The sequence below is a fragment of the Corynebacterium sp. HMSC06C06 genome (assembly GCF_001807295.1).
GTDB lineage: Bacteria > Actinomycetota > Actinomycetes > Mycobacteriales > Mycobacteriaceae > Corynebacterium > Corynebacterium striatum.
In genome coordinates, this window is sequence record NZ_KV788458.1 from 15,151 (window position 1) to 127,455 (window position 112,305).

Here is a 112,305-nt window from a genome sequence, read left to right on the forward strand (position 1 = left end):
TTACTTCCGGTGGTGCAGTTTGTTCAACTGCTCAGCGTGCCCGGGGCGGGACTTGAACCCGCACGTCCTATAAGGACACTGGCACCTGAAGCCAGCGCGTCTGCCAATTCCGCCACCCGGGCTGGGTACCTAAATGTCTTGGCGACCAACTAACATTAGCATGTAGCAGCGTATTGATAACAAATCCGCTGGCAAAGCCAAACTTTTCTGAGGAAAAGTCCCGGATAAACCTGGGAACTTTGGCCTGTACGGCTACGTTTAGAAGGGGTAAGCACCCTATAATTAGCGCTGCTATAGAAAAGGAGGACAGCACGTGGCATTACTTGAAAGGCTCGCGAAGCTGGATTCCGCCATGCAGCGAGGCTTAGACAACGGCATGGCCTTTGTCTTCGGAGGCAAGGTCGTCCCTGCTGAGATTGAAGAGCTCCTCAAGCAAGAAGCGCAGGACAATCTCGCACGCGGAGACGATGCTAATCTCTACAGCCCCAACGTTATGACCGTAGGCGTGTCCTCCAAGGATTTGGAGAACCTCTCTCAAAACAGAGATCTTCCTGCGGATTTCGCCGAGCAACTCACCCGCTTTGTCAGGAACCACGGCTGGGCCTTCGCCGGCCCGGTCATCGTGCGCATCGCGGAGGAATCGGGATTGCGTACAGGACAGCTCCGCGTGTCCTCGTTCATCGATCACGAGCCCACTGAGGAAACCGGTTTCGACGCAATCTTCCACGAAGACGATGGTCAGGAGGACCATATGACTAACCCCAATAATGCAGATGAGGCCGCAACCACCGCTTTTTTGGCACAGAACCAGCAGCCGGAGCAGCCGCAGCCACATGGCCCAGCTGTCAACCTCATGCTGCAGGACGGTTCCTCCCGCGTGTACCACGTGCAGGAAGGTTCCAACATCATCGGCCGCAGCAACGACGCCGACCTTCGCCTGCCAGACACCGGCGTGTCCCGTCAGCATGCTGAAATTACCTGGAACGGCCAAGACGCCATCCTGGTAGACCTACAGTCCACCAACGGCACCACCGTGAACGAAACCCCAATCGATAACTGGCTCCTGGCAGACGGTGACGTCATCACCATGGGCCATTCCCACATCGAGGTTCGTATCACCGGTACACAGCCAAACAAAAACTACTAATACAAGCTCGAGAGAAAGGAGGTCACCATGGATTCGGTCGTTTTGTTAGCTCTGCGCATCGGCCTGCTCGCACTGTTGTGGCTTTTCATCCTGGTGGCCTTGAATGCGATGCGCCGAGACGCCAACAAGGCTGCCGGCGTGTATCAGCCCTCAGCGCAAACTAAGTCTTCCCCGCGGCGCCGCGAAGTTCCTAAGCAGATCAACATCGTGGATGGTCCGCTACGCGGCTCCCACATGCAGTTGGGCACCCTCGAGGAATGCACTATGGGCCGCGCCCAAGACTGTGACTTTGTCACAGGTGATGACTTTTCTTCCGGTCATCACGCCCGGCTTTTCCGCCGCGGCAGCGAATGGTTTATTGAAGACCTTGAATCCCGCAACGGCACCTTCGTCGGTGGCGTTCGCATTGACCAGCCGGAACGAGTTGGCGTTGGCAGCGACATCAAACTTGGCCGCACGACCGTGAGGTTGATGGCATGACATTGAGCCTAAAATTCACCGCGATTACTGACCGCGGCCTAGTACGCCAAAACAATGAGGACAGCGCGCACGCCGGTCCCCATCTTTTGCTTTTGGCTGACGGCATGGGAGGCCACGCCGCAGGCGAGGTCGCATCCAAGCTCATGGTCGAGCACTTGGAACACCTCGAGCAAGACCCCGAGGACAACGACATGCTCGCCCTCCTGGGCGCCGCAGCTGAGGATGCAAACGCGTCCATCGCAGCGCACGTCGAGCAGCACCCAGAGACCGAGGGCATGGGCACCACGCTGACCGCGATGATGTTCAACGGTTCCGAGTTTGGTGTCTGCCACGTCGGTGACTCCCGTGGTTACCGCCTGCGCGCGGGCAAGTTGACGCAGATCACCAAGGACGACACCTATGTGCAGTCCCTGGTGGATGAGGGTCGCCTCGACCCAGCTGACGTCTCTTCACACCCGCAGAAGTCGCTCATCCTCAAGGCCTATACCGGCCGCCCGGTGGAACCCACCTTGTTCATGCTGGACGCCAAGGTCGGAGACCGCCTGCTGCTGTGCTCCGACGGCTTGTCCGATCCCGTCACAGCCTCCACCATTGAGTTGGCGCTGGGCCAGGGCACGCTTGACGACGCTGCGGTAACCCTCCGCGATCTCGCCCTGCGCTCCGGCGGTCCGGACAACGTGACCATCGTCCTGGCGGAAGTGGTTGAGGGCAAGGGCGACAGCTCGCCTGTCACCGTCGGCGCGATCGCCGGCGTTGTCCCAGAACCTACTCACCCCGACTCCGCTGCGAGTCGGGCGGCGGCGCTGACGCGCCCGCGGGAGGCGTCGCCAAGCATTGCTGCGTCCCGGCAGGCCGCAGAAGAAGATGAAGAGTCCGAGGAGCCTCACAGTCCCAAGAAAAAGGTGGGCTGGAAGATCATCGGCGCACTCGTGGCTGTGCTTGTGCTCGTCATCGGCGGTGGATTGTGGACCAAGAACGAGATTTCGAACAACTTCTACGTAGCCATCGGCGAAGAGGAAGTGATAACGATCCACCAAGGCGTGGACTTCTCCATCTTCGGCCGCTCGCTGCAACACCAGTACCAAAATGCGTGCATCGATAAGGCAAATACTTTGCGTCTGGGCTCCGCGCCCTGCGAGGGAGACTTCTCCGCGTTCAAGGTGAGCGACCTTCCAGATTCCGAGCGCGCTGCGGTTGGAAACCTGCCCTCCGGTACCTATGCGGAGGTTCAGACCCAACTGTCGACCTTGTCCTCCAAGGCACTCAAGCCTTGCATCACCGCGCCCAGCGGAAAAACGGACAAGAAGTTAGAAAACAAAGCCGCGAAACCAGGAGTTACTTGCCGGGAGGTGAGTTAAGTGAAGAAGGTTTTTTCCCGTGGCACGGAGCTCGGGCTGCTGATCCTGGCAACCCTCGTCTTTGCCATCACCCTCGTAAGCCTGGAGCTTTCCCAGGGCAACATCCTCACCGTGGATGTCCTTTACCTCATCGGTGGATTCATCGGCGTGTTCACTGTCGCGCACTTAGCGCTGTGTTTCTTGGCGCCGCACTCCGATCAGCTGATGCTGCCTATAGTCTCGCTGCTCAACGGCACGGGCCTCATTATGCTGGCGCGCTTGGACCTCGCCAATGATGGTGGCCTGGCAACCCGCCAGGTGATGTGGACCATCGTCGGTCTCATCCTATTCGTCTTGGTGCTGGTGGTTTTGCGAGATCACCGTTCGCTGACTCGCTATTCCTACATCCTGGGTGCAGCTGGCCTGGTCCTTCTGGCACTGCCGCTGGTATGGCCGCAGCCCCCAGGAGTTGAGGCCCGTATCTGGCTGTGGCTTGGACCTTTCTCCATCCAGCCGGGTGAGTTCTCCAAGATCATGCTGATCTTGTTCTTCGCCATGCTGCTGACCCAGAAGCGTTCGCTGTTCACGGTAGCCGGCTACAAGTTCTTGGGGCTTTCCCTGCCGCGTCTACGCGACCTCGCACCGATTCTGGTGATTTGGGGCATCGCGATCGTCATCATGGGCATCTCCAATGACTTTGGCCCAGCGCTGCTGCTGTTCTCCACGGTCTTGGGCATGCTATTTATGGCCACGGGCCGTGTCAGCTGGCTGCTCATTGGCTTGCTCCTCGTGGGTGTTGGCGGCTTCGGCATTTACCAGATCTCGTCGAAGATTCAGCTGCGCTTTTCCAACTTCCTGGACCCGCTCGGCAACTATGACAACGGCGGATACCAGTTATCCCAGGCATTGTTCGGCATGTCCTCGGGCGGCATCTCTGGCACCGGCTTGGGCCAGGGCCACCCAGAGATCGTGCCGGTCGCGCACTCCGACTTCATCCTCGCCGGAATCGGTGAGGAGTTCGGCCTCATAGGCTTGGCAGCCGTGCTCATCATGTTCGCCATGCTGATCTCCCGCGGCTTCAACACCGCACTGAAGTCCCGCGATTCCTACGGCAAGCTCGTGGCATCCGGCCTGTCCTTGACGCTGGCCGTGCAGGTCTTCGTGGTCACTGGCGGCATTTCTGCAATGCTGCCGATGACCGGCCTGACCACCCCATTCATGTCCGCCGGCGGTTCCTCGCTGATGGCCAACTACATGCTCCTGGCAATCCTGCTGCGGATCTCTAATGCAGCTCGCCGCCCGGCGCGTGAGACCACCAGCAACGCGCCGAGCGACACATCCATGCTCCCCGCTGTACAGGAGGCAACCCGATGAATAAGTCGATCCGCCTCGTCTCTCTCTTCGCCGTCCTTCTGACCGCAGTTCTGTTGATCAACCTCACTGTGGTGCAGGCATTTTCAGACGACAAGTACGCGCATAACCCGAGAAACATGCGTGGCTACTACGCCATGCAGTCCACCCCACGCGGCCAGATTTTCGCAGGGGACACCGTCTTGGCTAAGTCCACTGCGGACTCCGAGGGCAATTACTCGCGTTCCTACCCCACTGACTCCCCGGCCTTTTCCAACATCACAGGCTACTTATCGACGCAGTTTGGTGCTTCCCAGCTGGAGGCTTCCCAGAATGACATCCTCAACGGCACTGACGATTCGCTGCTTGCCCAGAACTGGCTCGACACCATCTCCGGCAAGGAAAAGGTAGGCGCCAACGTCGAGGTAACCATCGATCCTGCCCTTCAGCAGGCTGCTTATGACCAGCTCACCGGCCCTGGCTACAATGGCGCCGCGGTGGCGATCCAGCCTTCCACCGGCAAGATCCTGGCCATGGCTTCCTCACCGAGCTACAACACAAATGACCTGCTGGGTGACAACGCCGACGACACCTGGACCGCACTGCAGGAGCAGGCGGGAGCGCCGCTTCTCAACCACGCCACGCAGGACACCTTGCCACCGGGCTCGATTTTCAAGATCATCACCACCGCGGCCGGGCTCAACAACGGTTTCACCCCGAGTTCTTCGCTAACCGGCGCGAACTCCATCGTCCTGCCTGACACGGTCACCGAGTTGACCAACTACGGTAATCAGATGTGCGGCGGGTCCCAGACGGTGACCCTGCAGACCGCCTTCGCGTTGTCCTGTAACACTGCCTTCGTGCAGATGTCCGAATCCATCGGTGCCGACGAGCTACGCAAGTACGCAGACGCTTTCGGCGTAGGCGAGAACTACAACTTGGGCGTCGACACCTCCCCAGGTAACTTGGGCGAGCTTAGCGACGGCGCGCAGGTCGCCCAGTCCGCCATCGGCCAGCGTGACGTCACCATGTCTGCTTTGCAGGCGGCAATCATGGCCGGAACCGTGGCCAACAAGGGCAAGCGCATGCAGCCCTACTTGGTCAACCGCATCACAGATGCGCAGATGAACGAAATCCGTGCCACCCAGCCGCGCCAAGCCAAGGAAGCGGTAAAGGAAGACGTTGCGAACACGATCAAGGACTTGATGCTCAGCTCGGAGCGTTCGACGTACGGCTATGACGGCAACACTTTTGCCTCGAAGACCGGTACGGCCGAGCACGGCGAGGGCCTCGCGCCACACGTGTGGTACGTGGCTTTTGACCCAGACCGAGACATCGCTGTCGCGGTAGTGGTCAAAGACGGTGGCAACCTTGGGGAGAGCGCCACCGGTGGACAAGTATCCGCCCCAATCGGGCGCGCAATTCTGCGCGCATATGGAGGTCAGTAGTAATGAGCAATGCGGATAACAGAGAGCATCTCCAGCATCTCATCGGCGACGACTACCAGCTGCAGTGGATTATCGGCCACGGCGGCATGTCTACTGTGTGGCTCGCTGACGACGTCCGTGGCGACCGCGAGGTTGCCCTCAAGGTTCTGCGGCCAGAGTTCTCGGACAACGATGAGTTCTTGAGCCGATTCCGGAACGAGGCCGAGTCAGCCGAGTCCATCTCCTCTGAGAACGTTGTGGCCACCTATGACTACCGTGAGCTAGAGGACAACGGCCGTACGTTCTGCTTTATGGCTTTGGAATACGTGCGCGGTGAGTCTTTGGCGGATCTCCTGGCGCGCGAGGGCGCTTTGCCTGAGCCCCTAGCGCTCGACGTCATGGAGCAGGCAGCACACGGACTTTCTGTCATTCACCGAATGGGCCTGGTGCACCGCGACATCAAGCCCGGCAATCTCATGATCACCCAAAATGGACAGGTCAAGATCACCGACTTCGGCATCGCGAAAGCCGCAGCCGCTGTTCCGCTGACCCGCACGGGCATGGTGGTGGGCACCGCCCAATACGTCTCCCCGGAGCAGGCACAGGGCCTCGACGTGACGCCGGCTTCCGACGTCTACTCCCTCGGCGTTGTCGGTTATGAAATGCTGGCTGGCAAGCGCCCGTTTAGCGGCGACTCCTCGGTCTCCGTGGCGCTTGCCCACATCAGCCAGGCGCCGGAGGCGCTCTCGACGTCGATTAGCGCACCTGCTCGTGAGCTCATCGGAATTTCGCTCCGTAAGGATCCCACCACCCGTTTTGCCGATGGCAACGAGTTCACCAACGCCATCTCCGCGGTGCGTAACGGCCAGCGTCCGCCGCAGCCCAAGTCTGCTGCGCTCGCGCCGCTCGCTGCTGAGCCTTCCCCGTCCGCATCGACGGAATTGCTGGCCAGCGTGGCCAACCCGAAGACCGCTACTCCTGAGTACGCGCCGGTCAAAGACACCCCACGCCCAGCGGCCAAACACCAGCAAAAAAGCGAGGAGAGCTCCGGCTTTGGCGTCGGCCTGCTCATCGCCGCGGCCATTGCGGCGCTCGTGGCGCTGGGATTTTTCGCCGCCAACTTCTTCAAAGGCACTGGAGAATCTGAAGAAACATCCCGCACCCCTGAGTCCATCGTGGTGACGGAATACCGTGGCCCTGTCACCACTGAAGTCATCACGCCCGAAGAATCCACGGAGGATACTCCGGAAGAAGTGACAGTAACAACCACGCACTCGGTGGAGCCGAAAACCTCACAGCAACAGACTCCAACGCCCGTACAGCCAGTTGAGCCTTCCACCGAACAGGAAATTCCCGCCACAGAAGAGCAGGAGACGGAGGTCAATGAACAGCCAACTACTAATTCCGAAGTAAACTCGCAGCCTGAAAACCCCTTTGAGAAACTACTACCCCAGGATGGTGCCTAGAACATGGGCAATGACCGCTACCACCTCCGCCACGTCATCGGATCTGGCGGCATGTCTGAGGTCTACGAGGCTGAAGACACAGTTCTGGGACGCACGGTTGCTGTAAAAATGCTGCGCCCTGAGATGGCGCGCGACGTCAACTTTCGTGAGCGCTTCCGCCGCGAGGCGCAAAACTCCAGCAGACTCAATCACCCGAACATCGTGTCGGTGTTTGACACCGGCGAGAAGGACGTCAACGGCCTGACCATCCCTTATATCGTGATGGAGCTGGTCAACGGACGTACTCTGCGCGATATCGTGCGCGAAGATGGTCCGCTCCCTTCGCAGGAAGCTGCACAGATTCTGGCGCCTGTCGCCGACGCATTGCAAGCCTCCCACGAGGCGGGAATCATCCACCGCGATATCAAGCCGGCAAACATCATGCTGACTGGCACCGGCCAGGTAAAGGTGATGGACTTCGGCATCGCCCGCGCTCTGGATGACTCCACCTCAGCCATGACGCAGACCTCTGCCGTCATCGGCACTGCCCAGTATCTTTCCCCGGAACAGGCCCGTGGCAAACCTGCCGATGCCCGCTCCGACGTTTATGCCTTGGGCTGTGTCATGTACGAGGCGGTCACCGGCCGCACTCCTTTCGAAGGCGAGACACCATTCGCGGTGGCCTACCAGCACGTCCAAGAGGACCCAGTTCCACCAACCCAGTACGTGGACCTGCAGCATCTAACCGATACGCAACGTCTCAACATCGATGCCGTCATCTTGACCGCTATGGCCAAGCACCCAGCGGATCGCTACCAATCTGCGTGGGAGATGGGCGAGGACCTAAGGCGGATGGGCAATGGCCAACTCACCGAAGCTGCCCGCGGGCACGTCACTGTAGAAGAGCACCCCACGGCCATGGTCGCGCCGGTCGCGGATGCGTCGGTTGGCCAGCACCGCGCGCCGGTAAAATCCACGCGCCCTTCTGAGGATGACGAGGGCGGCAACGGGTTGAAATGGCTCGCTTTGTTCCTAGCGGGTCTTTTGGTTGCCATCATGGGCTATTTTGCCTGGGACTTCTGGCAGTCCTCCCGCGAGGAAAGCCGCATCGAACAACAGCAACGCGAAGACGCTGCGGCGCGCGCCAACATGGTCGTGGTGCCGAAGGTGGAAAAGCGTCCGCGCAATGAGGTTGTGGCAGAACTTGAGAAGATGGGCCTTTTGGTCACTGTCAATGAAGAGGCTAATCCCGACATTGACCGCAACAAGGTCATTCGCATCAATCCGGCTCCGGGCTCTGAGTTGCAAAAAGGCTCTTCTGTGACGCTGACCGTTTCCTCGGGCGACGAGATCACTGATGTCCCGGATCTCTCCGGAATGACGTTGGAAGAGGCAGGCAAGGCGCTTTCCGACGCCGGTCTTTCCCTCAACGACAAGATCGAGGAGACCAACGACGACGCGCCGGCTGGTCAGATCGTCTCGCAGAACCCAGCCGGCGGCTCGCAGCTTTCCAAGGGCTCAAAGGTTAAGGTCACCGTGTCTAAGGGCAAGGAAGAAGCTCAGGTTCCAGACGTCACCGGCATGCCACAAGCACGCGCTGTCAGCATGCTGGAGTCCGTTGGCTTCAAGGTCAACGTGAACGTCGTTGACTCGCAGGAGCCGGAAGACCGGGTGGTGTCGGTGAGCAACCAAGGCAGGAAACTGGCGAAGGGTGAGACCGTCACGATTGAGGTCTCCAATGGCATGCTCATTACGGCACCGGACCTGTTGCACAAGACGCCTTCTGAGGCTGAATCCGCGCTGCGCTCTGCCGGCTGGCAGGGTAGCGTGCGTACCGGCCCCGTTGTTCCTACCGGTGCGCTGGTGGATAACGGCCGCGTCGGCTGGGCCTCCGTTAACCCGGGCGACCTCATCCGCAAGAACGCAACCGTGGAGCTCCGCGTTTGGGAGTTCAACGCCTCGGCGCTGCTCCCACGCTAGTAGCAGACGAATTTCGCCTGCTAAAGTAACCGTTAAAAAGAATGCCTAAAGAAAAGTTGAAGGTTTAGCAATGCCAAAGTCAAAGATCACCCAGAGCTCGGGCGTTCCGCAGTCCTCTAGCTCTGCGGCCAACCGCACTCCGGTCAAGATCAATTCCGAGGGCACGCCGAAGTGGTACATCGCCATCATGCTGGGCCTGATGGTCATCGGCCTGCTATGGCTCGTGGTTAACTACCTGGCTGGCGAGTCCATCCCGTTCATGCAGGAGCTCGGCGCCTGGAACTACGGCATCGGTTTCGGCCTAGCCATCATCGGCCTCCTGATGACCATGGGCTGGCGCTAGACTTCATCCCCAGACCGTGAACTCTACGAGGTTCTATCGTTTCGCTGGCGTCGGCTGCATCATCGTGGTGATGCTGACCGTGGCCACCGATCCGCAATTCCTCTCCCCTGGCGCGCTATTGCTAGCGGCCCTCGGCGTGGCTCTTACCCCGCTCGGTATGAACCACCCGCTGTGGGCGGCTGCGGCATATAGCGTGCTTTTTGCTATTTGTGGATGGCATCCCGAATGGCGCTCCCTTTTGCTTCTAGCATGGAGTGCAGTGATCGTAGGACTTATTTCCTACCGACGCCCGTGGACTCACGCCGTTATCCCCGGGCTCGTATTGGTCCTACTCTCAATTGTCGATCCAACCCAAGGCGTGCTGGCTTCGCTGGATCTCTTTAGCTTCTTGTTAGTGGCTGCCTTCAATGTCGCGGGAATCATCGTTGGTGTCTCGCTAAAGAAGGCACGTCAGCGCCAGCAAGCGGCTGAACAGCGTAGCCAGGAATACCGGCACGCGCTGATGACCACCTTGCATGATTCAGTGGCCACCACATTAACCTCGGTGGTCATGCGCTCGGAGACTCTCGGACTCATGGGCACCGACCCAAAACTAAAAGAAAACTCCGCAGCTATCGCCGACGACGCACGCAAGGCCATGGGTGAAGTCCGCGATCTACTCCGCCTGATGAAGAACGAAGACGAACCTCTGCTCAAGAAAGCACGTTCAACCGCTGCTGAAGAGCTCGAAGAGATGCAGTCCTTCCTGCACAGCCATGGGTTTGATTGCACCGTGGAAGGCAGACTCGGAAAACTAGCGCGAACCATGGCGCTGCCCAATGACCTGCATTTGGTCTTTTCAGAGCTCTGTGCAAACCTCATCAAATACACCGCTGCAGACTCACAAATTGCCATCGTGTTCAAACGCAACCACCGCGGCATCGATATCCAAATTCGCTCTGTCATCGCCAAAGCACAGGCCGATCAACACATAACCACCGGATTGGGCATTTCCGAAATTCAAAAACGTGTCGCAGCAGCCAACGGCACTTTTAGCAGCGGACCTAAAAACGGAATGTGGATTAGCACGCTATACATCCCGCTTTCAAGTATGGTGCGCAGATAAACTTACCTTGTAGTAGGCTAAGGCCCATCGTCTTTATTTCCCGTCCCAATAGGAGTATCTACATGCGTTTTCGTTCCGTTGCAGCCGCAGCCGGTGCGGTCCTTTGCTTGACGAGCACCCCATTTGCTAGCGCTGCTTCTTCTTTCGGTTCTTCCAGCTCCGCTGAGTCTGCCACTCAAACTGAAACCACCAACGAGACCGCCTACACCGGTGGCTTCACCTACTACACCTCCATGGCGGAAGACGCTGCCAACCTCTTCCGCTGCTCCACCAGCCCGCAGCGTTGGTGGTGCGCAAAGTACCGCAAGTAAACCTCGATGTCCATTCGAGTCTTCCTCGTTGATGATGACCCGCTGGTCCGCTCATCGCTACGACTTTATTTCGAAACCACCGATGACATCTCGGTGGTAGCTGAGGCAGCCAATGGCGCAGAATGCCTCTCAATGCTGGAACAAGTTGATGTTGACATCGTCCTGGCAGATATACACATGCCCACGATGGACGGCATCACCTTGCTGCGCCGCATCAAGCAGTACCCCTCCCCGCCTGTGTTCTTGGCAGTGACATCCTTTGATTCGGATGACACCATGCTCAAGATCCTGCAAGAGGGCGGTGCTGGTTACATTCTGAAAAATCAGCGACCCCAATCCATCATCGATGCTGTCCGGGAGGCAATCCACGGCGGAACCGTTGTAGCGCCAGTAGCGATGCACCGCCTGGTGGGATACATCGGCGATGCTCCTCGTAAAGACCCAGTCGCCGCTGCCATCGAATCGCATTCGCTGAGCAACGGCGAGATCAACGTGCTGAAGCTGCTGCTACAGGGCAATTCGAATTCCGAGATCGCAGCAGCGCTGGAGATCTCCGAATCTTCGGTGAAAAAACACGTCTCCAGCCTCATCGTCACCTTTAACGCAAGCACCCGCCTAAATCTTGTAACCAAGATTTTAGGCGGGGCAGGTAGCTAGGCACTGAGGCTAAAGCACGGCTTAATACACCGGGGCGTCGTCAATGCGTAGCTCCGAATAGCGCGAGTACGGTGCGCTGACAAAGTACGGCGCGCCCTTTTCTACCCACTGCTGATCCTCGGAACAACGCACATCCTGCGAATCCGCGTCGAGCATCATAAAGCCCCACACGAGCTTGCCTTGCTGATTAGCTTCCAAATCGTAGGGGCCAATCTTTTGACCGAGGCTCCAATGGATCTGGTGGACGAAGTTAAAGCCAAACGCGTTCGACATGTGCTTTTCAATGTCACCGATTGGCTTCACCGAAACGCTGACCTCTGTGGTCTGCGTACGCTTATCAGTCACGGTGTGGCTAACTGGAACAGTGTAGTCGTTGCGATTAGCCACGCTGGCAGCGTCAGTCTGCTTAAACCACATGCGCTCCGCCGTGACATAGGTGCCCTGTGCGCCCGGTGTTGCACAGTGCGTGCCCGGCTTGTAGTCATCGTTCCAGCGCTGCGGCAGGCGGTAGGAAGCCGCGCCGTCGACAGCCTGCGCAGCCGGAGTGGCCGCGCTTACTGCCACCAGCAATGCTGCGGCGATGCGTGCAAACTTGCGCACAGTTGCCTCCCCTAGTTGAACTTCATGTTGTCGCGAGTAGAAACCTCAACGTGGCGCTCTGCTGGCAGAGATGCGGTGAAGGTCTCGCCGGTACCCTGCCAGGTTCCGTCCTGGCCACACACGGTCTTCTCACCTGCAAAGTCGGAGACAACCCAGCCCGCACGCATGACGGCGGTCTTGCCTGGAGCAACGTTGTACGGACCGACGGTCTCTCCTACTTCGTAGGTCTGGGAATCGGTGTAGCCCGCGCTGAACTTGATGTTGACCAGCTTCAGGATGTCGAAGTCAACGCCTGCGGAAACATTCCAGGTCTTGGTCTTGGTCTCCTTGATGGAACGAGTCAGTGGCAGCGGTTCAGCGTTGTAATTGGAGACGGTCCAGGTGCCTGCGGAACCATCAAAGTAGGTGCGGACAATCTCAACGGTCTGGCCGGTATCGCCTGGGTTGACGCACTTTTCACCGATGGTGGTCGGGTTAGCAGCGCCATGGTTGACGGCAGGCAGTGCCATTGCTGGTGCAGCGGCGATGGAAGTTGCAGCAATTGCGGATGCTGCCAGGGCGAGAGTGCGGTTAAAGCGCATGATGTACTCCTATTTAGTGAGAAAAACAGTGGGGTTGGTAGGCAGTGTCGTGGTGTTAATAAGCGGTCTGGGTCGCAACTGGTAGGTCACGCCACTCATCTGGGGTGACGTCAACCTTGCGGGTCGAGCCATCCTTGCCAGTGACGGTGGCTTCTGCCCAGAAACCTGCCGGCGCGGAGGCCTGCTTGAAGTCGTGAACGAGGCTGTACTTACCGTCGCGGCCACAGTGCAGCTCGCTGTAGTTCACGCGCATCATGGTGGTGCCGTACTCGATGCGTGCGCGCTCACCTGGCTTAAGGTCGAGTGGCGCCAATGCGGTACCCACCGGCATGTAGGCACGCTGTGCGGCACCGATGGAGCCGAGCCAGCCCTCCGGCAGGCGGCCTTTATTGCCCAGCCAGTTCATCTGGCCGTTGTACTGCGCGCCCACCAGGTGGTCGGTGATGCCACGATAGGTGTAGTCAGCCTCAGTCCAGTTCATGAAGTCCTGGGAATAGCCCGGCTTTCGGAAGGTAGGAGCTACGCCCTCAATAGCGTTCGGGTACCACTGCATATCGCCAGCGGTGCACTCTTCGCCTTTGCGCGGCCAATTCTCGCGCTGCAGTTCGGTAGCAGGTTTGACCACATGGTCCTGCTTTTCATCGGCAATCTTCTCCAGGCTTGGGCCGGAGACGGCATTGTAGCCACCATCAACAACCTTGCTGTTCGCACCCGGCGCGCGGGAAGGAATCTCAAGCGCTTGGTCATCAACGGTGCCGTCGGCGTGGATTACGGTTGCCCAGGCATAACGCTCGGCCGGTGCGGTACCTCTGATGACATTTGCACCTGGGATATTGGTATAGATGCCATCCTTACAGTCCACGAACATGGAAATGAAGTCTTTTTCCACGGTGCCGTATTCCACGCGGAAGGAATCGCCAGGCGCAAGCTTGATGGGCCCGATGGTTTCCCCCTCTATCCAGCCGTTAGACAGAGTCAGACCGATGTCTGTCTTTGCGGTGGTGTTCCAGTTGGAAGGCCACTTGGCGGCAGAGTTTGCTTCGATCTCGTGATTGGTGCCGGATTCGATGGTGGCGGTGTACGGAACCGTCTGCTTGGTGGTGTTGGTGAACTGGATGGTGCCATCCGAAAGGTAACGGCGGCCAGTTTCACCAAAATGCCAATCCGGATAACCCGCTGCAGTAGCTTCTGCTGGGCTGCACTCCTGGTAGAGATTCTCAATCGGATAGCCCTGTGGCATGGCGGGGATCTCTGCGTGCGCCGCAGCAGGGGCAACGAGGCTTGCCGCAGACAGCGCGGCGGCTGCTACGTAGTAGCTGAGATGGAGGCGGGGAATGCGCATCGCTACGTTTCCTTTTATTCACTATTTTTTGCAGTTTGAGGTTCACAGCGGCACGGTCTCTCCCTCCACGCGCTGTGAACTACTCACATGACGCTAGGCGGCCACCATCGCATCCTTCAATACCTCAGATACTTTCGGATAATTGCCCCTTGAGCTGGATCTTTACAGGCTTTTCCCAGCTAATTGCCATTCGAGAAACACTCGAAAATGTCCTTTCGTACACACCCGCTTCTGCCCCCTTTTCCCGAGTTGCCAACAAGATGGGAGGAAAGTTATCCACAGGCTGGGGATAACTCTGTGAAAATCAAATTCCCCAGGTTTCTTCCACAGCCTGTGGATAACTGTTTTCACCCACTTCCACAAGGGCTAAATTACAAGGATGTAAGTCTTCTTGCCTGCGTTATCAGGCAAAACTCCGGCCATGCGTTCGGTAAATTACAAAAATGTAGTTATCCACATTGTGGATAACTACTGTGAAATTCTTTCGCACAAGCGTTTTGGTGAATAACTCGCCGGAGTTATCCCCAAAGCCCAGCTCTCAAGGCCAACAACACGCCGACAACCCCGAACACTGCAGCAACTCCAATCCAGTGCACAGCCTTCCGGCGCGAAAACAGGAACAGAGTCAGCACAATGCCGATTAAAAGCCCACCCAGGTGTCCCCACAAGGAGACGCCACTCATGATGAACGTGTAAACCACATTTGCGAGCACCAAGAAGATGGGCGCGCGCAGATCCATTCCTCGGCTGCGGTAAACACCCACCAGCATCGCCAGCAAGGCATAAAGCGCGCCCGACGCCCCCACAGTCGGCGCGTCGTAGTCCATCCACAGCACAGCCGCGGAGGCGCCCAAGACGGAGACCACATAGCTCGCCGCATAAAGCGCATGCCCAAGTGCCTGCTCGATCTCGCGCCCGATAAAGACGAGAAGGCACATGTTGAGTGTCAGATGCCCGACGTCGATGTGCATGAAGCCGGCCGTGATGGCCGTGGCCGGGGCGGCGGCAAACTCTGGCCCCCACAGAGTCCACGCATAAGCCAAAGAAGAGTCATAGTAGGACCCTGAAAGAGAGCGGGACTGGATAGCTGTCACTGCCCAAGCCAGAAAGCACACCGCTACGATTGCTGCGGTGACGGGCGCTTGTTTGATGTAGTTCTTCAACTTTCCCCCAAAACTGGAAGGAGCCCACCACCACTAAAAAGTGGCGGTGGGCTCAACGCAGGAGCTCTTATGCAATCTCGATGGACTCGATGATGACGTCCTCACGCGGACGGTCCATGCGGTCAGTTGCAACCTTGGCAATCTTGGAAACGACATCCTGGGAAGCCGGGTCCGTGACCTCACCGAAGATGGTGTGGTGGTTGTTCAGGTGCGGAGTCGGAGCCACCGTGATGAAGAACTGGGAACCGTTGGTGCCTGGGCCGGCATTAGCCATGGCCAGCAGGAACGGACGGTCGAACTGCAGCTCTGGGTGGAACTCGTCTTGGAACTGGTAGCCAGGGCCGCCACGGCCGGTACCGGTTGGGTCGCCGCCCTGGATCATGAAGTTGTCGATGATGCGGTGGAAAATTGCGCCATCGTAGAACGGGCCGGACTGCTCGCCCTTTGCGTTCTGGGTGGAGTAGTCCTTCTCGCCCTTGGCCAGGCCGACGAAGTTCTCCACAGTTACCGGTGCATGGTTACCGAAAAGGTCGATAACGATATCACCGTGATTGGTGTGCATCGTTGCAGTTGCGGTCTTCTGAGTCATGCTGACCATTGTATGGAATTTCTTGCTCGCGCGCCGCAAATGACATAACGCCCTAAGCGATCACTATGCTTATCCCCATGATTCGCGCCGTGCTCTTCGACCTCGACGACACCCTCATGGACCACACCTCCGCCATGCACGCCGCGTTGGATGAATGGTGTGCAGAGCTAGGCGTTGCGCAGGGCCAGCACGCGCGTTTCTCCGCCCTCGAGCGCAAATGGTTCAGTGCTTATGAGCGTGGAGAGGTCACGCACCAGGGGCAACGCATTGAACGCTGCCGCGAGTTTCTGGGGCAGACGCTTGACGACGCCGCCTCCCTCGCCGCCTACGACGGCTACCTGGCTGCATATCAGCGCAATTGGCGGGCATTTCCGGATGCTCTACCTGCGTTGCGCCGCGCACTGGCGGCTGGGCTAAACGTTGGGATTCTCACCAATGGTGCCCGTGAGATGCAGGAGGGCAAGCTCCGCGCGGGCGGACTTAATCTTCCGGAAGTGCAACTGATTGCCGCCGTAGATTTGGGCATTCCCAAACCGCAGGCTGCGGCTTACCACGAGGGTTGCCGCGTGCTGAGAAGCGAGCCTGCGCACACGCTCATGGTGGGCGATTCCCTGGCTAACGACGTCGAAGGCGCCCGCGCCGCCGGGCTGCAGGCGGTGTACCTGCAACGCGACGGCTCGGGCGAGATTTCGAGCTTGGACGAGCTGAGCTTCTAGGCGGGAACGAGTGAGCTGAGCACCTCTTCGCGGGCCAAGACCATGTTGCGCAACGAGGCCTCGGTCTCGTCGTAGCCGCGGGTCTTCAGGCCGCAGTCCGGGTTGATCCATAGGCGCTCGACTGGAACGTTGCGCAGGGCCGCGCGGATGAGCTCTGCCATCTCCGCCACGGATGGGATGCGCGGCGAGTGAATGTCATAGATGCCTGGGCCGATCTCGGAGTGGAACTTGTCGTCGATGTCTTCGAGGAGCTCCATGCGGGAACGCGCCGCCTCGATGGAGGTGACATCGGCGTCAAGGCCAGCGACCGCATCGATGATTTGGCCGAACTCTGAGTAACACAGGTGCGTGTGAATCTGCGTCGTGGGCTTTGCCTCCAAAGCAACGAGTCGGAAGGAACGCACCGCCCAGTCCAAGTAGGCCTTGCGATCCTGCTCTCGCAGTGGCAGCAGTTCACGCAGGGCGGGCTCGTCAATCTGGATGATGTCGATGCCAGCCTCTTCGAGATCACGCACCTCGTCGGCGAGAGCCACACCCAGCTGATCCGCGGAGACGGACTGGTTAACGTCATCGCGCACGAAGGACCACGCAAGGATGGTTACTGGACCGGTGAGCATTCCCTTGACGTGCTTCTCGGACAGGGACTGCGCATAGCGTGCCCACTCCACCGTCATCGCTTGCGGGCGGGAGATGTCGCCCACCACGATTGGCGGGCGGGTGCAGCGGGAGCCATAAGACTGGACCCAGCCGTTCTCGGTGACCACGAAGCCGTCGAGCAGCTCGGCGAAGTACTGCACCATGTCGTTGCGCTCTGCCTCGCCGTGCACCAGCACGTCCAAGCCCAGGCGTTCTTGCAGCTCGATGACCTGCTTGACCTCGTCGCGCAGGGCGTCGACGTAGGCGGCGTCGGAAAGCGTGCCCTTGCGGTGAGCCGCACGTGCCGCACGAATCTCCTGCGTTTGTGGGAAGGAACCGATGGTCGTGCTCGGCAGCAGCGGCAGGCCAAGAGCTTTTTGCGCTTCATTGCGCTCGGCGAACAGCGGCTGCCGCTGCACCTCGCCCTCCGGCAACTGCGCGGTGCGGTTTTGCACCGCCTCGTTGTGGGTACGGGCCGACTCGGCTCGGGTGCGCACTGCACGGTCGGCCTGGGCATACGCCTCCGGTGCTGCAAGCGGGCCGGAGCTCAGGGCGACGACCTCGCGCACCTTTTCATTGGCGAAGGAGAACCAGTTGGCCACGTCAATGGGAAGCGAAGTCTCTGCTTCCACGGTATGCGGAACGTGCTGCAGCGAGACCGAGGTGGTTACCGATGCGCCCGGAAGGGTCTCCAGCTTGGCTCGCAGGTCACGCAGATTTGCCGCCCAGACGTTGCGGCCGTCAACCAGTCCGGCGCTGAGGTGGGATTTCAGTCCAGCCACGCGCTCCAGGTAGCTCGGATCCAGCGCGAGGGTGCCCACGGAAAGATCCACCTGCACCGCCTCCGGCTGCAGCTCGTTGATGGCGTCCAGACCCTTGCGCACCGAGCCATAAGGCGTGGTCAGGTAAACCTGCGGGCGCTTTTCCGCCGCGAGGATACGACGGTAAGCGCTCAGGAGTGCCTGGGCAAGGGCTGCGTCGTCAGCCGCGGCAAGATCCGCGACCAGCGCGGGCTCGTTGAGCTGTACCCACTCCACCCCGGCGGCGTGGAGCTGCTCGAGGACAGATATATAGGAATCGACCACGGCATCAAGGTGCTCGAGCGGCTGCGTGCTCGATCCGTCTGCCTGCTTGGACAAAGCCAGCAAGGTCACCGGACCCACGAGCACGGGACGCACGGCGTAGCCGGCATTGCGAGCTTCTTCCACGATCTTGAGAACGCGCTGCGGGCGGGCGTTAAACGTCTGGTCATCGGCGATCTCCGGGACGATGTAGTGGTAATTGGTGTCGAACCACTTAGTCATTTCGAGAGGCGCGGAGTCGGCATTGCCACGGGCCAGACGGAACTCGTCATCGAGGGTCTCTCCCTGCACCGCGCCAACGGTCAGCGCGGTCTCGAGGACGTGGTCGTAATAAGCCACGTCTGCTGGGATGGCGTAGTCCTCGTTAAGCCCGAGGTCGCGCAGGCGCGCATAAGTGTCAAGACGCAGCGAGTGCGCTGCCGACTCAAAGGTCTCGGCGTCGATCTTGCCGGACCAGTAGGCCTCTAGTGCGCGCTTGAGCTCGCGGTTCGCGCCGACGCGTGGGTAGCCTTCGATGGTGGCCTTAGGAAATGGTGCGTTCATGGGTGTACTCCAATTCGATTCAAAAGGTCTTGAGTGATGTGAGGGTTGTTGTGGGTATAGATATGGAGGCCGTCTGCCCCTGAGCGCAGTACGCTTCGAGTCAGCTCGGCGGTGAGTTCCATTCCGATTTCATGTTCTTCATCTGGGGTCGATACTGCCGCGAGTGCGGCCCGCACACGGGGTGGGACCTGCAACCCGGACAGCTTGGCCATTCGCTCGAGCCGGGCCACGCTGGTCATCGGCATGATTCCCGGGATGAGCGGAATACGCACGCCGGCCAGCCGGGCGCGTTGGGCAAAGCGGGCGTAGTCTTCGGCGTCGAAGAAAAGCTGGGTGATGGCAAAGTCCGCGCCGAGCCGCTGTTTGGCGAGCAGAACGTCGAAGTCCTCGTCGAGGTTCGCGGACTCCGCGTGGCCGTTGGGATAGCAAGCCACCCCCACCGCGAGGCTGCCTGCGGCGAAACGTGCGGCTTGGCCCGCCTCGCGGTGGCGGATGAGCCGGACCAGCTCGTCGGCATGCTGCAGATAGTGCGCCGGCATGCCGCCTTCGGGCAGGTCGCCGCGAAGGGCGAGCAGGCCGCGCACGCCGGCGTCGACAAGCGCATCGATCCAGCCGATGAGCTCCTCCCGCGTGCCAGCCGTGCAGGCGAGGTGAGCAAGCGGGCGCATGGACGTGGTGCGTGAGATTTGTTCGATGAATGCCGCGGTGCCTTCCAGCCATCCGGAGCGCTGTGAGCTCGTCACCGCAATGTAGTCCGGGTTGTACCCCTGCAACACCCGCAGGAGCTCGGCGGTAGTGCTCGCATCAGCGTCGTTGCGCGGTGGAATCACCTCGAAAGAGAGCGCGGTCCTTTGGCGCGGCTTAACAGATACTTCACTGAATTGGTCTAGTGGTGCTGAAGCGGATAGACGCGGAGTCATGTTCACCTCCCTTACTGGTCAACGGATTTTGCCTGCGATGAAATGTACCAAGCTGTCCATTTTTCGGGGAAGAGTAACTTATTAAATAGTACTTTTAAAAGTGGCGTGCCTGCAGTCTTTTTGAAAATTGGCACGAATAAAAATAGGCGGTTGCGTACCAAGCTGTCTAGTAGTCAGCTCTTATTACGTGCAAAAGTCCGGCTCTACAGGCTAGGGTTAATCCGGCTCTCCAGGCTAGGGCTAAAAGGCTTTGAGCTTTACAACCACTGTTACTTCCGTAACATCCGGTGGGATTACCCATCATGCCAAGTGGACTTGGTACTAAAACCAAATAAGAAAAGAACCCGAACCAGACTGTCTCTCCATGAAAAAACTCCTCACTCACAAACTGCTTAGCAAGATCACTGCCGCCTGCGCCGCAGCTCTGACCACAGCCCTGACCACGGCGTCACTCGGCACCGCTGCAGCCTCCGCACAATAGGCACAGACGCTCATGTTTGGTGACTCCATGTTTGCCAACCCCACCTTCGACCAGATCGGTTCGGGCATTGCAAATATGTCGAGCGCAATGAAGATCAACAGCGATCCTGGCGCACCAAGCCCACAGGGCTGCCCGCAGGGCGCGTCCACCGTTGGCCGTGAGCTCGCCGTTGCCTCCGGCCAGCGCGTTATCAACTACTCCTGCTCTGGCGCCGCAGCCGCGGGAAACACCCCTCGTCCCGATTTCACGGAGCAGGTCAACCACGCGCTTGCCACTCGAGATTTGAATCCAGGAACCCGCAACGTTCTCATTCAATTCGGATTCAATGACATCACTTCCACAAACTTCATCGTTGATCCCAATCGCACTGCCTTCAAGACCGCGATGCGCAATGAGATCGGACGTATTCGTACCGCAGCTCCTAATGCCAAGATCACCTTGGTGGGCTACCCAGCATTCTCGGCTGCCAACGGCTCCCTGTGCCCGGTACGAGTGAAGGAAAACCCGAACCTCGGCACCAACCTCTCCGCCCTCGGCGTGGTCAGGAACGTTGAAGACAACGTTAACTTTGCACTATTCCAGGCCGCACAAGAATCCCGCGTTAACTATTTCGACCTACGCTCGGCAACCATTGAGCACAACATGTGTGCCCCAGCTGGCATGCGTTGGACGGCCGGCGTCTTTGAGTTCTCCGAACCGCACAACTTCTTCAACCACCTAACCCACAACGGCAACATCGGCGTAGCCCGGATCCTGACCGATCACGTTCTCGCCCGCTAAGTCATAATCAAGCGCAACAAGGGTCACCACCGCATCATGCAGGGGTGACCCTTTGCTTTTCCTTCATACGTATAGTGGCGGGCCTTAACGCCCGTCACTACGCTGGTGAGAAGCACACGATAAAGCTAATTTAAGGAGCGTTCGCATGAACCCCACCGCAATTTCCGCTTCCGTCAGCCTGGCCACCAACCTGTGGAAGAGGTTTAAGGATTACCGCGACGAGAAAGCTCTCGAGGCTTACACCGCCCTGGAAGCTGCGGCAGCAGAGGTAGAAGAGCGCAGCAAGGACGCCTTCCCTGAGGCTCGCCGCAGCGCCGGCGCCGTCACCCAGGCAGCCCACGATCGCTTGGAGCGTAGCATCGCGGAGCTCAAGGACCGGGGTCAGGAAGTTAGCAAACAGGCTTCCGAGCGCTTCGATGAAGCTCGCAAGGACGCAAAGAAGGCCCAGAAGAAGGCACAGAAGGACGTCAAGAAGCAGTCCCGCAAGCAGGCAAAGGCCGCACGCAAGGCTGCTGACAAGGCCCAGAAGCGCAGCGCTAAGAAGCTCAAGAACATCAACTTCGGCAAGGAGAAGAAGAGCTCCAAGTTCTGGCCGTTCGCGCTGATCCTCGCCCTGATCTCCGCTATCGGTGGCTGCCTCTACTACTTCTTCAAGATCCGCAAGGAAGAGGCTTCCGAGTTTCCGCCGCGCGTCGAGGACTTCACCACCGGTGCCAATGCCGCAGCTGAGGGCTCCACCTTGGTCTACACCTCCACCACCGAGGACGACCACAAGGTCTCCGACCTCGCGGAAGAGAGCGTCGTCGAGCGCGACGAAGAGCTCTTGGGCTCCATCGATGAGCAACTAGCTAAGCACAAGGAAGAAGCCGAGGCTGCTGCCGACGCCGATACCTCCCGCATCACCGATGACCGCGATGACGAGGGCAAGCACCGCCTGCAGACCAACGAGCAAGAGTAAATCCACCCCGTTTAAGGGGGTAAAGCAAACGTTGTCTGGATCTCAATCCTTTGCTTGACGGGCTCGAAGCTGATTGAATTTTTGGGTACCTCGAAACAATCCCAAGGAGAATTGATGAGCTTCGAGTCCCTCATTGTCAAGCTCAAGAGCGGTGCGACCTACTACTTCCCTGCTGGTTCCGTCAGCGGCGATCCTTCGCATCGGGTAGACAATCTCCGCTTTGCTATCGAGAACGGCACCACGTTCCACTCCGTGGATGACAGTGGCATCGACCGCGAGTTCTCGGGTTACGACGTGTCGAATTATCACCTCGCTTAACAGCCCTTAACGGCCACCTTCTAGTGAATTAGAAGGCGACCTTTTCTTATAGGATATGCAGCTATGACTGTCTATCCTCGCATGAAAACCTGGTCCTGGTATCTACCAGATCAGCCTCCCACCGGGGAAACTTCTCTCACCGAAACCACCAATTGGGCAAAGCCTGGTGCTGCCACTCGGCGGCTGCTGTTTGCCCAGCCTGTTGGCGTGGTGGGCCTACTCATAGCGGCCGCCATCAACTCACCGTTGGGTGCGCTGGTCTCCGTGGTCATTGGTCAGGCCACGCAGTACGCATTCAGCGATCCTTCCTGGCGAACACTGGGCGTTCCCGTACTGGTCACGGCATTGCTGCTCTACATCATGTACCTAGCGGAGGCCACAGCGGACGCCTTCACGGATCTTAGCCAAGCTCGCACCACGCATACCTTGCGTTTGGGCCTTTTACACAAGCTTCTCGACGCCTCCACCAAAGGACTCAGCCCCGGCCGCCTCCTCAACACGATGGACGAGGACTCGCACTACATCGGCCAACTCAAGCAGGTGCTTAACTTCCCGCTTTTCATGGCGGGATATCTCATCGGCGCCATCTTCAGCCTGGCTCCGATTTCCTGGGTGGTTTCCCTCGGGCTCATCGTGGGCGCGATCCTGACCGCCATTGCTTCGTGGGCCACCGCAAAGCCCCTGACGGGCGTTGCATCTGCCCGGCGCGCCAAGGAAAACACTGCGTTGGCCCTAGCCACTGACTTTGCCCAAGGCTCGCGCGTCATCAAAGGTCTCGGAGCCAACGAGGTGGCCAAAGAACGCTTCACTCTGGCTGCCCACGACGCCCTTATTTCGATGCTCCGCGAACTGCGCCTAAGCGTCCTGTTGTCGTGGCTGCGCCAAATGGTGCCCACCCTTTTTGCCGTCTTCCTTCTCACGTGGACGGCCTGGCAGACCTTCGAAGGAAACATCGAGCCAGGCGGCATGATGTCTATTACGATGCTCGCTCCTCCCGCGCTCACCGCGTTGGGCTTGTCGCTCGGCCATCTCACAGAGAACTGGGCAAAGGGCCAGGCGTCGGTGGAACGCGTGGGTGAGTTGCTGCAGGACCTGGGCAAAGGGGACGTCGCCAAGCAGGGCACCCCGGTAGACCTTGAACCAGGGCTCAACGTGTGGATACCGGAGACGGCTAAGGGCCGCGCGCTTGTCGACGCCTGGACCACCCACCTTTCCGCCCACGGTGCTCTTTGCCCGCCGCACCGCATCTCAGTTTTGGAGGGCACCCTGGCCGATAACATTGACCCGCTTGGCACCCTCCCCGCACAGCAGGTGCACGCTGCGCTGGAGGCTGCCGCCTGCGGCGACATCGTGACGCGCCTGGGCGGCTTTGGGCACGACGGCACTCTGCCTGACTCCCCTATCGGCGAGGCCGGCCTGAACCTTTCCGGTGGCCAGCGACAGCGCGTGGCTCTTGCCCGTGCGCTCGCGCAGGATCCCGAGGTGCTCGTGCTCGATAATCCCACCACGGGTCTCGACTCCCTGACCTTGGCCACCGTGGCTGAGCGCGTGGCTAAGCTGCGCCGCGGGCGCGTGACCGTGGTGATAACCGCCGCCCCGACGTGGGCCGCCAACGCGGACAAAGTGGTGGCGCTGTGAGTCAGTCTCGTGCAGATGCACTCGCGCCGGCTTCAGCGCGCGAATCGTGGCGCTTCCTCAAGACTTTGCCCTCGGCGCCAACGCGCCCGAAGATGCTGCTGGTCTTTGCCGTTTTCACCGTCACCATCGTGATGATGAACTTAGGCTCCCAGGTCTTGGGCCGCGTGGTGGACATCATCCAAGGAATGGAGCTGCCTGTCATCGGCTCGGGTCGCCCAGCGATGCTCGCGGCGCTAGGCATCATTGCCGCAGCGCTTATCGCGGAGGTTACCGGCCGCGCCATCGGAGGCTACATGATCAATGCCAAGACGCGGCGCCTAGCCGTGGACCTGCGCACCGCGGCGCTGGATTCGGTGCTGCGTGCGCCGGTTCCCCGCGTGATGGAGCTGGGCACGGGCAACGTGATTACGCGTTTGTCCAAGGACATCGACACCGTGGTCACCTCTATCTCCATGATGGGCGAGCGCCTGGCCGTCACCCTGTTCATCCTGCCACTCACCGCGCTGAGCATGGTGCTCATCCACCCGGCTTACCTGCTGATCTTCGCGTTGGCGGTGCTCATCATGTACCCGTTCATCAAAGGCACCATCCGCGACATCCCGGAGATAGCAAATGAGGTCTCCTCCGTCGAGGCGCGCCGCAACAACGTCTTGCTCGACACCATCCGCGCCTTGGACACCCTGCGCCAATTCAAGCTCGGCGGCTGGGCCGAGCAGCGCATGGAGCGCTACTCCTGGGATACGGTGCAGGCCTGGGGCGATAAGGTCCCGCTCATCAACCGCATCATCGGACAGGGCTCCATTAGCTTCGCGGTGCTGCTGCTCGGAACCCTGTCCATGTCAGTGCCGATGGTGGTCTGGGACTGGGTCACGCAGGGCCAGGCGGCGGCCGCGGTGCTGCTGATCATGCGCCTTGAGGTGCACGTATTCAACATCTTGTTCTTTGCCGGTGAGATCCAGCATGCGGTCACTTCCCTAGGCCGCGCGGTTGCGTTGGCGCTGTTGAGCAGTGATGTTCCGGACCAAGAGCAGGACTCTCTTTCGGCTGCGCCAGCGATCCGCATCGACGGCGTCACCTACTCCTACCCCGGCGGCGCGGAGGTTCTGCACGGCATAGACCTCACCTTGGAGGCTGGTACCACGACCGCGCTGGTGGGCACCTCGGGTGCGGGCAAGTCCACTCTGGCGGCGCTGGTGGCGGGCCTGCAGTACCCCACGACCGGCACCATTCACCTCGATGCGGTGGACACCGCCACGGTTCCCAACACGTGGGTGACCGAGCACGTCGCGCTCATCACCCAGGAGGTTCACCTGTTTTCCGGCACGCTTCGCGACGACCTCCTCCTCGCCCTCCCCGGCGCCTCCGACGCCCAATTGTGGGCGGCGTTGCACGAAGTCGGCCTGGACGAGTCCTCGCGCTGGCTGCCTGACGGTCTCGATACGTTCATCGGCGCAGGTAACGAGGAAATCGGAGCGGAGGCCTCACAACAAATTTCGCTGGCGCGCATGATTTTGCGTCAGCCGCCGGTGCTCATCATGGATGAGGCGACGTCGGAAGCCGGCTCCGAGCATGCTGCGGTGCTGGAGTCTGCGGCACGTGCTGTAACCCGCGGGCGCACTGCGTTGGTGGTGGCTCACCGCTTAGACCAGGCCCGCGAGGCGGATCGCATAATCGTGATGGAGCAGGGCGAAATCGTAGAGGACGGCACGCACGCCTCCCTCATGGCGCTCGGCGGCCGCTATGCCAAGGCTTATGCGCAGTGGGAGCACGGCCACTAAGCTGGCCACCATGTCTGATTTCGAACTGCGCCCCTTAAGCGAGGCGGACCGCACCTACTTGGCCCGCCTCAACTTCCTCACGGACACTTTCGGTGAGGAGCACAAGGAGCTCACGCCGCAATTCGACGCCGACTTCGACTACTACCTCGCCGGATGGGAGCCCTCCCGCGGCGGCTTCATCGCGTGGGAGGGCAACGTTCCCGCTGGTGGCGTGTGGCTGAACTGGGGAACTGAGCAGCGCCACGGCTACGGGCACGTGGAAGAGGGAATTCCGGAGCTCGCCCTTGCTGTGGAGCCGCGCTACCGCTCGCAGGGCGTGGGCACTTTACTTCTTCGCGCTGCCACGGAGCTCGCCCGCGACTTAGGCGCTCCCGGCGTCTCGCTCTCGGTGGCCCTGGCCAATGAGCGTGCGCACCGGCTCTACTTATTTATGGGGTTCGAGCCGGTCGGTGAGTCGGAGGGCCATGTGGTGCTGGTGAAGCGCTTCTAGGGCTAAGTAGCAAACGTGTCAGGAACGGTGCATGCACCAAACAACAAAGAAACCCGACACCATCACGGTGCCGGGTTCCGGGCTGTGGAGCATAGGAGAATCGAACTCCTGACCTTCTGCTTGCAAAGCAGATGCTCTACCAATTGAGCTAATGCCCCAGTGCGGTTAATACTACTCCACCGAGCCCGCGCGAAAAAATCCCCACCACAACACACCTAATTTACTTTACTTTTAAAGTAACCCGCCCAGCAGGTGCAATCTTCGATCTCTGTGAACGGACAATTCCCCTAGCTGACCAGCACCGCCGTTGGCAGCCCAGCGACGGAACCATGCCCGCCCTCTTCGTCAGCCACGGTGCCTACGCCGGACACCACCTCGATGCCTTCGATGAGTGGGCGGCGCATGCCATTCACTCAGGCGACGTCGACAAGCTCATGGCCTACATGGACAAAGCACCGGGCGCGCGCATTGCCCACTCCACCGCCGATCATTACGTGCCGTTGCTGCTGACCATGGGCGCAGCCGACGACCCTCGCACCGCCAAGACCGTGTTTACTCGGCGCGGACTGGGCAACCACATCCGTTCGATCCAGGTGGCATAGGCTTTTACGCGAGTCACATTAGCCACAAAAGATAACAATTTTCACTTCTGTTGCGTGTCACTAGGGTTTTTATAGGAAGTAGCCACCATAATCAAGGATCTGTCCACTCCTCGCTTAGAAAGGTCCTTCACCATGCGCCGCCTCGCTGTTGCCACCGTTGCCTTCCTCACCGCCGCGGCCCTACCCGCGACGGCACAGGCCGCTCTTCCCCCGCTGCCCACGGTTGAACTACCGGCAGTTCAGCTGCCTAACCTCCAGCAAGAAGCCGACCGCTTCCTCAACACCCTTCCGCCGGAGTGGGGTTCCTCGCGGCCAGCACCGGCAGCGCAGCCCGCTCAGCACCCCGCACAACCAGCACAGTCCGCAGCGAAAACCGCCCCCAACTGCGCCAACTGCGTGGCCATCACCTATGACGATGGCCCCAGCCCCCTCACCAACCAGCTCCTCGACACCCTGAAGTCCAAGAATGCCCACGCCAGCTTCATGGTCCTAGCGCCCAACGCCACCGCGCACCCAGAGCTATTGCGTCGCATGCAGGCGGAGGGCCATACCATCGGCAACCACACCAACACGCACCGCGAGCTGAACAAGCTCGCTGCCGGCGACGTCGACGGGGAAATCAAGGCAGGTGCCGGCGCCATCAAGGCGGCAACCGGCCAGAGCCCTCGTTGGCTGCGCCCACCGTACGGCGCCACCAACGGCACTGTCGACGCCGCGGCCAAAGCCAACGGCCAAGCCGAGGCCATGTGGTCTGTGGACACGCTGGACTGGAAGGACCGCAACTCCGAGCACGTATGCAGCGCTGCCGTCAGCGGCGCGCAGCCAGGCAGCATCATCCTCATGCATGACATCCACGCCACCACGGTTAATGCTGCCAGCTGCGTCATCGACGGCCTGCGCGCCAAGGGCCTCGAGCCGGTCAGCCTCGATACTCTTATCCCCAACCCACAACCGGGCAAGCAGTACTACTCTCGGAGCTGATGATTGATTTCTCGGCCCCCGCAGATGTCGTTGCACCCCAACTCTTGGGGGCAACTCTCACCTTCAACGGCGTCAGTATCCGCCTCACCGAGGTTGAGGCCTACCTCGGCGAGGATGACGAGGCAGCGCACACCTACAACGGCCAGACCCCGCGCAACGCCACGATGTTCGGCCCACCCGGGCGCCTTTACGTCTACGCCTCCTACGGCATCCACCGCAACGGCAACATCGTGTGAGCCCCGGAGGGCACGGGCCAAGGATGTCTACTACGCGGCGGCGAGGTCATCGAAGGTACCGAGCTCGCTTTCCGACGCCGCGGCACCACCGACTTTCATAACCTCGCCCGTGGGCCGGGGAACCTCGGAAAAGCACTGGGATTCACGCTGGAAGATAACGGCACGCCAATTCAACTCACCGAGCGTGAGCAAGAGCCGGAGTGGGTCTGCGGGCCGCGAATTGGCATCAGTAAGAATAACCAAGCACCTTTGCGCTTTTGGATTCCTTTCGACAAGACCGTCTCGGCGCGCAGAGGCCTGCCGCCGAGCTAATGAGGCCTAGTAACGCCCGCCGTAGCGTTCATCGCTCTCGATGGCCGCGAGGATGCGATCGTTGATCTGGTTGAGCTGGCGCACCTGCGTGCGAGTGAGGTTGTCCATCACGGAACGACGCGCCTGGGCGGCGTGCCCAGGCGCGGTGGCGACAACCTTGTCCCAGCCGGCGTCGGTAAGCTGCGCCAGCGTGGTGCGGCCATCATTCGGATCTGGACGACGTGTAACCCAACCTTTCTTCTCCAAGCGCGTGACCACCTGGCTAAGCCGAGAGAGCGAGCCGTTCGCCGTGTACGCAAGGTCGCGCATGCGCATCTCACGATTCTCCGACTCGGAAAGACGAGACAGAACGGTGTACTCGAAGAAGCTCAAGTCGGCGTCGTCACGCAGCTGGGCATCCAGAATGCTGGTTAAGCGGATGGTGACTCCCATGAGGGATACAAAGGAAGAGAGTTCCTCCTCATCGAGCCACTTCTTATCCTTCTCGGTCATGAAATTTATTCTAGCAACGAAGGTTTAGAGGTTAAGCATCTGCTAGGCAGATTTCAGCGCTTCCCGGAGAAGCTGCGCCGCCTGGCTCGGAGTCTTGCCGACCTTCACGCCGGCCTCCTCAAGCGCAGCCTTCTTGCCCTCTGCGGTTCCGGATCCCCCAGAGACAATCGCTCCTGCGTGCCCCATGGTTTTGCCCTCCGGCGCGGTAAAACCAGCAATGTAGGCCACCACCGGTTTGGTCACGTGCTCCTTGATGTAGCGTGCGGCAAATTCTTCGGCGTCGCCACCGATCTCACCGATCATGATGATGGCCTCGGTCTCGGGGTCCTTCTCAAAGGCCTCGATGGCCGTGATGTGGGTAGTTCCGATGATTGGGTCACCGCCAATGCCCACGCAGGTGCTAAATCCAATGTCGGAGAGCTCATACATCATCTGATAGGTCAGCGTGCCAGACTTGGACACTAAACCAATCTTGCCCGGGTTCGGAGCAGTCTCCGCTGGGATGATGCCTGCGTTGGACTGGCCAGGGCTATAAAGACCTGGACAGTTGGGGCCAATGATGCGGGTCTTCGACTCGCGCGCAAGCGCGAAGAGCTCCGCGGTGTCCTTGACTGGAACTCCCTCGGTGATGATGACGACCAGCTCGATGCCCGCGCGGATGGCTTCCTCAGCCGCGTCCTTGGTGAACTTGGCGGGGACGAAGATGACGGTGACGTTGGCGTCGGTTGCCTGCATCGCCTCGCGCACGGAGCCGAAGACTGGAATCTGCTGGCCATCGATGTCGACGCGCTCACCGGCCTTCTTGGGGTTGACGCCGCCCACGATATTCGATCCGGAGGCGAGCATGCGGCGTGTGTGCTTCATGCCTTCGGCGCCGGTCATACCTTGGACGATGATGCGGGAATCCTTGTTGAGAAAAATAGACATTGTTACTCCTATTCAGCCAGCTCCGCGGCCTTGCGAGCCGCTGCGTCCATGGTGGAAACCTGCTCCAGCTTGGGCAGGTGCGCGTCGTCGAGAATGCTGCGTCCAAGCTCTGCGTTGTTGCCGTCGAGACGTACGACGAGCGGTTTCGGCTCGATTCCATGGGAGGCCAGAATCTTGTAGGCCTGCACGATGCCCTTGGCCACCTCGTCGCAGGCGGTGATTCCGCCGAAGACGTTGACAAATACGGACTTGACCTGGGGATCCCCGAGGATCACTTCGAGGCCGTTAGCCATGACTTCTGCGTTGGCACCACCCCCGATGTCAAGGAAGTTCGCGGGCTTGGGTTGGTTAGGCAGATCCTCGCCCGCATATGCCACGACGTCGAGCGTGGACATCACCAGGCCCGCGCCGTTGCCGATGATGCCCACCGAGCCATCCAGCTTTACGTAATTCAGACCCATCTGCTGCGCCTTGAGCTCCAGCGGATCCGTGGCACCGTGATCGTGCAGGGCGGCATGCTCGCTGTGGCGGAACTTCGCGTTGCCATCGAGCGTCACCTTGCCATCGAGGGCGATGATGTCACCCTGTGCGGTCTTCACCAGCGGGTTAACCTCCACCAGGGTGGCGTCTTCCGCAGTGTAGACCTTGTAGAGCTGCTTAAAGACGGGCACAAGCTTGGCGACGTCCTCCTCCACAAAGCCTGCTTCATAGGCCATGTCGCGGGCGAGAGTGTCTGTCATACCATCGAGGGGAGAGAAGCTGCGGCGAATGAGCGCTTCAGGACGCTCCGCGGCGAGCTTTTCGATCTCCACGCCACCTTCCTTGGAGAGCATCGCTAGGTAGCGGCGCTTGGTACGGTCCAAGAGGATCGAGAAGTAGTATTCCTCGGCGATGTCGGCGCCCTCGGCCACCATGACCTTGCGCACGGTGTGGTCTTTGATCTTGAGGCCGAGGATTTCCTCGGCCTTTTCTGCCGCCTCAGCTGGGCTCTTAGCCAGCTTCACACCGCCAGCCTTGCCGCGGCCGCCAGTCTTGACTTGGGCTTTGACCACAACAATGGGCGTGCCGAGCTTGGCGGCTGCTTCTTCGGCCTGGACGGCCGAGGTAGCGACGATGCCTCGCAGGGTGGGTACGCCATGCTTTTCGAAAAGGTCCCTGGCCTGATACTCGTAGAGGTCCACTGGATCTCCGTTTCTCGCAATTTCTGGATGGACAACTCTTCACAGAATCGCGGAAATCTGGCACCGAATCAACAGGTTAGGAGACATTCGTAAATGGCAACTTAACAAGCTTTACGGTTCGCTGAAATTTTGTCCTAACCTGCTCAATTATTCGATTCTCTAGACGAATAGCAATTAGCTAAGTTCGCCATTGGGGGCACCCGTCCCCCTGCTCTTCATCCTGTCGATGAGTGCCGGGAACGGTGCACGCCCCCAAACAACAAAGAAACCCGACACCATTACGGTGTCGGGTTCCGGGCTGTGGAGCATAGGAGAATCGAACTCCTGACCTTCTGCTTGCAAAGCAGATGCTCTACCAATTGAGCTAATGCCCCATTGTTCCGTGGTGGGCCTAGCAAGAATCGAACTTGCGACCTCATCGTTATCAGCGATGCGCTCTAACCGACTGAGCTATAGGCCCCTGTGCGGAACGAGTTGTAACTTTACATACTCTTTGCGAGATAACACAAATCGTATGGTCAGAGGGCTAATAAAAGCAGAAAACCGACACTTAAAATCAGGTGCCGGTTAAATGCTTTTCGTCTTAGTCGACGTTCTCATGGATACCCAGTTTGAAACCACCGAAGACGTCCACGATGGCGTTGTAGATGAACGCCAGTAGCGGAGCCATCAACGTGCCGAACACGGCTACGATGGCACCGATCAACGCCGAGATGGACAAGACCACACCAAAAGTGACCTCGAAAGCGCCACCCACGCCGCCAACCAGGCTATTGAGGGAATCCCAGATTCCCGCCTGGTCCAAGGCGAAGTACAAGATGCATACCGCGAGGATCCATGCGACGAGGCCGACGAGGGACATCGCCAAGCCCACGCGAAACGCCGACATTGGGGAGATTCGCGTAAGCGTTACGTCTCGTCTTGCCATGGATTACTCCTCGTTGCCCTCATCATTAGCGTTCTTCGAATCCGCAATCTTCAGGTGCTCCTGCTGAACATCCTCCACGGACTTCTCGCCCTTGGCCACAGCCTGAGCGTCTTCCTCACCATGGTCCTCAACGTTGCGGTCGATTGCAAGCAGTTCGACGTCGTTGGAAAGATTGACCAGGCGAACGCCCATGGTCGCACGGGAAGAAGGACGGATCTGGTTAACCTCAGTACGGATAACACCGCCAGCAGAGGTGATTGCGAAGATCTCGTCTTCCTCGTCCACTGCAATCGCGCCGATGAGCTTGCCGCGCTTCGGGGTGTACTTAAAGGTCATCACGCCCAGGCCGCCACGGCCCTGCGGGGTGTATTCCTCAATCGCCGTACGCTTGCCATAGCCGCCGGAGGTGGCCACGAGCAGGTACCCGCCGTCGTGGACCACGGACATCGACAGCAGCTGGTCATCGCCGCGGAAGCGCATACCCTTCACACCGGCTGTTGCACGGCCCATCGGGCGCAGCTGGTCGTCGTCAGCCGTGAAGCGGATGGCCTGGCCCTGCTCAGAGGTCAGCAGGATGTCATCGCCTTCGTCGACGAGGGAAGCACCGATGAGCGCATCGCCCTCGTTGAGGTTGATAGCGATGAGGCCAGCAGAACGAGCGGACTCATAGTCGGTGAGGCGGGACTTCTTGACGCGGCCCTGCTTGGTGGCCAGGACGAGGTAAGGAGCGTCCTCGTAGGACTGAATCTGAATGACCTGTGCGATCTTCTCCTCCGGCTGGAACTCCAGCAGGTTAGCCACGTGCTGTCCACGTGCGGTGCGGCCTGCCTCCGGCAGCTCATAAGCCTTGAGGCGGTAAACACGGCCAAAGTTGGTGAAGAAGAGGATCCAGTCGTGCGTGGAGCAGACAAAGAAGTTCTTGACGATGTCGTCCTGCTTGAGCTCCGCACCGCGCACGCCCTTGCCGCCGCGCTTCTGCGCCTTGTAGGCATCAACCTTGGTACGCTTTGCGTAGCCAGTGGAGGTGATCGTGACGACCACGTTCTCGCGGGCGATAAGATCCTCGTCGGTGACGTCGCCAGAAGCGGCCACGATCTGGGTACGGCGCTCATCGCCGTACTTTTCGACGATCTCAGCGAGCTCGTCGTGGACGATCTGACGCTGGCGCTCCTCGCGGGCGAGGATATCCTTGAGGTCAGCAATGATCTCTTCGATCTCAGCCAACTCGTCGATGATCTTCTGGCGCTCCAGGGCTGCCAGGCGGCGCAGTTGCATCGCGAGGATGGCGTCTGCCTGTACATCATCTACCGCGAGAAGGGTTTTTAACCCTTCTCGCGCTTCGTCGACCGTTGGGGAACGGCGGATAAGCGCGATGACCTCGTCGAGCATATCGAGGGCCTTGACCAAACCACGCAGGATGTGGGCGCGCTTTTCGGCCTCATCCAGACGGTACTGGGTACGGCGAACGATGACCTCGATCTGGTGTGCAACGTAGTAGCGCAGCATCTGGTCCAGGCGCAGGGTGCGCGGCACGCCATCGACGATGGAGAGCATGTTGGCGCCAAAGGAGGTCTGCAGCTGGGAGTGCTTGTAGAGGTTGTTGAGCACGACGCGAGCGACGGCATCGCGCTTCAGGGTGACCACGATGCGCATGCCGACGCGGTCGGAAGACTCGTCCTCGATCTTGGCGATGCCGGCGATCTTGCCGTTAGCCACGGACTCCGCGATGTTGGAGATCATGTTGTCCGGGTTGACCTGGTACGGCAGCTCGGTGATGACAATGGTCTGGCGGTTGCCGGACTCCTCGATGGAGGTCACACCGCGCATGCGGATGGAACCGCGGCCAGTGGTGTAGGCATCCTTGATGCCCTGATCGCCGACGATGAGACCTGCGGTTGGGAAGTCTGGGCCCTTCACGCGCTCCATGCAGGCTGCAAGTGCTTCCTCATCGGAGGCTTCTGGGTTATCCAGCAGCCAATAGATAGCCTCAGCCAGCTCGTTCAGGTTGTGCGGCGGGATGTTAGTGGCCATACCAACGGCGATGCCGCCGGAGCCGTTCATCAGCAGGTTCGGAACGCGGGAAGGCAGGATGTCAGGTTCCTGGGTTTTGCCGTCGTAGTTCGGGGAGAAGTCGACGGTGTTTTCGCGAATGTCACGGACCATTTCCATGGCCAGCGGGGTCATGCGGCACTCGGTGTAACGCATTGCCGCTGGGCCGTCGTTGCCGCGGGAACCGAAGTTACCCTGGCCGTCAACCAGCGGGTAGCGCATGTTCCAGGACTGCGCCAGACGCACCAACGTGTCATAAATTGCGGAGTCACCGTGCGGGTGGAACTGACCCATGGTGTCAGAAACCGGGCGGGCGGACTTTACGTAGCCGCGCTCTGGACGGTAGCCCGAGTCAAACATCGCATAAAGGATGCGGCGGTGCACGGGCTTGAGGCCATCGCGAACCTCCGGAAGCGCACGGCCGACGATGACGGACATGGCGTAGTCGATGTAGCTCGACTCCATCTCCTCGTTGATATCAATCGGTTGAATACGATCAAAAAGATCGCCATTTTGGTCACTCATAACCGCAAATTCTACCCTCTGAGGCCTTCCAGCGCCTCTTACGCCGCGCTGGTGATACCACAGTGATACCGTTTAGGCATGGCCATGACCCTTCGTTTAACACCTGAACAAGACCACGCGCTCACGCTCCTCGCCTCCGCCCAAGGCACCTCCAAGCACGAGGCGGTGGTGCGCGCGGTGGTTGCGGCTGCAGCACGCACGCTTTCCGACGCCGCCGTGCAAGACACCGCACGCCACCTCCTCCCCGGCCGTGCCGAGTTGGAAGCCGAAATCCGAAGGGCTCGCCCATGACGCCTGAGCAGCTCCTTCTCGTCGCCCGCGAGTTCTGCGCCCAGCACAAGGTGACGGTGACGAACTTTGGGGCATTGGTGGCCGCGGCGTCGTTAAGCACGGCGAAAATGGAGGGAATCGCAATCCACGGAAACAGGGTCCAGGCCGCCCGGGCCATGCGCGACCTGCTCGTGGCCTACCCCGCTTTAAACGCGCACAACGACGCCTTTGCCACTGTCTGCGCGCGCGTCTACATGGAAATAGAAGACAGGCTTTCTTTACGCTGACTTATTACTGCCCAGCTTCTCTCAAACGCGCCACCTCCGAAACCTTGCAGCTTCAGTAGGATTAGGCGCATGTCTAGTCTTTCCCAGCTCCTGGAAACCCCCATCCGCACTGCTGTGGTGGCAGAACTCGTCTCTTTGGTGGACAAGGTCGTCGCTGAGCAATCCGGTATCACCGGCATGGCCATCAAGGGCGCGGTTTCCGCGGCAAAGAAGGTCGACTCCGACATCGTTTCCAAGGGCATCAACCGCATGCTCCCAGATCTCTTCGGTGAGCTGGAGTCTTACTGGCAGGAATTCCAATCTTCCGCACAGGATGATTTTGGCTCCTACCTCGGCGGCAATAACAAGCAGGTCACTGATTCCTTGATGAACGTGGCAGACCGCAACGCCGATCAGATCAACAACGCGGCCCTGGCTAAGACCTACAACTCTCTGCGCAACAAGGTCTCCAAGATCGTTGAGCCTCACGTCCCTGAGTTCGGCCGCATCCTACAAAAGCACATGCATTAAAGGGGTGTAGTCTGGCCCGCATGACTTCAAGCAATAACTATTCTGAATTCATCCGCAGCCGCCACTCTGCCCGCGCCTACCTGCCGGAATCCATTCCGGCAGAGGCAATTAAGCAGGTGCTTATCGATGCCCAGTCGGCACCGTCTAGCTCCATCTTCAACGTTGAGCCGGGCCATGCTGACCTTTCCGAGAGCGTCACGCTTCCCGGAATCGACGTGGGACTATAAGACGTATTAACCGCTAAAACAAGCTAAAGGCCTTGTAGATCATGTTTCTACAAGGCCTTTAGCTTTATCGGTCTGCGTGCAGGTCCGAACACCTAAAATTAAACGTCCAAGAAGCGAACGTCCTTCGCGCGGCGCGTAATGAAGGAACGGCGAGCCGAGACATCGTCACCCATGAGGATGGAGAAGAGCTCGTCAGCACGCTGCGCGTCTTCAAGGTCGACACGGCGCAGGATACGGGTGGACGGGTCGAGCGTGGTCTCCCACAGCTCGGACGCATTCATCTCGCCCAGACCCTTGTAACGCTGGATGCCGTCATCCTTGTTGATCTTGCGGTTGTTCTCCAGGCCCTCGGCGAGCAGCTTGTCGCGCTCGGCGTCGGAGAAGGCATAGCCCGGCTGGCCCTTTGCCCACTTGAGCTTGTACAGCGGCGGATTAGCCAAGTAGACGTGGCCATCCTCAACCAGCTGCGGCATGAAGCGGAAGAGCAGTGTCAGCAGCAGGGTTGCGATGTGCTGGCCGTCAACGTCGGCATCGGCCATCAGCACGATCTTGTTGTAGCGCAGCTTCTCAATGTCGAACTCTTCGTGGATACCGGTACCCAGAGCAGTAATGATTGCCTGGACCTCGGCGTTCTTCAGAACCTTGTCCATGCGGGCCTTCTCCACGTTCAGGATCTTGCCGCGCAGCGGCAAAATTGCCTGGAACATCGAATCACGGCCTGCCTTTGCGGAACCACCTGCGGAGTCACCCTCCACGATGTAAAGCTCCGAAATCTTCGGGTCCTTGGAACGGCAGTCAGCGAGCTTACCGGGCAGACCACCCAGGTCCGTTGCAGACTTGCGACGCACCATCTCACGGGCCTTACGTGCTGCAACACGTGCGTGCGCGGAGGAAACAGCCTTGTTGATGATGGCCTTTGCCTCAGCCGGGTTAGCATCGAACCAATCGTTGACGTGCTCGTTTACGGCACGCTGGACAAAGCCCTTGATCTCAGAGTTACCAAGCTTGGTCTTAGTCTGGCCCTCGAACTGTGGGTCACCGACCTTGACTGAGATGACTGCGGAGAGACCCTCACGGCAGTCCTCACCAGAAAGGTTGCCATCCTTTTCCTTGATGAGCTTGTGTTCCTTGGCGTAACGGTTCATCAAGGAGGTCAACGCAGCGCGGAAGCCCTCTTCGTGAGTACCGCCCTCATGGGTATTAATGGTGTTCGCAAAGGTATGAACGGATTCTTTGTAGCCCTGGTTCCACTGCAACGCCACCTCAACCTCGTGATCCTCGCCCTTGACATCGAAAGCCACGATGGTCGGGTGAATGGAGGTCTTGGTCTTGTTGAGGTGCTTTACGTAGTCAATCAGGCCGTCTGGGTAGTGGTAGACAACCTTCTTCTGCAGCTTCTTTGCCGGCTTTTCCTCGCTCGGACCATCAGCTTCAGCGTCAACGTCAATGTCATCGAAGGACTCAGCTTCGAGAGCGGTCTCACCAGACTCAGCATCGGCGATTGCCTCGAGCTCGAGCTGCTCCTTGGTCACGCGCTCGTCGATGAGCTCGATAGTCAGACCCTTGTTCAGGAAGGCCATCTCCTGGAGACGGCGAGCAATGGTCTGGTAGTCATACTCGGTGGTCTCGAAGATCTCTGGATCAGCCCAGAAACGGATGGTGGTACCCGTTCCGCGCGCGTTTCCGCCCTCGACCAGTTCATCAGGAATAGCGTTAGAGAAGTTCTGGTACCAGTGCTTTCCATCGCGCTTGATCTCTGCTTCGACGCGGGTCGACAGTGCGTTCACGACGGAGATACCGACACCGTGCAGACCACCGGAAACGGCATAGGAATCAGAGTCGAACTTACCGCCGGCGTGCAGCTGGGTCATAACAACCTGGACGGTTGGAGCACCGGTAGCGTGCATCTCAACAGGAATGCCACGGCCATCATCGATGACCTCGACGCCACCGTCAGCGAGCAGCTTGACGACGACCTTGGTGGCATAGCCAGCCATTGCCTCGTCCACCGAGTTATCTACAACCTCCCAAATGAGGTGGTGTAGACCGCGCACACCGGTAGAACCGATGTACATACCCGGGCGCTTGCGGACGGCCTCGAGGCCTTCCAGGATGGTAATTGAACCGGCATCATATGCGTGTTCTTCAGCCACGGAAACGTGTACTCCTTTTGGCTATAGCAAAATCTAAGACTTTAGCCATTCTACACGGTGTCCCCCTACTGAAGAGCACTCCACACCAGTCAGAGGGCGGAATTTAGCCCGATTTTTCGATCCGAGTTTTATAGCCTATCCGTAAGTATCTTGCGATCCTTGGGGCTTTACCCACTGCCGGCCTTGGTAGTTTCGATGCTGCTTTGGCCCCTGAATCCGCAGCTCAACGATGACATCGGGACCTAAGCGCTCCGCAATTTTCTTAAGGATCTGGCGCTGCAGATATCGCAGTTCGGTGGCCCAAACGGAAGCATCACAGGAAATATAAACCACTTTATCCTTGATGCGCTCGGGCTTTGTGTGGGCGGCGATCCGCTCCCCCACCAAATTGGTCCAGTTGCCCATGACCCATCCATCGGCAAGATCACTCTCCCAGCCACGGCGGGAGATTTCCTTGCTCAATGCGGCCCCGAGACTAGGGACGTCGAGGCTGCGGCGCAGGCGCCGGCCATCGGGTCCAGTGGGCCTTCCCACCTGATATTTCCGTTGCTCCTTGGGAGCCTCGACGTTCATCTTTGGCGCAGGTCTGTTGAGATTTGGCGCATTCTTGGAATTCGCGCGCACACGATCAAAGAAGTCCTTGACGGGATCAGTCATCGCCACTCACTTGGTCATCAACTTTTGAAATTTCAGAAATTCTGCCATCCTCGGTGTCTGTCACCGTGACCTCGTAGCGTACGATGGGTTCCAAGTTGCCCGGCAGATCTTCATCAACGGCAGCGGTAATTAACACTTGCTCGGCCTCTGCAGCAAGATGCACGAGCTTTTCCCTGCGCTTGGCGTCCAGCTCAGCGAAGACATCATCAAGGATGAGAATCGGGTCGGTTCCATCTTGACGCAACAGATTGAACTCGGCCAGGCGCAAAGAAATGGCATATGACCACGTCTCGCCGTGGCTGGCAAAGCCCTTGGCGGGTTGCGTACCAAGGTTCAACACCAGATCGTCGCGATGCGGCCCCACCAAGGAAACTCCGCGTTCGATCTCACGCTGCCTCTTAGCAGCAAGTTCTGTCAGCATCACGGCTTCCAGAACTTCCCGATCAGAAACATCGATGGTGGACTTGTACTCGATATGAGCCGGCCGCGACTCCGGCGCCAGACCTGCGTAGGCGGAAGGAATGAGTTCCGACAGGGCGTCGACAAGCGCCAAACGTGCCTCGATGACCTGCGCACCGAGACGTGCCAGCTGCGCATCCCACACGTCCAAGGTGGCTAAGGCCGAGGCACCATCGCTGTCCCCGTACCCACGACGCAAGCTTGACGACGCCGACTTCAGCAGCGCATTGCGCTGCTTCAAGACCTTGTCATAATCGGCCTTTACGCCTGCTAGACGCGGGGTGCGTGACGCAATGACGTTGTCCAAATAGGTGCGGCGCTCAGCGGGCTCGCCGCGCACGAGCGCAAGATCCTCCGGGGAGAACAACACGCTCTTAACCACGCCGAGTAACTCACGCGGACTCTTGAGCCGCGTGCGGTTGATCTGCGCTTGGTTGGCTGCATGCGGCTTGATGAGCAGATGGGCAGTCAGCTCTCGGCCCTGGTTTACGGCCGTCGTCGAAATGCGTGCATTTACTGCACTTTGTCGCACCAACGGCGCGTCATGGCTGACGCGGTGCGAGGACAAATGAGCTACGTATCCAATGGCCTCGACGATGTTGGTCTTGCCGTAGCCGTTGCGTCCGACGAACAACGTGATTCCCGGGCCGAGCTCAATGCTGAGCTCAGGCCACGAGCGAAAATCCCGGACGTCGAGTTCGCGGATGAACATTAACCTGGCAAGCGAACCGGCATGAGAAGGTAGGTGAAGTTAGTCTCCGGGGTTGGAAAGACTCCATCTTCATCTGCCAAAGGCATCTCTTCCGGCTCTGGGATCATGATGGCTGGGCGGGAAGGCTCGGTGAATCCGAAGACAACACGGTCGGTATGAACGACGGCCAAGCCGTCCTTCAGGTAACTCGGGTTGAAGGCGATGACGAATTCATCGCGGCCGGTGAAAGCGCATGGCAGGGTCTCATCGGCCTTACCGGAATCTGCACCAGCAGCCAGGGTGACCTGGCCTTCTGAGAACTCCATGCGGATCTGCGCGTTGCGGTCAGTCAGCAGGGACACACGGCGGATGGCTTCCTGCAGCGGCGCAACCTCGATGCTTGCCATAGCGGTGTGCGTCTTTGGCAGCAGCGGGGAGACGTTGGGGAAGTCTGCATCGAGCATGCGAGTGGTGGTTTCACGGTTGTCTGCGTGCAGACCGAACAGGCCTTCAGCGCCGATGTTCTCACCGGTACCCACCGCGATCTCAACCGGGATGTTGAGGTGAGTATCCAGGGAGCGGCCGGTGTCTTGCAAGGTCTTTGCAGGGACCAAGAGCTTGGCCTCGACGTCAGGTGAGGTGGGCTCCCATTCGAAGGTGCGCATGGCCAGGCGGAAACGGTCAGTGGCTGTCATTTCTACGTGAGAGCCGTGGATTTCCATGTGCACACCGGTGAGCATAGGCAGGGTGTCATCCTTGCCTGCTGCAGAGGCAACCTGGCTGATGGCCTCAACGAAGAGCTGTGGGTTCACCGTGCCGGTGACCTCTGGCAAGACTGGCAGCTGCGGGTAATCATCAAGCGGAATGACAGGCAGCTCGAAACGTGAAGAACCACAGGTCAGCAGCACCTTGGAGTCCTGCTGAGTCATCTCCACCTCCTTGTTCGGAAGAGAGGCAACGATGTCCGCGAGGAGTTTTCCTGCAACGGCGATGCGGCCTGGCTCATCGACCATGGCAGCGATGCGGACGCGGGTGGAAACCTCGTAATCAAAGCCCGTGAATTCCAAACCATTGTCATCCGCGGTGATCAGCATTGCGCGAAGCACTGGCTGCGTCACCTTGGAGGGCAGGCTGCGGGCTACCCAAGCAACTGCGTTGGCCAGATCATCCTTGGCAACACGAAATGACACAGATTGGTCCATGGTCTCGACGAGCTCCTTGCTGGGTTGTTGTGGTGAGGCGTTCTAACGCGGTGTTTTTGTAAGTCACAAAAGCTGTTTCCAACTTACCGCATAGCTCCGACACGACAGACTTTTGTAATTCACTCTTTGCTCCGGGCCTTGGGCCCAGCGGAGCGTCGAATTACACACATCCTCTTTTTACTTCATATATCAGAGAATTTAGTTAGTAGTAGTAATAACCGTTGTGAGATCTGTGGATAACCCTGTAAATGACAAGCTCTTTGCACTGATCAGCGTTGTGATCTGAGTTGTGGGATCTGTGTGATCAAATGACAAAAATTGTGAGTAACTGGGCGGGTGCCGGTTTTATCCACAACCTATCCCCAGAATTGTGGAATTTGATCACAGCACTGATCACAGGCTCCTGATCAGCGGGAATGCGTTGTGGAAAAGAAATTTGTGAGCAAGATCTACGAATTACAACAATGAAATTACACAACTGTGAATAACACTGTGGATAAAAAATAACCCGCCACCTAGGCAGGTGGCGGGCGGTTTTAAACAGAAGCTGGCGGTGAATACTCAACACCGAATACAGAACACCGATTACAGAACTAAGAGTGGCTGTGATTCTTGATGCGTTGGGTCAGCGCCTGGATCTCGTCGTAGGTATTGCGATTTTCTGTCATCTCCTTACGGATCTTGCGGTCCGCATAGATAACAGTGGTGTGGTCCTTGCCTCCGAATTGATCACCGATCTTGGGCAATGACAATTCAGTGAGCTCGCGGCACAGGTACATGGCGAGCTGACGCGCGTGCGCGACGGCGCGCTTCTTTCCAGCACCGCGCAGGGTCTCGACGTCGATATTGAAGTACTCTGCGGTGACCTCCATGATGGCGGTTGCTGTAATTTCGCGACCCGCGGAGTCCGGAGCGAGATCATGCAGAGCAATTTCTGCCATCTCCAAGCTGATCGGCTCGTTGACCAAGGAGGAATAAGCAGAGACGCGAATGAGCGCGCCTTCCAACTCACGAATCGAAGATTCAAAGCGCGAAGCAATCAGTTCGAGCACCGAGCGATCGACTTCCGTGCCATCCGCGGCAGCCTTCTTCATCAAAATCGCAATGCGCGTTTCGAGATCTGGCGGTTGGATGTCCGTGATGAGACCGCCCTCGAAGCGGGTACGCAGGCGATCCTCCAGGGTGGTCAGCTGCTTTGGCGGACGGTCGGAGGACAAGATGATTTGTTTGTTGGCCTGGTGCAACGCATTAAAGGTATGGAAGAACTCCTCTTGCGTGGACTCCTTGCCTTCCAAGAACTGAATGTCATCAACCATCAAGATGTCGAGGTTGCGGTAGCGGCGCTTGAATGACTCTTGGCGGTCATCTCGCAGGGAGTTGATGTAGTCGTTCGTAAATTCCTCGGAGGATACGTACTTCACGCGTAGGCCCGGATGCAGCAGCTGCGCGTAGTTTCCGGCAGCGTGTAAAAGGTGAGTCTTACCCAGGCCAGAACCGCCCCAAATGAACAATGGGTTATAGGCACGCGCAGGGTTCTCAGCCACGGCCACGGCCGCGCCATTGGCGAAGCGGTTTGAAGAACCAATAACGAAATTTTCGAAAGTGTGCTTCGGGTTCAGCGACTCTTCCCTATTGGGATCATGAGCCGGTGCCTCGCGCGGAATGCGGGCATTGGAGTGTTGTTGCTGGGTGTAGTGATTGGCAAGCTCATCCAAGCTGGCCGGAGCGTGGCTGGTTTGCCAGGCTGGTGGCTGTGTTTGGTTGGCTTCCTGCTGGATGGGACGCTGAACCTGCTGCTGGTTAGGTTGCGGCACAGAGTGCTGTCCATATTGCTGCGTCGAAGCAGATGACTGAAACGGCGCCTGGTTTTGAGGCTGGCTTTGAGTGCTGGCGGTGTCGTTAAGCGCTGCGTCATCCTCCGGGTTCGCCAGAGTTACAGCGAGTGAACATGGGCGACCCAAATGGCGTGCGAGGGCGCGGGAGATGTGTGGACCTAAGTCAGTCTCGATGACGGCTTTGGCCGTTTCGTTGTGTGCTGCCAGCAACGCATAACCATCCATCATCATGATGGGTCGCGCGAGCTGCAGGTACAGCCGCTGCGTGTGGTTAAAGTTCGGTACATCTGAGTTGGGTTTCTCAGATTGAGCGAGCAGGTCTTCGACTACTGCTCGCCAGCTGGCGTTAAGCACCGCTTGTTGATCAGACAAAGCGCCTACCTTGTGTGGCCCCTAGTGTGGGACCCTAGTTTGGACGGAGAAAATAACAGTGAATTTCACGGAAGTATCCACATTGGGATTTGCGGTACGACCTCGATCTCCACAGAGTTATCCACATGTGTGGATGAATTGTTTATCCACAGACTATCGGATAGCTGTGGATAACTCGCTATAGGGCACTTTAGGGTCTTTAGCTGCTAAAATGCAAAAAGTCTAAAGTACACATTTAGAGTTATTCACAGCCTGTGGGTGGCTGTGAAATTCGATTCTTTAGTTTTACCGCCGAGTTAGCGGGACTGTCTAACGCTTTTCGGCGCTTGCACGGCGTGAACTTAAAATGCAAGCCGCCGTATGTGCTCTGACCCCGCAAAGTAGCCGTTTAGCTGCAGATAAAAACATCTTTGTAATTTTGGGTACACCCGGGTGTCGATTTGTTCAAGGGTGCATTCGTCACGTAATCTGTCATGGTCTATCGCAACAAACCGATGTTGCGCGTGAGGGTGAACCCATCCGAGGGTTACTAACCACTCACACAACCATTCATCAGTGGGGCTCAGGAATTTACTTCCCGGAGCCCTGCGCACAACTTCAAGGAGATAATCGTGGCAAAGGGTAAGCGTACCTTCCAGCCCAACAACCGTCGTCGTGCTCGTAAGCACGGCTTCCGCACCCGCATGAGCACCCGTGCAGGTCGCGCAATCGTCGCAGCTCGTCGTAAGAAGGGCCGCGCAAAGCTGTCGGCATAATCGTGCTTCCAGCCCAGCATAAGCTCACCTCACCCGCGGAATTCCGCAGGACGATTAAGGGCGGGCGCCGGGCGGGTACACGCACTGTTGTTGTGCACTACCGCAACAATAAAAGCCAAGACTTAAGTCACGACATCGCAGCCTCTGGCCCGCGATTCGGACTTGTGGTCTCGAAAGCCGTCGGGAACGCAGTGGTTCGCCACCGCACCTCCCGGCGGCTTCGGCATGTGTGCATGTCGCTTTTCGATGCCCTCCCTCCCACCGCCGACATTGTCATCCGGGCGCTTCCTGCTAGCGCAGAGGCCTCTAGTGAGCAACTCGCAAAAGATATCCGCAAGGCACTGCGCAAATGGGATATCTAAATTCCTCCGGTGAGGAAATACCGCACGCGCATGGGGCGGCAAAACCGATGGTGAAGGCGGTGCGCTTCTACCAAAAGTATCTGTCACCCCTTAAGATGGTTTCCACCTGTCGTTTTGAACCGACATGCAGTGCCTATGCCCTTGAAGCACTCTCCGTTCACGGAGCTTTCAAAGGCACCGGCATGGCCATCGCTAGGGTCTGCAAATGCGGCCCTTGGCATCCGGGAGGATTTGATCCTGTACCCGGCACGAACAACAACTGAGGAAAATCCTTGCTTAATTTCATCTACTGGCCAATCTCGGCCGTCCTCTGGTTCTGGCACTGGCTGTTGAGCTTCGTGATGGATCCCGCCCAGGGCATCACGTGGATTCTCTCCATTGTCTTGCTGACGTGGACACTGAAGGCTGTGATGGTCAAGCCAACCATTACCCAGCTGCGCTCGTCCCGCAAGATGCAGGAAATCCAGCCGCAAATCCAGGAGCTGCGTACCAAGTACGCGAATGACCAGACCAAGGCTGCGCAGGAGATGCAGCGCATCTACAAGGAATCTGGCGTTCGCCCGATGGCAGGCTGCCTACCGGTCTTCGCTCAGATCCCAATGTTCATCGGTCTGTTCCATGTTCTGCGCTCCTTCGACCGCACCATTCAGACTGCGGGTGGCATCGGTCACCCAGCTGGTGAGCCAATGTCGGTGGAGGCTAACGCGAACACTGCGAACTACATCTTCAAGCCGGAATTGGTGCAGCAGTTCCTAGACGCCAAGATCTTTGGTGTTCCGCTGATTACTAACTTGCGCGTGAACTCGCCGATTCTGGATCAGCAGGGCATCACGATGTCGCAGGCAGCGGTCATCATCGTTCCTTTGATTGTCATCATTGCGGTTTTGACCCACTTCAATGCCCGTATGTCGCTCAACCGCCAGGAGGCACGCCGTGCTTCCGGTAAGACTGCCGCCCCGCAGGGTCAGAACGCGGAGATGATGCAGCAGCAGATGGCCATCATGAACAAGATGATGCTCTGGGTCATGCCAGGCATGCTGGTCTTCTCCGGTGCTATTTGGCCTATTGGCTTGCTGTTCTACATGTTGGCCAACACCGTGTGGACCTTCTTCCAGACGCGCATCGTGTACAAGAAGATGGACGAGGAAGAAGAGCGCGAGCTGGCTGCTAAGGCTGAGCTTAAGCGCACCTCTGCTCCTAAGCCGGGCGTTCGCAAGAAGGACAACCGCACCAAGAAGCAGCGCAAGAACAGCAACAACAACTAAACACAACCTCACACAGGAGTTTTAAGTGTCCGAATTGGACCCGTCTGAAGTATTTGGCTCCCGTCTGCACCTCGCGCAGACTTACCACGATTCACTCGCTACAGACGGGTCCATTCGTGGTTTTATGGGCCCCCGCGAAGTGCCTCGCCTATGGGATCGCCACATCCTGAATTGCGCCGTGATCGGCGAAGTGATGCCGGAAGGCGCCCGCGTCATCGACGTCGGAAGTGGCGCAGGCCTGCCTGGCATCCCACTGGCTATCGCCCGCCCAGATCTCGACATCACTTTGATTGAGCCACTCCTCAAGCGTTCTAATTACCTCTTAGAGGTCAAGGAGATGCTCGGGCTCGACAACGTCACCGTTATCCGTGGCCGCGCCGAGGAAGGCCCTGTGAAGAAGGCTGTGAAGGGTGCTGACATCGTTACCTCCCGCGCAGTTGCTCCGCTGGGCAAGCTCGCCAAGTGGTCTCTGCCGTTGGTGAAGATTGGCGGCGAGATGATTGCACTCAAGGGTTCCTCGGTTCATGAGGAGCTGGAGCGTGACGCTGCTGACATCAAACGCGCGGGCGGCGGAAAAGCCGAGGTCACAACCATTAAGGGCACGACTATCATCCGTGTCCCTCGCGTGAACTAGAGTAGACGGCATGACTAAACCACGTCTTATCACCATCGCGAATCAGAAGGGCGGCGTCGGCAAGACCACGTCGGCTGTCAATCTTGCCGCGGCACTTGCTGAAGCCGGCAAGAAAGTGTTGGTGATCGACCTGGACCCGCAGGGCAATGCCTCCACTGCCGTGGGTGCTGCTCATACCTCGGGCACTGACTCTAGCTATGAGGTACTTCTCGGGGACCGCACCGCGGAACAGGCTATGCAGTCCTCCCCCGGCAGCCCTAACCTCTTCTGCATCCCAGCCACGATTGACTTGGCGGGTGCTGAGATCGAAATGGTTTCCTTGGTACGTCGTGAGTTCCGTCTTTATGATGCGCTGCACAAGGGCTTCCTTGAGGAGCATGGCTTCGAATACGTTTTCATCGATTGCCCGCCTTCCCTCGGCTTGCTCACCATCAACGCAATGACGTGTGCCGAAGAGGTCATCATTCCTATTCAGTGTGAGTACTACGCCTTGGAGGGGGTGGGCCAGCTGTTGGGTAACATCTCCATGATTCGTGAGCACCTCAACGAGGAGCTACACATCTCCGCGGTATTACTCACCATGTATGACGCTCGCACGAAGTTGGCCGAGCAAGTGGCCAGTGAAGTGCGCGAACAGTTCGGTGCCGTAGTTCTTGGTAATGTAATTCCGCGTTCGGTGCGTGTGTCCGAGGCACCAGGTTATGGCAAGACGGTTATTCAATATGACCCATCTTCCACCGGTGCGCGAGCTTATTCGGCGGCGGCCCGGGAACTGAATTCCCGCGGTGATTATCGCCCACACCCCACCACTGGCGCCATTGGTGTTAGCCCAGAGATTTACGCGGAATTGGAAGGATAATAAAGCATGGCAGAACATAAGCAAGGTGGACTCGGTAAAGGTCTGGCAGCTCTTATTCCTTCCGGCCCTGATGCACCCTCCCGTAAGCCGCGCCTGGGCAACGACGCTGCTGACATCATCCTTGGTGCTGCTACCGGCGGTCCAGCTGGTGATAAGCGCCGCGTGAAGGGTGCTCCGACTATCCAGCAGTCCAACTCCAAAAAGCGTCAGGCCAAGCCTTCCGTCATCGGAGCCACCTACCGTGAGATTGCGGTCGGTGACATCATTCCGAACCCTAAGCAGCCACGTACCGTCTTTGACGAAGAGGGCCTCGCAGAGCTTGTTCACTCCATTAAGGAGTTTGGTCTCCTGCAGCCGGTCGTTGTGCGCCCGGCTGATGAGGGCGGCTTCGAGCTCATCATGGGTGAGCGCCGTTGGCGTGCATCCTCCAAGGCAGGGCTTGCAACCATCCCGGCGATTGTCCGCGACACCAAGGATGACGACCTCCTGCGTGATGCGTTGCTGGAGAACATCCACCGCGTTCAGCTGAACCCGCTGGAAGAGGCGCATGCCTACCAACAGTTGCTGGAAGAGTTCGGTGTCACCCAGAACGAGCTGGCTGATCGCATTGGCCGTTCCCGCCCGCAGGTGACCAACATGATTCGCCTGCTCAAGCTTCCGGTCAACGTCCAAAAGCGCGTTGCGGCCGGCACCTTGTCGGGCGGCCACGCCCGTGCAATTCTTGGTCTTCCGGACACCGAGGCCATGGAGATCGTGGCTAACCGCGTCATCGCAGAGGGCCTCTCCGTGCGCGCTACGGAGGAGGCTGTAACCCTCTACAAGAAGGGCGAGAAGCCACAGCAGGAAAGGAAGCCTGCTGCTGCCCAGCCGCAATACTTCACCGACTCTGCTGAGCGTCTTTCCGATCGCTTTGACACCAAGGTCACCGTGACCATGGGTAAGCGTAAGGGCAAGATGGTCGTGGAGTTCGGAGATCAGGAAGACTTTGAGCGCATCCTCGCGCTCATCGAGGGCAAGTAATGCTGGTCGAGTCCGTCAAGGAAGGGGTGACCATCAACCCCTTGGCGGCTCGCTCTGTTTTCTGGGAGCTCAAAACTGCCGTCGTTGATCCGGCCTTTGAGAAGGAGGCTTGGATCTCGGCGATGCTGCTCAGCCACGGCGACTGTGGACTTACCGTTGGCGATGAAGCCACGGTGTTCTTTTGCCCTTCTGAGTACGCACCAGGTGCCGCGAAACTTCCTTCCTCACCGGTATCTGAGGATGCGGCTATTTTGTCCTCGTTGTTTGTGAAATCGCACCGTGCGGCGCGGGGTTTAGAAGCAGTGCTTCTCGACGCCGCGGTGATGAACCTTACCTCGCGCGATTTCAGCGCTGTCGAGGCTTTTGGCTACCGCGACGCCAAGGAGGCGGAGTTCCTCCTACGCGAAAAACCCGCCTTCATCGGGTTGCTTCCAGTGGAAACACTCGAATCAGCGGGTTTCATGGTGGTGCAAGACCACCCAATTACGCCTCGTCTGCGCCTTGATCTCCCACCAGCATTCGATCTGCTTTCGGATGCGGCAGTGGAAGATATGCTGGCTAGGGCCTTGGCCTAAGCCCTTGGCCCGCGTTGGCCAAAGGAGGCTTAGGCCTTCTCGGCGCGCAGTAGTTCGTCGAACTTGTAGGTGCCTGTTACTGCGGTGTCCTCATCCAACAGGTAGAGACGTTTAACGGAAACAACGATTGCCTCCGCGATGTCATCTCGCATGTGTGGGTTGGTCAAGATAGCCACGTCACCTGGGTTGGTGAGGTAGCCCATGACAACCTGCACAACCGGCATCTGAGTAAGACGCAACAGATCCCATGTGCGACCGTGGTTCCAGCAGTTCTGCAACGGCGTACGTGCGACAATCTCACGCTGGATGAAGCCGGAGAGGGTCTCACCGATCAGTGAGGAGTTGCCCTGCTCTGATCCGAAGTAGAAGGTCGCAACACCGTTAGCTTTGTCATTTTGGTAGCTGTCGCAAGCCAAAGAAATAACAAGATCAGCGCCGAAAGCGTTGGCCAGCTCAGCGCGGTCCTTAGTGGTGGGGTTATCCGTGCGAGGACGGGAGATGATGGTCTCCATGCCCGCGGCAATCATACGGCCGGCGACGCGCTCGGCAAGATCCCACAAGAGGTCTTCCTCGCTGATTTCACCAAAGCGCCCTTTAACGCGTTGGCCTTTGTCCGCACCGCCGAGCGCAGGATCGATGACCACTCGCTTGCCGGCCAACTTTGGGCCAGCGTTGCGAACTCGCTCGCGCTCCTGAATGTTGTGTGCAGAACCGCCCGTGATGCGGCGCCCCAACAGGCTCAACGCATTGATGGTCGTGGGGCCGCAGACACCATCATTTTGCAGCCCGTAGTTCAATTGGTATTCAGCCAGCGCCGCGTGAGTGTCTGGGCCGAAGTGACCGTCCACACGCTGTTGATAAAAGCCAAGCTCCTGGAGCTGCTGTTGGAGTTGCGCGACATCGTCACCAACCTGAACGTTGCCCGGCTCGTACGCCAGTACGCGTGCACCAAGGGTATAAGACGCTTGGCGCAGCTCACGAAGGGTGAGATCATCAATGACGCCGCTGGGCACTATGCCGCGGGACTGCTGGAAGGCCTTGATGACCTCGGATAGTTCGGCGTCAAAGATTTTGTCTGACTCGGAGTACTTTTGCTGTTTCCAGTCGGACAGAGTTCCCTGGTAATCCTTCATGAGGCCGAGGCGGGCGAGGGTTGCACGTGCCTCAGCGACTCGGACACTTTGGTCGCCAATGTGAAGGACGCGATTCACACCTACCCCTTTCTCGTGTTAATACTGTGCGTCCTGAGACGCATGTGAATAAGGCTACCAGCTAGAGCTGCTTTTGAATCTGCGCCACGATGTCAGACTTCGAACGAAGTCCAACAAATTCGTCGACCTTCTCACCGTTGCGGAAAATCAGCACGGAAGGGATCGACATGATCTGGAACATGGCGCCAAGAGTGCGCTCTTCATCGACGTTGACCTTGACGACCTTGACGTCGTCACCAAGCTCGCCCGCGACATCATCGAGGATTGGTGAAAGCTTCTTGCAAGGGCCACACCATTCAGCCCAAAAGTCAACGACGACAGGCTTGGAGGCGGAGGACTCGATTACTTCGGTACGGAAGGAGTCGGTAGTTACGTTTTTTACGTTGCTCATGAATGTTTAACGGCTTTCTGCGAGGAAATGTTCAGCATCGATGGCTGCGCGGCAGCCGGAGCCTGCTGCGGTAATAGCCTGCTGGTAGTGGTCATCGACCAAGTCGCCGCAGGCAAAGACACCCGGAAGGTTGGTCTTGGTGGAAGGCTGATCAACAACGACGTAGCCGCCTTCGTTGAGCGCGACTTGGCCTTCAAGGAAGGCGGAGCGCGGATCGTGGCCAATGGCAACGAACATGGCGGTTACGTCCAGCGTCGAAACCTCACCCGTGATTGCGTCCTTGATCTCGAGCCCGGCGACCTTGCCTTCGCCCTCGATCACACGCTCCACTGTCTTATTCGTAGCCCACTTGATCTGTGGATTGGCCTTTGCACGCTCCAGCATGATCTTGGAAGCGCGGAAGTTCTCAGAGCGATGGATGATGGTGACGGTCTCGGCGAACTTGGTGAGGAAGGTTGCTTCCTCCATTGCGGAGTCGCCGCCGCCCACAACGGCGATGTTGTGGCCCTTGAAGAAGAAGCCGTCGCAGGTAGCGCAGGCGGAAACGCCACGGCCGGAAAGCTCTGCCTCGCCTGGAATGTCCAGGTAGCGTGGAGCGGCGCCGGTGGCGAGGATGACGGCGCGGGCCTCAAAGACCTCGTCGCCTACGTGCAGCTTCTTGATCTCGCCTTCGAGCTCGACCGAGTCAACAACCTCCATTCGCAGGTCAGCGCCGAAGCGGATTGCCTGGGAGCGCATTTCCTCCATGAGCTCTGGGCCCATGATGCCCTTCTGAAAGCCTGGGTAGTTCTCCACCTCGGTGGTGTTCATGAGCTCGCCGCCGTACTCGAAACCCTCGAATACGATCGGCTTGAGCTCAGCGCGCGCGGCATAAAGCGCAGCGGTGTAACCGGCAGGGCCGGAGCCTACGATGGCGACATCGTGGACGGTCATTTAAATAACTCCCTTGCAATGTACTGCTGGATCAACCCCACAGATCCTACCCGCGCTACGTTAAATTACGGGTATCAGAAACGGGGTTGATGCTTAAACGTGACCTCTCATTCAACGAGAGGTCAGGGAGCGTTATTCCTTTTTAAGTATTTGCTCCCTGCAGCATTGCTTCTCGAAGCGCTCGCCGCGCCCGTGCGCGGCGGGACTTAATGGTGCCGGGAGCGACTCCCTGGAAAGCAGCTACTTCGGCGATGGCGTAGCCCTCGACGTCGGTCCAATACAGGGCCTCGCGGTGGTCTTTGTGGAGAAGCTCCATGGCCTCCCGGACGGCCAGTGTGTCCTCGAGGTTCTCGTTGGGGTTGTGAGCCAAGAGATGATTTCTGTCATCTTCGACAAAGTCCACGTCCAGCGAAGCATTTTCGCGGTTGGCTCGGTGGTTGAGGAAGTCATATCCCGAATTCATCACCAAACGGTGCAGCCATGTAGATAACGCGGATTCCCTGCGGTATTTGTGCAGGTTGCAGCTTGCGCGCAAGAGTGCTTCTTGGAGTACATCCTGCGCATCGGTGTCGTTGTGCGTATAGCGTCGTGCCACCATGGTCAGCCTGGCACGGTGTCTTTCCACGATGAGCGAAAAGGCTTTGTTATCCCCTGCTATGAATGCGTCAACAAGTTCGTGATCACTGCGATCAGCCATGTAGATTCCCCCCGGATCAACAAGTACTTAAACCTGTTTTATCCGAGGGGTTCTACCGGACGCTAGCGAAGAGTGTCTACTCTATTGACCATTTTTCACGCGCAAGGTGCGGCGCAGGTGATCCTGGCACTCCAGCAGCACGCGGCGCAGCGCACGCGGACGCTCCTCGCGCAGGAATTCGTCGGTGGCGGCATCGGCCATCTCGAGCTCCGGGTAAAGGCCGCGGACCAGGCGATTGGCGATCTCGATCGGATGCTCCTGCCAGATCTTGTCGAGTACCTGGAAGAACTCCTCCGCAAATGGCTCGGTGAGGTGCTTCGAACGCGGCGCATTGAATGCGGCGAGCAAGGAATCCACCTCTGCGTTGGAGTAGGCACCCGGCTCGCGGACCATGTCGAAGACCTCGCGCTTGCAGCCCGGGAAGGAGCGGGAAACGCCCAGGTAAGCAGCTGCACCGGTCAAAGTGTTGTCGCGCTCCTTCTCGGCGTCGAGTTCTTCCTGGGAGACCGCTTCGCGTGCCGCGAGCGCACGCAGCACCGCCCAGCGGATGTCGGGATCGGTGGCGTCGTCAAGCACTGCGCGCAAACGGTCGTTGCCCGGCTCCGGGGTACTACCCAGCGCATTGATAGCGGCGCGGGTCAGCAGCAAGTGCGTATCCGTGCCCTTCTCCGCTTGCTGCAGCAGCTCCCAGATCTGGGTGGCATAATCCGGGGACTCCGGAAGGTAGTGGTTGACCGCGAATTGGGCGTTGGACAAAGCAGTGGTGAGCAGGGAGGGAGCCTCCCCTACGGCGTGCTTAAGCACGGTGTCGACGTAGTTTTGGGCCGGCCACTCGCCATCGCGGGTGAGGTTCCACAGGGAAGTCCAGATGACCGCGCGGGAGAGCTCGTCATCAATATCAGAGAGCTTGTCCTGGATGGTCTGCAAGGAGGTCTCGTCGAAGCGCACCTTGGCGTAGGTGTGGTCGCCGTCGTTAAGCAGCAACAGCGCCGGTGCCTGCAGGCCGGAAGCCTCGTCGACAATCGTGCGCGGGCCAGCGACATCGATGTCGAGGACTGCGTACTTGTGCAGGGAGGCGTCGAAAAGCGCAGCGTTCAAGCGGTGCGGACGCGTGCGGTCTTCTGCCTCGGCGAGGATCGCCAGCTCGGTGATCTTGTCACCCTCAACGTGCAGCTCCGGCGCCAGGGTGTCCGGGCCCCAAGTCTTGAGCCATGCGGTGGACCAGGCATCCAGGTCGCGGTCGGTGTGTTGCTTGAGGGCGCTGAGCAGATCGTCGAAGGTCGCGGCCGCAAAAGCATGGTTACGGAAGTAGTCGCGGGCGCCGGCGTAGAAGTTCGCGCGGCCCACGTAATGCACCAGCTGCTTGAGCACCGAAGCGCCCTTGGCGTAGGTGATGCCGTCGAAGTTTTGGCGGGCGGCGTCAACGTCAGGGATGTCTGCCTTGATGGGGTGCGTGGTGGGCAGCTGATCCTGCAGGTACGCCCAGTTCTTGCGCTGACCTGCAAAGTTGGTCCATGCCTCGATGTACGCGGTGGCCTCGACGGAAGAATCTGCGCCCATGAACTCGGCGAAGGATTCCTTGAGCCATAGGTCATCCCACCACTGCGGGGTGACGAGATCGCCGAACCACATGTGGGACATCTCGTGAAGGATGGTGTTCGTGCGGCCCGCGCGCTGCGCACGGGTAGCGCGGGAGCGGAAAAGATAGGACTCGGTGAAGGTCACGAGGCCTGGGTTCTCCATGGCGCCGAGGTTGTACTCGGGAACGAAGATGGAGTCATACTTGCCCCACGGGTACGGGAACTTGTAGGCCTCGTCGAAGAAATCCATACCCTGAGCGGTGATTTCCAGGATCTCGTCATCGAGGTAGCCCTCCATCGAGGCGCGCGCGAAGGCGCGGAGCTCGATGTCGCGCCAGGTGCGCGTCTTAACAATGTAGGGACCGGCGGCAAAGGAGGTTAGGTAGGTGGATAGCAGTGGGGTCTCGTTGAACTCCACGGTTACAGCGTTCGCGGCAGTTGCGTTTTCCGCTGCTTGGCGACGCACCTCCGGCTGATTGGAGAGCACTTGCCAACCCTCTGGCGCGGTGATGGTGGTGTAGAAGACCGCCTTGAGATCCGGCTGGTCAAAGCACGGGAAGATGCGTCGGGCATCGGATGGCTCCAAGTGGGAGTACAGGTAGGTGTTGCCGTCCGCGTTGTCCACCATGCGGTGCATGCCTTGGCCGGTGCGGGAGAACGCAGAGACACCTTGGATCTCCACGGTGATCTCTTCTCCCACCGGCAGCTCGTGGAGGTATATGCGATTGTCGTGGAAGTCGACCTCTACGTCCTCGCCCTGCACAGCGACCCTCGTAACCTGCTCGCCGAGGTAGTCCACGAAGAGCTCGGGCTCCTGGGTGCTAAAGGTGATTCGGGAGGTTACAGGGAAGGTCAGGTTGTCTTGTGCTCCCGAAACATCGAGGTGGAGATGGTAGGAGCTGAGATCGATCGCCTGGGTGCGGGCGATGGCTTCAGCATGCGTGAGGCTGCCAGCCTGGTGAGAAGAGTTCGAGTTAGACATGACGGTCATTTTAGAACCTGGCTGTGGCAGTGGCTAGCACCTGGCTGCATACGAAAAACGCCCCAGGTTTTCCTGGGGCGTTGCGCGTTAGCAGCAGTGTGCTGTGTGAATTACTGCTTGATTGCAGAGACCTCGAGCTCGATCTTGATCTCCTCGGAGACCAGGACGCCGCCGGTCTTCAGCGGTGCGTTGAAGTCGATGCCGTAATCAAGACGGTTGATCTTGGTGGTTGCCTCGAAGCCGAAGCGGGTGTTGCCGAAAGGATCCTCAGCGAGGCCCTCGGTCTCAACGTCCAGGGTGACCGGCTTGGTAACGCCCTTGATGGTGAGATCGCCGGTAACGGTGCCGTTGCCAGCCTCGTCAACGTCGAAGGAGGTAGCGGTGAAGGTCAGCTCCGGGTACTTCTCTACTGCGAAGAAGTCGTCGCCCTTAACGTGGCCGTCGCGGTCATCGTTGCCGGTGTTGATGGAAGCGGACTCGATGGTGACGTCAGCCTTGGAATCAGCGATGTTCTCTGCAACGGTGATGGTGCCCTCGAAGTCCTCGAACTTGCCGCGGGTCTTGGTAACCATTGCGTGGCGAGCAACGAAGCCGATGGTGGTGTGTGCTGGGTCGAGTACGTAGGTACCGGCAATCATGATGTTCTCCTAAAAAATTCTGCTTTGTCTGTGACGGCGAGTTCCGGAAACGAGTTCTTGAAGCAGCGCGGTCGAAACTGTCGTTTGTTGATGTAACAACATATAGCTTACTCGCGTCACTAAATTAGTCAACGCTTGAAGTAATTTTGCTATTCCCAAAAGGGAACGCCACCATGCCTGAGCTGGCATGATGGCGCTATAAGGGGATGAATAAAATTAGGACAAGCCCACGGTTTGTAGTTCGGAGACTGCGACTTTGCCGTCGAACATGATGAGGACTCCGTCGAAGCCCTCTTGCACCTTCTTCAGCTCGATGTCCTGCTTGCTGGCGCTGAGTTTGCCCTTGGCCAGCTCGGTGCCCTCGGGGTTCTCCGGATCAAACTTGTCAGTGTTCACGCCATAGACGGTGAACTTAGTGCCCGTGGAACCGTACTGGCTGACCTGCAGCACGTGCAGCTGAGTCGGCTTCTCCAAGGTAACGAGTGCGCCCTCGGCGATGTCTACTCGCGCGGAACCCTTGCCGTCGACGAGTGCCTTCTGTTCCTTGTTATCCGGAACAGTGAACGCTGACTTTTCCTTGAGTAGCACCGGCGGGGTGTTCGGGAAGCTGGTCACGGTCTGCGTTGGCTTGGTTACGGGTGACTCCTCCCCCACCAAAGACATGATCCACGCGGTCAGTGCAGCCATACCCACAACAAAGATGGTGGCAAAGACGCCCAAGATGATCGCGCCCGATCCCGAGTAGCCGCGGCCACCGAAGCCTGGAGTGGCTTCAGGAGCTTCGACCTTTTCTTCATGCACTTCCAGAGTCTGCTCAGTCTCGTTTGCATATGCATGCAAGACCTTTGCGCGCTCCTCGAGCGACTGCTCAGAATGTGCAACGTCGCGTAGTTCCTGTGGCGTAGATGCCGTGGATTCGGTCAGCAACGTAATGGTGGAGTTGATTCCATCGACGTCCGTTTCCACACTATTGCGCTCGAGTACGGCAGGGAACGCCAGCTTGGCGACGCCGTCCGTAGCGATACGGATGCGGTTGCGGTTATCGATACCCAGTACAAGATCGTGCTCGTGCGCTGTAGTTGCGGCGTCGACCAGCGGAGCGAGCGCACGTGCTACTGCACGCGGATCGAGGTCGCCTTCTTCCGCAACCGTCTTAAGCGGCGTGCCCTCAATCCAGTCGGCCACCACAAGGCAACCCTGGCGGTAGGACAGAATCTGGATGTTGGATGCCACCGCTTCCAATCCAAGCTCGGCGAGTTTGCGGGTGTTGCGAGAAACGTCGGCAGAACGACGTGCTGCCACTGCTGGGGTTGCCGGAGCCATCGGAGCCTCGCCCGTTGTGTCTACGAAGGTCAGGGAAACGACGCGGCTGGTGGCTTGTTCGCGGGCCTTCCAGAAGCGAGCGCCGGGGACCGAACCGTAGTCGGCAAGGAGGCGGAAGCGTCCGTCGGATACTGGAGCACCTGGTACCAGGCGCGGGCCGCGGACAATGCCGGCCGACATAGGCGGTGGGACTGGCGAGGAGTTGAACGCATCCTGGTTGAAGATCGGTTGGATTTCCTGGATCTCCGGCTCCTCGACCTCGATGGCTTCGGCGTCGTCGATCTTGATAAGACGGTTCATTCCCGGAATGCGCTGCAGCTGGCGGCCCAGGTTGATAACCTCTGGCAAGCCGGAGCGTGAGAGCACCAGGCCAGTTGCAATAACGAAGGCAAGTCCTACCACCATCAAGCGGATGAGCTCGACGAAAGGCGGTAGGGAGTCCGGTAGAACGAGATTGATGACCATGTTGAGGACAAAGGCCACAACGAGGCCAGCTACGGAAGACAACGTGGCCCACAAGGTGGTGCCCAGGACTTCCTTTCCACCGAGGCTGCCCAGCTTGCGTTTGAGGAGGAAGCCGCCGATGACCGCACCGGCAATGAAACCAAAGCCGTTTGCCGTACCCAGAAGAATAACAACGCGCTCTGGGGAATCCGCCACGTGTGGTGCGAGCATGGATAGAACAACCTTGGTGAAGGTAATTCCGGCAATGATGAAGGTCGGTGTCCAGGCTTCTTCACGGGCATAGAACACGCGTAGGTGCAGTAGCACCAACGCATAAGGAATAAGTGTAAATGCCGAGAAGCTGAGGGTTAGGCCCAGCAGCTCAGCGGCATCTGCGTCAAAGGCACCGTACTGGAAGAGGCCGCGGGCAATCGGAATGCCGAATCCGGTCATAAAGATGACGATTGGAATCAGCGCGATGAAGGTCAGCTTGGTGCCTAGGGTGAGATCGCGTACGACTGCCTTGACGTCACCGTCCGCTGCATTGCGGGACAGGCGTGGCATGATTGCGGTGAGCAACGTGACGCCAATAACGCCATATGGAACCTGCAGCAACAGCCATGCCTGCTGGTAAGTAAAGGGAGCACCTTCATCTGCCTGCGATGCAATACGCGAGGTGATGATGTAGCCCAGCTGGGATACGGCAACGTAAGCCACGATCGCCATGGCCATGCCGCCGAACTGCTTGAGGCGATCGTCCAAACCCCACAGCGGTTTGAGGTTGATTCCTGCCTTCTTTAAGTATGGGAACAAGATCAGGCATTGGACAATGACACCTAAAGTGGTACCCAGTGCCAGCAAGAGAACGTGAGGGTCAGAAACCGGAGATGGTGCCTCTGGGTGCAAGGACCCTGGTACCACTTGATATGCCACCAGCACCGCGATGGAGATGATGTTGTTGACCACCGGTGCCCAAGCACCAGGTCCAAAAACATTCTTGGTATTGAGTACCGCTTGGAAAAGCGCAAAGAGGCCGTAGAAGAAGATCTGCGGGAGAAGTAGATATGCGAAGGACGTTGCCTGGGTGGCATTAACCTCGCCGTCATCTGTCAACATAATGGTTGTCAGTTGGGGCGCAAAAATGCATGAGGCCACCGTGACAATACCCAGCAAAGTGAACGCCAAGGTAAAGAGGCGACGTACAAAGTTCTCTCCCCTATCCGCGTCTTCCTTCTCGGCACGCACCAGGACTGGGACGACCAAGGAAGTTAGGACAGCTCCGAGGACAATCTCAGTGATGAGGTTGGGAAGTTGGTTCGCTGTGGTGAATGCGGAAGAAATCGCGGGACCGAGCGACGAACCGATGAGAACGTTGCGCAGGAAGCCTGTGATGCGGGAGATCAGCGTGGCAATCGCCATGGATCCGGTGGCGCGAACAACCGCGCCGTCGGAAGTAGCAGTCTCTACATGTTCGCCTTTCAACGCGGATTTGTCTTCCGCCACTGGCATCGGTGCAACCCTCTTTTCCGGCACAGGTGCCGGCGGCGTGGGCGTCACAATGCGACGACGAGAGCCATTTTCATTAGTCATAAAAGGAACTAACTATCTCTTTAGGAACTTTTCTTTTTTCTCCGCCCCAGCCGGAATAGCAGGGCCAAAATGAGAGTTAGAGCGGCGATGGCGCCGACTCCGTACACGCTTACGATACCGGCACGGGTCTGAACTGCGATATTTACCGGCTCGGAGATGGCCTGTTTGGACGGCGTGGCCAACCACAAGCTGATGTTAGTTCGGTCGACGTTAGGCATGTTTGCGGTCATGGATACCGTAATGGAACCCTTTGCCGGTATGCGCACGCGCGACGGAGTGTTAAGCGTTGCTGTTTCAGATTCGTAGATCAGCGAGGCGTCGACAGGCAGCGGAAGCCCGTTTTCTGCCACGATGAGCAGCGGCGATGACTCCGAGACGCGCGTGTAAACGTTGCCAGGTGGGATCAGCGACACTGAGGAGCGCAACGTGCGCAACACCTTAGATTGCTTGCTCAGGCGGTCGTTGAAGTCACCCGACAGCGCCACAAGGAGGTCGCGGCGTAGTGGGAGCGTGAAGTCGTAGCGCGTCATCGCAATAGCCGGATCGTTGACCATGATGTTGGTCAACTCGTCCGTGTAGCGCGCCTGCTGTTCCACGCGCACGATGTCGGCGTCACTGAAAGCAGACTCGTCCTCATAGGGCGTGCCCAATGGGCGGTCGGTCTCTTCAAGTGGCAGATCCGTCACCGCACGGGGGCGCACCTTTCCGGCGTCCAACAGCTTCGTTGCTGTGTCGAGGACCTGCTCCCCTGTTTCCGGGCTCAGATAGTTCGGCAGCTTTGCCACCACGTCACCCTCGGATGCCGCCACGCTAACCGACGCCGCGCTGGTCAAGGCCTGCGAGGCCGGCGAGTCTTGCGCGAAATCATAGCGCAGGAAGGGGTTCGTGTAACCTGCGCCGGGGTTTAGCAGGGAGCCAAGAGAGGCGTCGAAAGTGGCGGCCTGACCCACCCAACCGGTGTTATTTGCTACGAGCGCCGGCCGCTTAAATTTGTGGTTTACGTACCCTGAACTGGGAAGCAGCAATGTGGACGTGGGTTTGCCCACGATGTCTTCGTAAGTGCGATTGAGCGCCTCGTAGGTGAGGAAGTCATTATTAACATGAGCTACGGCATTAATGTCCGTGTTTGCCCACGGCAGCGGCATGTGGCACTGCAGGTTTTGAAGGCGCTCGATCCAAGCCTTGGCATCGGCTGCTCCAGTACCCGGCTTGCCGCGCTGCGAAGCGTCGTCATTGAACCAGGAGTCACGTAAGCGCTTGGGGCGCTCGGCGATGGAGGGACGCGTGTCATTGACCGTGTAGCCTTCGGCCATGCGGTTTACGGTATCCACTAACGCGGGATCCAGTGCGACGCAGCCTGCGCCTTTGAGATCGTGATCGAGGTAGGAATCCAGCAGCTTATCAAGGCGGCCGCCTTCGCGCAGCTCCTCCGCCAGGTGATCATCGCTCAAGATGAGCGACTCTCCCCCGGTTTCTCCAGGCACGATGTTGATCTCCGAGGTGATCGGGTAAATCACTGTCAGTGCGTTCGGTTCTTCGGGCAGATCCGCGGCATCTTCTGTTTCAGCGCTTGGTGCTTTCTCGGCGTTGAATTCAAAGATCATCCGCTCGTCGGCGAAGCTGTTGGCTTGGCCCTCCTGTATTCCCGTTAGGGTGAACTGGAGCGGGTAGTTTCCCGGCTCCGTCATGGCCAGCGTGGGTTCCTGCCCCAGCGAGAGCGGGACCTTGAAAGTTACTTCCTTGGTCTCACCAGGATCGATTGAGCCTATGCTTTGCGACGCCCCATAATACGGGTAGGCGCCCGCCGCCAGCTCTTCCTGGGCCTGCTCGGTGGTTGACACCGCATCGTTGCGGCGGCTGTTGATCTGGAGATCCTCCACCTTGTTCTCGGTGGGATTGTGAATGCGGAAGGTCGCTTCCATGACCCCGTCTTCGGTGGCTTCAGAAAGCAGATCGAAGTCGAGGGTGCCCGGAAGTCTGGTTTGCGCTTGCGCAGGAACCGGGGCTGCTAATAGGCCTGCGAGTATCAGCGCTGAAAGCCGCTTCACCGCGGAGTCGCCTTTCCTGCGGCGGCTTCCTTTCGTGCCAAGTCCGGCAAGAGGTCATGAGCGATGCGCGCCAGCTTGCGTTCGTCGGCGTAAGCGAGGTGCTCGATGAGCTCCGAGACAGGAACCCACGAAACCTCGGTGACTTCTGGATCCTCGTCGTTAAGGATGCCGTCGACAAAGCGCAGCAGGTGATGGTGCACCGTCTTGTGGATGCGCACCCCATCAGAGACGAACCAGTAATCGATCATGCCCAGGTCCGCAAAGACCTTGCCGTGAATGCCGGTTTCCTCCCAGACCTCACGCTCAGCGGTGACGTGTTTGTCCTCACCGTTTTCCACGTGCCCCTTCGGCATGGACCACAGCAGGCGGCCGCGCCGGTCGAGGCGGCCGATCAGGGCTACGTAAATGCGCGAAAGATCGACGTTGTCTCCGTCGACTGCCTCAGCGAGCCCAGACACGACAAGTCCACCCGCGGAGGTCTCATCACGCGTTGTCATGCGCGTGGTGGAGTTGCGCTGCGGGCGCCTTTCCGGGCGGCGGCCGCGACGCCGCCTGCGGGAGCCTTGTTCGTGCTTAGTCATCCTTGCTAATCGTAGTAGACTCACACCCGTGAATTTTCAGGACACTCAGCTAAACGGCGTTGAAACGACTCTTGCCTCGCTCAGTGGCCTCGCAGAGCAATTACGAGCTCGCGGAAACCGGCTTTACCTCGTCGGCGGTTCCGTGCGTGATGCGTTGTTGTCGCGCTTGGGCCACGATCTAGATTTCACCACCGACGCTCGCCCCGAGGTGGTCCAGGAAATCCTCGATGGATGGGCCGAGACTGTCTGGGACACAGGCATCGACTTCGGTACCGTCTCGGCTGTATATAAGGGACAGCAGATCGAGATCACCACGTTCCGCTCCGACTCCTACGACGGGGATTCCCGCAATCCGGAGGTTGTCTTCGGTGATTCCCTGGAGGGCGACCTCGTGCGTCGTGACTTTAAGGTCAATGCCATGGCCATCGAGCTCAAAGAGGATGGTTACGAATTCCATGACCCCATGGGAGGGTTGACGGATCTCAAGAACAAGATCCTCGATACCCCGGATAAGCCGGAGATCTCCTTCCACGACGATCCGCTACGCATGCTGCGTGCAGCGCGCTTTGCCTCTCAGCTGGAGTTTGACGTGGCCGAGCGCGTCAAGACCGCGATGACTGAGATGTCGGGTGAAATCCGCAGGATCACCGTCGAGCGCGTGCAGGTGGAGCTCGACAAACTCATGTTGGGCAAGAACCCGGAAACCGGCATTGAACTGCTGGTTGATACGGGAATTCTGGATCATATTTTCCCCGAGATTCCTGCCCTGCGCATGGCTCCCGACGAGCACGCGCAGCACAAAGATGTCTACGCGCACTCGCTCACGGTCTTGCGCCAGGCCATCGATCAGGAGGAGGAGCCCGACCTGATCCTGCGCTGGGCGGCGCTGCTTCACGACGTCGGTAAGCCTGACACGCGTGACACCACCGACGGCAAGGTGACCTTCCACCACCACGAAGTCGTTGGTGCGAAGTTGGTGCGCAAGCGCCTGCGGAAGCTGAAGTACCCCAAGGCCACCATCGAGGCCATCGGGCAGCTGGTGTACCTGCATATGCGCTTCCATGGCTTCGGCGAAGGTCAGTGGACCGACTCCGCTGTGCGCCGCTACGTCACCGATGCTGGTGACCTGCTCCCCCGCCTCCACAAGATCGTGCGCGCGGATTGCACCACCCGTAACGCCAAGAAGGCACGGCGCCTGCAGCGCACCTACGACTATCTTGAGGAGCGCATCGCTGAGATCGCCGCCAAGGAGGACCTCGCCCGCGTACGTCCTGACCTCGACGGTAACGAGATCATGGAGATCCTCGGGCTCAACCCAGGGCCCGAGGTGGGTCAAGCGTGGTCCTACCTCAAGGAGCTGCGCTTGGAGGAAGGACCCCTCGAGCGTGACGTTGCTATTGCGAAGCTGCGCGAGTGGTGGGAGTCTAGGTAGAACATGTATGCCGACAGACTTTTCAACGCCCTAGAGCGCAACGAACCAGGACCGGGTCAGCTGCTCGTCGCCGCGCCGGGAACGCTTTCCCCTGAGTTTGCTCGCTCCGTCATCCTTGTCATTGAGCACAATGACATGATGACCTTTGGCGTGGACCTGACCAAGCGCTCGGAGGTGGCCGTCTTTAACGTGCTGCCCGAGTGGCTGCCGGTCGTGGCTAAGCCCCAGGCCCTGTACATCGGTGGACCGCTGAATCAACAGTCCGTCGTGGCCCTCGGAATGGCCAAACAGGGCGTTCGCATCGAGGAGCACCCGCAGCTCAACAAGTTGGCCCCGCGTCTCGTTCATGTCGATTTGCGCTCAGAACCCGAGGACATCGCTGAACTCGTGACCGGCGCGCGGCTTTTCGCCGGCTACGCCGAGTGGGGCCCTGGCCAACTCTCGGAAGAGATTGAGCGGGGCGATTGGTACGTGGCTCCCGCACTTGCTCAAGATGTCCTGACACCTGGCGCGGCGGATCTGTGGGGCGACGTGATGAAGCGCCAGCCGATGCCGCTGCCTTTGTACTCCACTTACCCTGCGAACATCGACGATAACTAGTGTTCTAGTATTTCCTCATGCGCGAGGAGATACTGAAGGGACTGAAAGATACATGGGCGGTGGCCGTGGGTCTTGTCCCACTCGGCCTCGCCTTCGGAATTTTGATTGTCCAAACCGGCTTCGCATGGTGGTGGGCACCCATTTTTTCGGTGGTGATTTACGCCGGTTCGATGGAGTTTCTCGCAATCAGCATGGTCACTGGTGGAACGAGTGCGATTACCTCGTTGGTCACCGCTTTCATGGTGAACTTCCGCCACATCTTTTATGGCCTCACGTTCCCGCGGGACAATATTAAGAGCTTCTTGGGCCGCGCCTATTCCACGTATGCCCTCACGGACGAGTCTTATGCCATCGTTTCCGCCAAGCCGCGTGACGAGCGATTGTCCGGTGTCCACATTCTCACCATCCAGGTCTTTTGTCAGTTATTGTGGGTGCTCAGCGGCATCGTGGGTGCGCTGGCTGGGCAGATTATCCCGCCAAACGTTAAAGGACTCGAGTTCGCTCTCGTGGCGCTCTTCGTAGTTTTGACCATGGATTCTTTTCAAACCAATAAGGACTACTCGCTGCCTTTGTCTGCTGCAGTCTGCGGCATTCTCGCCACGGTGCTCTTTCCTGGCCAGGTTCTCATGGTGGTGTTGGTGGCTTATTTCTGCTTGCTCCTCCTACGCTACTTCTCGCCGCGTCTGGATTCTGCGATGGTGCTGCGAAAGGGTGAGCGCTAATGCCAGCCGGTGTAACCCTCTCCATGGTCGCTGCAGTCCTCATCCCGATCTGCATCGTTACCGTGTTGCTTAGGTAGCTTCCCTATTACTTCATCAAGGAGCTCAAGGGCAGTCAGTTTATTGGCCTGCTTGGAATGACGATGCCTGTCGGCGTTATGACAGTGCTCGTGGTCTATACGGTCTTTGGGCAAAAAGAAGCGCCCGGCGGAATCCTCGCTGCTCTGATTGGTGTGGCGATTACTGCCGGGCTGCACTGGTGGTGGAAGGACTCCGCCCTGTCCATATTTGGCGGCACCGCGGCCTACATGGTGCTGGTTAATTTCGTATCCTAAAGCTCTCCGTAAAGAGCCACTGCTTCGCGCCACAGCGCCGCGAAGTCGTCAGCGGAAATGTGCTCTGCCGTGATGTCGGGGAAGTCGTTGTAGGTGTTGGGATGTGGCACCTGGCGCTGGGGAATGTCTGCGTTTCCCACGGCTTTGGAAGGAGTGGCTGCGCCTGCGACGGCGTCGTTTGGCGCCAGCGCAATCATGCGCAGCATGGTGCAGGTATTAGCATCGACCTCTTCCATCTCCGCGATGTGGATGGCGGAACCTACGCCGGGAACTTCCATGGTGGTGCGGACGTACATCAGAGTGCTCATGACTGCCCAGCATACCGGGCCGCGAGCCAGGAGCAGATCATGAGCTGAACCTGGTGGTAGATCATGAGTGGCAGAATCAGCAGGCCCAGCGAGGTGCTGCCGGAGGCGAAGATGACCGAGGCCATCGGTAGTCCTGTAGCGAGGGACTTCTTAGAACCACAGAACTCGATGGCAATGACGTCTGCGCGGGGGAAGCCAAGCTTGGAGCCCAGGATCCTGGTAAGCCAGAGCATAAAGGCAACCATCAAGATCGATAGGACGACTAAGAACACAATCTCCCAGATGCTGATTGAGCCCCAGATGCCATCGACTACTCCCTTGGAGAACGCGGCGTAGACCACCATTGTGATGGAGCCGCGGTCGACAATCTTCGTGCCTTTGCTTGCTGCGAAGTCCTTGACCCACTTACGGGTTAGCTGGCCGAGGATGAATGGTGCAAGCAACAGGAGGCTGATTTCGACGAAGACTGAGCTGTCGATAGAGATGCCATTTCCAGCGCCCATCAGAGCCATGACCAACAGCGGCGTCATGATGACGCCCACTAGGTTCGATGCCGACGCTGACACGATTGCGCCGGCGATGTTTCCCTTGGCCACTGACGTAAATGCCACGGAGGACTGGACGGTGGACGGCACCAAGGTGAGGTACAAGATGCCGAGGTACATGTCGTGGGAAATGAACAGAGTTAGCGGGCGCAGAGCCAAGCCGAGGATCGGGTACAGGACGAAGGTAAACGCCAAGATAGTCAGGTGTAGGCGCCAGTTCTTCAGACCGTTGAGGGCTTCTTGTGTGGACAGGCGTGCGCCGTAGAGGTAGAACAGCAACGCGATGACCACGTTGGTCAGCGAGTCAAAGACCTCAGCAAAGTGGCCGCGTGCCGGAAAGATGATCGCCACGACCACTGCGGAAATGATGAGGAGAATAAGCGGATCTATCCTCTTTAGGCGCGAAGTCATCCTCAAAGCATATCGGTAGCATAGGCCCATGACTAAACTATTTTCTCCGATTATCCTGCGTGACTTCGAGTTCCCCAACCGTGCGTGGTTACCGCCGATGTGACAGTACCAGGCGGTAGAGGGTCTTCCGCAGGATTGGCACTTAGTTCATTACGGCTCCCGTGCGGCCGGCGGTTTTGGCCTCATCATTGTCGAAGCTACCGCTGTATCCCCCGAAGGCAGGATCTCCCCTAATTGCGCCGGAATCTGGAATGATGAACAGCGCGACAAGTGGAAAGAGATTGTCGAGTTTTCCCACAGCCTTAACGCGCCGATCGGCATCCAGCTTGGCCACGCCGGCCGCAAGGCATCGACTCATCCGATGCTGCCTGGCTATGCCCGTGGCTCGGTCCCGTTAGAGGAGGGCGGCTGGGAAACGATAGGCCCTTCCGCGATTAGCTACCCGGGTTACACTGCCCCGCGCGAGATGAGCACGCAAGACGTTGCTGCAACAGTTGAGCATTTTGCCGCTGCGGCGAAGCGTGCCGTTGAGGCCGGTTTCGACACCATTGAACTGCACGGTGCCCATGGCTACCTGCTACACAACTTCTTGAGTCCGTTGAGCAATCAGCGTATCGACTCCTACGGTGGCAGCTTTGAAAACCGCGTCCGCTTCCCTCTTGAGGTGGTTGATGCGGTTCGTGCTGTTATCCCTCAGGGGATGCCGTTGATCATGCGCGTTTCGGCAACTGATTGGGTTACTGGCCGTCTTGCCTGGGACGTGGAGCAAACCATCGAATTTGCCAGGCTCTTGCGGGAACATGACGTTGACTTCGTCGATGTTTCTACTGGCGGCAACGAGCACGCCGAAATCCCTGTGGGTCACGAGTACCAGGTGGAGTACGCCACGCGTGTTCGAGAGGCAGGGCTTCCAGTAGCAACGGTGGGTCTCATTACCGAGGCGCAGCACGCGGAGCAGATTCTTTCAGATGATCGTGCTGATGTCATTGAGATTGGGCGTGCCGCATTGAAGGACGCCTACTGGGCACGCCACGCGGCTGAGGAACTGGGTGAGCCATTGGAGCCCCTCCCCTCCTATAGCCGTGCAAAGTAATTATGATGTTTCACGTGAAACAATGGATTCACGTGAAACACTCTCATGCTTCCGGGGCCAAAAGCTCTAGATGGTCAGCGCCGTAATTCAATAGTGTTAATTTAAAGCGCTGTTGTGGCTTAAGCAGAGACGTTCTTGACGGTGGTGCCGTCCGACTCGACGCCGTACTCGGTCAGTGGCTTGGTGCCCGGGCCGTCGATGACCGAACCGTCAGCAAGGTTATAAGACGTGAAGTGGGAAGTGCAGGTGGCGGTCATGCCATCAATCTTGGTAATCAAGCTTCCCTGGTGAGGGCAGGTTTGGGAGTATGCCTTAAACTCCCCTTCTGTTGGCTGGGCAAAGATCACTTTGTCCACCATGATCGCCGATCCCACTGGGATCTCAGTGGCGGCAATCTCTGCGCTTGGCTCCTTGCCACACGCAGCAAGGTAGGCGCCGGCGAATGTTGTTGCGGTGCCGAGGAGGAACATACGACGAGAACACGTATTCATGTTTCTAGACTATCTCACTCTCTAAGCTATCTCACTCTTTAGACTTCTAGGTCCCAAGTGGGAACAGAGTCTGCGTTTGCTCCCCCGAGATCGTAAGACCCAACCTCGTTTCCGAGATCATCGTAAATGGCTAATGTAGAATCTTGTTTGTCGGCGCCGCTGGTGCCTACGTTGTTGATGATGGCGCCTACGGCGATCGCGGATACCGCTACTGCCGCGACGGCGAGGCTTTTGGTATTCATTTCTTTCATGTCATCCATTGTGCGCGCGAGTTCTGTGTGCAGCACGCTTCCGCGCCGTTTCCAAGCGGCTTGGTGCAATCTTCCCAGACTTTACCCAGCTTCAGATTTTCAGAATCTGATTAACGGAACTACTAGTTAGATACGCAAGCAGTAGTGAGCCGCCAATACTGTAATCTCCTGGCAAAACAGCTGAATATCGTCACCCTTGACGTAGTTTTTAACCTGTAGCAGACCCTGTCGTTTTAGTCACTGTGTCTTTAAAATTGGGTATAAAGATAGCCCCCGAAATCGAGGGCTGAAACTGTTTTTAGGCGTGGTCTGACTTTTCAGCGGCCTTGCGGAGTGCGCCGAGATCAACCTCGGGTGCCTCCGAACCACAACCACCGTCGCCGCAATTACAGCTATCGCCGCAACCCTCTTCTTCCTTGTGGGCCTCGTCCCACAGGAATGCAGCGCGGGAGCCCATGTTGGAACCGATGGACAGGGCGAGCACCGCGATGACGAAAGTCAACGCCGGGATTGTCCACATCCAACCAGAGGCGGAGATTGCTACGATGCCACCGAAAACAAGGGAGACTCCTGCGAGTGCCCAGAACGGGCCGGCGATCGCGTGTGCATTATCCCAAGCCTCTTTGGATTTGCGGATTTCCACCAGGCGAAGTCCTACAACGCTATTGCCCGGAAGTTTTCGTGCGGTGGCCAGTCCACCGACAACGAGGAGAATAGCGGCAAGGATGAAGAAGATGATTGCAATCGCGAGCATGCCCCTTAGTTTAACCCTGAATTTGTCAGAAGAAAATCGAGGGTAGCCTGCCAAAATAATCCATCAGTTATATGTAATTTATTCACGTACTTTGGTAATATTCTGAGCGTGTCGACCAATAGAAATTTGTGGTCACACTCAGCGCACGACAATGAAAAGAAAACGATATGAACCTCAAGAGTATTACTAACTCTTTGCTCTTCAAGATCATCGTTGCGATCATCCTAGGTATCATTGCCAGCTCTTTCTTCCCGGAGTGGGCCGGCCGTCTTTTTGCCACCTTTAACGGATTGTTCAGTAACTTCCTGGGTTTCTTCATCCCAGTTTTGATCTTCGCTCTCGTCGCTCCCGCTATCGCTGGCCTTGGCCGCGGTGCCGGTAAGTGGCTTGGCATCACAGCCGGAATTGCCTATGGCTCTACTATCATTTCCGGTCTGATTGCATACGGTCTCTCGATTGCCCTCTACCCCACCCTTTTGGCGGGTCAGTCCATCAACACTAATGTCTCCGATATTGAGGAAGGCGCACTCGCTCCCTACTTCACCGTCGAGATGCCGGCGCCATTTGAGGTCATGTCGGCGTTGTTGCTTTCCTTCTGCATTGGCGTAGCCATGACTTCGGTAAAGTCTGACAATCTCTACGCAATAACTAAGGAATTTGAGAACGTTGTAGTCAAGGTGATTTGGGGCTTCGTCATTCCGTTGTTGCCTATCTACATCTTCGGTATGTTCCTGTCGCTGGGTATGAATGGAAACCTGGGCGACGTCTTGGTTGCATTTGCAAAGGTGCTGATCCTTGCCGTCGTTATGACCATCGTTTACCTAGTCTTCCAGTACATCCTTGCTGGCATCATCTCAGGCAAGAATCCGTTTACCGCTTTGAAGAATATGGCTCCTGCGTACTTCACTGCACTGGGTACGTCATCCTCCGCGGCAACCATTCCGGTGACACTTGAGTCCTCATTAAAGAATGGTATTTCTAAGCCAGTTGCGGGCTTTGTCATCCCTCTGTGTGCCACCATCCACCTGTCGGGATCGATGATGAAGCTGACGCTTTATGCCTTCGCCATCGTCACGATGACCGATATGGATGTTTCTTTCGGCAAGGCGATGAGCTTCATTTTCTTGCTGGGCATCATGATGATTGCTGCACCGGGTGTTCCAGGTGGTGCTGTAATGGTGGCAGTTGGCCTACTGCAGGCGAACATGGGCTTCGATGAATCTCTCGTTGCTCTCATGATCGCCGCCTACATTGCAATCGACTCTGTGGGAACCGCTGCTAATGTCACCGGTGATGGCGCTATCGCCATGATTGTGGACCGCTTTGCTCGCGAGAAGATTGACGGGCTTGAGGCTGAGGCTGATGCTGAACCTGCTCGCCAAGAACTGAGCTAGACTCTTTGCTCCCGATGACCCGGTTTTACCGGGTCATTTTTTATGCCCTTTTGCGGTAGTAGAAGAACGATGGAAAAGTGGTCATGCCCCAAGCATGCCGCTGGGATATGACCACTTCTTCCTACCTGGGGAGGATTTTCTACTTCTTGGTAGCCGTCTTCATTGATGCAACGAAGTCGGTGATTTCCTTCTTCAGTGCTTCGACATTGATGTCGGTGCCGGTTTCACGTGAAACATGCTTCTCGATGATCTTCGTAATTGCGGAGCCGGTGATGGCGCCGGAAGCGCCAGCGGCGATTGCGTCAGCGGCGTGCTGCGGCGTGGAGATGCCGAATCCCAGAAGGATTGGCGCGCCGCCGAAGCGCTTCACGTTAGCCACAACCTCGTCGAGGCCGCGGGTTTCGGAGGCCTTTTCGGTACCGGTGACGCCGTCACGGGAGATGGCGTAAATGTAGCCCTTGGAATTCTTGGCAACGCCCGCGAGGGTCTTCTCGCTTGCCTGTGCCGGGGCGATGAAGATTGGGTCGATGTTGGCCTTGGCTGCAGCGGCGATGAATGGGGCGCCCTCACGCACGGGAACGTCGGGAAGCAAAATGCTGTCCGCGCCCGCATCGTGGAACTCCTGGTAGAAGTTCTCGATGCCGCGGGTGAAAGGAACGTTGCCATAGATGAGCATGCCGATGGGCAGGTCAGGGAACTCGGCGCGGATCGTCTTGATCTGTTCAATCGCGGCGTCGACAGTAGCACCGTTCTCCAGAGCGCGGATGTGGGAGGCCTGGATCGTGGGGCCGTCAGCTACCGGATCGGAGAAGGGAACGCCCAACTCGAGGGCGTCGGCGCCGCCGGCCACAGCCGCGCGGACGATCTCCAGGGCAACCTCCGGGGAGGGATCTCCGAGCATGATGAAGGGAACGAATGCGCCCTCGCCGGACAGGGATTCAAAAAGGTTGTCGTAGCGGCTCATTAGTTCTCCTCCTGGAGGCGTAGTTCAGGGTGTTCTTCGAGAGTGTGGCGGACGTGGTCGATGTCCTTGTCACCGCGGCCGGAAAGAGAGACGAGGATGGTGATGTCCTCGTCCTTGCGCTTGAGCGCATAGGCCAGGGCGTGAGAAGACTCGAGGGCGGGGATGATACCCTCCTTCTTGCTCAGCAGCTGGAAGGCCTCGAGAGCCTCGGCGTCGGTGATGCCGACGTAATTGGCGCGGCCGGTCTTCGACAGGTGGGCGTGCTGCGGGCCGACGCCCGGGTAATCCAGGCCTGCGGAGATGGAGTAGGACTCCTCGATTTGGCCATCAGAATTGCGCATGAGGTAGGAACGCGCGCCGTGGAGAATGCCGACCGTGCCGTTGTTGATGGTGGCGCCATGCTTACCGGAATCGAGGCCTTCGCCACCGGGCTCCGCGCCGACAAGCTCGACGCCCTGGTCTTCAATGAAATCAGCGAACATGCCGATGGCGTTAGAGCCGCCGCCCACGCAGGCGACGACGAGGTCCGGCAGCTTGCTAGTCCGCTCGATCATCTGCGCCTTGGCCTCTTCGGAGATGACCTTGTGGAACTCGCGCACGATGGTCGGGAACGGGTGTGGGCCCGCTGCGGTACCGAGGAGGTAGTGAGACTCATGGAAGGTTGCGGTCCAATCGCGCAGTGCTTCGTTCACAGCGTCCTTGAGGGTGCCGGAGCCGGAGTCAACGGGTACAACCTTGGCGCCCATCAGCTCCATTCGGTAAACATTGGGCTGCTGGCGCTCTACGTCCTTCGCGCCCATGTAAATGACACAATCTAGGTCAAGCAGCGCACACGCGAGGGCGGTGGCGGTGCCGTGCTGGCCTGCTCCTGTTTCAGCAATGATGCGCGTCTTGCCCATGCGCTTGGCCAGCAGAGCCTGACCGATAACCTGGTTGGTCTTGTGTGCGCCGCCGTGGACGAGGTCTTCGCGCTTGAGGAAGATGCGTGCCTTACCTCCCAGCTTGGTTGCCTCGGTCAGTGGGGTGGGGCGTCCGAGGTAATCCTTCAGGTAGCCCGCGAGCTCCTTGCGGAATTCAGGATCGTTTTGTGCGTCCACGAATGCCTTTTCGAGCTGATCAAGCGCTGGAATCAGGGATTCCGGAACGAACTGTCCGCCGAATTCACCGAAGTAGGCCGGGAGCAGGGTTTCCCTGGTTTCTTGTGTATCAGTCATGGTGTTTTCTCTCAGGTTGGGAGGTGGGTATTAGTACTGCTTTTTGTAGTTCCGGATGGTGCTGAACGCCCTGGCGATGAGGCCAGAATCCTTACCGCGTGGTGTCTCGAGACCAGAATTCAGATCTAATCCGATCGTACCTACGGCGAGGGCCTGCTCGAGGTTGGTGAGATTCAAACCTCCCGCCAACAGGGCGGGAATCCCAGCGGGGACTGTTGACCAGTCGAAGGTCTCCCCCGTGCCGCCGGAACCGGTGTCGAGGACCAAGAGATCCGCGACGTCGGCAAGCGCTGCAACCAACTCTGGGGCGTGAGGTGCCGTCATATCGATGGCACGCCAGACGTGGTTGGAATGCTTTCTGGCCTCTTCGATGAGAGCACGCTCGGCCTCAACGCTCCCCTGGTATGGCGCGTGGAGCTGGATGGCTTGGATGCCGTCGAGGGCGAGTTCTTCAAAGTTGGAGGTGCGGCGGGAGACGGCAACGTAGAGCAGGTCCGGCTCATGGGCGATGATGTTTTGCGCAGTTTCACGTGAAACATTACGCGGAGAGGCTTCCTCGAAAATGAGCCCGCCGTACACAGCGCCGGCGGCACGTGCTGCTTGAGCAGCGGTCCACGACGTTAGTCCGCAGACCTTATTGTCGCCGTAGACCAAGCGGCGGGCGGCGAGATCGATGTCGGGCTGACTCGTTAGTTGGGAGCCCACAAGGAAAGCCTCGGCGTGTCCGCCGATGCGACGCACCGTCTGGTTGTCGCGGATGCCAGATTCGGAGACTACGATCTTGCCCTCCGGAATGTACTCGGCGAGCTGCTCTGAGCGCGTCAGGTCGATGCTGAGATCGTGTAGATTGCGGTTGTTAATACCGATGATATCTACGCCAAAGGCAACCGCGCGGTCGACCTCTTCCTTGGTGATCGCCTCGGTGAGGACATCCAGGCCAAGCGAATCGGCCAGGGCCTTGAGTTCGGCGTAGGTCTCATCATCGACGATCGACATCATCAAAAGGATCGCATCGGCACCGTAGTAGCGCGCCGCATAGACCTGAATCGGATCGATGATGAAGTCCTTGCACAGAACCGGCAGGTGCGTCGACATTGCGACGGTCTGCAAGTGGTCATAGTCGCCGCCGAACCTGTCCGGCTCGCAGAGCACCGAGATGGCAGAGGCATAACGCGAATAGATGCGCGCAATGTTGCCCGGTTCATAGTGCTCGCGGATAAGACCGAGCGAAGGCGAGGAGGACTTACACTCCATGATGAAGCGGTTGGTGCCCTTGAGGGCGTCGTAAAGCGAACGCTCCGATTTGGGCAGCGCCTGAAGGTCGACGTGTGCGATGCGCTCACGAATGTCGGGGATGTGCGTGCGGCGCTTGGCGACGATCCCTTCCAGCACCGTTGGCAGACTAGCCATAGTTAGCCTCCTCGTGGGTACGCAGCCATTGCGCCACCTGGCCGGAGTCGATGACTTCCTTGGCGTGCGCCACGCCTGCGGCGATGGACTCGACCTTGCCGCAGAGGTAGAACATAGCGCCTGCGGTGGCCACGATGGCGTCGTAATGCGCAGGCTTGCCCTCCCCTGCGAAGACCTTGCGGATGAGCGCGGCGTTCTCGGCGCCATCGCCGCCCTCGAGCTCCGCGAGCTCGTGACGTGCGATACCGAGCTCCTCCGGGGTGATGTCATATTCCTTAATCTCGCCGTCGTTGAGTTCCCACACGTGAGTGGTTCCGTGGACAGCAATCTCGTCGGTGCCCGCGCCATGGACCACGAGCGCGCGGGTGCGGCCGAGCTCCTTGAATACCTCAGCTATGAGCTGGCCCTGCGTCGGATTCGCGATGCCCATAATCTGGAATTCCGGGCGGCCCGGAGAAAGCAGTGGGCCGAGGGTGTTGAAGATGGTGGGAATGCCTAGCGCCTTGCGCACTGGTTGCACGTGGGCCACCGCAGGGTTGTAGGCGGGTGCGAATAGGAAGGTGAAGTTCGAGGCCTCGAATTGCTTCACGGCGCGCTCTGGATTGAGGTCGAGCGGAATGTTCAAGGCTTCGAGTACATCCGCGGAACCCGATTTGGAGGAGACTGAACGGTTGCCGTGCTTGATCATCTTCACGCCGTCGGACGCAGCGACTAGCGACGCCGCCGTGGTGATGTTGATGGTATTCGCGCCGTCGCCGCCCGTTCCGGCGGTGTCCATGAGGCCCTCCCCCGTCACCGGGAAAGGACGGCCAGCGGTGAGAAAGGCATGGGCTGCGCCGGCGACGTCGGCGAAGGTCTCGCCACGGGTGCGGATATGGGTGAGAAGCGCTGCGACGTGGATGTCGTCATATTCGCCGATGGTTAACGGGGTGAAGACCTCGATGGCCTGCTCCACCGTGGGTTCGGCGATATCCAGGTAACCCTGGAGGGTCTTGTGTGCGTTCTTATTTTCCATTTACTTTGTCTCTCCCTTAATTGATTTCAGCGATAAATTCTCGATGCAACGTTCCAACATGATTGGACCCTTCGGGCTCAACACGGACTCCGGGTGGAACTGCACGCCGAATGCCATTCCATCGTTAGTCTCGGCCGCCATCACTACGTCACCGATCTGCGTCTCCGTGGTCGCCAAGGCCCGCATTCCGGCGGGAATCTGCGTGCATCCCAAGGAGTGGTAGCGGGCCACTGGAACCTGCGTGCCCACATAGTTTGGGTTGTCTGGCTCGGAGTCCACGTTAAGGCCGGTGAAGATCGGGTGCTGGGCGCCTTCTTCGGTTAGCGTCATCGCCACCGACTTGCCGTGTACCGGGCCGCAAGGCTCGACGGTTCCGCCGTGGTGATCCAGCAGCGCCTGGAAGCCGAGGCAGATGCCGAAAAGCGGGATCTCGCCGAGCACGTGGTCGATGAGCTCCATCATGCAGCCGGCATCGCGCGGGTGGCCGGGGCCTGGGGACAGGCAGATGATGTCCGGCATTGCGCCCAGAATCTCCTCGACGGAGACGGTGTTGCGGAAGATGGTGGTCTTGTAGCCAGCGAGTGCGTCCACGAGGTTGTAGACAAAGGAGTCGTGGTTATCAATGAGCACCACGTGCGGGGAATGGGTCATCGGACAACCTCCAATTGGGCGTTGTGCGCCAGAGCGATGGCGTGCAGGACTGCGTAGGCCTTGTGCAAGGTTTCATCTGCTTCAGCTTGGGGGACGGAATCACGGACTACGCCGGCACCTGCCTGGACCACGGCTTGGCCGTTCTTCACGTAGGCGGAGCGGATGACGATGCAGTTATCCATAGAGCCGTCGCCCTTGAGGTAACCCACTGCCCCGCCGTAGGAGCCGCGCCGGGTTCCCTCGGTCTCGCGTACGAGTTCCATTGCCCGTAGCTTCGGTGCGCCGGTGAGTGTTCCCATGTTCATGCAGGCGCGGTATGCGTCGAGGGCGTCGTAGTCTTCGTGAAGAGTGGCGGTTACACGCGAAACCAAGTGCATGACGCGCGAGTAACGGTCCACCTGGAGTAGCTCCGCGACCTTGCGGGTCTGCGGTACGGCCACGCGGGCAAGGTCGTTGCGGGCGAGGTCCACAAGCATGGTGTGCTCGGCGACTTCCTTGTTGTTGGTACGCATCTCGAGTTCGTTGCGGATGTCGAGCTCATGGTTGATGCTGCCGTCTGGGTTGAGCCCGCGCGGGCGCGTACCGGCGATGGGATAAAGCTGTACCTCGCGGGTGGAGGCATTAAACTTCAGGTTCGACTCCGGGGAGGCACCGAAGAGTTCGTAGTCCGCACCGCGCACGTAGAACATGTACGGCGAGGGGTTGGTCTCGCGCAGCTGACGGTAGGCGGCGAAAGCGTCCGGGCAATCGAGCGAAAATGCGCGCGCGGGCACCACCTGGTAGATGTCCCCCGCGGTCACGTTATTTTGTAACTGTGACACAATGGCGCGGAACTCGGAGTCGGGCATCGAAGCTTTCGCGATGAGTCGATAGCGGCTTGGAGTGGGCTCCAGTTCTTGTGCCTCGATGGATGCGAGCTCTGCCAAGCTTGACGACGCCGCTTCCTCGCTCAGATCGACCGCATGCAACGCGGCGGTCTCCGTGGCGTGGTCGATGGTCAGTAGCGTCTGCGCGACGACGAACTCATAATCCGGATAATCGTTCGGCCCCTCCCCTACGGAGGGCAGTTTCTCGAAGCTCTCGAGATAGTCATAAGCAAAGCCGCCGCCGACGAATGGAAGTGCTCCATCCGGAGTGGAGTAACCAGCGTCTAATTGAAGGGCTCGGAGAACAGCGGCCGTCGATACATCGCGGAGGCGCTCGCGCTCGTCGCTCTTGGAGGAAAGACTAAATACAAAATCTTCGCCATCAAAGTGCTCGCCGAGCTGATCCTTGAGTCGCGCCATCATTGTCTCGCCGACTTCAGTTAGTGGCGTGGCTGTGACGCGCTGGCCCCGGCAGGTGACTTTCAGCGCGGCCTGGAGAACGGCGATGCAGTTGAGGTTCTTCTTGGACTCGATGTCGGCGGCCTCAAGGAGGAGGCTATCCTTCGACTGCGCGAGCCGGTGGAAAAGCAGCGACGCATCCTGCTCATAAGGTATCGCTTGGGAGGCGGTGTGGAAGACCGTTCCGGCGGTAGGGGTTGGTGGCATTAGTGGTGCCCTTTCGCGGCTAAATGTTGTCTATGGCTTCTTGAGTTTTGAAGCTTTAGATTCGCGCCGCGTGCGCCGTGGTGGCTAGAAAACCACGAAAGGCCCGCATAGCGCGAGCCTAAATCTTCTGGTTTCGAGTGAACTGGCCCGCAGTTACGCGCGCCACCACCAGTTCTGGGATGTGTTGGTCAGAAGTTGCATGAAACACACCATAGCATGAGTGTGTGCTATGTGTGTGGTTTCGCGCACATTTTATGCACAGGCAAAATGAGTGCTCCTATGTATGATTGTGACCATGGACACGCTTGAAGCCAAACTCGCACCACTTCAGGAACAGTACTCGGAACAACTAACCAAGCGCCGTGAGGAAGCGGCGGAGACCTTCAGGCGTTTCATGGAAGTTCACGGCGACGATGAGAAGCTGAAGCAGCACAAGACATGGCAAGCGCCATATGTCGACGCTTTCGCCCGTGAGGTCGCTCCGAAGCTCAGCGTCGATGAGGTTGAACTCGTGCTCGGCCAATCGCTGGTGGAATACCACGGCAGCGATTGGCTCGTGGTTGGCGAGAACGATGGCGAGCCAGTCTTCGGCATCCTCGATCCGGCCCGCCGTAGCGCTGCCCTTCCCCGCACCTACGCCCGCGAAGTCGTGGAAGGTAATTCTCTCAAGTTCTTCGGCCTCCACTGGGTCCAGGTCTGGGACTTTGAGCCGGATGCTCCGGAATATTCTCCGGGCAAGTCCATAGCGGTGATGGAACAAATCATATTGAGTGCCGCTTTCTATCGCGCGCTGGAGCATCAAGAAGAATCTTCCCAAGAGGTTCTAACTCACGTTCTTGAGGAACTCGATGCTTCCGATCTTCGCGATAGGGTTGCGGAGCTAAACCGCCAGCCGCTCGAGGAACGCTTGGAAGAGCTCTTGGCTACGCACTCATATTGTCTTCAAACTTAAGTCCCGCGCTGTGTTTCACGTGAAACACTACGCGGGGCCTTGTTTGTGGCTGTTATTTAGAGCCGTTGCTTACTTGGTTGGCAACAGTGCCTTGTCGAAGTACGCCTCGACAGCCGCGGCGTCGTCAAGCGGCAGAACTGCGCCCACGTACTGGTCCGGGCGGACGATGACGACCGCACCCTCGCGGGAGATACCGCGGGCCTCGAAGATGTCCTCCTCTGGGGAAAGCGCGTTGAAGACGTTCTCCCAGTTTGGGATGTTGAATTTGCCGTTCAAGGGGCGGAACAGACGCGGAGCGTCGAGAATCTCGTAGTCGTGGTGGTTGGTCTGCTGGTAGATGGCCTTGATATCAAAGTAGGTGTTCTCATCGGCGCCTTCCGGGTTGAACTTAGCGATAATCTCTTGCATCTGCTCGGCCCAGGCGGTGAGCTTGGATTCCGCGCCGGCCTTCGGGGCGTCGGCAAAAGCGTAGATGCGGTAGCGTCCGTCGGCGAAGTGCTGGTGGCCGAGGTGAAGCTTGAAGGCATCGCAGCGGCGGAGCACCTCGAAGGACTTGAAACGCTTGCCCACGGGGAAGCCAGTAGCCAGATCCTGGTGCTGGGTGTCACCGACGATGATGTTCTCTTCGTACTGCGTCATCATGCCGGCAGCGAACTCTTCGGCAGCAACGTAGTACTTCTCTACTGCCTCCGGATCATCGAGCTCTTCGGTTGGGGTGGCCATAAGCGTGGACCACTCGCGGTCGAAGTTGATGAGGTTCTGGGCGGCCGGCTGGCGCTCACCGTGGTAGGTGCACAGCAGCTCCTCTGGCGCGCGGCCGTCGAGGACGTGGCCGAGCTTCCAGCCAATGTTAAAGCCGTCCTGCATGGAGACGTTCATGCCCTGGCCAGCCTTGGCGGAGTGGGTGTGGCAAGCGTCGCCGGTGAGGAAGACGCGTGGGGTGTCATTGTTGTCGTCGAAAGCGTCGACCAAGCGGTGTCCCACCTCGTAAACGGAGTGCCACGCCACCATCTTCACGTCGATGAAGTACGGCGAGTAGATTTCGTTGGCCTTCTCAATGGTCTTCTCGATTGGGGTCTCGCGAACCTTGCCCTTGTCGCCCTCTGGAACAACGCCGAGGTCGACGTAGACGCGGCAGAGGTAGCCGCCCTCACGCGGGATGTGAAGAATGGAGCCAGCCTTGGAGTGGATTGCACACTTGGTGCGCCAGTCAGGGAAGTCGGTGTCGACGACCACGTCCATAACGCCCCATGCGTGATTGGCCTGGTCACCCTTCAGGGAGCGGCTGATGGACTTGCGGACGCGGGACTTTGCGCCGTCACAGCCGATGACGTATTTGGCGTGGACAGTACGTGGGTTGCCGTTCTCATCCTCCAAGTGGGCGGCGACGGGGTACTCCCCCTCCCCGACCTCAAGCTCGATGAACTTCCAGCCGTAGTCCGGCTTGATGCGCGCCGGGGCACGGTGTGCGAAGCGGGCGAAGTAGTCGAGGACGCGTGCCTGGTTCACGATGAGGTGCGGAAACTCGGAGATGCCAAACTCATCATCGATTGGGCGTGCACCGCGCTTGATGTGCTCGTGGTTTTCGGGATCCGGATTCCAGAAGGACATCTCGGTGATTTCGTAAGCCTCTTCGGTGATTTCCTTAGCAAAGCCGAATGCCTGGAAGGTCTCCACGGAGCGGGACTGGATGCCGTCTGCCTGGCCCAAGATGAGGCGGTGTGGACCACGTTCGATAATGCGGGTGTTGACGTTGGGGAACATCGCCAACTGTGCAGCTGCGATCATGCCTGCCGGGCCGGAGCCGACGATGAGGACGTCCATGGTGTCTGGGAGCTCAGATGGGCGATCTACGCCGTATCCTGCTGGCTCAAGGACGCGTGGGTCTTGGGAAACATAACCGTTGTGGTGGAACTGCACTGTGGTCTCCTTACTAACCGAGATGAGGAGGGGGTGGGAGGAACCCCCGCGGTGTGTGAGGTTCTGGTGGGACTGATGGTGACCCACTTCAATGAGTCATATATCTGTGATCCAAGTCCTATGTGCCGAATCATATATGATGGCGCGATATTGCACAATCACTTTTAAGAGTTTTCTGGGTTTGTGCTCGTGCGCTTTGAGAGGTGCAAAAATGCCGCCAGTTTCTCGCACCTTGCCGGGTAGGAGAAACTGGCGGCTAAGTCTGTGTGCGGCTGCGAGGTGGCTACCGGTTGCGGCTACTTGGTGAAGATGAAGTGGCCACGGGCTTGCTGCGCCTCGTGTTCTGGGCCGAGTGGAATACCCTTGCGTTCGCGCAGGATAAACGTGCATACCAGGCCAACGATGGAGGCGGTAACGAGGTATCCGGACACTGCGAAGGTCGTGCCGGTGGCTTCCACCAGGGAGGCGGCAATCATCGGGGCGAAGGCGCCACCCAGAACCGAGCCAATAGCGTAGGTGATGGAAACGCCGGTTGCGCGGATGGAAGCTGGGAAGAGCTCGGCGTACATAGCGGACTGTGCACCGTAGGTAAGACCAAGGCCCAAGGATAGGGAAATGAGGGCGACGTACAGCATCTTCAGATCGCCGGTGTTGACCAGCGGGAAGAGGGCGGCGGCACCAATGGCCTGCAGGACGAAGCCGATGAGGTAGGTGTTGCGCCGGCCAATCAAGTCGGAGATATAGCCGGCAAACAGGGTGAAGATTGCCCAAGTGAATGCGGAAAGTGTAACGGCGTTGAGGACGTCACCGCGTGCCAGTGCCACTGGGCCTTCAGGGTCAGAGGCGTACTTCTGGATGTAGCCACCGGTGGTCATGTAACCCACGGTTCCGTTGCCAGCGAAGATAAGCGCTGCGGTAAGAACCAGCGGGAAGAATTTCTTGAACAGCACTGTGAATGGGTGTGCAGACTCTTCTTCCTGGCGCTCCGCGATCTCCTCGAAGACTGGGGACTCCTCGACGCCCATGCGAATGAGGTAGCCAACGATGACCAGAACGAAGGAGAGCAGGAACGGTACGCGCCAACCCCACTGCATGAAGGCGTCGCCAGGCGCAATGCTATTCATGATGGACAGCACGCCGGAGGAAAGCAGCAGACCTGCGGGGACGCCGACCTGTGGGCCGGCGCCGTAGAGGCCGCGCTTGTTAACTGGGGCGTGCTCTACAGCCATCAGCACGGCGGAACCCCACTCGCCACCAGCGGAAATACCCTGGATGATGCGCAGGAAGATAAGCAGGATTGGGGCCCAAACACCCGCTGAGTCGTAGGTGGGCAGCACGCCGATGAGTGTGGTGGCGCCACCCATTGCAAAGAGGGTAGCCATGAGGACAACGCGGCGGCCGAGGCGGTCAGCGAAGTGTCCAGCCAGAAATGCGCCGACCGGGCGGAACAGGAATGACAAGCCAACGGTCAGGAAGGAGATGATGGTGGCGAGACCACCCTCCAGCGGGCCGAACATGAGCTTGTTAAATACGAGGCCGGCAACTGCGGCGTAGAGGAAGTAGTCGTACCACTCGATGGCGGTACCGATGGTGGTCGCAGCGACAACACGGCGACGTTCGCTCGTCGTGATTGTCGGGGCGGCGGTTGCGTGCGACATGTTTTTCCTTTCAATATGTGGCTTGCCATATACGTTCCAAGCTTTGTGAATTAAACCACTTGCGGTGATTGTAGGGATAATATACGATTTGGGCAAGCATTTGAGAGAAAAGAAGGATTTTTCATGGCTGTACCTCAATTTCTTCCTGAGAAACCGGGCAAGATGATTGCTGTGCATGTGGCTTTTGAGTCTCGTGCCGCACAACGAGGCCGCTGGCCCAAGACCCCGAGCTACTTTCTCAAGGCGACGAGCACGCTTGCCGAATCCGGCGGCGTCGTCGAGCGCCCCGCGGGCACTGAGCTGCTTGCTTTCGAGGGCGAGATTGCGCTCATCATCGGAAAGGCGGCCCGCAACGTCTCCCTCGCGGAGGCTTGGGATTACGTTGCATATGTGACTGCCTCCAATGACCTGGGCATCTACGACTACCGCGCGCAGGACAAGGGCTCCAACACTCGCTCCAAGTCCCGCGATGGTTACACCCCGATTGGGCCGAAGCTTATCGACGCCCAGATGATCGACCCCAAGGGCCTGCGTCTGCGCACTTGGGTCAATGGTGAAGTCGTGCAGGAAGGAACCTCCTCTGATGAGGACCTCATCTTCCCACTTGCCCAGTTTGTGGCAGATCTTTCCCAGCACATGACTCTGGAGCCTGGAGATATCATTTTGACTGGTACGCCGGCCGGCTCCACCGTCATCGAGCCAGGCGACGTTGTCGAGGTCGAGGTTGACGTGCCGGGCGGTGTCACCTCTGGACGCTTGAAGAGCACCGTCGTGGAAATCCCGGCTAACTTCGACCCGGCCCTGGGCAACCTGCCGAAGGTCGATGACAAGCAGCGCGAGGACGCATACGGTGACCGCGAGTCTGCAGGCCTGCCACCACTTCCCTCCTCTGAGCTCTCCGCAGAGCTGAAGAAGAAACTCGAAGAAGCGCCGACCGCCGGTCTTTCCGCACAGCTGCGAGGCCGTGGCATCAATCAGTGCGTCATCGAAGGCGTTTACCCACAGACTAAGGGCACCAAGATGGTTGGCGTGGCTCGCACCCTGCGCTTCGTAGCTGGACGCGAGGACCTCTTTAAGTCCCACGGCGGTGGCCTAAATGAGCAGAAGAAGGTCTTCGACACCGTCAAGGAAGGCGAAGTCATCGTCATCGAAGCTCGCCAGGAGCCGGGTTCCGGCACCTTGGGGGACATCCTCGCGCTTCGTGCTAAGACCCGCGGCGCAGCCGGTGTGGTGACCGACGGCGGCGTTCGAGACTATGAAGCGGTTCGCGAAATCGGGCTCCCCGTCTTCACTCAGGGTGCGCATCCTTGCGTACTCGGCCGTAAGCACGTTCCGTGGGATAGCGACATCGCTGTCTCTTGCGGAAACGCCACCGTGGTTCCGGGCGACATCATCGTTGGTGATGACGACGGTGTCATCGTCATTCCGCGTGACCTAGCCGAGGAGGTAGCAGACGCTGCCTTGGCCAAGGAGCACGAGGACGAGTGGGTTGCTGAGCAGGTAAAGGCAGGCGCCAGCCTCGACGGAATGTTCCCGCCAACGGGGGCCAATAAAGAGGCTTATCTTGAGTTCAAGAATGGTGGTGGTCAGTGACTTCAGCAAAGGATCAGACCCAGAAATCTGAACAATCCGCGCCTGAGAGTAAGTCTCAGCAAGCCTATAACTGGATAAGCCGCCAGATTCGCACTCGTGAGTATGAGCCAGGGCATCGGTTGGTGCTCTCAACAATTGCAGAAGAACTCAACGTCAGCGTCGTTCCAGTGCGCGAAGCCATCCGGCAACTCGAAGCCGAGGGCCTAGTCACCTACGAACGCAATGTTGGCGCCAGGGTTACCACGCACAACCGCGAGGCCTATTACGAGTCGATGGATATCGTGGCCACTCTGGAGGCACGGGCCACCGCCCAATCGGCAGCGTTTCTCACCGCTGAGGATTTTGCTAAGGCGCGAGCAATCAATCAGAAGATGCGTGAACTCGATGTGCATCACGACCCAGACGAGTTCACGAAGCTCAACAAAGAATTTCATAGTGTGCTTTTCGCCAAGTGCCCCAACGAAAGGCTCGTGAACTTGGTTTATGAGCAATGGGACCAACTTGAATACCACCGAGTCTCCACCTTCCGCTACGTACCGGAGCGGGCCCTGGAATCGGTGGCAGAACACGAAAAGCTGCTCGCTCTCATCGAGATCGGCGCGGAAGAAGCTTATGTGGAAAAGGTTGCGCGCGAACATCGCTTGCAGACTTCCCGCCGATACCGCGAGAAAAATAGCCAGGCAGAAAGCCCGGCAGACAGCAATGCAAAAGCAGAAATTACAGACACCGCAGTTTAAGGAGAATGCCGCAATGAGCATCAATAATGACGCCGCCAAGCCAGCCGACCTTCCAGAGAAGATCCTCCACTACATCGATGGTGAGTTCGTTGCCTCTATTGATGGCGACGAGTTCGACGTACTCGATCCGGTAACCAACCAGAACTACATCAAGGCTGCTTCCGGTAAGCCAGCTGACATCGACAAGGCGGTTGCTGCCGCCAAGGCTGCCTTTGAGCGCGGCGAGTGGTCCAAGGCCCTGCCACGTGAGCGCGCACGCGTGCTCAACAAGATCGCTGACATCGTTGAGACCCGCGCTGACAAGCTCGCTGCATGGGAGTCCTTCGACTCCGGTCTGCCGATTACCCAGGCTAACGGCCAGGCAAAGCGCGCTGCTGAGAACTTCCGCTTCTTCGCTGACCTCATCGTTGCGCAGGCTGACGACGCCTACAAGGTTCCAGGCCGCCAAATCAACTACGTCAACCGCAAGCCAATCGGCGTCGCTGGTCTTATCACCCCGTGGAACACTCCGTTCATGCTCGAGTCTTGGAAGCTTGCTCCGGCAATTGCAACCGGCAACTCCGTTGTCCTGAAGCCGGCTGAGTTCACCCCGCTGTCTGCGCAGCTGTGGGCTGGAATCTTCGAGGAAGCTGGCCTGCCGAAGGGCGTCTTTAACTTGGTCAACGGCTTCGGCGAGGAAGGCTACGCGGGCGACCCACTGGTCAAGCACCCAGACGTCCCGCTCATCTCCTTTACCGGCGAGTCCCGCACCGGCCAGATCATCTTCGGCAACGCTGCACCGCACCTGAAGGGGCTGTCGATGGAGCTCGGCGGCAAGTCCCCAGCCATCGTCTTTGCTGACGCTGACCTGGACACCGCTATCGACGCCTGCATCTTCGGCGTGTTCTCCCTGAACGGCGAGCGTTGCACCGCCGGCTCCCGCATCCTGGTTCAGCGCGACATTTACGATGAGTTCGTTGAGCGCTACACCGCCGTCGCCAAGCGTGTGAAGGTGGGCCTGCCTTCTGACCCGAAGACCGAGGTTGGCGCCCTGGTTCACCCAGAGCACTACGAGAAGGTCACCTCCTACATCGAGATCGGCAAGCAGGAAGCAAAGCTGGCAGCCGGCGGCGAGCGCCCAGAGGGCTTCGAAGAGGGCAACTTCGTGCAGCCGACCGTCTTCGTGGACGTCGATCCTTCCGCCCGCATCTTCCAGGAAGAAATCTTCGGCCCAGTCGTTGCCATCACCCCGTTCGACACCGACGAGGAAGCACTCGAGCTGGCCAACAACACCAAGTACGGCCTGGCTGCTTACGTGTGGACCTCCGACCTCAAGCGTGCGCATAACTTCGCACAGAACGTTGAGGCTGGCATGGTTTGGCTGAACTCCAACAACGTGCGCGACCTTCGTACCCCATTCGGTGGCGTTAAGGCCTCCGGCCTGGGCCACGAGGGCGGCTACCGTTCCATCGACTTCTACACCGACCAGCAGGCAGTCCACATCAACCTCGACAAAGTCCACAACCCGGTCTTCGGCAAGCAGGACTAATCCGTCTCTCTCATTTCTTTAAAGGAGCACATCATGACCACCGTTCAGGCGCCAGACATTCTGCGCTGCGCTTACATGGAGATCGTCGTCACCGACCTCGAGGCTTCCCGCAAGTTCTACGTGGATACCTTAGGCCTCGTCGTGACCGAGGAAGATGACAACGCAATCTACCTGCGAACCTACGAGGAGTTCATCCACCACAACCTCGTCTTGCGCAAGGGCCCGGTCGCTGCAGTAGCTGCTTTCTCCTACCGTGTCCGCACCCCAGAGGATCTTGACCGTGCCGAGGAGTTTTACAAGGCTCGCGGCTGCGAGGTTCGTCGCAACAAGGACGGCTTTGTCAAGGGTATCGGCGACTCTGTGCGTGTGCAGGATCCGCTGGGCTTCCCATACGAGTTCTTCTACGAGGTAGAGCACCGTGAGCGTTTGGCGTGGAGCTATGACGCTCATATCCCGGGCGCGTTGGTTCGCTTGGATCACTTCAACCAGATCACCCCGGATGTTCCGAAGGCCGTGGATTACATGGAGGATCTTGGCTTCCGCGTCACTGAGGATATCCGTGATGAAGAGGGCACCGTTTATGCCGCATGGATGCGCCGTAAGCCGACCGTCCACGACACCGCAATGACCGGTGGCGACGGCCCGCGCATGCACCACATCGCGTTCGCGACCCACGAGAAGCACAACATCATCGCCATCTGCGACAAGCTTGGCGCTCTCCGTGAGTCTGACGCTATCGAGCGCGGCCCAGGCCGTCACGGTGTTTCCAATGCCTACTACCTCTACTTGCGCGACCCGGATGGTCACCGCGTGGAGATCTACACCCAGGACTACTACACCGGCGACCCAGACAACCCGGTTGTCACCTGGGACGTCCACGACAATCAGCGTCGCGACTGGTGGGGTACCCCGGTTGTGCCTTCTTGGTACCGCGACGGCTCCACCGTCCTCGATCTCGATGGCAATCCGGTTCCACTGGTCGAGCGCACCGATGAGTCCGAGATGGCGCAGACCATCGGCGCGGATGGCTTCTCCTACACCCGCAAGGAAGATTCCGAGGAGATGCCGGAGTGGAAGCAGGGCGAGTTCAAGCTCGGCAACCAGCTCTAAAGCTCTCATGGATGCTGGACTGTGATTTCAAGGTTGATTAAAACCCAGAAATGCGGTCCAGCTTTTCTGCATGTTTCACGTGAAACAACGAACTAAGGAATTCGACAATGTTAGATAGCAAGCAACATATAGCCATCGCGGATGAGCTGGCGCAGGCCGAGCGCGACCGCACGATGATTCCTCTGCTGAGCACTCGTTTCCCGGACATGGGTGTGGAGGATTCTTATGCCATCCAGGGTGAATGGGTAAAGCGCGGCATCGCCGGTGGGCGGCGCCTCGTTGGCCGCAAGATTGGCCTGACTTCCAAGGTAATGCAGGAGGCGACCGGCATTACTGAACCGGACTACGGGGCAATTTTCGCGGACCAAGTTTATGAGAACGGTTCCGTTATCGAGCATGCGCAGTTCTCGAACGTGCGCATCGAGGTGGAGCTCGCCTTCGTTCTCAAGGAGGACCTGGCGGGGCCTAACTGCAGCATCTTTGACGTGCTTCGCGCGACCGATTACGTGGTGCCAGCCTTGGAGATCCTCTCCTCCCGCATTGAGATGAAGGGCCGCACCATCGTGGACACCATCTCCGACAACGCGGCGCTCGGTGCGATGGTTTATGGCGGCAACCCAGTCCGTCCCGAAGACGTTGACCTTCGTTGGGTCTCCGCCCTCCTCTATCGCAATGAATCCATCGAAGACACCGGCGTCGCCGCGGCGGTGCTCAACCATCCGGCAATGGGCGTCGCCTGGCTGGCGAACAAGCTGCATGCCCACGGCGACACTTTAAAGAAGGGCGACATCATCCTCGCCGGCTCCTTCACCAAGCCGATGTGGGTGGAGCCGGGCGATACCGTCCACGCCGATTATGGAAAGTTGGGAGCAATCACATGCCGATTCCAGTAGAACTTCCGCCAACCTTCACGCGCGCGCTTGACGACGCCCCCTTGATCGGCGCCTGGATCTGCTCCGGCTCCCAGGTGGCGGCGGAGATTGTTGCTTCCGCCGGTTTCGATTGGCTGCTCATTGATGGCGAGCACTCCCCTTATAGCTTGGAGACCATCGCAGAATTGCTTCGGGCCACGGATGCGTATGGGCCAACCCGCATGGTGCGTGTTCCGGTTAATGACACCGCACTTATCAAGCAATACCTAGATGTTGGTGGCCAGAATCTGATGGTGCCGATGGTCGATACTGCAGCCGAGGCCGAGAAGGCTGTAGCGGCAATGTATTACCCACCGCGCGGTGTGCGCGGCGTCGGCAGTGCTTTGGCTCGTTCTTCCCGCTGGAATGGTGTGGAGGGGTATTTGCAGAAGGCCGCTGAGACCGTCAGCCTGACCGTGCAGATTGAGTCCTTCACCGCTGTGGAGAACGCGGCGGAGATCGCGGCCGTCGATGGTGTTGACCAAGTATTTGTTGGCCCTTCGGATCTGGCGGCCTCAATGGGGCTGCTGGGTCAGCAGACCCACCCAGACTTGCTGGACGCAGTGCAGCGTACTTTCGATGCGGTCCGTGCCGCGGGCAAGCCGGTGGGCGTCAACGCTTTCAATCTGGAGCAGGCGCAGCGTTATCTCGACGCAGGTGCGTCGTTTGCGCTGGTAGGAGCTGATGTCCAGCTGCTGTCCGGTGCGGCGCGTACGCTGGCGGATAAATTCTCGAAGAAAGGTTAGCAACTTTTATGACCATCAATGTTGAGCAACTGTTGGCCAAGGTTCCGACCGGCCTGCTGATTAACGGACAGTGGCGCGATGCTGCGTCAGGCGAGACCTTCGACGTGGAGAATCCCGCCACGGGTGAGGTACTAGCCACATTGGCTTCGGCTAACTCGGAGGATGCCGTGGCCGCGCTGGATGCCGCCTGTGCCGTCCAGGACGAGTGGGCGCGTACAACCCCGCGCGAGCGTTCTAACATTCTGCGTCGTGCCTTCGAGCTTGTTACCGAGCGTAAAGATGAATTCGCTGCGTTGATGACCTTGGAAATGGGCAAGCCTCTGGCTGAGGCCTACGGTGAGGTCACTTACGGTGCGGAGTATCTGCGCTGGTTCTCTGAGGAAGCCGTGCGTGACTATGGCCGCAGCTTGCCTGCACCGGAGGGCACCCTTCAGATGGTGACCCGCCGTAAGCCGGTGGGCCCGTGCCTGCTTATCACCCCGTGGAACTTCCCACTCGCCATGGCTACCCGCAAGGTTGCGCCGGTGGTTGCTGCGGGCTGCACCATGGTGCTCAAGCCAGCGAAGCTGACTCCACTGACTGCTCAGTACTTCGCGCAGACCATGATTGACGCGGGTCTTCCGGAGGGCGTTCTGAACGTCGTGGCGGGCAAGTCCGCTTCCGCCATTTCTGAGCCGGTCATGGCTGACTCGCGCCTCCGCAAGGTGTCTTTCACTGGCTCTACTCCGGTGGGTAAGACTTTGTTGAAGGCTGCTGCGGACAACGTTCTGCGCACCTCCATGGAGCTCGGCGGCAACGCGCCGTTCATCGTCTTCGAGGACGCAGACTTGGATCAAGCTGTAGAGGGTGCGATGGGCGCGAAGATGCGCAACATTGGTGAGGCCTGCACCGCAGCTAATCGCTTTATCGTGCACGAGTCCGTGGCCGAAGAGTTCGCACAGAAGTTTGCAGCCAAGATCTCTGAGCTCAAGGTGGGCAACGGTATGGATGAGGGCGTTACCTGTGGGCCGCTCATTGAGAAGAAGGCTCAGGACAACGTCGCCGCGCTCGTTGAAGACGCCGTTGCCAAGGGTGCCAAAGTCCTCGTCGGCGGCAGCCGTGGTGAGGGTGCTGGCTACTTCTACGAGCCGACCGTCCTGACCAATGTTTCACGTGAATCACGCGTGGCGCAGGAGGAGATCTTCGGACCGGTTGCGCCGATCCTTACCTTCAGCGATGAAGCAGAGGCCATCGAGCTGGCCAACGACACCGAGTATGGCCTTGCCTCCTATGTGTTCACGGAAAACTCCGACCGTATGTGGCGCGTGGGCGATGGCCTAGAGTTTGGTCTCATGGGCTTTAACGCCGGTGTCATCTCTAACGCCGCTGCCCCATTCGGTGGCGTCAAGCAGTCCGGCATGGGCCGCGAAGGCGGCGCCGAGGGCATCGAGGAGTACACCTCGCTGCAGTACATCGGTGTGCGCAATCCTTATGCAGGCGCGTAACTGGGCGTTTGATCCAGGGGCTTGCGCCGCAGCCTAATTGAAGACCACCGTCTCGTAGGAACAGCCAGTGCCGCCACCGGTGGACATGATGGTTGCAAGAACTTCAACCTCTCCATCGCCGTCAATGTCGCCCTGGAAGGCGCGGAAGTTATCCACGGTGGTCTCGGGTAGTGGCGCGAGGCCCTCGTTAAAGCCCACCAGCTTAGCGCTGGGGCCGCCTGGGCCGATTGAGCTGTCCACAAACTTTCCTTCGCTCAGCAAGCCCGCCTTGGTGAAACCAAGTTTTGGAACGGCGCCGCCATTCCAAATCTTTGCGCGAACATCAGCCGGCACCTCCGGCGATACGAGCGCTACTGAAGAAGTAGTTTCCTCTGGACTCGAAGATTCCTCGCGTGTTGTCGTTTCCGGCGAGGGGCTGGCCGCATCAGCTTGAGTAGCGGTTTGGACGCTGGACTGCTGTGCCGTGGAGGAAGGTGCCTTGAACACAGGCTTCGTGCTCGAAGAAGAATCATCGCCGCAGCCATCAAGCAGGGTTGCGCAGGTGAGAACGCTGATGAGGGAACGAGAAGAGAAAGACATAAGGAAAGCACAAATGGCCACAGCCGGCGTGGAATGCACTCAGGCTCGCGGTTTTGGAGCTAGTGCTTGGCTGCGAAAGGAACTCGGAGAAAGTCCGAATTCAGCTTTGAATACCCGTGATAAGTGCGAAGGATCGTGCAGGCCGTAGCGCGCGGCAATGGTGCCAATGGATTCCTTGGCATTTAAAGGGTTTGTTAGCTCCTCCCGTACTTTCTCTAGTCGGCGGCTGCGGATATAGGAGCCTACTGAAAGGCCTTGGGCGGCGAAGCGGGAATGGAGATGGCGCACAGATACGAAAAGCGCCGTTGCGATGGCGCTTGGGGAAAGATCTGCATCACCTAAATGCTGCTCGATATATGAGGTGGCCTGGTTGAATAACAAATTCTTCGAGTCAGAGGCGGTGTCGATTTCAGAAGAGAACACTGTGACCAACATGTTCAAGGCGGAGCGAACAAGAGCCGGGGCGTGCGGGCCTTCCAAAACGTCGAGGTTATTGGCCAGCTGCTCGAAAAGCGGCACTGCCACCTTGCCCAACCCATGATCACGGGAAACTGGGCTCGCAGTTAGCTGCTGAATCTGCGCCGGTGTGAGGCTAAGTAGGCTCTGTGGAAAGTGAACGATAAGAGTGTGCTGCTCGACGGGATATTCAAGAACATAAGGCCGTTGAGTGACATACAGTGCTAAGTCACCGGGATGAAGCTCGAAGGTTCGGCCATCTTGCGCCATGGTGGAGCGGCCGGAAAGCTGGAGGCTGAGCTTGCAAAAGGGGGCGTCGCCAAGCGCTGCGTTTTCCCTTTTTACCGAATGGGGCGCGGTGTGCATGTCAAAGAGAGAGACCTCCCCCACTCTGGTGCTGGTGAGCTGGGCCCAAAAGGTGCTCGCCTCGGGTGCGTGAACCTCAAGCTTGCCGAAGGTTTCCGAAGACGCCGCGCGCCAGGCCGCGAGGTCATAGTGCGAGGAAGAGTTGGGCATATAAATACTATACAGTGACCTCAAGCACACTTTTGAACAAGCTTTGTGCGCTGAGAGTCAACTGTAATTATGTGTTGTGGGTAACAATGGGTGAAACTTTGCACACCTCGACTAAGGAGAATAAATGTCGCAGTTCGCCACCTATGAAGATCTTCTCGCAGCCATCACCGTTGATGAGGGCCGCGAAATTATCAACCCGGCCACCGAAGAGGTTGTGGGTGTCGCACCTGAAGGCAGTGTTGAGGAGCTCAATGCGGCGGTTGAGCGTGCGGTTCAGGCGCAGAAGTCCTTTGCAAAGCTCAGCGATGCTGAGCGTTGTGACCTCCTGCTGAAGGCTGCGGACGCCATTGAGGCTGCCGCGGAGCCGCTGGTGGAGCTGCTCTCCCGCGAGCAGGGCAAGCCGCTGAAAGGCCCGAATGCTCGCTTCGAGGTTGGTGCGTGCTCCGCGTGGCTGCGCGCGACGGCGTCCTTCGAGTCCCCTGATTACACCGCTGTCGATGATGACATCACCGCGACCGTGCACTACCGTCCGCTCGGCGTCGTCGGTGCGATTGGCCCGTGGAACTGGCCGATGATGATCACCATTTGGCAGATTGCCCCGGCCCTACGCATGGGTAATGCCGTGGTGGTTAAGCCTTCCGAGTACACCCCGCTGTCCGTCCTGGCGCTCATCAAGGTCTTTAATTCCGTGCTTCCGGAAGGCGTCCTGCAGGTTGTCACCGGCGACGGCGCGGTAGGCGCAGCGCTGACCACACACGCGGACATCGACAAGATCATGTTCACCGGCTCCACTGCGACCGGCAAGAAGATCGTCGAGTCCTCTGCCGCGAACCTGCAGCGCCTCACCCTCGAGCTCGGTGGTAACGATGCGGGCATCGTGCTTGACGACGCCGACCCAGCCGCCATCGCCGGCGACCTTTTCTGGGGCGCGTTCATCAACACTGGACAAACCTGCGCGGCAATGAAGCGCCTGTACGTGCCGGAATCGCTTTACGACGCCGTCTGCGAAGCCCTCGTCGAGGTAGCCAAGGCCTCGCCGATGGGTGTGGGCTTGGAAGAAGAAAACGTGCTCGGCCCGCTGCAGAACAAGCAGCAGTTCGACATCGTGGACAAGCTCGTCAACGCCGCTAAGGACTCCGGCGCCCGCGTGCTGCTGGGCGGTGACCCGGACTATGACGCGCCGGGCTACTTCTACCCCACCACCCTGGTGGCGGACATCGACCCGGATAACGCGCTGGTCGTCGAGGAGCAGTTCGGCCCGGCACTGCCGATTGTGAAGTACACAGACCTGGATTGGGCCATCGAGCAGGCCAACAAGCTTGACGTGGGCTTGGGCTCTTCCGTGTGGTCCTCCAACCGTGAGCGCGCTCTGGAAGTTGCCGCGCAGCTGGAGGCTGGCACCACGTGGATCAACAGCCACGGTGCCGTAGATCCGCGCGTGCCGTTCGGCGGCATCAAGTCCTCCGGCTACGGCGTGGAGTTTGGCACCGAGGGCCTCAAGGGCCTGGCCTACCCGCAGATTATCAACGGCTAAAACCGCCGTGGCGCTGCTATTCTAAGCGCCATGAGCACCGCCAACGTCCCGGAGATCGAGTACGCAGCCTTCGACGCAATGAAGGAGGTTGCGTCCTCGCTGAAAGCTGCCTATTTCCACCAGCAGCTTGCGACCGACAGTGAGCTAGAAATTAAGTATTGGACTGCACAAGAGGATTTTGTCCAGCGCATTGTGAGTGGTGTTGATAACACCGACCTTGAGGAAATCCGTGCCGCAGCGGAATTCTTTGCTCGCTTGCTCGATGAGCTTGAAACCCGCGCAAAGGTGGCGTGACAGTGCTGAAGGCTGCGGATTTTCCGGTCGATGATGCTTTTAAACGCCGCGTCCTTGAGCGGCGTATCGCGTATCTCTTTCGCCAGCCGTCCGCGGAACCTGAGGTCATCTACGTCGCAGGGCAACCAGCGTCGGGAAAATCCTCGGTGATTGAGATGCTCACGGATGACCACGTCGTTCTAGATTCGGATGAATTACGCAAATATCACCCCGCCCTCGACGAAATCATGGAGCGCGACCCCCTGCGCATGGATGTGCTCACCAACGGTCCGGTCCCCTATTGGATGTCCTCGCTGATCGAGGATGGCCGGCAGCACGGCCACTCCCTCATCATTGAGAACACGCTGTCCAACCCGGAATTCATCGCGGGTGAGATAGCCAAGTTTCGCTCCGCGGGTTTCCGCGTGAGGGTCGTGGGCTTGGCGGTGGCGCAGGAGGTCTCCAGGCTCGGTGTCGTCCAGCGCTACCTGGAGGCGCAGCGCGTGAGCCGCTACCCGCGCTGGACCAATGAGGTTTCCCATACGTCGGGCTTTAAGGCCATCGTCCCAGGGCTTCAAGCGATTGCCCCGCTTGTCGACGACCTCGAGATCCGCACCCGCGACGGCCGCACCTTGAGCGGTATCGAGGATATTGAAGCCGAGCGCGCAACCTGGTTCGACTCCCCCGCCATTCGTGCTGATTGGCTGGCCCGCTTCGACAGCTGCGACTTGAGTGGCCTTGAAGCGGAGAAGCTCACGCAAAACATCGTGGCTGATGCAGAGCGTATCCGCAAACTTTAAGGCTGTGCCCGTGGAACTGCGCGCCCGGTAGGCGGTGGGAGCTTCGTGTCAAAGCGGCTGCTGGCGAGCTAGCGGTCTGCGAGGTCGAGCAGGCTGAGGATGTCGTCTGCGTCGAGTTCAAGTTCAACGTGTAACGCGAGGCGTTAATGACGTTTCGCGTTATTGGGGGTAGGTTGAAGAGCGCTGTCTCTAACTCCGGTTTTCGTTCGGCCTCGGTCCATTCCGCTACCTCGTGTGAAGAATCTGCAAGCGGTATCAGGCCGTTGAACTATTAGGTTCACCCACAGTTCCCGTGCCTGCACGCATCGAGAAGGACCAGGCGGTGAACTCGAATGACTCGCCTGGTCCAACGTGTGTGTGCGCTCGGCGCGTGGTTCAACCCTTATAAGACTTGCCGGTCACAGCCTCAGCGTTTCGCTCGTGCAGCCCGCAGGCCGTTCAAGATCACGATGACTTCGGCGACTTCGTGTACCAACACGACGGCGGCCAGGCCCAGTACACCGCTGATCGCCAGTGGCATCAACACGATGATGATGGCCAGAGACAGCACGATGTTTTGGTTGATGATCCTGCTGCCTCGGCGGGCGTGCTGCAGCGCCTGCGGGATCAGCCGGAGGTCGTGGCCGGTGAAGGCGACGTCAGCGGACTCGATCGCGGCGTCAGAGCCGGTTGCTCCCATCGCAATGCCCACCGTTGCGCCCGCCAGTGCCGGCGCGTCGTTGATGCCGTCGCCGATCATCGCCGTCGGCGTCTTGGAGGAGAGTTCGGCAACGATGCTTGCCTTGTCCTCCGGTCGCAGCTCGGCGCGCACGTCGTCGATTCCAGCGATTTCAGCCAGCGCCCGGGCGGTGCGAGTGTTATCGCCGGTGAGCATGCTCACTTCCACGTCGTTGTCGTGCAGGGATTGCACGGCATCGGGCACCTCGGGCCGCAACTCGTCGCGCACCCCGATCGCCCCGGCGAGAGCGTTATCGACGGTGACTAGGACGCAGGTCTGGCCTTCGGACTCCATACGCTCAACGTCCGCCTTCAGTGGCCCGGCGTCGATCCATCGGGGGCTGCCGACCAGCACCCGTCGGCCTTCGACGGTGCCGCCGATGCCATGACCGGCTTCCTCGCTGATATCCAAGGCGGTGGGCGCTTCGGGCTCCGCTGCCACGATCGCCGCGGCGAGGGGGTGCGTCGATTGCTGCTCAACCGCCGCCGCGAAGGAAAGCACCTGCGCCCGATCGAATCCGTCTGCCGGGACCACTCCGGTAACCTCGGGCTGGTTGCGGGTAAGGGTTCCGGTCTTGTCTACCGCTAGGTGACGGATGCCGCCGAGTCGCTCGAACGCCGCGCCGGACTTGATGACTACTCCGAACTGGCTGGCCGCGCCGATCGCGGCCACGACCGTCAGCGGCACGGAGATTGCCAGCGCGCACGGCGACGCTGCGACCAGGACCACCAGCGCACGGGTGATCCACGTCTCGGGGTCGCCCAGCAGCGAGCCAATCACACCGACCAGCACCGCCAGGATCATCACCCCGGGCACTAGGGGTCGGGCAATCCGGTCGGCGATCCGGGCGCGGTCACCCTTCTCCGCCTGCGCCTTCTCGACGAGATCGACGAGTGTGGTCAGCGAGTTGTCCGTTCCAGCTGCGGTCGTCTCGACCTCCAGCACACCGGCGGAGTTGATCGCTCCCGCGGGTACCTCGTCGCCGGGCGCAACCTCCTCCGGAATGGATTCTCCGGTGATCGCTGAGGTGTCAAGGCTGGAGCGTCCGGACCGAATGATGCCGTCCGTGGCGATCCGCTCCCCGGGGCGCACGAGCATCAGCTCGCCAGCCTCAAGGTCCTTCGCAGCGACCTCGGCCGTCGTACCGTCGCGCAGCACGGTCGCGGTTTGCGGTACCAGTTTCAACAGTGCCCGCAGTCCGCCTTGGGCCCGGTCCATCGCCTTGTCTTCAAGCGCCTCGGCGATCGAGTACAGGAACGCCAGCGCCGCGGCCTCTCCGACGAAACCAAGGATCACCGCGCCGACCGCGCTGATCGTCATAAGCAAGCCAATGCCGAGCTTGCGCTTCGTGACAAGGTTCCGGATCGCTCCAGGTGCGAACGTATAAGCGCCCAGCAGCAGGCCAAGCCAATACAGTACCGTTGCGGGCGTCTCCAAGTCGGACCAGTCCAGCGCCAGTCCTGTAATGAGGGCTACACCGGAGAAGATCGGTAGCAGTAGCTCGGGGTCTTTCCACCATGGCCGATCGAGCTCTTCGATCTCCGTGGCGGGTTCGTGTTCGCATCCACATGCTGAACTCATGCGTCCGTTCCTTTCTCGCCGCAGCCGGGCACCGAGCACTCAGTGTCGATGCAGGGGGCATTCTCGTCGACGGCCAGTGTCGCGTTGACCAGCGCTTCGAGCGCCGCCGCGAGGTGCGGATCGGCAATTTCGTAGCGGGTCTTACGGCCCTCCGGCTCAGCGACGACGATGCCGCAATCGCGTAGGCAGGACAGGTGGTTCGAGACGTTCGAGCGGGTCAGATCCAAGCTTTGCGAAATCTCGGCCGGGTAGCCCGGACCGTCGAGTAGGGTCATCAGGATTCGGGAACGCGTCGGATCAGCCATGGCCCGGCCGAGCCGGTTCATGACGTCGAGGCGCGAAGCAATAGTCAGCATGTGCTGAACAATACAACGTGTGCTGAACTATTCAAAATGCACTGAACTGACGGTTGCGCGAAGGTCCTGCGACCTGCAGGAATTAGTCGATGGGATAGCAGATGACTGATCCTTTGTGGTTCGGCTGCCACCCAACGCGGGAGCGACGTGGGCGGCGAGGTTCTCCAGAATCTTCACGTTGACGTCCACGCCATCCCGCAAAACCTTTACGTGTTTCCATGCGCCCATATGTTCTCTGTGTGCTGACGTAATTACAGTTTTCTGATTGTTGCAGGCTAACGAGAAAGTAACTTTGCAACTACATACCGTGGAGTTCAAATTTAACGTATAGCGTTATTGACGCTTCGCGTTATGGGGGATAGGGTCAAGCCGGATCCAGTCGTTCGCTGACAAGGACACTGAGCGTATGTGGAAGCTGCGCCAGCTTGGGTACGCGCAGACTCTTGATGAGTTACGGATTCCCCCGGGAAACCGGCTTGAGGCGCTCAAAGGCGATCGCAGGGGTCAACATAGTATTCGCATCAACGACCAGTGGCGGATCTGTTTTCGGTGGTCCGCCGCGGGGACAGAGGAGGTTGAGATCGTTGACTACCACTGACAAGCTCCCTCCGGTTCACCCCGGTGAGATCCTCATGGAGGACTTTCTCAAAGGAATGGGGCTCACCCAGCACAAGCTCGCCGTCTCCATCGGCGTTCTGCCCCGCCGGATCAACGAAATTGTTCACGGTAAGCGCGCTGTAACCGCTGACACGGCCCTTCGTCTAGCGAAGTTTTCGGAATGAGCCCCCAGTTCTGGCTCGGGTTACAGGCTCAATATGACTTGGACGTGGCGGAAGACAAGATCCTCTCGGAAATCGAGCGGATTCAACCAGTCCAAGCTGTCTCAGCGTAGCGGTTACCCGAACCAGGTCCGTCTGCGTGAGGATATGCACGCGGATGGTTCGAACTAGGGAATTTGGGGCCGCCGTCGCGTGGACTTGAGCTCCGAGCGCCGCTTTTTCGCTTCGAGACGGCGTCGCACCGAGCTCTGCGTCGGCTTGGTCCTGCGCCGCGGAGGAGGAGGCGGAGCGAGCGCCTCGCACAAGAGGGCGGCCATGCGACCTCGTGCCTCGGCGCGGTTGCGTACCTGCAATCGCTGGGTCGATGCGGTACCGGTAAGGACGGTGCCGTCTAGGCGGTGTTCGAGGTTGTGGAGGGCGCGGCGACGCTGGGCGTCGGAAAGCGATGAGCACGTAGCGATATCGACGGAAAGCTGCACTTTGCTGTCCGTAGTATTGACGCCTTGGCCGCCTGGTCCCGACGACTTCGCGAACCGCTCCGTCAGGTCGGCGGCGACGATGACCAGACCCCCGGGGATCCCTGGGCCAGGCGCGATGGTCAGGTCGTTCATACCGCCCAGCTTAGTTAGAGTTGTTTCCGGATCAGACCCGCCGTGCGAGATCAGGGTAGTGTACGACCACTCCGTCACCGTCGACCTCCAACTCGACGTCGACTCCCCGTGTTCCGCTTTTGTATCGGACAGTTTCAGCATCGACGGAGCTGTAGTACTGGTCTGATGCGATCACCTGGAGGGACGGCATATCAATCCAAGCCATGATCAGCTGCGTTTTCGGAACCTGAGTCTCAAGCAGCGTCAAGCGACGAATAGGCATTGTGTTGGTGAGAGGGCACAGACCGAGATCGCAATCGAGTGCGGCTTTCAGGTCGGCTGACTGGACGATACCGGGGGAGGGCAGCTCTTCAGGCTGGGCGCCCTCTTCATTGGTTTCCGCCGACCACACGCCTTGTTCGGACCTTAACAGCTCGAGGCTTCGCCCCCATCCGTCGCCTTCAACGTTCACCGACACACGTTCGGTCATCCAGTTCTCCGCGGCGCGCAGCTCCCACGTGGCCTCGTATCCATCGCCGTATTGCACTCCGGAAGCGGTCAAACCGGCTCCTAAAAAATGAACTGCGGCCTCGTTCCGGATGAGGGGAGTCTCGACATGCTCCCACTTATACGTGCGCTCCATGGTGAGGATTTTACAACGCTCGATGGTGCGAAAAGGCAGGTAGCTTTCGATTTGGACCGCGTACCGAGGAGGAGGCTTACCGGCAGAATGGTGTACTTCGTAAGCCCGCGGCGCAGAAGAATTCCATGAATGAGAGCAGGGCCAACGTGCCCGTTGCCGTCTGCAAAGGGATGAATCGTTTCAAACTGAGCGTGAGCAATTGCGGCCTGGATGAGAGCACCGTGCGAAGCGCCATCGAGGTAAAGACATAAGTCGTCCACGAGGTCATGGACTAGGCCTGGGGGCGCTGGGATGAACTCGGCCCCAATGGGTGTGTGGTTACTTCCACCAATCCAGTTCTGAATAGTGCGAAGACCAGTGGGGATAGAGCCCTTCTCCCCCATCAACTCTCTTTGGAGCTTTTCAAGAAGGCCGATGGAGATGTTGGTTCGGTGGCAAAGCTCTTCTCAATGGAACACAGAACGGTGAGGTTACGCGCAACCTCTTCCGCGCTTTCCTTAAAGCCGCGGACTTCCTCCTTTTGGGCGAGTTCCGCGAGGACAACCTTGTCGACGTTGGGCGCAATACCTTCAATGCGTGAGGAAGAAATCGCCTCAGAACGCATGAGTAAGCGGGCCACAGACTCCAACTGGCCAGAAGCAGCATGACGGTTGAGATCCAAGATCTCTCGCTCGATACGTGCTGCCCGGCTGGTGAGCTCTGGGGAAAACTCCATGCCTTACTTACAAGATGGTCAGGGACATAGACCTAAAAAGGGCCTCCGGCCTTATCGCGCCGGGGAGTGCCGGAGCCTGATTCGGGGATCCAGCTCTCGGTAACGTAGTGAGGCTTGTAGAGGCTATCCATTCGTCAGACAGCAAATGAGTGGTTGGATAACTCTTATCCAACCACTCATTGCGGTTTATGCGCTAGATAAAGCTTAAACATACGGGGTTTCAGGGCCATAATTTGGCCTCAATGAGAATGTCAATGACACCTCAATGGGAAGATCAATGAGAACTCTTGTCATTGAAGAGGAATGAAGTTAGCATTGAGCCGTCATTGTTAACATTGAGGGCGGGTATTCATCGTGAACAATTGGTCCGAGAATCAGCTGAGAGAGCTATTGGCTGAGCTTGAGTTGCGCGGCGGTGATTCAACAACAGTCGAGGTCAAAACCGCTCAAGGGGGCATTCCGGACTCTCTACCGCAGACATTGTGCGCGTTCGCAAACATGCCGAGTGGCGGCCTTATCATTCTCGGTGTCAATGAGAAGGAAGGATTCATTGTCACTGGCATTGAGAATCCTTCGGAGATGGAGGCTGCTCTGGCCTCGCAGGCGCGTCATGCCATCACCCCTCCAGTCACAGTGCATACCGACAGTGTGGCAATAGATGGCACGCATGTCGTGATTGCGGAGGTTACGGGTCTTCCGATTATTGATAAGCCTGCTAGCTACAGGGGAGAAGCGTATCTTCGAATGGCTGATGGGGACTACCGTATGAGTGCCTCGGAGCTGCGCATGATGGACGTGGCAAAGCTGCATGCCGAAGAGGCAGTGTCCTATGACACGACGATTGTGGAAGGCACGAGCCTTGCAGACCTAGATAGCGACGTGGTGCAAGATTTCTTGGTTCAGGCGCGGAAAAAGAATCGGCGACTATCGGGACTTACTCAAGATGAGGACGTCTTACGGGCGCTAGCGGTGACGACCGCGACTGGAGAGCTGACCCTTGCTGGCCTGTATGCGCTGGGTTTCTATCCCCAAGGACATTTTCCCTCCTTAGCAGTAACGGTGGCGCAAAGGCTACCAAATGGTTCGAAGCACGGGCGAGTGCTGGGGTTGGAGACCTTTGAGGGGCCCGTTCCGGTGCTGTTGAACTCGGTAATGGGATGGGTAAGGCAACGTTTAGCCGCCGTACGGCGATATCGAGAGGACGGATCAATGGTGGAAGTTCCTGAACTTCCCCTTCCGGCCATTCGAGAGGCCGTGGCTAATGCATTGGTGCACCGTGATCTTGGGCCAAATACGTTGGGTGCGGGTAAATCGATTGATGTCCGCCTACTACCGGACAAGATGGTTATCTCCAGTCCAGGAGGCCTACGGGATCTGACGGTTGAACAGCTCAAGTCGAGAGATCTGGCGCGCCAGGAGATTAACCAGCGGCTCTATAGACTGTGCCGATATCTCAAAGCAGACGATGGCTCTTTTGTTATTGAAGGCGAAGGCGGCGGCGTGCAGCTCATGCTGGATGCCGCGCGAGAGCAAGGACTACCGGAGCCTGACCTGATAGATTCTGGCGTGCAATTTACGGTGAAGATGTGGCGGCCGGACACTCGTGGAGAGGCCCGTATCTGGGAGCCACTACGCAAGGAGGAATCAGGCACCGGCCCGGAACGACGAGTGGATGCACCAGTGACCTTGGAACGCCTGGGTGTTAACGCCCCGCGCGTAGCGGAGGCGCTGCGTACGGCGGCACAACCGCTGTCTATCGGCGAAATAGAAACAGCCACAAACCTTACTCGAGCGCAGGTCCGATATGCGCTGAAGTCACTGGTGAAGGCACGATTCGTGCGTATGGATGGCACGCGCGGTTCACAAGCGACAACCTATGAATGGCTAGCTAACCGCGGGGCTGCAGGCGCTTAACCAGCTGATCGTGGTGGACTGGGGCAAGGCAGTCGGCGTCGACGACGCGCCGGGCTAGCTCCTTGTCCCCCATCTTGGCGGCAAAGGCCATGCCCATGGTGATGTCATGGTCGGGGCGGCCGATGAGCGTAATCTCATCGCCAGAAGTGATGCGGCCAGGCTCGATGATGCGCAGGTAGGAACCGCAATCGCCACGCTCAGTGAAGGACTTGAGCCAGCCGGGCTCGTCCATCCAACCGGAGAAGGTGGCGCAGGGTGTGCGCGGGATAGACACTTCGAGCACGCACTCCCCCACCTGAATCTGCTGGTTGATCAGCATATTCGGCCAGGAAATCCCTTCTGTGGTGAGGTTCTCCCCGAAGTAGCCGTCACGCAGCACGCGGTTGAGCGTGCCCTCCCAGTAGTCGAGCTCCTCGCGGGCATAAGCGTAGACGGCCTTCTCGGCACCGCCGTGGTGGGCGTGGTCACCGATGGAATCCCCAACCACGCCGGAGCCGTCACCGTAGTTGGGCCCAGGTATCTCCAGGTCCAGGAAGGGGCGTGGCTGCTTATCGATGCCCGTGTACTCGTGTCGCCCATGCGGCTCGGGGCGGCGGACAGCGACGTTCGTGGAGATAACCTTCATGCTCACCTATTGTGGCGCACCTCACGCGCTCACATGTCGCGATCGCGGAAGAGAGCTTCGGCCGTCACGAGGTCGTAGAAGAAGAGGCGGGGGGCAAGCGGGAGGACGTCGGCAAGCATGGGCATGTCTTCCTTGAGCAGCGGGCTTTCCATGATGATGTCGTTCGCCGCAGCGCGGGAGGCCAGGGCGAAGGCATAGGAAATATAGGGCATCCACGCAGCGGCATTGAGCTCGTCGGCGGTGTTTCCGCTGGCAAAGGCGCCCAACGCGATGAGGGTGTGGCTAACGGACATGTCAACGCCCGCGTTTTGCACCAGCGAGGCCAGTGCCGTGGCGTCGTTGCGCAGGTGCTCGATGGTGCCCAGCGCATCGAGGGCGCCGTTGTTGGCAAAGCACTCACGCAGCGCGGCGACGCGGCCGGCCTCCCCCATCAGATCATCGACGGGCGGTGTGGGGCTGTGAATGGTCGCGGCATTGAGCAGCATCGGGCGGGTCAGACCATCTGCGCCGGACTCGCGCACGGCGGTGAGCTCGGGGTTCTCGCTGGCTGAAGGATCGAGGAGGAGATCCAGGTAGCTATCGACGCCGGACTCGGCGGCGGCCTCCAGCGGGGAGTGGAACAAGCGCGTGCGCGCAAGCGAGCGGGCTTGTTGGTTCACGCTGACGCCGGTGCGCGCTAGAGCGTGGACCGCGGCCTCCGGTTGGGCGCGCAGGCGGTCGATGGTGCTGTCGAACATCGCCTGCAGTTTGGGGTTGGGGCTGCGCTGGGAGAGCACGTGGAGCGCGCGGAAGGTGTCCCAGAGCTGCTCCGGGGTCCAGTCCTTTGATGCGAGTGCCGCCGGTGAGCCTTCTGGCGTGATCACAATGGAGGCGCTGGAGGGGCGTGCAGGGGCGGCGAGGTTGGAGGAGGCGCGGAGCTCGCGGACGTCGACAAGCAGCGAGCCCTGCTCAGCAAGGTCGGCGGGCAGCTCAAACCCCTCTTCGGTGGGTGTGAGTTGGGTAGGCGCCACCGTGGGCTCGGCCAATGGCCAGGCCCAGCCCACTAAATCTGCCTGCGGTTCTGCGTTCTGTTCAATGATGATTTCATCGCCATTAAGCAGGCCGCGGCTGACGAATGGGGACTTTCGGACGGTGGCCAGCGCTGCATAGATCAGGCTGGTGGATGCGGAAGCTTCGTACTCGACGATGCGTCGCTCCAAGCTGCGGGCCTGGTGAGCCTCGCGCTCCCCCGCTGGGAGGGAGTCCAGGTAGTCCTCGTAGGACAGTGTGGACCACATGAGGAAGAGCTCTGCCGTTGGCTGTTTGCGCACGGCGTTGGCCAGCGCGGCGTTGGGGACGGCGAGGCTGGTGACCGCCTGCGTGGTCCTCGAGGTGCGCGCCAGCTCCTTGATTTTCTGGCGGCCGTCGATGGTGACGAACTTCGCCAGCGGCAGCGGGCGTGGCGAGTGGACGGTAAACATGTCGTCCTGATCGAGCTGACCGGCGAAAATCACTGGTTTATCGGAGTGCTCGGTGGGCTCTAGGCCGATGCGCTTGACGCGGCTGAACAAAGCCTCGGGCCAGACATCGAATTCCAGCTCATAGCCGGCTTCACTTGCCACGACCTCGCGGCGAGAGACCTCGGTGTCCTCGAGGGTGCGAAGGCCCTTCTCCAGCGCGATGGGCTTCTTTGGCGGAGAGGCGAGCGTGTAGCTGAAGGCCGAGTGCGTACCGAGGGCGTCGATGATGCGGAAATCCATGCCGCGCGGGCCGTCGTTGGTGGCGCGCATGTGGAGGCCCTCGGCGAGGGAGATGAAGCGGACGTCGACAAGCTCATCGTCGTGCCACAGCGACACCTTGTAGCGGCCCACCCACGGGTCTTCGTAGAGGTCACCCGGGAAAGGCTCGGCGATGCCTGCGTCGAAGGTCTGCTCCGAAATCTCCTCCTGCTCGCCGCCGAGAGGCGCGTAAGTGAGATCGATGCGCCACTCCCCTTCCGCGATGAGGTGCACGCGCGGCGACTTAGTGAACACGGGCTCGTTATCGAGGCCCCGGGCGTTGGGCAGGATGGCGACGTCAAAGTCCCACTCAAAATCGCTGTGCTTGGCGACGTCCACCGGTTCTCTCTGCGGCACCTCCACCCGCTCCGGCAGCGGGCCCACTTCCCAGCCGGCCCAGATGCCGAGGGGCTCAGCGGCCTCCAGCGTGCCCTGCGGCGCGATGAGCATGGTGCGGTCATAGACGATGAACGGCGCCTCATCGGTGATGCCGGTGAAGGTGACGGTCTCGATGAGGTCCTCATCGCCATCGCGCAAGGTTACCTCGATGCGGGTAAAAGGCCCAGGGATGCCGACTTCCAGCGGTTCTTCGGTGGCGAATTCACGCACCGAATGGGGGCGATCGATGAAGTGAGACTTGACCACCCACCGCGGATCAGACAGATCTGCCTCAGGATAGGTAGCCGGCAGCTCCAGCATGAGGATGTTGCTTCCCCGGCGCAGTGAAATCCGGGGACCCTGTTCGGTGAGGTCAGTGGTGACCAACGGTGTTGTGGGAAGTGAATAAATCTCCGCGCTCATTTGCTTCATCATAGGACACCGTGGGGTGCTGTTGCCATGTCGCTGGTAAAAGTATCACCTGTCCTATGCGTAGGACAGGTGTCCTATTGATAGGACAGCTAGCTATAGTAGGGCCATGGACCCAGTACAACTCCTCAAGAAGAGCCCGCTGAGCCTGAGCGAAGTGTCGCGGCGTTCGGGGGTCTCACGAAATACGCTCAACCTGTGGATGCGTGGGACAGCTCAACCGAGTTTGGCTGGCTTGGAGAAGGTAATGCGCGTGCTCGGATACGAGGTTTCCGTACAGGTACACCGCATGAGTGATGCCGCGGCCGCGACAGCAGTCCGAGTTCTCCTGGGGGAGCTCAGCAGCGAAGAAGCAGACGTTAAAGGGTGGATTGACCGCTTCGTACAGTGGGGCGACGCTCCAGGCGAAGACGGTGACTATCAGGCGCTCATAGAACGAGGCGCATGGGCATCCAATCCCTATGACCGCCACGGGGCTCTTCACTTTTTACCAGCGAATCCTATAACGCTTGCCTCAGCGGTTGATGCGAGCGGGCAACCATGGGCGATGTCGGGAGCTTTTGCAGCTCAACGAGTCGCGGGGCAGATCGCTGGTGAAGAAGAACCTCGATCAACATTGATTTGGTGCACGAATCCAGCAGACATCGTGCCCTCGTTGCCCACTCGGATTCGCGCGAGTGCTGAGCCCGTATCCGGAGGAATCACCCTCGTGCCTGTCGCTGGTGAAGAGCTCACCGGCGCAACGAATGAAGCCGGAATACACTACGTATCACCGCATCAGCTTGCCATTGATGTGTGCGCAGAAAACTATGTGGGAGGGGCATAGGTGATGGGAAGAGCGACGAGCCGAGTGAGCTGGGAGCACCACGAGCGACCTCACATTGTGGAGTTGGGAACCGAGCGCGCGTTATTCCGACTCACCAAGCAACTTCCTGACTTGGTGTGGAATGCCGTCGCGCTGGAAGGAAACACGTTTACCCTCCCAGAAGTCCGCACGTTGCTCGATGCCGGACTTTTCCGTGGTGAAGGCGACGCAGAGGGAGACGGCGGTGGAGTGCGGCTCATGGATGGCGGGTTCATCCCTTTCGACCCTGCTGATGAATTGGGTGAAGCCCATGCCGATTTGCTGGTGTCCCTCCAAGGGCTTGAAAACCCAGTCGAGCAAGCGTTGGCCTATTTCTGCTCTGCCACGCGTAGCCAGTTTTACTTCGATGGAAACAAGCGAACCGCACGGCTTGTGGCGTCCGGTCTCTTACTGAGTCATGGATACAGCGCATTGAATATCCCCCACGCGAGGCAGCTGGAGTTCAACCTTGCACTTGATGAACTTTTCCGGGCCGACGATGCCACAGCTTTGATGGACTTTCTGTATGACTGCCTAGAGGAGTCCTCCCAGTAGAGGGAGAAGACGCGAAGTGCGTGAACGGCAAAGGCCCTCCGCTTTAAAAGCGAAGGGCTTGCTTGGGGCTGAATGCTCAGCGCATCCTCTAGTGTGAAGCGCTGAGTGCTTAGCGGAACATCCTCTGCAGAGCGGCGAAGTCAACCTTCACGATGCCCATGGACTGCAGGTAGGTAGCGATAGCGCCGAGGATGGCGGCAGCGATGCCAGCGCCCAGGAAGCCGGCGCCGACGGGGTGGCGTGGCTAAACGGAACAGAGCTGACGGCACCAGCGGACTTGCCGTGGGAAATAGCCTGCTCGGAGATGTTCTTCAGGGAGTGGCCGTATGGGGACTTGCCCAGAACACTGTTGACGTCGGCAAGCACTGCATGGACACCATAAAACGACAAACGGTGAACCCCAGGAGGTGGGATTCACCGTGGTGAATGAATGAGCGGATTAGGTCATCTGCAGGGTGGTGATGCAGGTTGCGCCCTCCTCGGTGGTGTCTAGGGGAACCTCACCGGTCTTGCCGTCCTTCTCGACGGTGATGGTGCCCTTTTTGTCGGCGGGCAGCCAGTAGCCAATGAAGCCGTTGTCAAAGGTCGTCGTGTCTTCGTTGACCAGCTCGTTTCCTTCGTCATCCGTGATGGTGACGTGGATGTCTTCCTTGCTGAGCTCACCAGTGCAGGTGGTCAGGGAGTGGTTGAAGCAGTCATGGGTCTGGGTCATGTACGGCGCGATGGAGACGTAGAACTTGTCCTCCGGCAAGGGCAGGGATGCTTGGCCCTGCTCGGCAGTGAGGACTAGCTCGTTCGGCAGCACGGAGGCGTGCAGATCGCTAGGGCGCTCCTCCTTGGGCATGTGGTCCAGCTTGTCGATGATCTCCGGGCCATCCAACCCTTCGAGATCGAACTCGGCGAGGATCTCCTCGGCAGGCACCTGTTGGATGTCGGTGCTGGAAGCGGCGCTCTTCGAGGCTTCGCTCGGGCCGGGGCTCTCCGTGGAGCAGGCGGACAAGGTGATGGCTGCGGCGCACACAGCCGCAAGAGAAATGAGGCGTTTCATAAGTCTTCCGAATAGGTCCGATTATGTTGACTCAAGCCTATACCCCACTGGGGTATCCATCAATGGAATGAGAGAAGGATCATCTTTTCGCGCTACGCGGGCTGAGCCTTCCCGTATAGCTGTCTCAATGGCTGCAACAGCTACCCTGAAGTACATGATTACCGGCGCCCTCAAAAACAACGTCGACCGCATTTGGGACACCTTTTGGTCCGGCGGCATTTCCAACCCTGTTTCCGTCATTGAGCAGTTCACCTACCTGCTCTTTATCAAGGACCTCGACGAGCGCCAGGTCCAGATTGATAAGCGCCGGGCGCTGGGGGATCCCACCGCGACGGAAGACATCTTTGATGCCAGCCAACAGGATCTGCGGTGGCGCAACCTCATCGAAGACCGTGACATTGCCCGCCGCAAAGCCACCATCATCACTAAGGTCTTCCCCTTCATCAAGGAGATGGGCGGGACGGGCTTCCAGGAACACATGGCCAACGCCTCATTCGAGATCGAATCTGAAGCGACGCTCTCACGCGTCATGGAGCTCATTGACCAGCTGCACTTCTCGAACAAGGACATGAAGGGCGACTTGTATGAGTACATGCTGGACAAGCTGTCAACCTCGGGTACGAACGGCCAGTTCCGCACGCCCAGCCACATCATCGAGCTCATCGTCGCGCTCATGGAGCCCACACCACAGCAGCGCATCATCGACCCAGCCTGCGGCACCGCAGGCTTCCTGGTGGCCGCCAATGATTGGATTGCCCTTCATCACCGCGAGGACCTATTTAACAAGGAAACGCGCACCACGTTTACCGATGAGGGCCTGACGGGCTTCGACTTTGACAAGACCATGGTGCGCATCGCGGCGATGAACATGTTCATGCATGGTTTTGAAGATCCCAACATCTCCCACCACGACTCCCTGCAGAAGCTACTCACGACGTTTGAGGACTTCGACCTCGTCCTGGCTAACCCGCCTTTTGCTGGTAGCCTGGATAAGGACGCCATCGATCCCAAACTCAAGTCGGTGACGACGGCCAAGAAGACGGAGATCCTCTTTGTCCACCGCTTCCTGCAACTACTCAAGCCGGGTGGTCGCGCCGCGGTGATTGTCCCTGAAGGCGTCCTCTTCGGCTCCACCAAGGCGCACAAAGCCCTTCGCAAAACCTTGGTTGAGGATCAGCGTCTAGATGCTGTCATCAAGCTTCCCTCCGGCGTGTTCAAGCCCTACTCGGGGGTGTCCACCGCTGTCCTGTGCTTTACCCGCACGGATTCCGGCGGTACCGATGAGGTGTGGTTCTATGACGTCACCGCGGATGGTTACTCCCTGGATGACAAGCGCACTCCGCTTCTCGAGCGCCCCTTGCTCGGCCCCTCTCCTACCTCCCACATCCAGGACCTTAGCGATCCCGCGCTTGCCGAAGACCCCACTCCCGTCACTCTCACCGACGAGCAGCTGAAGCTCAACAACCTTCCGGACGTGGTTGCCCGCTGGCACTCCCGCACCACCGACGAGCGTGAGCGCGCCCGCACGGACTACTCCTTCACCGTGCCCAAAGAGGTAATCGCCCAAGCCGACTACGACCTCTCCATGAACCGCTACAAGGAGATCGTCCTCGAAGCACAAGAAACCCGCGACCCTATGGACATCATTGCCGAGATCGAAGAACTCGACCGCGACATCACCCAAGGCCTTGCCAACCTCAAGGTCATGCTCAGCGAGGGGAAATAACATGGCAAGCACTGCAAGGCATGACTGGCCGATGGTGCGGTTGGGGGATGTCGTGGAAATCTTGAATGGGTTCGCCTTTTCCTCCAAAGACTTTGGTGCCGAAGGAGAAATGCCAATCATCCGGATTCGGGACGTGGTTTCAGGTTCAACAAGCACCTACTATTCGGGAGTATGGGACAAGAAATACCTCATCCAACCAGGGGAGATTCTGGTTGGCATGGATGGCGACTTTAATTATGCGAGATGGAAATCTGCGCCAGCGCTTCTTAACCAACGGGTTTGTAGAGTATCGGCAGATGAACAGCGCATTACAGATAGTTACTTGTTTCATGCGCTGCAATTTCCATTGCGCGATATTTGGGAAAAGACGGCCTTCGTAACGGTGAAACACCTTTCTGCCAAGAAACTTGCAGAGGCGCTAATCCCTCTCCCTCCCCTCAACGAGCAGCGCCGCATCGCGGCGATTTTGGACGAGGCCGGCCGGCTAGTCTCAATGCAGATTAAGAAAGTTGAAGGCCTTGAAGCTCTAAAGCGAGTTGTCGTTGAAGAGTTTCTAAAGGAAAGGGGGGATCAAGAAGTTGAGCTCGGTAGCATCTCCAAGATTCAATCTGGAATTACAAAGGGTAGAAAGGTTTCGAAAGAGAGTGCAACCTCGATAGTGCCGTACCTTTCGGTTTCCAATGTTAAGGATGGATTCCTTCAGCTACATCCGATTAAGGAAATCAACGCGACAAATGACGAGATATCGCGATACCAGTTGCAATCGGGCGACATTGTTCTGACAGAAGGTGGGGATCCCGACAAGCTCGGTAGAGGAACGGTGTGGAATAACGAGATCCCGATTTGCATCCATCAAAACCACATTTTTCGAGTCCGCATTCTGAAAGACTCGACTGTAATGACGCCTGAAGTGCTGGCTGCGATACTTGGTAGTTCGAGGCCTAAGAAACATTTCTTGAGGTCAGCGAAACAAACAACTGGTATTGCTTCGATAAATAAGTCACAACTTTCTCGAACACCGATCCCAAGTCTGACGCGAGATGAAGTAAGAGCCTTATCGCTTCAAATTGAGTTATTGAAGTCAGAACAAGAAAGAGTCGAAATTCAGCGGTCCTCTCTTGAGGAGCTCCGACAGTCCTTATCCACCCGCGCATTCCAAGGAGAACTCTAATGGCTATCGAAAGATGGGAAGCCTACATGATCTCGGTGCTGGAAGCCCTTAATGCGAATGGAGCTGAGCTTCGACGTCGGGAGCTCATCGAGATAACTGCGTCTTATGCGGGCATTACTGACGAAGAGCGGCTTGAGACCATAGTTTCCGGGCAGTCGCGCTTTGAAAACCGTGTTGGATGGGCGTTGACGTTCCTTAAGAAGGCGAATGCCATTACCTCGCCTGCGCGGGCACGCTTTCAAATTACAGACTTTGGTCGTGATCTGTTGGCACGTTATCCGGAAGGGATGACGGAGAAACAGCTGTTGGGAGAGATTGCGGGCACGGAAGCGGCACTAACGTGGCGGGGCCGGAATCGGGGAAGTAAGGCTGGGGACGAGGTGGGTGTCGATAAGCCAAGCGCCCTTCCAGAATCCGAGAGCGAGCTGGATCCGGTAGAGCAGGTGGAAACCGGTGTGTCTCGCAACAATGAGTTTGTGGCTGGTGAGCTGCTCACTAGGCTGCATGAGAACGAGCCGGCGTTCTTTGAACAAGCAGTGCTGGACCTGCTCATGGCCATGGGATACGGAGGAACCCAGGGAAAAGCCACGCGTACGCAGCTATCCAATGACGGTGGCATCGACGGGATTATTGACCAGGATGCACTGGGGCTGTCCCGTATTTACGTGCAGGCCAAGCGGTATGGACTGGACAAGAGCATTGGCCGTCCGGATATTCAGGCGTTCGTGGGGGCACTGCAGGGCGCGCAGGCAGACCGTGGGGTGTTCCTGACCACGGCGAAATTCTCCGATAGAGCTCAGGAGTACGCGGATGCGGTGGCGTCACGCGTCGTCTTAATCGACGGGGACAGGCTGGCGGAACTGATGATCCGCTACGGCGTGGGCGTGCAGGTCAAGCGGACTGTAGCGCTGGTTGAGGTGGATGAGGATTACTTCGAGTAGGTAGGAGCCGCGTTTGCTCTTTCGAATATTTCGAATTGCTCTATGATGGTCTCATGACTGACGTACGGAATCAACCCCACACAACTCTCCCGCCGCAAGACCTAGAAGCAATGCTCGATGTGAGCAGGTTCCTGGACCAGCTGGAGGGACCTGCTGCGCTTGTGGGGCCCGACGGACAGACGGTGAATCTGCCCGAAGAAGCATTTAGCGTGCTGGCAGACGTTGTCCGGGCGATGAGACAAGGAAAGGCCATTACTCTTGCGCCTGTAGACCAGTTGCTCACAACACAAGAAGCAGCCGACTTCCTGGGTATTAGTAGGCCGACACTGGTGAAGAAGCTCGAGGACGGGTCGATAGCGTTCGAACGTCCATCAGGGGGCAGGCATAGGCGAGTTCGACTCGTTGACTTACTGCAGTACCGGGATGAGCAGCGGACTGAACGTCGTAAAGCGCTGCGAGAGCTAGCGTCTGAGGCCCAAGCTGCCGGGGCCTATGACGTAAATTCTGCAGACGCAGCTGACCTTGCGAAGATCCTCAAGGATGCCCGCAAGGAAGTGGCAAAGAAGGAGCGGCGTGGCTAAATTCTCAGCGCTTTTGGATGCGTGCACGCTGGTGCCGGTATCCCTTGCAGATACCTTCCTGTCGTTAGCGGAAGCTGGGCTTTATCGCCCACTATGGAGCGACCGCATTCTGGAGGAAACGCAGCTTGCGGTGAAAAGGATTCATCCGGAGCTTTCGCCGGAGTCCGTCGAGCGGCGAATAGCAGTGATGCGAGGCTTCTTTGATGACGCCAATATCACCGACTGGGAAGTACTCGAAAGCGTAGTTTCCCTGCCAGATCCTGATGACGCGCATGTCCTCGCGGCTGCCATTCAGGGTCGGGCGGATGTCATTGTCACGTTCAACATCAAAGACTTTCCGCGGGATGAGCTCCAGCGATTTGGCATTGATGTGCAGACACCGGATGAATTCTTGCTCAACCAATTGGACCTCGATCCAGATGAGGTCCTAGATTGCCTCGTACGACAAGCTCATGCCTTGCGTAATCCACCCGTACAACTAAAGGAACTTCTAGGCAGTCTCGAGCGATTGAATCTCCCAGGGTTCACGTCTGAGGCTCGAAGGCATTTGTGGCGAGTGCGATAAGCGAAGATCAATGGTTGCTTTCCCGGTATGGTGAGAATGTTATTTTGGCATTGATGAGGCGGGACTAACCTCTAAGCTAGACGTGATGTCGGCCCGTGTTGTCAGCACCCTGTGATGTTGAAGCCCTACCTAATAAAATCGGAACACCAGAATGAATGCTCCTACGCCACCCCATGATTTCCGCGGAGCCGCTTCAGGCGGACCAGTCCGCAGCAGCAACTTCGGTTTCGTGCGTTACGTCTGGCCCACGGCGTATGAGGAGTGCCTGAAGGTAGAGCGGTTCGTGGATGCGGACCCGGTTATTTCCTGCTTCTATGCGCGCAAGGTGCTGGAGCGGGTGGTGAATCACATCTGGGCGTTCCGGAGCTTGGGCGATACTGGCTACCTCAGCTTGGCGGAGATGACCAGGGACCGTGGTTTCCTTCAGTGCGTGAAGAACGAGACCATGCTGCGCAAGATGACCATCTTGCGTAAGAGCGGTAATGACGCCGCCCACGCCGATGACATGGAGGGCAAGCAAGCGCCGGCTACTTCGCAGAAGGCGCGGGCAGTAGTAGCGCATTTGTATGACCTCATGGCGTGGGCGGTGCGTTACCACTCCGCTAATCCGAAGGCCGCGCCGGGCCCGCAAGCGACTTTTGATACCAGCCTGCTGGGCCAGAGCGCAGCTGATGCCTCTGGCATCCACGTTGCTGGGCGCTCCCAAGCGCAGACCGCCGCGTACCTCAAGAAGCTGGCGCAGCAGGATGAGGAGCTAAAGAAGAACCGGCTGCTGCTCGATGAGGCCAAGGAAGCCGCACGTGAAGCGGAGGAGAAGCGTCTTCGTGAGGCAGCCCAGTTTGAGCTTAAGCGGCGGAGCGCAGAGCTTCGGGCGAAGGCGGATCTGGCTGATGCGCAGGAAGAAGCCGAAGCAGAGCGCGCGGCTGCACGGCAGGTGGAAGAGGAGCTTGCCGCCAAGATTGAGGCCCTCGAGGAACAGTTGGCTGAGCAACAAGCAGCCGCTGCAGAGCGCGCCGGGGTGGCAGCACCGTCGGCTGTGCCTTTGGCAATCAGCGAGACCGAGACGCGCCGACAGCTCATTGACCCGATGCTCGAAGTAGCAGGGTTTAGTGATGATTCAGTCACTCGAGAGCTCGAGCTACACGGTATGCCCAATCCCTCCGGCGTCGGCTACGCAGACTATGTCTTGTGGGATGATGACCGCACACCGCTGGCCGTCATCGAGGCGAAGAAGTCCATGGAGTCCATGAGTGTGGGCTCCCAACAAGTGAAGCTGTACGCGGACTGCATCGAGCGCGAATACGGAATACGGCCTGTCATGTTGTGCACTAATGGCTATCACATCGACCTCATCGATGATGCGGCCAACCTTCCTGGTTCTGGTGCGGGCTATCCCGCCCGTGAGGTGGAGGGCTTCCCCACTGCGCAGCAATTGCGCCGCATGATTGGTCGGCGCACCATGCGCGCCCTGTTGAGCGAGACGCCGGTAGAC

The 112,305-nt window shown here is 58.8% G+C and carries 108 protein-coding genes, 4 tRNA genes and 4 pseudogenes (1 of these 116 only partly in view); 61 read left to right on the forward strand and 55 right to left on the reverse strand.

Features of this window, described 5'->3' with window-relative positions:
* Positions 1-37: 37 nt before the first annotated feature.
* Positions 38-122 (reverse strand) — tRNA-Leu (locus tag HMPREF3153_RS00420).
* A 191-nt stretch (positions 123-313) separates the two neighbouring features.
* Between HMPREF3153_RS00420 and HMPREF3153_RS00425 the strand changes: the two genes are divergently transcribed.
* The 11 genes from HMPREF3153_RS00425 (at position 314) to HMPREF3153_RS00475 (ending at position 11,582) form a co-directional block, all read left to right on the forward strand.
* On the forward strand, positions 314-1,147 hold the full coding sequence (locus HMPREF3153_RS00425; RefSeq protein ID WP_046646656.1) for a DUF3662 and FHA domain-containing protein: 834 nt from the start codon (positions 314-316) through the stop codon (positions 1,145-1,147).
* Between the two features lie 27 nt (positions 1,148-1,174).
* Complete coding sequence (locus HMPREF3153_RS00430; RefSeq protein WP_005530622.1) at positions 1,175-1,627, forward strand: FHA domain-containing protein FhaB/FipA; 453 nt, start codon at positions 1,175-1,177, stop codon at positions 1,625-1,627.
* Entirely contained in the window at positions 1,624-2,985 is a 1,362-nt protein-coding gene (locus tag HMPREF3153_RS00435; RefSeq protein WP_046646654.1) for a PP2C family protein-serine/threonine phosphatase, read from the forward strand. Before HMPREF3153_RS00430 ends, HMPREF3153_RS00435 begins: the two co-directional genes overlap by 4 nt.
* A complete protein-coding gene (locus HMPREF3153_RS00440; protein ID WP_070419726.1) occupies positions 2,986-4,338 on the forward strand; it encodes an FtsW/RodA/SpoVE family cell cycle protein in 1,353 nt (450 codons plus the stop codon). It abuts the gene before it with no gap.
* Positions 4,335-5,762 carry a penicillin-binding transpeptidase domain-containing protein gene (locus HMPREF3153_RS00445; protein ID WP_070419727.1) on the forward strand — a complete coding sequence of 476 codons (1,428 nt, stop codon included), beginning with the start codon at positions 4,335-4,337 and terminating at the stop codon, positions 5,760-5,762. The genes HMPREF3153_RS00440 and HMPREF3153_RS00445 overlap by 4 nt, the downstream gene beginning before the upstream one ends.
* A gap of 2 nt (positions 5,763-5,764) precedes the next feature.
* Positions 5,765-7,207 carry a serine/threonine-protein kinase gene (locus HMPREF3153_RS00450; protein WP_070419728.1) on the forward strand — a complete coding sequence of 481 codons (1,443 nt, stop codon included), beginning with the start codon at positions 5,765-5,767 and terminating at the stop codon, positions 7,205-7,207.
* Between the two features lie 3 nt (positions 7,208-7,210).
* A complete protein-coding gene (gene pknB, locus HMPREF3153_RS00455; RefSeq protein WP_046646645.1) occupies positions 7,211-9,166 on the forward strand; it encodes a Stk1 family PASTA domain-containing Ser/Thr kinase in 1,956 nt (651 codons plus the stop codon).
* 70 nt (positions 9,167-9,236) lie between these two features.
* Entirely contained in the window at positions 9,237-9,509 is a 273-nt protein-coding gene (gene crgA / locus HMPREF3153_RS00460; RefSeq protein ID WP_005530630.1) for a cell division protein CrgA, read from the forward strand.
* Between the two features lie 16 nt (positions 9,510-9,525).
* Complete coding sequence (locus HMPREF3153_RS00465; RefSeq protein ID WP_049062933.1) at positions 9,526-10,614, forward strand: sensor histidine kinase; 1,089 nt, start codon at positions 9,526-9,528, stop codon at positions 10,612-10,614.
* Positions 10,615-10,676: 62 nt separating this feature from the next.
* The gene (locus HMPREF3153_RS00470) at positions 10,677-10,925 is read left to right on the forward strand and encodes a hypothetical protein (RefSeq protein ID WP_005530634.1); all 249 of its coding nucleotides are present in this window, start codon (positions 10,677-10,679) and stop codon (positions 10,923-10,925) included.
* A gap of 6 nt (positions 10,926-10,931) precedes the next feature.
* Positions 10,932-11,582: a response regulator gene (locus tag HMPREF3153_RS00475; protein WP_005530637.1), complete on the forward strand. Its 651-nt coding sequence runs from the start codon at positions 10,932-10,934 to the stop codon at positions 11,580-11,582.
* Positions 11,583-11,603: 21 nt separating this feature from the next.
* Here the strand turns inward: HMPREF3153_RS00475 and HMPREF3153_RS00480 are convergent, their stop codons facing one another.
* The 5 genes from HMPREF3153_RS00480 to HMPREF3153_RS00500 form a co-directional block, all read right to left on the reverse strand.
* On the reverse strand, positions 11,604-12,182 hold the full coding sequence (locus HMPREF3153_RS00480; RefSeq protein WP_070419729.1) for a hypothetical protein: 579 nt from the start codon (positions 12,180-12,182) through the stop codon (positions 11,604-11,606).
* Between the two features lie 11 nt (positions 12,183-12,193).
* Complete coding sequence (locus tag HMPREF3153_RS00485) at positions 12,194-12,763, reverse strand: hypothetical protein (protein WP_005530640.1); 570 nt, start codon at positions 12,761-12,763, stop codon at positions 12,194-12,196.
* Positions 12,764-12,818: 55 nt separating this feature from the next.
* Positions 12,819-14,105, reverse strand: a complete 1,287-nt coding sequence (locus HMPREF3153_RS00490; RefSeq protein ID WP_070419730.1) for a hypothetical protein — start codon at positions 14,103-14,105, stop codon at positions 12,819-12,821.
* Positions 14,106-14,623: 518 nt separating this feature from the next.
* A complete protein-coding gene (locus HMPREF3153_RS00495; protein WP_046646011.1) occupies positions 14,624-15,268 on the reverse strand; it encodes a rhomboid family intramembrane serine protease in 645 nt (214 codons plus the stop codon).
* A gap of 67 nt (positions 15,269-15,335) precedes the next feature.
* Positions 15,336-15,866 (reverse strand): peptidylprolyl isomerase, encoded by a 531-nt coding sequence (locus HMPREF3153_RS00500; protein WP_070419731.1) that lies wholly within the window; start codon positions 15,864-15,866, stop codon positions 15,336-15,338.
* 68 nt (positions 15,867-15,934) lie between these two features.
* Here HMPREF3153_RS00500 and HMPREF3153_RS00505 point away from each other — a divergent pair, with 68 nt between their 5' ends.
* A complete protein-coding gene (locus tag HMPREF3153_RS00505) occupies positions 15,935-16,573 on the forward strand; it encodes an HAD family hydrolase (RefSeq protein WP_070419776.1) in 639 nt (212 codons plus the stop codon).
* On the opposite strand, the gene metE is transcribed toward HMPREF3153_RS00505, so the two are convergent.
* Both metE and HMPREF3153_RS00515 read right to left on the reverse strand, forming a co-directional pair.
* Positions 16,570-18,834, reverse strand: a complete 2,265-nt coding sequence (gene metE / locus HMPREF3153_RS00510; protein WP_070419732.1) for a 5-methyltetrahydropteroyltriglutamate--homocysteine S-methyltransferase — start codon at positions 18,832-18,834, stop codon at positions 16,570-16,572. The genes HMPREF3153_RS00505 and metE overlap by 4 nt on opposite strands.
* The gene (locus HMPREF3153_RS00515) at positions 18,831-19,754 is read right to left on the reverse strand and encodes a methylenetetrahydrofolate reductase (protein WP_070419733.1); all 924 of its coding nucleotides are present in this window, start codon (positions 19,752-19,754) and stop codon (positions 18,831-18,833) included. Before HMPREF3153_RS00515 ends, metE begins: the two co-directional genes overlap by 4 nt.
* 493 nt (positions 19,755-20,247) lie before the next feature.
* On the opposite strand from HMPREF3153_RS00515, the gene HMPREF3153_RS00520 reads away from it, so the two are divergent.
* The 6 genes from HMPREF3153_RS00520 to HMPREF3153_RS00545 all read left to right on the forward strand — a co-directional run bounded on the left by HMPREF3153_RS00520 (position 20,248) and on the right by HMPREF3153_RS00545 (position 26,197).
* Positions 20,248-21,015, forward strand: a complete 768-nt coding sequence (locus HMPREF3153_RS00520) for a GDSL-type esterase/lipase family protein (protein ID WP_141740885.1) — start codon at positions 20,248-20,250, stop codon at positions 21,013-21,015.
* 145 nt (positions 21,016-21,160) lie between these two features.
* Entirely contained in the window at positions 21,161-21,973 is an 813-nt protein-coding gene (locus tag HMPREF3153_RS00525) for a hypothetical protein (protein WP_070419734.1), read from the forward strand.
* A 114-nt stretch (positions 21,974-22,087) separates the two neighbouring features.
* Positions 22,088-22,291 (forward strand): hypothetical protein, encoded by a 204-nt coding sequence (locus tag HMPREF3153_RS00530; protein WP_046646015.1) that lies wholly within the window; start codon positions 22,088-22,090, stop codon positions 22,289-22,291.
* Between the two features lie 63 nt (positions 22,292-22,354).
* On the forward strand, positions 22,355-23,929 hold the full coding sequence (locus tag HMPREF3153_RS00535; protein ID WP_070419735.1) for an ABC transporter transmembrane domain-containing protein: 1,575 nt from the start codon (positions 22,355-22,357) through the stop codon (positions 23,927-23,929).
* A 92-nt stretch (positions 23,930-24,021) separates the two neighbouring features.
* Positions 24,022-25,707 carry an ABC transporter ATP-binding protein gene (locus HMPREF3153_RS00540; RefSeq protein ID WP_223197926.1) on the forward strand — a complete coding sequence of 562 codons (1,686 nt, stop codon included), beginning with the start codon at positions 24,022-24,024 and terminating at the stop codon, positions 25,705-25,707.
* 10 nt (positions 25,708-25,717) lie between these two features.
* Positions 25,718-26,197 carry a GNAT family N-acetyltransferase gene (locus HMPREF3153_RS00545; RefSeq protein ID WP_070419777.1) on the forward strand — a complete coding sequence of 160 codons (480 nt, stop codon included), beginning with the start codon at positions 25,718-25,720 and terminating at the stop codon, positions 26,195-26,197.
* Between the two features lie 85 nt (positions 26,198-26,282).
* Here the strand turns inward: HMPREF3153_RS00545 and HMPREF3153_RS00550 are convergent.
* Positions 26,283-26,355: transfer RNA gene (locus HMPREF3153_RS00550), tRNA-Ala, on the reverse strand.
* A 171-nt stretch (positions 26,356-26,526) separates the two neighbouring features.
* Here HMPREF3153_RS00550 and HMPREF3153_RS00555 point away from each other — a divergent pair.
* The 3 genes and pseudogenes from HMPREF3153_RS00555 (at position 26,527) to HMPREF3153_RS00565 (ending at position 28,328) form a co-directional block, all read left to right on the forward strand.
* Positions 26,527-26,799 (forward strand): class III extradiol ring-cleavage dioxygenase family protein, encoded by a 273-nt coding sequence (locus HMPREF3153_RS00555; RefSeq protein WP_046646018.1) that lies wholly within the window; start codon positions 26,527-26,529, stop codon positions 26,797-26,799.
* A 132-nt stretch (positions 26,800-26,931) separates the two neighbouring features.
* Positions 26,932-27,780 carry a polysaccharide deacetylase family protein gene (locus HMPREF3153_RS00560; protein WP_070419736.1) on the forward strand — a complete coding sequence of 283 codons (849 nt, stop codon included), beginning with the start codon at positions 26,932-26,934 and terminating at the stop codon, positions 27,778-27,780.
* A pseudogene (locus tag HMPREF3153_RS00565) lies at positions 27,780-28,328 on the forward strand (DNA-3-methyladenine glycosylase). The gene HMPREF3153_RS00560 and the pseudogene HMPREF3153_RS00565 overlap by 1 nt, the downstream one beginning before the upstream one ends.
* A gap of 6 nt (positions 28,329-28,334) precedes the next feature.
* On the opposite strand, the gene HMPREF3153_RS00570 reads toward HMPREF3153_RS00565, so the two are convergent.
* From HMPREF3153_RS00570 to gyrA, 7 genes are all read right to left on the reverse strand, one after another.
* Complete coding sequence (locus tag HMPREF3153_RS00570; RefSeq protein WP_070419737.1) at positions 28,335-28,820, reverse strand: MarR family winged helix-turn-helix transcriptional regulator; 486 nt, start codon at positions 28,818-28,820, stop codon at positions 28,335-28,337.
* 42 nt (positions 28,821-28,862) lie between these two features.
* The gene (gene sucD / locus HMPREF3153_RS00575; protein ID WP_046646021.1) at positions 28,863-29,747 is read right to left on the reverse strand and encodes a succinate--CoA ligase subunit alpha; all 885 of its coding nucleotides are present in this window, start codon (positions 29,745-29,747) and stop codon (positions 28,863-28,865) included.
* 8 nt (positions 29,748-29,755) lie between these two features.
* On the reverse strand, positions 29,756-30,928 hold the full coding sequence (gene sucC, locus HMPREF3153_RS00580; protein ID WP_070419738.1) for an ADP-forming succinate--CoA ligase subunit beta: 1,173 nt from the start codon (positions 30,926-30,928) through the stop codon (positions 29,756-29,758).
* A gap of 301 nt (positions 30,929-31,229) precedes the next feature.
* Positions 31,230-31,302 (reverse strand) — tRNA-Ala (locus tag HMPREF3153_RS00585).
* 9 nt (positions 31,303-31,311) lie between these two features.
* Positions 31,312-31,388 (reverse strand) — tRNA-Ile (locus HMPREF3153_RS00590).
* 123 nt (positions 31,389-31,511) lie between these two features.
* Positions 31,512-31,856, reverse strand: coding sequence for a DUF3566 domain-containing protein (locus HMPREF3153_RS00595; protein WP_046646407.1), 345 nt, complete (start codon positions 31,854-31,856; stop codon positions 31,512-31,514).
* Between the two features lie 3 nt (positions 31,857-31,859).
* Positions 31,860-34,430: a DNA gyrase subunit A gene (gene gyrA, locus HMPREF3153_RS00600; protein WP_070419739.1), complete on the reverse strand. Its 2,571-nt coding sequence runs from the start codon at positions 34,428-34,430 to the stop codon at positions 31,860-31,862.
* Positions 34,431-34,508: 78 nt separating this feature from the next.
* Between gyrA and HMPREF3153_RS00605 the strand changes: the two genes are divergently transcribed.
* The 4 genes from HMPREF3153_RS00605 (at position 34,509) to HMPREF3153_RS00620 (ending at position 35,724) form a co-directional block, all read left to right on the forward strand.
* Complete coding sequence (locus tag HMPREF3153_RS00605) at positions 34,509-34,721, forward strand: hypothetical protein (protein WP_005530675.1); 213 nt, start codon at positions 34,509-34,511, stop codon at positions 34,719-34,721.
* Entirely contained in the window at positions 34,718-34,987 is a 270-nt protein-coding gene (locus HMPREF3153_RS00610; RefSeq protein WP_005530678.1) for a hypothetical protein, read from the forward strand. The genes HMPREF3153_RS00605 and HMPREF3153_RS00610 overlap by 4 nt, the downstream gene beginning before the upstream one ends.
* A 69-nt stretch (positions 34,988-35,056) precedes the next feature.
* A complete protein-coding gene (locus tag HMPREF3153_RS00615; protein ID WP_070419740.1) occupies positions 35,057-35,497 on the forward strand; it encodes a DUF6918 family protein in 441 nt (146 codons plus the stop codon).
* A gap of 20 nt (positions 35,498-35,517) precedes the next feature.
* Entirely contained in the window at positions 35,518-35,724 is a 207-nt protein-coding gene (locus HMPREF3153_RS00620; protein ID WP_070419741.1) for a nitroreductase family protein, read from the forward strand.
* A gap of 98 nt (positions 35,725-35,822) precedes the next feature.
* Here the strand turns inward: HMPREF3153_RS00620 and gyrB are convergent, their stop codons facing one another.
* From gyrB to dnaA, 5 genes are all read right to left on the reverse strand, one after another.
* Positions 35,823-37,877, reverse strand: coding sequence for a DNA topoisomerase (ATP-hydrolyzing) subunit B (gene gyrB, locus HMPREF3153_RS00625; RefSeq protein ID WP_070419742.1), 2,055 nt, complete (start codon positions 37,875-37,877; stop codon positions 35,823-35,825).
* Positions 37,878-38,012: 135 nt separating this feature from the next.
* On the reverse strand, positions 38,013-38,534 hold the full coding sequence (locus tag HMPREF3153_RS00630) for a DciA family protein (RefSeq protein WP_046646496.1): 522 nt from the start codon (positions 38,532-38,534) through the stop codon (positions 38,013-38,015).
* The gene (recF, locus tag HMPREF3153_RS00635; RefSeq protein ID WP_046646413.1) at positions 38,527-39,705 is read right to left on the reverse strand and encodes a DNA replication/repair protein RecF; all 1,179 of its coding nucleotides are present in this window, start codon (positions 39,703-39,705) and stop codon (positions 38,527-38,529) included. Before recF ends, HMPREF3153_RS00630 begins: the two co-directional genes overlap by 8 nt.
* Positions 39,705-40,886, reverse strand: coding sequence for a DNA polymerase III subunit beta (gene dnaN / locus HMPREF3153_RS00640; protein ID WP_005530690.1), 1,182 nt, complete (start codon positions 40,884-40,886; stop codon positions 39,705-39,707). Before dnaN ends, recF begins: the two co-directional genes overlap by 1 nt.
* A 593-nt stretch (positions 40,887-41,479) precedes the next feature.
* Entirely contained in the window at positions 41,480-43,093 is a 1,614-nt protein-coding gene (gene dnaA / locus HMPREF3153_RS00645; RefSeq protein WP_070419743.1) for a chromosomal replication initiator protein DnaA, read from the reverse strand.
* Positions 43,094-43,704: 611 nt separating this feature from the next.
* Here dnaA and rpmH point away from each other — a divergent pair.
* From rpmH to HMPREF3153_RS00680, 8 genes are read left to right on the forward strand one after another with little or no spacing between them, the layout of a single operon-like run.
* Positions 43,705-43,848: a 50S ribosomal protein L34 gene (gene rpmH / locus HMPREF3153_RS00650; RefSeq protein ID WP_005530694.1), complete on the forward strand. Its 144-nt coding sequence runs from the start codon at positions 43,705-43,707 to the stop codon at positions 43,846-43,848.
* A gap of 2 nt (positions 43,849-43,850) precedes the next feature.
* Positions 43,851-44,210: a ribonuclease P protein component gene (rnpA, locus tag HMPREF3153_RS00655; RefSeq protein WP_046646415.1), complete on the forward strand. Its 360-nt coding sequence runs from the start codon at positions 43,851-43,853 to the stop codon at positions 44,208-44,210.
* A 47-nt stretch (positions 44,211-44,257) separates the two neighbouring features.
* Positions 44,258-44,473 (forward strand): membrane protein insertion efficiency factor YidD, encoded by a 216-nt coding sequence (yidD, locus tag HMPREF3153_RS12310; protein WP_005530697.1) that lies wholly within the window; start codon positions 44,258-44,260, stop codon positions 44,471-44,473.
* A gap of 9 nt (positions 44,474-44,482) precedes the next feature.
* The gene (yidC, locus tag HMPREF3153_RS00660) at positions 44,483-45,475 is read left to right on the forward strand and encodes a membrane protein insertase YidC (RefSeq protein ID WP_082254366.1); all 993 of its coding nucleotides are present in this window, start codon (positions 44,483-44,485) and stop codon (positions 45,473-45,475) included.
* 25 nt (positions 45,476-45,500) lie between these two features.
* Complete coding sequence (gene rsmG / locus HMPREF3153_RS00665) at positions 45,501-46,109, forward strand: 16S rRNA (guanine(527)-N(7))-methyltransferase RsmG (protein ID WP_034657290.1); 609 nt, start codon at positions 45,501-45,503, stop codon at positions 46,107-46,109.
* Positions 46,110-46,119: 10 nt separating this feature from the next.
* Positions 46,120-46,968, forward strand: a complete 849-nt coding sequence (locus tag HMPREF3153_RS00670) for a ParA family protein (protein ID WP_070419744.1) — start codon at positions 46,120-46,122, stop codon at positions 46,966-46,968.
* Between the two features lie 6 nt (positions 46,969-46,974).
* The gene (locus HMPREF3153_RS00675) at positions 46,975-47,988 is read left to right on the forward strand and encodes a ParB/RepB/Spo0J family partition protein (protein ID WP_046646417.1); all 1,014 of its coding nucleotides are present in this window, start codon (positions 46,975-46,977) and stop codon (positions 47,986-47,988) included.
* Positions 47,988-48,563: a hypothetical protein gene (locus tag HMPREF3153_RS00680; protein ID WP_005530708.1), complete on the forward strand. Its 576-nt coding sequence runs from the start codon at positions 47,988-47,990 to the stop codon at positions 48,561-48,563. The genes HMPREF3153_RS00675 and HMPREF3153_RS00680 overlap by 1 nt, the downstream gene beginning before the upstream one ends.
* Before the next feature lie 29 nt (positions 48,564-48,592).
* On the opposite strand, the gene HMPREF3153_RS00685 is transcribed toward HMPREF3153_RS00680, so the two are convergent.
* The 9 genes from HMPREF3153_RS00685 to HMPREF3153_RS00725 form a co-directional block, all read right to left on the reverse strand.
* Positions 48,593-49,774, reverse strand: a complete 1,182-nt coding sequence (locus HMPREF3153_RS00685; protein ID WP_005530710.1) for an N-acetylmuramoyl-L-alanine amidase — start codon at positions 49,772-49,774, stop codon at positions 48,593-48,595.
* A 61-nt stretch (positions 49,775-49,835) separates the two neighbouring features.
* Positions 49,836-50,165 carry a thioredoxin gene (trxA, locus tag HMPREF3153_RS00690; protein WP_005530712.1) on the reverse strand — a complete coding sequence of 110 codons (330 nt, stop codon included), beginning with the start codon at positions 50,163-50,165 and terminating at the stop codon, positions 49,836-49,838.
* A 6-nt stretch (positions 50,166-50,171) separates the two neighbouring features.
* Positions 50,172-51,098: a thioredoxin-disulfide reductase gene (trxB, locus tag HMPREF3153_RS00695; protein ID WP_070419745.1), complete on the reverse strand. Its 927-nt coding sequence runs from the start codon at positions 51,096-51,098 to the stop codon at positions 50,172-50,174.
* Between the two features lie 142 nt (positions 51,099-51,240).
* Positions 51,241-51,795: a sigma-70 family RNA polymerase sigma factor gene (locus tag HMPREF3153_RS00700; protein ID WP_005530716.1), complete on the reverse strand. Its 555-nt coding sequence runs from the start codon at positions 51,793-51,795 to the stop codon at positions 51,241-51,243.
* 81 nt (positions 51,796-51,876) lie between these two features.
* Complete coding sequence (pepN, locus tag HMPREF3153_RS00705) at positions 51,877-54,357, reverse strand: aminopeptidase N (RefSeq protein ID WP_070419778.1); 2,481 nt, start codon at positions 54,355-54,357, stop codon at positions 51,877-51,879.
* A gap of 110 nt (positions 54,358-54,467) precedes the next feature.
* Positions 54,468-54,995 (reverse strand): YceI family protein, encoded by a 528-nt coding sequence (locus HMPREF3153_RS00710; RefSeq protein ID WP_070419746.1) that lies wholly within the window; start codon positions 54,993-54,995, stop codon positions 54,468-54,470.
* 216 nt (positions 54,996-55,211) lie between these two features.
* Positions 55,212-58,352: a murein biosynthesis integral membrane protein MurJ gene (gene murJ / locus HMPREF3153_RS00715; RefSeq protein ID WP_070419747.1), complete on the reverse strand. Its 3,141-nt coding sequence runs from the start codon at positions 58,350-58,352 to the stop codon at positions 55,212-55,214.
* Positions 58,353-58,372: 20 nt separating this feature from the next.
* Positions 58,373-60,400, reverse strand: coding sequence for a DUF6049 family protein (locus HMPREF3153_RS00720; protein WP_070419748.1), 2,028 nt, complete (start codon positions 60,398-60,400; stop codon positions 58,373-58,375).
* On the reverse strand, positions 60,397-60,981 hold the full coding sequence (locus tag HMPREF3153_RS00725; RefSeq protein WP_070419749.1) for an NUDIX hydrolase: 585 nt from the start codon (positions 60,979-60,981) through the stop codon (positions 60,397-60,399). The genes HMPREF3153_RS00720 and HMPREF3153_RS00725 overlap by 4 nt, the downstream gene beginning before the upstream one ends.
* A gap of 28 nt (positions 60,982-61,009) precedes the next feature.
* Between HMPREF3153_RS00725 and HMPREF3153_RS00730 the strand changes: the two genes are divergently transcribed.
* From HMPREF3153_RS00730 to HMPREF3153_RS00745, 4 genes and pseudogenes are all read left to right on the forward strand, one after another.
* Positions 61,010-62,413, forward strand: coding sequence for a CCA tRNA nucleotidyltransferase (locus HMPREF3153_RS00730; protein ID WP_070419750.1), 1,404 nt, complete (start codon positions 61,010-61,012; stop codon positions 62,411-62,413).
* Between the two features lie 3 nt (positions 62,414-62,416).
* Positions 62,417-63,013: a YqgE/AlgH family protein gene (locus HMPREF3153_RS00735; protein ID WP_070419751.1), complete on the forward strand. Its 597-nt coding sequence runs from the start codon at positions 62,417-62,419 to the stop codon at positions 63,011-63,013.
* A gap of 17 nt (positions 63,014-63,030) precedes the next feature.
* Positions 63,031-63,735, forward strand: a complete 705-nt coding sequence (locus tag HMPREF3153_RS00740; RefSeq protein ID WP_070419752.1) for an AzlC family ABC transporter permease — start codon at positions 63,031-63,033, stop codon at positions 63,733-63,735.
* Positions 63,735-64,067 (forward strand): annotated as a pseudogene (locus HMPREF3153_RS00745) (branched-chain amino acid transporter permease). The gene HMPREF3153_RS00740 and the pseudogene HMPREF3153_RS00745 overlap by 1 nt, the downstream one beginning before the upstream one ends.
* On the opposite strand, the gene HMPREF3153_RS00750 reads toward HMPREF3153_RS00745, so the two are convergent.
* Positions 64,064-64,375, reverse strand: a complete 312-nt coding sequence (locus HMPREF3153_RS00750; RefSeq protein WP_070419753.1) for a hypothetical protein — start codon at positions 64,373-64,375, stop codon at positions 64,064-64,066. The pseudogene HMPREF3153_RS00745 and the gene HMPREF3153_RS00750 overlap by 4 nt on opposite strands.
* Positions 64,372-65,331: a bile acid:sodium symporter family protein gene (locus HMPREF3153_RS00755; RefSeq protein ID WP_049160488.1), complete on the reverse strand. Its 960-nt coding sequence runs from the start codon at positions 65,329-65,331 to the stop codon at positions 64,372-64,374. Before HMPREF3153_RS00755 ends, HMPREF3153_RS00750 begins: the two co-directional genes overlap by 4 nt.
* A 28-nt stretch (positions 65,332-65,359) precedes the next feature.
* On the opposite strand from HMPREF3153_RS00755, the pseudogene HMPREF3153_RS00760 reads away from it, so the two are divergent.
* A pseudogene (locus HMPREF3153_RS00760) lies at positions 65,360-66,424 on the forward strand (NADH:flavin oxidoreductase/NADH oxidase).
* Between the two features lie 119 nt (positions 66,425-66,543).
* On the opposite strand, the gene HMPREF3153_RS00765 reads toward HMPREF3153_RS00760, so the two are convergent.
* The 3 genes from HMPREF3153_RS00765 to HMPREF3153_RS00775 all read right to left on the reverse strand — a co-directional run bounded on the left by HMPREF3153_RS00765 (position 66,544) and on the right by HMPREF3153_RS00775 (position 67,920).
* A complete protein-coding gene (locus tag HMPREF3153_RS00765) occupies positions 66,544-66,915 on the reverse strand; it encodes a Rieske (2Fe-2S) protein (protein ID WP_046646428.1) in 372 nt (123 codons plus the stop codon).
* Positions 66,916-66,953: 38 nt separating this feature from the next.
* Positions 66,954-67,166, reverse strand: coding sequence for a hypothetical protein (locus HMPREF3153_RS00770; RefSeq protein WP_141740886.1), 213 nt, complete (start codon positions 67,164-67,166; stop codon positions 66,954-66,956).
* Between the two features lie 298 nt (positions 67,167-67,464).
* Positions 67,465-67,920 carry an SdpI family protein gene (locus tag HMPREF3153_RS00775; protein ID WP_005530735.1) on the reverse strand — a complete coding sequence of 152 codons (456 nt, stop codon included), beginning with the start codon at positions 67,918-67,920 and terminating at the stop codon, positions 67,465-67,467.
* Positions 67,921-68,087: 167 nt separating this feature from the next.
* Between HMPREF3153_RS00775 and HMPREF3153_RS00780 the strand changes: the two genes are divergently transcribed.
* Positions 68,088-69,314: a dicarboxylate/amino acid:cation symporter gene (locus HMPREF3153_RS00780; RefSeq protein WP_046646430.1), complete on the forward strand. Its 1,227-nt coding sequence runs from the start codon at positions 68,088-68,090 to the stop codon at positions 69,312-69,314.
* Between the two features lie 139 nt (positions 69,315-69,453).
* Here the strand turns inward: HMPREF3153_RS00780 and trpA are convergent, their stop codons facing one another.
* The 6 genes from trpA to HMPREF3153_RS00810 are packed head-to-tail and all read right to left on the reverse strand — an operon-like array spanning position 69,454 to position 76,100.
* Positions 69,454-70,278: a tryptophan synthase subunit alpha gene (gene trpA, locus HMPREF3153_RS00785; RefSeq protein ID WP_070419755.1), complete on the reverse strand. Its 825-nt coding sequence runs from the start codon at positions 70,276-70,278 to the stop codon at positions 69,454-69,456.
* The gene (gene trpB / locus HMPREF3153_RS00790) at positions 70,278-71,492 is read right to left on the reverse strand and encodes a tryptophan synthase subunit beta (RefSeq protein ID WP_070419756.1); all 1,215 of its coding nucleotides are present in this window, start codon (positions 71,490-71,492) and stop codon (positions 70,278-70,280) included. Before trpB ends, trpA begins: the two co-directional genes overlap by 1 nt.
* A 30-nt stretch (positions 71,493-71,522) precedes the next feature.
* Positions 71,523-72,902, reverse strand: coding sequence for a bifunctional indole-3-glycerol-phosphate synthase TrpC/phosphoribosylanthranilate isomerase TrpF (gene trpCF, locus HMPREF3153_RS00795; protein ID WP_070419757.1), 1,380 nt, complete (start codon positions 72,900-72,902; stop codon positions 71,523-71,525).
* Positions 72,895-73,917, reverse strand: coding sequence for an anthranilate phosphoribosyltransferase (gene trpD / locus HMPREF3153_RS00800; protein ID WP_070419758.1), 1,023 nt, complete (start codon positions 73,915-73,917; stop codon positions 72,895-72,897). Before trpD ends, trpCF begins: the two co-directional genes overlap by 8 nt.
* A complete protein-coding gene (locus HMPREF3153_RS00805) occupies positions 73,918-74,568 on the reverse strand; it encodes an anthranilate synthase component II (RefSeq protein ID WP_070419759.1) in 651 nt (216 codons plus the stop codon).
* Entirely contained in the window at positions 74,565-76,100 is a 1,536-nt protein-coding gene (locus tag HMPREF3153_RS00810; RefSeq protein WP_070419760.1) for an anthranilate synthase component 1, read from the reverse strand. The genes HMPREF3153_RS00805 and HMPREF3153_RS00810 overlap by 4 nt, the downstream gene beginning before the upstream one ends.
* 295 nt (positions 76,101-76,395) lie before the next feature.
* Between HMPREF3153_RS00810 and HMPREF3153_RS00815 the strand changes: the two genes are divergently transcribed.
* Complete coding sequence (locus HMPREF3153_RS00815; protein ID WP_141740887.1) at positions 76,396-77,052, forward strand: hypothetical protein; 657 nt, start codon at positions 76,396-76,398, stop codon at positions 77,050-77,052.
* Between the two features lie 69 nt (positions 77,053-77,121).
* Here the strand turns inward: HMPREF3153_RS00815 and HMPREF3153_RS00820 are convergent, their stop codons facing one another.
* Positions 77,122-78,972 carry an FAD-dependent monooxygenase gene (locus tag HMPREF3153_RS00820; RefSeq protein ID WP_070419761.1) on the reverse strand — a complete coding sequence of 617 codons (1,851 nt, stop codon included), beginning with the start codon at positions 78,970-78,972 and terminating at the stop codon, positions 77,122-77,124.
* Between the two features lie 296 nt (positions 78,973-79,268).
* Positions 79,269-80,630, reverse strand: a complete 1,362-nt coding sequence (locus HMPREF3153_RS00825; RefSeq protein WP_046646440.1) for an MFS transporter — start codon at positions 80,628-80,630, stop codon at positions 79,269-79,271.
* A 123-nt stretch (positions 80,631-80,753) separates the two neighbouring features.
* On the opposite strand from HMPREF3153_RS00825, the gene HMPREF3153_RS00830 reads away from it, so the two are divergent.
* The 7 genes from HMPREF3153_RS00830 (at position 80,754) to HMPREF3153_RS00860 (ending at position 88,739) form a co-directional block, all read left to right on the forward strand.
* Positions 80,754-82,223, forward strand: coding sequence for a fumarylacetoacetate hydrolase family protein (locus tag HMPREF3153_RS00830; protein WP_070419762.1), 1,470 nt, complete (start codon positions 80,754-80,756; stop codon positions 82,221-82,223).
* The gene (locus HMPREF3153_RS00835) at positions 82,220-82,960 is read left to right on the forward strand and encodes a GntR family transcriptional regulator (protein ID WP_005530765.1); all 741 of its coding nucleotides are present in this window, start codon (positions 82,220-82,222) and stop codon (positions 82,958-82,960) included. Before HMPREF3153_RS00830 ends, HMPREF3153_RS00835 begins: the two co-directional genes overlap by 4 nt.
* 13 nt (positions 82,961-82,973) lie before the next feature.
* Positions 82,974-84,488: a 5-carboxymethyl-2-hydroxymuconate semialdehyde dehydrogenase gene (hpaE, locus tag HMPREF3153_RS00840; protein WP_046646443.1), complete on the forward strand. Its 1,515-nt coding sequence runs from the start codon at positions 82,974-82,976 to the stop codon at positions 84,486-84,488.
* Between the two features lie 33 nt (positions 84,489-84,521).
* On the forward strand, positions 84,522-85,598 hold the full coding sequence (gene hpaD, locus HMPREF3153_RS00845) for a 3,4-dihydroxyphenylacetate 2,3-dioxygenase (RefSeq protein ID WP_049063664.1): 1,077 nt from the start codon (positions 84,522-84,524) through the stop codon (positions 85,596-85,598).
* Between the two features lie 107 nt (positions 85,599-85,705).
* A complete protein-coding gene (gene hpaH / locus HMPREF3153_RS00850) occupies positions 85,706-86,491 on the forward strand; it encodes a 2-oxo-hept-4-ene-1,7-dioate hydratase (protein ID WP_005530770.1) in 786 nt (261 codons plus the stop codon).
* A complete protein-coding gene (locus HMPREF3153_RS00855; protein ID WP_070419763.1) occupies positions 86,476-87,255 on the forward strand; it encodes an HpcH/HpaI aldolase family protein in 780 nt (259 codons plus the stop codon). Before hpaH ends, HMPREF3153_RS00855 begins: the two co-directional genes overlap by 16 nt.
* A gap of 8 nt (positions 87,256-87,263) precedes the next feature.
* Positions 87,264-88,739 carry an NAD-dependent succinate-semialdehyde dehydrogenase gene (locus HMPREF3153_RS00860; protein ID WP_070419764.1) on the forward strand — a complete coding sequence of 492 codons (1,476 nt, stop codon included), beginning with the start codon at positions 87,264-87,266 and terminating at the stop codon, positions 88,737-88,739.
* 33 nt (positions 88,740-88,772) lie between these two features.
* Here the strand turns inward: HMPREF3153_RS00860 and HMPREF3153_RS00865 are convergent, their stop codons facing one another.
* Positions 88,773-89,318: a hypothetical protein gene (locus HMPREF3153_RS00865; RefSeq protein ID WP_110084928.1), complete on the reverse strand. Its 546-nt coding sequence runs from the start codon at positions 89,316-89,318 to the stop codon at positions 88,773-88,775.
* Between the two features lie 39 nt (positions 89,319-89,357).
* Positions 89,358-90,290 (reverse strand): AraC-like ligand-binding domain-containing protein, encoded by a 933-nt coding sequence (locus HMPREF3153_RS00870; protein WP_070419765.1) that lies wholly within the window; start codon positions 90,288-90,290, stop codon positions 89,358-89,360.
* Between the two features lie 124 nt (positions 90,291-90,414).
* Between HMPREF3153_RS00870 and HMPREF3153_RS00875 the strand changes: the two genes are divergently transcribed.
* The 3 genes from HMPREF3153_RS00875 to HMPREF3153_RS00885 are packed head-to-tail and all read left to right on the forward strand — an operon-like array spanning position 90,415 to position 92,897.
* Positions 90,415-91,824, forward strand: coding sequence for an aldehyde dehydrogenase family protein (locus HMPREF3153_RS00875; RefSeq protein ID WP_070419766.1), 1,410 nt, complete (start codon positions 90,415-90,417; stop codon positions 91,822-91,824).
* A gap of 30 nt (positions 91,825-91,854) precedes the next feature.
* Complete coding sequence (locus HMPREF3153_RS00880; protein WP_061925390.1) at positions 91,855-92,118, forward strand: hypothetical protein; 264 nt, start codon at positions 91,855-91,857, stop codon at positions 92,116-92,118.
* Entirely contained in the window at positions 92,115-92,897 is a 783-nt protein-coding gene (locus HMPREF3153_RS00885) for a zeta toxin family protein (RefSeq protein ID WP_246817133.1), read from the forward strand. Before HMPREF3153_RS00880 ends, HMPREF3153_RS00885 begins: the two co-directional genes overlap by 4 nt.
* 406 nt (positions 92,898-93,303) lie before the next feature.
* On the opposite strand, the gene HMPREF3153_RS00890 is transcribed toward HMPREF3153_RS00885, so the two are convergent.
* Both HMPREF3153_RS00890 and HMPREF3153_RS00895 read right to left on the reverse strand, forming a co-directional pair.
* Positions 93,304-95,196 carry a heavy metal translocating P-type ATPase gene (locus tag HMPREF3153_RS00890; protein ID WP_070419768.1) on the reverse strand — a complete coding sequence of 631 codons (1,893 nt, stop codon included), beginning with the start codon at positions 95,194-95,196 and terminating at the stop codon, positions 93,304-93,306.
* A complete protein-coding gene (locus HMPREF3153_RS00895) occupies positions 95,193-95,552 on the reverse strand; it encodes a Cd(II)/Pb(II)-sensing metalloregulatory transcriptional regulator CmtR (RefSeq protein ID WP_005530797.1) in 360 nt (119 codons plus the stop codon). The genes HMPREF3153_RS00890 and HMPREF3153_RS00895 overlap by 4 nt, the downstream gene beginning before the upstream one ends.
* A 406-nt stretch (positions 95,553-95,958) precedes the next feature.
* Here HMPREF3153_RS00895 and HMPREF3153_RS00900 point away from each other — a divergent pair, with 406 nt between their 5' ends.
* Positions 95,959-96,150, forward strand: coding sequence for a type II toxin-antitoxin system RelE/ParE family toxin (locus HMPREF3153_RS00900; RefSeq protein ID WP_200896708.1), 192 nt, complete (start codon positions 95,959-95,961; stop codon positions 96,148-96,150).
* A gap of 34 nt (positions 96,151-96,184) precedes the next feature.
* Positions 96,185-96,444: pseudogene (locus HMPREF3153_RS00905) on the forward strand (HigA family addiction module antitoxin).
* A 54-nt stretch (positions 96,445-96,498) separates the two neighbouring features.
* Here HMPREF3153_RS00905 and arfB read toward each other — a convergent pair.
* From arfB to HMPREF3153_RS12935, 4 genes are read right to left on the reverse strand one after another with little or no spacing between them, the layout of a single operon-like run.
* Positions 96,499-96,942, reverse strand: a complete 444-nt coding sequence (gene arfB, locus HMPREF3153_RS00910; protein ID WP_070419769.1) for an alternative ribosome rescue aminoacyl-tRNA hydrolase ArfB — start codon at positions 96,940-96,942, stop codon at positions 96,499-96,501.
* Between the two features lie 31 nt (positions 96,943-96,973).
* A complete protein-coding gene (locus HMPREF3153_RS00915) occupies positions 96,974-97,564 on the reverse strand; it encodes a putative glycolipid-binding domain-containing protein (protein WP_210385535.1) in 591 nt (196 codons plus the stop codon).
* On the reverse strand, positions 97,492-97,947 hold the full coding sequence (locus HMPREF3153_RS12930; protein WP_034657303.1) for a Fic family protein: 456 nt from the start codon (positions 97,945-97,947) through the stop codon (positions 97,492-97,494). Before HMPREF3153_RS12930 ends, HMPREF3153_RS00915 begins: the two co-directional genes overlap by 73 nt.
* Positions 97,947-98,279 carry a Fic/DOC family N-terminal domain-containing protein gene (locus HMPREF3153_RS12935; RefSeq protein WP_005530810.1) on the reverse strand — a complete coding sequence of 111 codons (333 nt, stop codon included), beginning with the start codon at positions 98,277-98,279 and terminating at the stop codon, positions 97,947-97,949. Before HMPREF3153_RS12935 ends, HMPREF3153_RS12930 begins: the two co-directional genes overlap by 1 nt.
* Positions 98,280-98,633: 354 nt before the next feature.
* Between HMPREF3153_RS12935 and HMPREF3153_RS00925 the strand changes: the two genes are divergently transcribed.
* Positions 98,634-100,193 (forward strand): ATP-binding protein, encoded by a 1,560-nt coding sequence (locus HMPREF3153_RS00925; RefSeq protein WP_070419771.1) that lies wholly within the window; start codon positions 98,634-98,636, stop codon positions 100,191-100,193.
* On the opposite strand, the gene HMPREF3153_RS00930 is transcribed toward HMPREF3153_RS00925, so the two are convergent.
* Positions 100,168-100,818, reverse strand: a complete 651-nt coding sequence (locus tag HMPREF3153_RS00930) for an MOSC domain-containing protein (protein ID WP_070419772.1) — start codon at positions 100,816-100,818, stop codon at positions 100,168-100,170. The two genes, HMPREF3153_RS00925 and HMPREF3153_RS00930, sit on opposite strands and share 26 nt — an antisense overlap.
* A gap of 29 nt (positions 100,819-100,847) precedes the next feature.
* Positions 100,848-103,376 (reverse strand): hypothetical protein, encoded by a 2,529-nt coding sequence (locus HMPREF3153_RS00935; RefSeq protein ID WP_246817134.1) that lies wholly within the window; start codon positions 103,374-103,376, stop codon positions 100,848-100,850.
* A 115-nt stretch (positions 103,377-103,491) separates the two neighbouring features.
* On the opposite strand from HMPREF3153_RS00935, the gene HMPREF3153_RS00940 reads away from it, so the two are divergent.
* On the forward strand, positions 103,492-104,208 hold the full coding sequence (locus HMPREF3153_RS00940; RefSeq protein WP_070419774.1) for a helix-turn-helix domain-containing protein: 717 nt from the start codon (positions 103,492-103,494) through the stop codon (positions 104,206-104,208).
* 24 nt (positions 104,209-104,232) lie between these two features.
* Positions 104,233-104,781 carry a Fic family protein gene (locus HMPREF3153_RS00945; protein ID WP_236251903.1) on the forward strand — a complete coding sequence of 183 codons (549 nt, stop codon included), beginning with the start codon at positions 104,233-104,235 and terminating at the stop codon, positions 104,779-104,781.
* 147 nt (positions 104,782-104,928) lie between these two features.
* Here the strand turns inward: HMPREF3153_RS00945 and HMPREF3153_RS00950 are convergent, their stop codons facing one another.
* Both HMPREF3153_RS00950 and HMPREF3153_RS00955 read right to left on the reverse strand, forming a co-directional pair.
* Entirely contained in the window at positions 104,929-105,171 is a 243-nt protein-coding gene (locus tag HMPREF3153_RS00950) for a hypothetical protein (RefSeq protein ID WP_129721127.1), read from the reverse strand.
* A gap of 49 nt (positions 105,172-105,220) precedes the next feature.
* Positions 105,221-105,829, reverse strand: a complete 609-nt coding sequence (locus HMPREF3153_RS00955) for a CueP family metal-binding protein (protein ID WP_005530825.1) — start codon at positions 105,827-105,829, stop codon at positions 105,221-105,223.
* Positions 105,830-105,956: 127 nt separating this feature from the next.
* On the opposite strand from HMPREF3153_RS00955, the gene HMPREF3153_RS00960 reads away from it, so the two are divergent.
* The 6 genes from HMPREF3153_RS00960 to HMPREF3153_RS00985 all read left to right on the forward strand — a co-directional run.
* Positions 105,957-107,555 (forward strand): type I restriction-modification system subunit M, encoded by a 1,599-nt coding sequence (locus HMPREF3153_RS00960; RefSeq protein WP_246817135.1) that lies wholly within the window; start codon positions 105,957-105,959, stop codon positions 107,553-107,555.
* Between the two features lies 1 nt (position 107,556).
* Positions 107,557-108,726 carry a restriction endonuclease subunit S gene (locus HMPREF3153_RS00965; RefSeq protein WP_083280909.1) on the forward strand — a complete coding sequence of 390 codons (1,170 nt, stop codon included), beginning with the start codon at positions 107,557-107,559 and terminating at the stop codon, positions 108,724-108,726.
* Positions 108,726-109,667 carry a restriction endonuclease gene (locus HMPREF3153_RS00970; protein WP_049152044.1) on the forward strand — a complete coding sequence of 314 codons (942 nt, stop codon included), beginning with the start codon at positions 108,726-108,728 and terminating at the stop codon, positions 109,665-109,667. Before HMPREF3153_RS00965 ends, HMPREF3153_RS00970 begins: the two co-directional genes overlap by 1 nt.
* A 53-nt stretch (positions 109,668-109,720) precedes the next feature.
* The gene (locus HMPREF3153_RS00975) at positions 109,721-110,248 is read left to right on the forward strand and encodes an excisionase family DNA-binding protein (protein WP_049146285.1); all 528 of its coding nucleotides are present in this window, start codon (positions 109,721-109,723) and stop codon (positions 110,246-110,248) included.
* Entirely contained in the window at positions 110,241-110,813 is a 573-nt protein-coding gene (locus tag HMPREF3153_RS00980; RefSeq protein ID WP_180298575.1) for a PIN domain-containing protein, read from the forward strand. The genes HMPREF3153_RS00975 and HMPREF3153_RS00980 overlap by 8 nt, the downstream gene beginning before the upstream one ends.
* 151 nt (positions 110,814-110,964) lie before the next feature.
* Positions 110,965-112,305, forward strand: partial view of a type I restriction endonuclease subunit R gene (locus tag HMPREF3153_RS00985; protein WP_246817136.1) — the start only. The gene runs 2,376 nt beyond the window's last position; 1,341 of the gene's 3,717 nt are visible here — the first part of the coding sequence; it begins with the start codon at positions 110,965-110,967; its stop codon lies beyond the right edge, outside the window.

What these genes read in the sequence shown, in the direction of transcription:
- HMPREF3153_RS00430 (WP_005530622.1), top strand. Translation starts at nt 1,175, where the DNA reads ATGGATTCGGTCGTTTTGTTAGCTCTGCGCATCGGCCTGCTCGCACTG.
- HMPREF3153_RS00435 (WP_046646654.1), top strand. Translation starts at nt 1,624, where the DNA reads ATGACATTGAGCCTAAAATTCACCGCGATTACTGACCGCGGCCTAGTA.
- HMPREF3153_RS00445 (WP_070419727.1), top strand. Translation starts at nt 4,335, where the DNA reads ATGAATAAGTCGATCCGCCTCGTCTCTCTCTTCGCCGTCCTTCTGACC.
- HMPREF3153_RS00450 (WP_070419728.1), top strand. Translation starts at nt 5,765, where the DNA reads ATGAGCAATGCGGATAACAGAGAGCATCTCCAGCATCTCATCGGCGAC.
- pknB (WP_046646645.1), top strand. Translation starts at nt 7,211, where the DNA reads ATGGGCAATGACCGCTACCACCTCCGCCACGTCATCGGATCTGGCGGC.
- crgA (WP_005530630.1), top strand. Translation starts at nt 9,237, where the DNA reads ATGCCAAAGTCAAAGATCACCCAGAGCTCGGGCGTTCCGCAGTCCTCT.
- HMPREF3153_RS00470 (WP_005530634.1), top strand. Translation starts at nt 10,677, where the DNA reads ATGCGTTTTCGTTCCGTTGCAGCCGCAGCCGGTGCGGTCCTTTGCTTG.
- HMPREF3153_RS00475 (WP_005530637.1), top strand. Translation starts at nt 10,932, where the DNA reads ATGTCCATTCGAGTCTTCCTCGTTGATGATGACCCGCTGGTCCGCTCA.
- HMPREF3153_RS00485 (WP_005530640.1), bottom strand. Translation starts at nt 12,763, where the DNA reads ATGCGCTTTAACCGCACTCTCGCCCTGGCAGCATCCGCAATTGCTGCA.
- HMPREF3153_RS00490 (WP_070419730.1), bottom strand. Translation starts at nt 14,105, where the DNA reads ATGCGCATTCCCCGCCTCCATCTCAGCTACTACGTAGCAGCCGCCGCG.
- HMPREF3153_RS00500 (WP_070419731.1), bottom strand. Translation starts at nt 15,866, where the DNA reads ATGGTCAGCATGACTCAGAAGACCGCAACTGCAACGATGCACACCAAT.
- HMPREF3153_RS00505 (WP_070419776.1), top strand. Translation starts at nt 15,935, where the DNA reads ATGATTCGCGCCGTGCTCTTCGACCTCGACGACACCCTCATGGACCAC.
- metE (WP_070419732.1), bottom strand. Translation starts at nt 18,834, where the DNA reads ATGAACGCACCATTTCCTAAGGCCACCATCGAAGGCTACCCACGCGTC.
- HMPREF3153_RS00515 (WP_070419733.1), bottom strand. Translation starts at nt 19,754, where the DNA reads ATGACTCCGCGTCTATCCGCTTCAGCACCACTAGACCAATTCAGTGAA.
- HMPREF3153_RS00520 (WP_141740885.1), top strand. Translation starts at nt 20,248, where the DNA reads ATGTTTGGTGACTCCATGTTTGCCAACCCCACCTTCGACCAGATCGGT.
- HMPREF3153_RS00525 (WP_070419734.1), top strand. Translation starts at nt 21,161, where the DNA reads ATGAACCCCACCGCAATTTCCGCTTCCGTCAGCCTGGCCACCAACCTG.
- HMPREF3153_RS00530 (WP_046646015.1), top strand. Translation starts at nt 22,088, where the DNA reads ATGAGCTTCGAGTCCCTCATTGTCAAGCTCAAGAGCGGTGCGACCTAC.
- HMPREF3153_RS00535 (WP_070419735.1), top strand. Translation starts at nt 22,355, where the DNA reads ATGACTGTCTATCCTCGCATGAAAACCTGGTCCTGGTATCTACCAGAT.
- HMPREF3153_RS00540 (WP_223197926.1), top strand. Translation starts at nt 24,022, where the DNA reads ATGCTGCTGGTCTTTGCCGTTTTCACCGTCACCATCGTGATGATGAAC.
- HMPREF3153_RS00545 (WP_070419777.1), top strand. Translation starts at nt 25,718, where the DNA reads ATGTCTGATTTCGAACTGCGCCCCTTAAGCGAGGCGGACCGCACCTAC.
- HMPREF3153_RS00555 (WP_046646018.1), top strand. Translation starts at nt 26,527, where the DNA reads ATGCCCGCCCTCTTCGTCAGCCACGGTGCCTACGCCGGACACCACCTC.
- HMPREF3153_RS00560 (WP_070419736.1), top strand. Translation starts at nt 26,932, where the DNA reads ATGCGCCGCCTCGCTGTTGCCACCGTTGCCTTCCTCACCGCCGCGGCC.
- HMPREF3153_RS00570 (WP_070419737.1), bottom strand. Translation starts at nt 28,820, where the DNA reads ATGACCGAGAAGGATAAGAAGTGGCTCGATGAGGAGGAACTCTCTTCC.
- sucD (WP_046646021.1), bottom strand. Translation starts at nt 29,747, where the DNA reads ATGTCTATTTTTCTCAACAAGGATTCCCGCATCATCGTCCAAGGTATG.
- HMPREF3153_RS00595 (WP_046646407.1), bottom strand. Translation starts at nt 31,856, where the DNA reads ATGGCAAGACGAGACGTAACGCTTACGCGAATCTCCCCAATGTCGGCG.
- gyrA (WP_070419739.1), bottom strand. Translation starts at nt 34,430, where the DNA reads ATGAGTGACCAAAATGGCGATCTTTTTGATCGTATTCAACCGATTGAT.
- HMPREF3153_RS00605 (WP_005530675.1), top strand. Translation starts at nt 34,509, where the DNA reads ATGGCCATGACCCTTCGTTTAACACCTGAACAAGACCACGCGCTCACG.
- HMPREF3153_RS00610 (WP_005530678.1), top strand. Translation starts at nt 34,718, where the DNA reads ATGACGCCTGAGCAGCTCCTTCTCGTCGCCCGCGAGTTCTGCGCCCAG.
- HMPREF3153_RS00615 (WP_070419740.1), top strand. Translation starts at nt 35,057, where the DNA reads ATGTCTAGTCTTTCCCAGCTCCTGGAAACCCCCATCCGCACTGCTGTG.
- HMPREF3153_RS00620 (WP_070419741.1), top strand. Translation starts at nt 35,518, where the DNA reads ATGACTTCAAGCAATAACTATTCTGAATTCATCCGCAGCCGCCACTCT.
- HMPREF3153_RS00630 (WP_046646496.1), bottom strand. Translation starts at nt 38,534, where the DNA reads ATGACTGATCCCGTCAAGGACTTCTTTGATCGTGTGCGCGCGAATTCC.
- recF (WP_046646413.1), bottom strand. Translation starts at nt 39,705, where the DNA reads ATGTTCATCCGCGAACTCGACGTCCGGGATTTTCGCTCGTGGCCTGAG.
- dnaN (WP_005530690.1), bottom strand. Translation starts at nt 40,886, where the DNA reads ATGGACCAATCTGTGTCATTTCGTGTTGCCAAGGATGATCTGGCCAAC.
- yidD (WP_005530697.1), top strand. Translation starts at nt 44,258, where the DNA reads ATGGTGAAGGCGGTGCGCTTCTACCAAAAGTATCTGTCACCCCTTAAG.
- HMPREF3153_RS00670 (WP_070419744.1), top strand. Translation starts at nt 46,120, where the DNA reads ATGACTAAACCACGTCTTATCACCATCGCGAATCAGAAGGGCGGCGTC.
- HMPREF3153_RS00675 (WP_046646417.1), top strand. Translation starts at nt 46,975, where the DNA reads ATGGCAGAACATAAGCAAGGTGGACTCGGTAAAGGTCTGGCAGCTCTT.
- HMPREF3153_RS00680 (WP_005530708.1), top strand. Translation starts at nt 47,988, where the DNA reads ATGCTGGTCGAGTCCGTCAAGGAAGGGGTGACCATCAACCCCTTGGCG.
- trxA (WP_005530712.1), bottom strand. Translation starts at nt 50,165, where the DNA reads ATGAGCAACGTAAAAAACGTAACTACCGACTCCTTCCGTACCGAAGTA.
- trxB (WP_070419745.1), bottom strand. Translation starts at nt 51,098, where the DNA reads ATGACCGTCCACGATGTCGCCATCGTAGGCTCCGGCCCTGCCGGTTAC.
- HMPREF3153_RS00700 (WP_005530716.1), bottom strand. Translation starts at nt 51,795, where the DNA reads ATGGCTGATCGCAGTGATCACGAACTTGTTGACGCATTCATAGCAGGG.
- pepN (WP_070419778.1), bottom strand. Translation starts at nt 54,357, where the DNA reads ATGTCTAACTCGAACTCTTCTCACCAGGCTGGCAGCCTCACGCATGCT.
- HMPREF3153_RS00710 (WP_070419746.1), bottom strand. Translation starts at nt 54,995, where the DNA reads ATGATTGCCGGTACCTACGTACTCGACCCAGCACACACCACCATCGGC.
- murJ (WP_070419747.1), bottom strand. Translation starts at nt 58,352, where the DNA reads ATGACTAATGAAAATGGCTCTCGTCGTCGCATTGTGACGCCCACGCCG.
- HMPREF3153_RS00725 (WP_070419749.1), bottom strand. Translation starts at nt 60,981, where the DNA reads ATGACTAAGCACGAACAAGGCTCCCGCAGGCGGCGTCGCGGCCGCCGC.
- HMPREF3153_RS00735 (WP_070419751.1), top strand. Translation starts at nt 62,417, where the DNA reads ATGTATGCCGACAGACTTTTCAACGCCCTAGAGCGCAACGAACCAGGA.
- HMPREF3153_RS00740 (WP_070419752.1), top strand. Translation starts at nt 63,031, where the DNA reads ATGCGCGAGGAGATACTGAAGGGACTGAAAGATACATGGGCGGTGGCC.
- HMPREF3153_RS00750 (WP_070419753.1), bottom strand. Translation starts at nt 64,375, where the DNA reads ATGAGCACTCTGATGTACGTCCGCACCACCATGGAAGTTCCCGGCGTA.
- HMPREF3153_RS00755 (WP_049160488.1), bottom strand. Translation starts at nt 65,331, where the DNA reads ATGACTTCGCGCCTAAAGAGGATAGATCCGCTTATTCTCCTCATCATT.
- HMPREF3153_RS00765 (WP_046646428.1), bottom strand. Translation starts at nt 66,915, where the DNA reads ATGAATACGTGTTCTCGTCGTATGTTCCTCCTCGGCACCGCAACAACA.
- HMPREF3153_RS00770 (WP_141740886.1), bottom strand. Translation starts at nt 67,166, where the DNA reads ATGAAAGAAATGAATACCAAAAGCCTCGCCGTCGCGGCAGTAGCGGTA.
- HMPREF3153_RS00775 (WP_005530735.1), bottom strand. Translation starts at nt 67,920, where the DNA reads ATGCTCGCGATTGCAATCATCTTCTTCATCCTTGCCGCTATTCTCCTC.
- HMPREF3153_RS00780 (WP_046646430.1), top strand. Translation starts at nt 68,088, where the DNA reads ATGAACCTCAAGAGTATTACTAACTCTTTGCTCTTCAAGATCATCGTT.
- trpA (WP_070419755.1), bottom strand. Translation starts at nt 70,278, where the DNA reads ATGAGCCGCTACGACAACCTTTTTGAATCCCTGTCCGGCGAGGGCGCA.
- trpB (WP_070419756.1), bottom strand. Translation starts at nt 71,492, where the DNA reads ATGACTGATACACAAGAAACCAGGGAAACCCTGCTCCCGGCCTACTTC.
- trpCF (WP_070419757.1), bottom strand. Translation starts at nt 72,902, where the DNA reads ATGGCTAGTCTGCCAACGGTGCTGGAAGGGATCGTCGCCAAGCGCCGC.
- trpD (WP_070419758.1), bottom strand. Translation starts at nt 73,917, where the DNA reads ATGGAAAATAAGAACGCACACAAGACCCTCCAGGGTTACCTGGATATC.
- HMPREF3153_RS00805 (WP_070419759.1), bottom strand. Translation starts at nt 74,568, where the DNA reads ATGACCCATTCCCCGCACGTGGTGCTCATTGATAACCACGACTCCTTT.
- HMPREF3153_RS00810 (WP_070419760.1), bottom strand. Translation starts at nt 76,100, where the DNA reads ATGCCACCAACCCCTACCGCCGGAACGGTCTTCCACACCGCCTCCCAA.
- HMPREF3153_RS00815 (WP_141740887.1), top strand. Translation starts at nt 76,396, where the DNA reads ATGGACACGCTTGAAGCCAAACTCGCACCACTTCAGGAACAGTACTCG.
- HMPREF3153_RS00825 (WP_046646440.1), bottom strand. Translation starts at nt 80,630, where the DNA reads ATGTCGCACGCAACCGCCGCCCCGACAATCACGACGAGCGAACGTCGC.
- HMPREF3153_RS00830 (WP_070419762.1), top strand. Translation starts at nt 80,754, where the DNA reads ATGGCTGTACCTCAATTTCTTCCTGAGAAACCGGGCAAGATGATTGCT.
- hpaE (WP_046646443.1), top strand. Translation starts at nt 82,974, where the DNA reads ATGAGCATCAATAATGACGCCGCCAAGCCAGCCGACCTTCCAGAGAAG.
- hpaD (WP_049063664.1), top strand. Translation starts at nt 84,522, where the DNA reads ATGACCACCGTTCAGGCGCCAGACATTCTGCGCTGCGCTTACATGGAG.
- hpaH (WP_005530770.1), top strand. Translation starts at nt 85,706, where the DNA reads ATGTTAGATAGCAAGCAACATATAGCCATCGCGGATGAGCTGGCGCAG.
- HMPREF3153_RS00855 (WP_070419763.1), top strand. Translation starts at nt 86,476, where the DNA reads ATGCCGATTCCAGTAGAACTTCCGCCAACCTTCACGCGCGCGCTTGAC.
- HMPREF3153_RS00860 (WP_070419764.1), top strand. Translation starts at nt 87,264, where the DNA reads ATGACCATCAATGTTGAGCAACTGTTGGCCAAGGTTCCGACCGGCCTG.
- HMPREF3153_RS00865 (WP_110084928.1), bottom strand. Translation starts at nt 89,318, where the DNA reads ATGTCTTTCTCTTCTCGTTCCCTCATCAGCGTTCTCACCTGCGCAACC.
- HMPREF3153_RS00870 (WP_070419765.1), bottom strand. Translation starts at nt 90,290, where the DNA reads ATGCCCAACTCTTCCTCGCACTATGACCTCGCGGCCTGGCGCGCGGCG.
- HMPREF3153_RS00875 (WP_070419766.1), top strand. Translation starts at nt 90,415, where the DNA reads ATGTCGCAGTTCGCCACCTATGAAGATCTTCTCGCAGCCATCACCGTT.
- HMPREF3153_RS00880 (WP_061925390.1), top strand. Translation starts at nt 91,855, where the DNA reads ATGAGCACCGCCAACGTCCCGGAGATCGAGTACGCAGCCTTCGACGCA.
- HMPREF3153_RS00890 (WP_070419768.1), bottom strand. Translation starts at nt 95,196, where the DNA reads ATGAGTTCAGCATGTGGATGCGAACACGAACCCGCCACGGAGATCGAA.
- HMPREF3153_RS00895 (WP_005530797.1), bottom strand. Translation starts at nt 95,552, where the DNA reads ATGCTGACTATTGCTTCGCGCCTCGACGTCATGAACCGGCTCGGCCGG.
- HMPREF3153_RS00900 (WP_200896708.1), top strand. Translation starts at nt 95,959, where the DNA reads ATGTGGAAGCTGCGCCAGCTTGGGTACGCGCAGACTCTTGATGAGTTA.
- arfB (WP_070419769.1), bottom strand. Translation starts at nt 96,942, where the DNA reads ATGAACGACCTGACCATCGCGCCTGGCCCAGGGATCCCCGGGGGTCTG.
- HMPREF3153_RS00915 (WP_210385535.1), bottom strand. Translation starts at nt 97,564, where the DNA reads ATGGAGCGCACGTATAAGTGGGAGCATGTCGAGACTCCCCTCATCCGG.
- HMPREF3153_RS12930 (WP_034657303.1), bottom strand. Translation starts at nt 97,947, where the DNA reads ATGGGGGAGAAGGGCTCTATCCCCACTGGTCTTCGCACTATTCAGAAC.
- HMPREF3153_RS12935 (WP_005530810.1), bottom strand. Translation starts at nt 98,279, where the DNA reads ATGGAGTTTTCCCCAGAGCTCACCAGCCGGGCAGCACGTATCGAGCGA.
- HMPREF3153_RS00930 (WP_070419772.1), bottom strand. Translation starts at nt 100,818, where the DNA reads ATGAAGGTTATCTCCACGAACGTCGCTGTCCGCCGCCCCGAGCCGCAT.
- HMPREF3153_RS00935 (WP_246817134.1), bottom strand. Translation starts at nt 103,376, where the DNA reads ATGAGCGCGGAGATTTATTCACTTCCCACAACACCGTTGGTCACCACT.
- HMPREF3153_RS00940 (WP_070419774.1), top strand. Translation starts at nt 103,492, where the DNA reads ATGGACCCAGTACAACTCCTCAAGAAGAGCCCGCTGAGCCTGAGCGAA.
- HMPREF3153_RS00955 (WP_005530825.1), bottom strand. Translation starts at nt 105,829, where the DNA reads ATGAAACGCCTCATTTCTCTTGCGGCTGTGTGCGCCGCAGCCATCACC.
- HMPREF3153_RS00960 (WP_246817135.1), top strand. Translation starts at nt 105,957, where the DNA reads ATGGCTGCAACAGCTACCCTGAAGTACATGATTACCGGCGCCCTCAAA.
- HMPREF3153_RS00965 (WP_083280909.1), top strand. Translation starts at nt 107,557, where the DNA reads ATGGCAAGCACTGCAAGGCATGACTGGCCGATGGTGCGGTTGGGGGAT.
- HMPREF3153_RS00970 (WP_049152044.1), top strand. Translation starts at nt 108,726, where the DNA reads ATGGCTATCGAAAGATGGGAAGCCTACATGATCTCGGTGCTGGAAGCC.
- HMPREF3153_RS00975 (WP_049146285.1), top strand. Translation starts at nt 109,721, where the DNA reads ATGACTGACGTACGGAATCAACCCCACACAACTCTCCCGCCGCAAGAC.